A 115,343-nucleotide genomic window follows, 5' to 3' on the forward strand; every position below is an offset into this window, starting at 1 on the left:
ACCGGCACCAGCCGGTGGCGTGTGAGATCGACTGATCGACTGCAAGTAGGAATCGGCTCTAGAACCGACCGGACCGACTATCGGGGACCTGCCACACCACACATCGCGGCCGGTAGCGAGGCCAAGCGAATACGCTGTGAAGACAGTTGTTCTCCCTGACTGAACCTTCTTGTCGCCAATCGCCGGCCAAGTCTTGAACTCGTCGTTGCGCTGGTTGACCCAGTCGCCGTGAACATTGGGTGTGATGGCCTGCCACTCGATGCTGGCAAGGGTGCTGTCTTCGATGATGCGGAGCTTGTCTTCGCGGCTCATGTAGTCGCCGATGTCCCGATAGAACACCTCCACCGGCCCGATGTGTTTGGGGTTCTTGATGCCGACGAAGATGGCGACGGTATTGCGACTGCCGGATCCGAAGACCTTCCCACCTTCCCTGCGGGAGAGCTCACCGGCAGTCCGTTGGTTGCCGCGCAGATTGTAGACGTAGATGCGGGAGTACTCGTCCGAGAGGGACAGGCGGATGCCGTCGGCGGTGTTGCCGTCGATCCAACCGCCGTTCGAAACGAACGCAACCACGCCAGTGTCGCCGATACGGTCGGTCGCCCACCGGAATGCCCGCAGGTACGAGTCGTAGAGGGTCCGCTGACTTTTCGCGGTCGAGCGCTTGGCGTACGTGTCGGCGATCCGACCGTCCAGAGTCGGGTAGCCGATGTTCGCGTTGAGATCGTTCGCGGAGGTCTGCCCGACCGAGTACGGCGGGTTGCCGATGACGACATTGATAGGGGTGGCATTCTGCCGGACGATGCGATCGTTGTTCTGCGGAAACATCACCGCGTCGAGACTGTCGCCGTCCTCGGTGATCTGGAAGGTATCCGCGAGGACGATGCCCTCGAAGGGGCTGTAGGTCGAGGCACTGTCCGTGCCGATGAGGGCGTGGTAGGTGGACTCGATGTTCACGGCCGCGATGTAGTAGGCGAGGAGCATGATCTCGTTGGCGTGCAACTCGTTCGCGTACTTACGGACCAGATCGCCGGGTGCAATGAGCCCGGACTGCAGCAGCCTGGTCATGAAGGTTCCAGTGCCGGTGAACGGGTCGAGGACGTGGACGCCTTCGTCTGTGAGGCCGCGGCCGAACGCTTCCCGCGATGCCTGGTCGGCGGCGCGGAGGATGAAGTCGACGACTTCGACCGGGGTGTAGACGATGCCCAGGGCCTCGGACTGCTTCTTGAAGCCGATGCGGAAGAACTTCTCGTACAGTTCCGCGATCACCTTCTGCTTGCCGTCGGAGGTCGTGACCTCGGCGGCCCGGACCCGTACCGAGGCGTAAAAACCCTCGAGCTTCGCGGTCTCCGCCTCCAGGCCGGAGTCGCCGAGCGTGTCGACCATCGCCTGCATCACCCGGGAGACCGGGTTGTGGGAGGCGAAGTCGTGTTCGGCGAACAGGGCGTCGAACACCGGCTTGGTGATCAGGTGCTGGCTGAGCATGCTGATCGCGTCGTCGCGGCTGATGGAGTTGTTGAGGTTGTCCTTGAGCCCTTGGTGGAACAGCTCGAACGCCGCCGCGACCTCGGGGTCGGCGCCGTCGAGGAGTGCGCGGATGCGGGTGATCTGCGCGGCGGCGATGTCCGCGACATCGGCGGCCCAGTCCTCCCAGTAGGCCCGGGTTCCGACCTTGTCGACGATCTTCGCGACGATCGCCTCCTGCCACTCCGATAGTGAAAACAGCGCCATCTGCTGTGCCAACTGCCCACCGGCACCGGGCGCGGTGTCGGCGCCAACGGGGTCCGAAGGTTCGGAGGTGCCTGTGCCGCCGACGGATTCGTCGTAGTCGCTGACGGGGCCGATGTGATCGCCCATCAGCATGCTGGTGCCCTTGCCGACTTTCTTGCCGGCAGCGGTGGAGTTCAGAGCGATGGAATTGACCATCGCGTTGAACCGGTCGTCGTGCGCACGCAACGCGTTGAGGACCTGCCAGACCACTTTGAACCGCTGGTTGTCCGACAAGGCCCGCGCGATGGCGAGACGCCAGCTGGGACCGCGACGGGCAGGATGATGTAGCCGTAGTCCTTGTTGTCGGCCTTGCGCATCACCCGGCCCACGGACTGGACGACGTCGACCACGGAGTTGCGGGGGTTGAGGAACATCACCGCATCCAGCGCGGGGACGTCCACGCCCTCGGAGAGGCAGCGGGCGTTGGTAAGGATCCGGCACTCGCCCTCAGGCACGGGGGCTTTGAGCCATGCGAGTTCGGCGTTGCGCTGCAAGGCGTTGAAGGTGCCGTCGACATGGTGGACCGAGCACGCGAGATCGAGGTTCGTCGACGACACCGCATGCCCGTCGTTCTCGTTCTCCGCGAGCAGGTCCCGGTAGGCGTCCACCACGGAGGGGAACACCTCGGCGACTTGCTTGGAGGCGGCGATGTCCTTCGCGAACACCACCGCCCGCCGCATCGGGGCCTCGCCGGGGGCGAATCCGGTTCCGTCAGGTGTCTTCCCTGCGCGTTTGGCGAGGCCGTTCCAGCAGCCGACGATCTTCGACGCGTCATCGAGCCGCAGCTCGGAGAACTCGCCAGCCAACTGCTGCTGAAGCGGGGAGGCGACGAGGTCCTCGTCGACGGTCAGCACGATCACCTTGTAGTCGGTGAGCAGACCCCGCTCGACGGCGTCGCCGAACGATAGGCGGTGGAACTCGGGCCCGAACTTGTCCTCGTCGTCCATCGACGACAACTCGGCGGAGTGCTCGTCGGCCTTCTCCCGAACGGACTCGTCGAAGATCCTCGGCGTCGCCGTCATGTACAACCGGCGGTCGGCCTTGAGGTAGGTGGCGTCGTGGACCTTCACGAAGTTCGACTCGTCGTCCCCGAACAGTGTGACGCCCGTGGTGCGATGCGCCTCGTCGCAGATCACCATGTCGAAGGCGTCGACGCCCTGCGTCTGCGCCTTCGCGACGACGGGGAGGGACTGGTAGGTGGTGAACACCACCGTCAGTCCCTTGGCTCGTTTGCGGTGTCCCATCTCCTGCACCAGGGTCGCGGCGTCGGTGGTGACGGGGATCGCGACGTCGTGGACTGCAACGTCCTCCGCGGAGCGCGAGACCTTGGTGTCCGAGCACACCGCGAACGCCCGCAGCTCAAGCTGGGTTTGCGCGGTCCATTCCCGCAGCGTCTGCGACAGCAGAGAGATCGACGGCACCGCGAACAGAATCTTCGCGCTCCCACCATTCTCGGTGGCGGTGCGTTCAGCGATCTTCAGCGCCGTGAACGTCTTTCCCGTGCCGCAGGCCATGATCAGCTTGCCGCGGTCATTGCCGGCCTCGAACCCGCCGAACACCGCATCGATCGCGTCCTGCTGATGGCTGCGTGGCTCGTGCCGTTTCGCCTCCGACAGGCCGACCTGCAGTTCACCGGCCGGCCAGGCGATGTCCCAGTCGATCGGCGACTCCGCGATTTCTGCCAGGCCGATCCGCTGCACCGGCACGTTCTGCCCGTCGAGGGCGTCCTCGGCGTTCTTGCCCCACCGGTCGGTGGTGGAGATGATTACCCGGTTCGTGAACGGCTTCTTCCCCGACGCGGTGAAGAACGAGTCGATGTCACCCTTGGCGAGGGTGTGGGTCGGTTCGTAGAACTTGCACTGAATCGCTGTCAGAGCGCCAGTGTCGCGTTCGCGGGCGACGAGGTCGATTCCGGTGTCCGGTTTGCCGTCGCGGCCCGGCCAGTCGGTCCACCGCCACACCTGGTCGTACTGCTGGGCGAGCATCGGGTCGAGTTGAAAGTAGCGGACCATCAGCTGTTCGAACTTGGTGCCTCGTTCCGAGTTCGTCGGCGCCTGCCGGAACGCCTCGATGACCTCGTGAACAGAACCCATGACCGACCCCACCCCTTCGCAGACAACAGCAACGCTCAGCAGGTCATCTTGCCCGGTTGCGAATGTAGGCGATGCATAGACCCGAGCGAAGACACAAATCATTCGCGAGGTCAGCGCTACAGCGTCTGCAAGCCGTTGCCGCGCGAAGGTCCATCAGTGCAGTGCGCCGTGTATCCGAGTACTCGCGAAACCGCGCCTATGCCTGTTCGGGACGGGCAGTGGCGGGGCTATGCGCGGTGCGTGTGGCGGGTGTAGAGGGGTGAGGTTGTCATGCCAGGGCGACCGCCCTGCGCCAGCGGTAGACGGTGGTGCGGTGGACTCCGAGTTGGCTTGCGACGCTGCGCGGGTCGATCCCTTCGTGGAGCAGTTGCAGTGCCCTGGTTTTCGTCGCGCCCTCCCGTGCCGCATTGGGCGGATCAACGGGCTCTGAGGACACACCGCCGGACAGTGTCCCGTCCGGCTCGGGGTCCGGCTCGACGATGAGCGTCGACGACGGAGTGCACAACTCGATCGTGTCAGTGATTCGGGGTGCTGCAGCTGCAGCACCTGCATCGAGTCCGTCAGGCGACTCCTCCGAGGCTGCGATACCGACTGTTGCGCGGCGTAGCACGACAGCCAAGTGCGCTACAGCAACCAGCGCTACCGGCGGCACTGCGGCAACAGTGGCACGCAACCAGATGGGTAGCGGCCCGTCCGGTAGCCCGGCGTGCAACACATTGCCCGCGACCGAGACCAGGGCACCGACGAGCAGTAGCAGCCAGGCGTAGCGCCCGGCACCCGCGACAACTGCAACCGTTGCTACCAGGATCAGCCCGTCGACGATCGCGGGCCACAGCCACGGCACCGTGACACCCGAGCGCGCAGCAAGGTCGGTCAGAGCGGCGAACGACAGGACGAACGCCGCTGCGCAGATCGCGGTAGTTCCTGCGACTGCGACACCCTGCGACAGACGGTGTTGCGTCACTGGGTCACCTCGTCGGTGGCGCCGACATGCCATTCGAGGGCGGATTTGGTCATGATTCCTCGTTTTCACAGGTCAGATGTGGGCGGGGCGGGGGTACGGGGGTACGGGCCGTACCCCCGCCGCTTCAGCAGGTCAAAGCGAGTTTTCGAGGGGGGTACAGTCCGTACCCCCGTACTCCCCCAGCAGCGCGTACACCCCCGCAGTCTCAATAACCGCGCCTTCTTCGATCAGGTCGGCCAATGTCGGGTCAAGATCACCCCGTAGGTCGTTGCGCATCGCCGACCGAAGGTCCTTTCGGGTGGATTCCCCGCGCCTGAGCCTGCGCAAGACAGCGCTACGTGCCCGATTTCGGAGATGCTGCGCCGCCCGATCGTGGAGTAGATCGGCCTCGTCTGCCTTCACCTCGGCACGTGCACGGTTCGCCGCTCGGGTGCGCTCGGCGAGAGTCCGTTCGATGCCAGTACGGGCGCGGTTCGACTCCCGGACCACGATCCCCGCCAACGTCCAGTCCTCACCATCGATGACAGTGCGTCCGTCGAGGATCAGCAGCGCAGCCGCCACCTTCAACTGAGTCAACATCCGGTGCCCGTCGAGGGGATCGACGTCCTCGCCCCGAAGGATCGCGACCCGGTGCCGGTCCATCGCCACACGAGCAATCTCGGGCACGGTCAGGTGGACCCGGCCGCTACCCCAGCGCGGCAGCTTCACCACAAACGGGGCCGGTGCCGGCGGTGGCTCGTCGGGTGCATCCGGGTCGTCTACGCGGAGGAACACGAACCGTTGCGGCGTTCCCCCGTCTGCGTCGTGCAGCAACGGTCCGGCTTTCGCCGGCTGCACCCCAACGAGCAGCGATGCCCGGTAAGTGTGCGCGGACAGCACTGAGCACGTGGCTTTGGATGCGTTGTTGAAACCAAGCTGCTCGCCCATGTAGAGCTTCCGCAGTTCGGCCATGAGTGTGGCACCCTGCCTCTGCCCGAGCGCCGTGAGAGTGTCGACCTCGGGCACCGAGAACAGCGCACGCGTACGAGGATTCGGCTCTTCGTCGCTGGTGCCGGCGGGGCGGTATGTGCGCGCCACACCTTCCCCAGATCCGAGCGGCAGCTCGTCGAGGTCGATAACTCGGCCGTTGAAATCGACGAACTGCACTGCATCCCGACCCGCGCCCTCAGAGGCACCCTTGCCAGACCCCGAGTGCCCTACGAGTGCACCGAACAGGTTGAGTGAGACAGAACCCCCTACCGTCGGCGGGATCATCACGTTGGGTTCGACGCTGGCGACGGCCCGTGCGAGGACAACAAGAAGTGTCGACCACGGCCCGGATCGTCGAGCACGGGCGAACTCGCGGATATGTTCCAGGACCGGACGAGCAGTCCAGAAGCGTTCCGCCACCGGCAGTTCTGTCACAGCGACGCTCATACCACGGCCCCCGTTGCCTCACGGAGCTTGGACAACCGATCGGCGTGCGCGACAGCGGCGGCCCCTCCCAATCGGAGCAGCGGCAACAGGTCATGTTCAGCAAAACTCGCTGAGGCTTCAACCAACGACTTGCCGAGTATCTCGAATCTCCTTCTATAGGACTCGGAGACAACGGCGCACGCATACGAGCAGACTGCGAGGGGTGAGGCTGCTGCCTCATTGGTTGTGGCGTCGAGTAGGTGCTTACGGAGCGTCTCACCCGCATGACCGGCAGTCAGCCCGCAGCGGGTCAGCTCGTCGAGTACCGTCACCGGGTCGTGTGGCCGGCCTGCGGCGCGGAGCTCGGCGGCGGTCTCGAATATGACACCGAGGCTCGGGTTGTCGAAATCCGTTGCAAGCACGTGCTCGAACGCTGCAGCAGAGTCGACTGTGGATGCGCGGAGGATCGCGGCATCGAGCAGCCCCTCTGCAGCGAGGGCATGCTCGACGGCACTCACAACGACTCCCGAACCTCGGCGGCGGCCCGAGCCTCGGCGGCGTCGACGGCCTGCGCGAGCGCAGCACCGAGCACACGAGCGGCGCTCGGGCTTAAGCTGCCGCGGGTTTCGCACCACACCTGCATCTCAGTCCCGCGGAGTCGACCCACAACGAGGAGATCCAGCGCCGTAGTCACTGTGGCCATGTTGCGGTCGCTGACGAGTGTCCGTTCGTAGGTGCGATACACCTCGGCCGGGGTCACGGTCTCGCCGTCATCGAACGCCGACTCGGCACCGACGAACCAGCATGGGGCACTGTCGGCAACAATCTGATACTCGAGCACGTCGCCGGTCCCGAGCCTGGCCGTCATTGCAGCGGGGTCGAACGCCATGCTGGAACCGAGGTCGTTAGCCCACGTCGACGCGTGGGTAATCGCGGCATCCTTTGCGGCCACGTCCGTCGTGAACGTGCCGAGCTGGTCAACCTGCCCAGTGTCGAAACAGCAGGCTACGGCGTAGCCGGTAAAGTCGGTCATCGAACCTTCTTCTTGGTAGGGGTCGGATTCACTGCCCGTCCGGTGTTCCAGCACCGGGCGGGCGCTTTCGTTCGTAGCCGCCGTGGCCATCAGGCCGCGCCGCCGGTGGCCTGGGCGTCCTCCCACGCGATGATGTCGCTGAGCTTGTAGCGGGCAAATCGGCCAATCTTCGAGAACCGCGGCCCCTTCTTCTGCGTCGCCCACTGCGCCAACGTCTTCGCCGGCAGCTTCAGCCGACCCGCGACCTCGTCGCGACTCAGCCAGTAGTCCTCACTGGTATGCATCTCGCCTCCGACTATCTCAAACTTCGATTTATTTAATCGACTATCACGATACGCATTGAGATTCGTTGGTCAATACCGCAAACTGCGATACCCTGGTGCCGTGGACGCAGACGAAGCGGTAGGCAAGCGAATCGAAGATCTAAGAACCTCCCGAGATCTCAGTCAGGGAGAGCTGTCGGACCTACTCCGGGCAGCTGGCCTGAACTGGTCACAAGGAACGGTCTCGCGAGTCGAAGCAGGGACCCGCCCAGTTCGGTTCACTGAGGCGTTCACGGTCGCCAAGGTTCTCGGCGTGGATGCGATAGCACTAGCGCCTGCGGGCGGTGGCCTTCAGTACGTCTACCAGCAGAACCTAGACGCGATAGTGACGGAACTGCAGGACCTGCGAGGGAGCGAACAACGGTTCGATCGGGCGATCGGTGAGTCTCAGATCATGCGGTTCGCGATCGAACTATCCGAGGGCCGGCAGGGTCCGTACGTCGCGCACTCATCGGTGGCTGCAATTACCCACTGGCTGGCACACCATCTGCGGACCACTCCGGTGAGCGCGCTGGAACTGCTGGGCATTCCGAGTGCGGTCACCGAGGAGCGATTGACCCGCGCCGACGAGGACTTCCGTTCCTTCAAAGAGTCCGGCCTGGACGCGAGATGGGAAGGGCCAGAATATGCTCCGAACATCGGCGAGTGGACCCATGACTACATAGACCGGTGCGGACTAGCCGTGGTTCTGCCAGAAGGTACAGGGCGGGATTGGGGGTACACCCTAAACAGGGTCCACGAGCGGCTGCACGACGCTGCGATAGCCGACCTATGGCGACACTACTTCCCGTTCGTTGCTGTGTCACCGAGCGCTCGAGATAGCCGAGACGTGAGGCTGGAAACTCCTGCCGTCGAGGGAATCGACGTAGCCGAGATTGATGCGCAATGCACAATGCCCACGCCGCCCGGTTCCCATCTGAAATGAAGCGCTAGATGGCCGGCAGACCACCGCTTCGCATCGGGCAGCACGGAAAGATCACACGCCGCGACCTCGGCGGCGGTATCTGGCTTGCGCACTGCCGGTTCCGCGACACAGACGGCGTCGTCAGGCGCGTTGAGCGACGCACCCCCGCCGGCACCCGCGACCAACATGGGAAGGTCGCCGAACAGGAGCTTCTCGACCACCTCGATTCACGTCGTGCACCGAGCGAGAACGAGGTGACCGACTCGACCACCATCACGGCATTGATGACGACGTACCTGCTGCGCCTCGACGACGAGGGTCGGGCCGCGGCGACGATGGACACGTACCGGTTCGCGGCCGGGAAGCTCGAGGGCAAGATCGGCGGCGTCCGGGTGGGTGAGGCCACGGCTGGCCGAATCGACACGGCGATACGGGCGATGAGCAAGGCGCACGGGCCGACGATGGCGCGGCAGGCGAAGACAATCCTTCGGGGCGCCCTTGGTATCGCGGTGATCGCCGGCGCCCTGGACGCGAACCCGGTGCGCGACGTCTCCCCCATCAAGTCCAAGACACCCCCGAAGGGTGCACGGGCACTCACGGCCGACGAGCTGCGCGCACTGCTCGGCGCGCTCGGCGAGTCGGAGTACTGCGTGGCGAACGATCTGGTCGACCCGATCACGCTCCTGATCGCGACGGGCCTACGCCGCTCGGAGCTGCTCGCGCTGCGGTGGTCGGACGTCGACGACGAGGCCGGCACCGTGGCCGTGTCCGGGAAGGTCGCGCGATCGAAGGGCGTCGGGTTGCAGCGCGTCGAGGCGGCGAAGACTGCAGCCGGGCTGCGGACCATCGCGTTGCCGCTGTTCGCGCTCGAGATGTTGAAGCGTCGGGCCGACGAGCCGCAGCTCGGGAAGCTCGGCGTCATCTTCCCGTCGACGGCCGGCACCCTGCGCGACCCGAACAACCTTGGGAAGCAGTGGCGGAAGGTGCGCGACGACCTCGGGGTGCCGGACACGACGTCGCACAGCTTCCGTAAGGCGCTCGCCACGCTGATCGACGAGGAGGGGCTGTCGGCCCGGGTCGGGGCCGACCACCTCGGCCATCGGCACGTAAGCATGACGATGGACCGGTACATGAGCCGCGGTCGGACGCACTCTGCAGTGGCGGATCTGCTGGATAGAACCGTCGCCGTAAACGACGAATAAACGTCGGATGGCACCTCTCCCGGTTGGGAAAAGTGCCATCTACGTGGGGCGGGCGGGGCTCGAACCCGCGACCAATGGATTATGAGTCCACGGCTCTAACCGACTGAGCTACCGCCCCTCTGCGACGACGGGTCGCCGCAGAACGCTGCCGCATCGGACAGCGCTCCGGAATGGTACCTGGGGTGGCACCGTCGAATCGAGACGGGGTGACCCCGCCATGTCACGACCGTCACATCGACCGGCCCCGGGCCACAAACGAAAAATCCTCCCACCCCGTGACGGGTGGGAGGATTTCAAGCGCTCCCCCGGCTGGACTCGAACCAGCAACCGTTCGATTAACAGTCGAATGCTCTGCCAATTGAGCTACAGGGGATTGTCCTGCGGTGCTCCGCGGTTTCCCCCGGTGCGTGGAAAACCATAGCGCCCAACCCGCCGCGGTGCCAAATCGCCTGCACAGTGCGCGTCCGGCCCAAGATCAGGCAGGATGGAACAGACGCGTAGCCACGGGTGGAAGGACAGCACATTGATGGGTTTGTTGGTCGGAGTCGCCGCGGGCTATGTACTCGGCACCAAAGCGGGTCGTGCCCGATACGAGCAGATCAGCAAGACCGCGAGGGCGGTGGCGGGGAGCCCGGTCACCAAGAAGGCGATCGAGGTGGGACGACAGAAGCTCGCCGACTCGCTGAGTCCTCAACCGAAGCTCGAGCCGATGAAGCCGATCGACGAGCACACGACGATCATGATCCCGCGGGATCAGCTCAAGAAGTAGCTGCTCAGCCGGCCAGGCCGTCGCCGCTCGTGTCGCCGATGGCCTGGTCGAGCAAGCTCCGCCGGTACTGCTCGAGTGCCATGAGGTCGCCGAGCAGCGCGTGGAACTCGTCCGATTCGGTGGCGGGCGAGATGCGCTGCAACTTCGACTTCAGTTCCGCGACCTGCTCCCCCACCCACACCTCTTGGAGACGTGCCAGTACGCCGCCGATGTAGCGCGGGATGCGGTCTTCCTCGGCCGGTATCGGCTCGACGGCGAGTTCCATCACCAGCGAATGCGCCACAGGGTCCTTGGCGGCCCGGCCGACAGCGTCGACCCACTCGCCGCCACCCATACCCGACCCGGTTCCACCGGCAGCCGCGACGGCCGTGCGCACCGCCGCATACGCGGGATCGGTGAACGTCTCGTTCGGCAACGAATCGAAGACGGTCCCGGCGATTCCCGGATACTGCAGTGCCGCCTTGAGCGCGTCGCGCTGCGGCCACAACGACGGGTCGTTGGGGCGAGGCCGACGCAGAGCCGACGCAGGCGCTGCGGGGGCCACGGTGGCTCCGGCGCGCGGTTTCGTTTCCGGTGCCCGGGCGCCCCGCCGGGCTTCTTCCTGCACCCGGCGTCGCACCGCTGGGATGTCGTCCCAACCGACCCAGTGCGCGAGTTGCACCGAGTAGTTGTCGCGCAGGGTCCGGTCCTTGATCTGTGCGACAACCGGCACGCAGCGGCGCAACGCCTCGACTCTGCCCTCTGCATTGTCCAGATTGTGTTCCGAGAGAATCGATTTCACGACGAACTCGAACATCGGGGCCCGACGGGCGACGAGATCCCGCACAGCGGCATCGCCCGACTCCTGCCGCAGTTCACACGGATCCATCCCCTTGGGCGCGATCGCGACGTAGGTCTTCGCCGCGGTCTTCTGATCGCCCTCGAATGCTTTCATCGCGGCGGCGCGGCCGGCGTCGTCACCGTCGAAGGTGTAGATCACCTCGCCGCGGAAATAACTGTCGTCCATGAGGAGGCGGCGCAACATGGCCAGATGTTCGTCGCCGAACGCGGTGCCGCACGCGGCCACTGCGGTCTTGACACCCGCGAGATGCATGGCCATCACGTCGGTGTAGCCCTCGACGATCACGGCTTGGTGCGACTTGGCGATCTCCCGCTTGGCCAGATCCAGCCCGAACAACACCTGAGACTTCTTGTACAGCTGCGTCTCCGGCGTGTTCATGTACTTCGCGGTGATCTGGTCGTCGTCGTAGAGCCGTCGCGCCCCGAAACCGATGACGTCACCGGAGAGATTGCGGATCGGCCACAGCAGCCGCCGGTGGAACCGGTCGATGGGTCCGCGGCGTCCCTCCCGCGACAGTCCGGCCGCCTCGAGTTCGGAGAACTCGAAGCCGCGACCGAGGAGATGTTTGGTGAGCAGGTCCCACCCGGCGGGCGCGAAGCCGCAGCCGAACGTCTCGGCGGCGGCGCTGTCGAAGTTGCGTTCGGTGAGGTAGTCGCGCGCCGCCTGAGCACCGGGGGTGCGCAGTTGCTCCGCGTAGAACTCCTGGGCGGCCGCATTCGCAGCGACGAGGCGGGCACGGGTGCCGCGGTCGCGCTGGACCGACGGGCCACCGCCTTCGTAATTGAGGGTGTAGCCGACCCGCTCGGCGAGTTGCTCGACAGCCTCGACGAAACTGACGTGTTCGATCTTCTGCAGGAACGAGTAGACGTCGCCGCCCTCGCCGCACCCGAAGCAGTGGAAGTGCCCGTGGTTGGGGCGCACGTGGAACGACGGAGACTTCTCGTCGTGGAACGGGCAGAGTCCCTTGAGGGAGTCGGCGCCGCCTCGTTTGAGGGCGACATAGTCGCCGACGATGTCTTCGATCCGAGCGCGGTCGCGAATGGCCGCGATGTCTCTGTCTGAAATTCGGCCGGCCACGGGTTCGATTCTAAGCCGCTGCGCCGCTGCTGCCCGCAGCGGTGGTCGCGCGTCGCACCCCTACCCCCAGCTGGCCTGGGCGGCGAGGCTGTCGCGGTCGATGCGCTCGAGCCGGGATTCGGTGCACGATGCGATCTGGTCGACGACCACCCGCACCCGCGCGGCGTCGTCGGGCGCGTTGTTCCACGCGGCGACGAAGAACGGATCGAGCCCCACGGGAGCGGTCCGCAGAAGCCATTCCGCGACGCGGTGGATGCGTTCACGCTGCGCTTCCTGCCGCGTGCGGTGCACACGGTCGGACATGACGAATTGCAACGCCATCGTCTTGAGGAGGGCGACCTCGGCCGCGACCACCGGCGGGATCACCAGGTCGGCGTCGTATCTCGTCACGGGTTCGTCGCCGGTGACCTCGCGAGTGCCGAGGATCGCGGCGGTGGCATACCGGCCGACGAATTCGCTGGTGAGTCGCTTGAGGGCGACGGAACTCGCGAGGGTGCCGTCGAAGGTTCCGACGTCGATCACCACCGGCATCTCCGACAGTCGTTTCGCCGCTTCGGTGAGTTCGTCGGGGACGAGATCGGAGAATTCGCGCATGCCGAGTTCGATGAGGGCCGACACCGCGTCCGCGTCGCGAAGTACACGCAGGTCGATCCGGCCGTCGATCACGCCGTCCTCGACGTCGTGGACGGAGTACGCGACGTCGTCGGACCAGTCCATGATCTGCGCCTCGAGGCACTTGCGCCGATCCGGTGCCCCCTCCCGCACCCACTTCAGCACGTCGACGTCGTCGTCGTAGGCACCGAACTTCGCTCCGGGGGACGGTCGCGTCCACGGGTATTTGAGGGTCGCGTCGAGGGCTGCCCTGGTGAGGTTGAGCCCCGCACTCGTCCCGTCGGGGTACAGAACCTTCGGTTCGAGGCAGGTGAGGATGCGCAGGTTCTGCGCGTTTCCTTCGAATCCTCCGCACGGCGCAGCCACCGCGTCGAGGGCACGCTCGCCGTTGTGCCCGTACGGGGGGTGTCCGATGTCGTGGGCGAGGCCCGCCAGGTCGACGACGTCGGGGTCTGCTCCGACTCCCTCCGCGATGCTGCGGCCTATCTGCGCGACTTCCATCGAATGGGTGAGCCGGGTCCGCGGAGTGTCTCCGTCACGAGGTCCGACGACCTGCGTCTTGTCCGCCAGCCTGCGCAGCGCCGCGCAGTGCTGGACCCGCGCGCGGTCGCGGGCGAATGCGGTGCGGTCGGCAGCGACGCGTTCCGCGCCGTCCAGCGCCGAGCGCTTCGGCGCTTCGGCAACACGCCGCTCGAGATCGTGTTCGGTGTAGCCCTGCATCAGACCGTCCTTCGTCGCACCGGCCGTAGGTCGCCGGCCCTGCCCACATCTCCGCCTACCCGATACCGCGGCCACTCACATCTCGGCCACCCGGAGAGGCCGGTCAGCCGAGATCATTGCTCCGCCGTGTACGGGAAGTCCGCCGAGAAGTGGGTGATCTGGTACCAGATCAGCGCGCCGGTTTCCCGGGCGATGGAGTGGAACTGGGAGTTGCGAGTGAACACCGCAGGTCCCTGGCGGGTCGGCGCGGTCCATGCGTCGAGTCCCGAATCGCGGGCCATGGTGCGGGTGCGGAGCGAATGCCACGGGTCGCTCACCAGGACCGCCGAGGACAGCCCCATCTCGTCCATGTCCCTGCTCACCGCTTCCACGCTCAGCAAGGTGTCGGATCCTTCCTCCACCGCGATGATCGCCTCCGCGGGCACGCCCCTCGAGACGAGATAGTTCTTGCCCGCGGCCGCTTCGGTGAACAGATCGCCCTCCTGCTTGCCCCCGACGGTGACGATCCTCGGTGACACACCCGCGTCGTACAGCTTGAGTGCCTGCTCGAGCCGTGCTTCGAACACCGACGACGGGGTTCCCGAGTACTGGGCGGCGCCGAGCACGACGATCGCGTCGGCAGGCGTCCGGTCGTCGATCCGTGCGACCTGCCACACCCGAATCGCCGTTCCGCCGACGACGAGGATCGCGGCGAGCAGCACACCGACCACCAATCGCCTCAGCCACCGCGTGATGCGCGCGCCCGTGCCGAGATCGTCCTCGGCGCGGCCTGGCGCGGGGACCCTGGGGTGGGATGCGGTACTCACCCCTCAAGTCTGCCAGTGGACGCGGGGAACGAAGCAGGGCGACGCGCCGACCGTGCTTTGTTCCCGCGAACCACTAGATTCGTTGTCATGCCCCACGCATCGTCCCCGCGCCGACGTCCCGCCCGGATCGTGCCCGCGCTGCTACCCCTCCTGCTCGCCGCGACCGCGTGGCTGCTGATGCCCGCCGCGGCGTCGGCCGAGCCGCCGTCACGACTCCAGTCACCGATCAGCGACAGCGCAGGCGTCCTCGACGCCGACGACGTCGCGCGTATCCAGCAGGCGGCAGACACTCTGTACGACGAACACCGTCTCCAACTCTGGGTGACGTACGTGTCGAGCTTCGACGGCCAGAACTACGACGCGTGGGCGCAGGCGACCGCGCGGGCCAGCAACTTCGGCCCGGACACGGCGCTGCTCGCCGTCGCCACCGACGACCGTGAGTTCGCATTGTGGACCCCGAGCGGTTCGGATGTGTCCCAGTCGGAGCGCGCTCGCATCAGCTCGGACGACGTCGTCCCGGCGTTGCGCACCGGCGATTGGGCGGGTGCGGCTGTCGCCGCCGCGGACGGCCTCGATTCCGCGTTGACCCCGTCGAGCGCGCCGACCACGACACTCCTCGTCGGCGGTGGTGTGATTGCTGCGGGTGCGGGTGGCGTCTACGCGTATTCGCGGCGATCCAAGCGCAAGCGCACCGAGACGGCTGCCGCGCGCGCTGCGGCGATCGATCCCGCCGATACCGGTGCTCTCGCCGCGCTCCCGCTCGAGGGCCTCGAAGTGCACGCCCAGAAGGTGCTGGTGGACACCGACAACGCGGTGCGGTCCAGTTCAGAAGCGCTGGAGTTGGCACGCGGTGAATTCGGAGACACCGCGGTGGCACCGTTCGACCGTGCCTACCGCCAGGCTCAGGCCGCGCTCGCGAATGCGTTCGAGATCCGTCAGCGGCTCGACGACGACATCCCCGAGACGCCGCAGCAACAGCGCGACATGCTGGTCCAGCTCGTTTCGTCGTGCGGGCAGGCCGACCGCGAACTCGACGCCCAGGTGGAGGCATTCGATCGGATGCGGGACCTGCTGCTCGACGCTCCCGACCGGCTCGACGCACTGACACAGCGCGCCATCGGCCTGCGGGCACGTATCCCGCAGGGCGAGGCTGCTCTCGCGCAGCTGACCGAAGAATTCCCGTCGGAGGCGCTCGCGCCCGTCAAGGACAACGTGTCGCTCGCGCTCGAGGAGATCGAGTACGCCGAGAAGGCCATCGACCAGGGCCGAGTCGCGGTGTCGCGGCCGGCCGGTGAACAGGGCGATGCCGTCCGCGCGATCCGCGAGTCCGAGCGCGCACTCGGCCACGCGGCAACTCTCCTCGACGGCGTCGAGCACGCCGCGGAGGACATCCGCCACGCCATCGCGACCCTCCCCGCAGCCATGGAAGACGCGGCGCAGGGCATCGCCGACGCCGAACGGCTCGTGACGGCGGGTGGCCCGGAACTCGTCGAGGCCCGCAAGGCGGCACAGGAGGCGCTGGCACACGCGCGGGCCGAACAGCACACCGACCCGCTCGGCAGCTTCACGCGTGTCGTGGAAACGGATGCACGTCTCGACGCCCTGCGGGCGCAGGCGCGGGAGGCGCAGGAGGAGGAAACGCGCGTCCGTCGACGGTTGGAACAGGATCTGACGGCGGCGCAGGCGCAGGTCACCGCCGCATCCGACTTCATCGGGACGCGACGTGGTGTCGTCGGCGCCGAGGCGCGCACGAGGCTGTCGGAGGCGCAGCGTCATCTCGATGCCGCCCGGCACCTCGCCTCGAGCGATGCTGCCCAGGCTCTTCAGCATGCGCAGACGGCGGCGGCTCTCGCCTCACGGGCGCTGACCGCGGCGCGCAGGGACGTCGAGTCGTGGGAGCGTCGCAACCCGCCCCGCGGAGGCGGTTCGTCGGGCGGCAACATCGCCGGAGCCGTGCTCGGCGGCATCCTGATCAACAGTGTCCTCGGCGGCGGCGGCCACGGCGGCGGCTTCGGTGGTGGGGGCTTCGGGGGCGGCGGTTTCGGCGGCGGCGGCTTCGGTGGGTCGAGCGGCGGCAGGTTCTGAGGCCGCGCCGGGTGGAACCCGGGTAGGAAAATGCCCGCTCAGCGGGCAACAATTCACCCAAGTTCAAAAGACTCGCCGGCCCTCCCGTGAAGACGGGAGGGCCGGCGAGTCGGATGAGGTGCGGATCGACCGATCAGCAGCCGATCAGGCGCTGCGCGAGGTAACCCTCCACCTGATCGAGGCTCACGCGTTCCTGCGCCATCGAGTCGCGCTCGCGGATGGTCACCGCGTGATCTTCGAGGGTGTCGAAGTCGACGGTGATGCAGAACGGCGTGCCGATCTCGTCCTGGCGACGGTAGCGGCGGCCGATGGCGCCGGCGTCGTCGAACTCGATGTTCCAGTGCTGGCGCAACTGCGCGGCAAGATCCTTGGCCTTCGGGCTCAGATCGGCGTTGCGGCTCAGCGGCAGCACCGCGGCCTTCACGGGAGCGAGGCGGCGATCCAGACGCAGCACCGTGCGCTTGTCGACCCCGCCCTTGGCGTTGGGAGCCTCATCCTCGGTGTAGGCGTCGACGAGGAACGCCATGAGCGAACGGGTAAGTCCCGCTGCGGGTTCGATCACGTACGGGGTGTAACGCTCGTTCGTGGTCTGGTCGAAGAAGCTCAGGTCGGTGCCCGAGTGCTTCGAGTGGGTGGTCAGGTCGAAGTCGGTGCGGTTGGCGACGCCTTCGAGCTCACCCCACTCGCTGCCCTGGAAGTGGAAGCGGTACTCGATGTCGACGGTGCGCTTCGAGTAGTGCGAGAGCTTTTCCTGCGCATGCTCGTACAGGCGCAGGTTGTCCTTGTTGATGCCCAGGCCGGTGTACCAGTCCATCCGGTAGTCGATCCAGTACTGGTGCCACTCTTCGTCCTCGCCCGGCTTGACGAAGAATTCCATCTCCATCTGCTCGAACTCGCGGGTGCGGAAGATGAAGTTGCCGGGGGTGATCTCGTTGCGGAAGCTCTTGCCGATCTGGCCGATGCCGAACGGCGGCTTCTTGCGCGACGTGGTGAGCACGTTCGCGAAGTTCACGAAGATGCCCTGAGCGGTCTCCGGGCGCAGGTAGTGCAGGCCCTCGTCGCTCTCGATCGGACCCAGGTAGGTCTTGAGCATCATGTTGAAGTCGCGCGGCTCGGTCCACTGTCCCTTGGTGCCGCAGTCCGGGCACACGATCTCCGACATCTGGACGGCATCGGGGTCGTCGAGCTTGTGCTTCTCGGCGTACGCCTCCTGCAGGTGGTCCTGGCGGTGCCGCTTGTGACAGCTGAGGCACTCGACGAGCGGGTCGTTGAACACGCCGACGTGACCGGACGCGACCCACACCTGGCGCGGGAGAATCACCGACGAGTCGAGACCGACGACGTCGTCGCGGCTGGTGACCATGTTGCGCCACCACTGCTTCTTGATGTTCTCCTTGAGCTCGACGCCCAGCGGCCCGTAGTCCCAGGCCGACCTGGTGCCGCCGTAGATCTCACCACACGGGTAGACCAGTCCTCGGCGCTTGGCGAGGTTGGCGACGGTATCGATCTTGGATTTGGGTGCCACTCGGATTCTCTCCATCTTCGATGCGGGTTTTCGCAGCTTGCGTCAACTACCCAGCTTATCGCTCCCGGCCACGGCGACGAATTCCCGGCGGTTGACATGCACATCTGTGCATATCAAAATGGTATCGGTTTGCAATAGGCCCCCGACAGCCCGAGGAGTCCCGTGAGTGTCGACGCCGGTCACCACGAGTGCCCCACGGACGACGGAACACCGCACGCACCGGCCCACCCGCACCTCTCGCACGACACGCTCGTCGCCGCGGGGGAACTGCTCCGCGCACTCTCGGCGCCGGTCCGCATCGCCATCGTGCTGGAACTACGTGAATCCGCACGGTGCGTCCACGAACTCGTCGGCGCCCTCGGGGTGACCCAGCCACTCATCAGCCAGCATCTGCGCGTCCTCAAGACCGCAGGAGTGGTCCGCGGCGACCGCACCGGGCGCGAAGTTCTGTACCGCCTGGCCGACGACCACCTCGCCCACATCGTCGTCGACGCTGTCGCGCACGCTCAGGAAGGATGACGGCCGTAGTGACCTCCGCACGCAAACCCCTCGTGGGGGTGCGCTCTACCCGGCAACGTAGCGCGATCGTCGATCTGCTCGACAACACCGAAGAGTTCCGCTCCGCCCAGGACCTGCACGACGACTTGCGCAAGCGTGGCGAGGGTATCGGTCTCACGACCGTCTATCGCACCCTGCAGTCCCTCGCGGAGGCCGGCAGCGTGGACGTGCTGCGCACCGACTCCGGCGAATCACTGTTCCGTCGCTGTTCCTCGGGACACCACCACCACCTCGTGTGCCGCCGTTGCGGATTCACCGTGGAGGTCGACGGGCCCGAGGTCGAACGATGGTCGCACGAGGTGGCCGACGCGCACGGTTTCGAAGAGGTCAGTCACACCGTCGAGATCTTCGGCACGTGCCGCGACTGCGCCCTCGAGGGCGTGACCGGCAGCAGGTGACTCAGCCGCAGGTGCAGTCGCCGCACCCGCATCCCCCGCCGAGCAGGTTCTCTCCCACCACCGTGTCGGCCGGCTCGTCGAACACGCACGCGTCGCCACCGAGACGCGTTGCCAGCGCACGCACCTGCCCGGTCAGCGGAACAATCGCGCCCACCGCACGCAACAGATGCAGCGGCACGAGCGGGCATGCCCCGACGCGCTGCTCGGCGGTGACCCGGTCCTTGTGCAGGACGAATGTGAAGTCGGGGAACTCGAACTGCATGTCGGCGAGCACGTCGAGGGCTCGCGTCCGGTCGGCGATTTTCTCCGCGATGAAGGTCGTCAGGTGTACGACACCTGCCTCCGCGTCGACGCTCGCGAACGTCGGGACGTCTTCGATCCAGATCGGAACGTCACCGTCCTCGTCGGGTTCGGGCGCCTCGTCCATCGCCTGAGCCAGTGTCCGGACCACGAGGTCGCGCAGTTCGTCGTCGTCGGCGGTCGGGATCGCGAGGTCCCACCGCTCCTCGCCGGCGCCGGTCACGAGTCGCTCCCCGTGGCCGATGTGCCCGCGACCGTCTCCCGGGCTTCGGCGATGCCGTCGAGGACGAGCAGCAGCATGGTGGTGAGCGGAGTGTCGTCGAGACCGCCGGCGGGGAAGGAGTAGCGGACGATCACGTCCGCGAGGGACTCCCGGTCGATGAGGTGGATCGATCCGAACTGGAGAGCTTCGGCCGCCGATGCCACACGGGCACGCACCTCGTCGCCGAGCGGGAGATCCCACGCCAGCACGCCGGTGAGCGACACCACGTCGAGTCCCTCGGTGAGCGAGACCACCTGGAGTGCGAACGGGACTGCGCCGTAGTCGAATCCCAACGAACCGTCGCCGTTGTCCGCGGCGCCCGGGCTGCGCAACTGGACGAACGGCGTCAGGGCCGCGGAAATGCGGTCGCGCAGGGCGGTCATTTCACACCCCCGAACCGGCGATCACGGGAGGCGTACTCCACGCAGGCGGCCCACAGGTCGCGGCGGTCGAAGTCGGGGAACATCTTGTCCTGGAAGACCAGTTCCGCGTAGGCCGACTGCCACAGCAGGAAGTTCGACGTGCGCTGCTCGCCGGACGGCCGGAGGAACAGGTCGACGTCGGGCATGTCGGGTTCGTCGAGGTACCGCGCGATGGTCGCCTCCGTGATGCGCTCCGGGTCGAGTTCCCCGGCAGCCACCCGTCGCCCGATCTCCCGGGCCGCGTCGGCGATCTCGGCGCGGCCACCGTAGTTGACGCACATCGTGAGGGTCATCACGTCGTTGTCGCGGGTCAACTCCTCGGCCGCTTCGAGTTCTTTGATCACACTGCGCCACAACCGGGGACGACGCCCGGCCCACCGCACACGGACGCCCATCTCGTGCATCTCGTCGCGGCGGCGGCGGATCACGTCGCGATTGAAGCCCATGAGGAAGCGCACCTCGTCGGGGCTGCGCTTCCAGTTCTCGGTGGAGAACGCGTACGCCGACAACCACTTGACGCCCATCTCGATGCAGCCGCACACGGTGTCCATCAAGACTTCTTCGCCACGCTCGTGACCCGCGGTGCGGGGCAGTCCGCGCTCCTGCGCCCAGCGCCCGTTCCCGTCCATGACCAGCGCGACGTGCTGGGGAATCAGCTCGGGCTGGAGGATGGGAGGTGTGGCCCCCGACGGGTGGGGGTCGGGTGGCCGGATCGCGCGATCAGGCGATGGGTGTGGGGCGCGTCGTCGAATCACGGGTCCCATCCTGCCTGACGCCCGGATCGCCGCGATCGGCCCCGTGCGCACCGCCGCGTTCGACGAGCGGAAGCGATCGCAACTGACGCTCGAGATGCCATTGCAGGTGTGCTGCGACGAGCCCGCTGGCCTGGTTGCGCACTCCGGCCTCGACTGTTTCCGTTTCTGCCCATCGGCCGTGGACGAGCGCGTCGAGCAGCGCGAACACGGCGGGAGCGGGCGTCGCCGCACCGGGAGGACGGCAGTGCACACACACTGCTCCCCCGGCCGCGACGTGGAAGGCGGTGTGCGGGCCGGGACGGTCACACCGTGCGCAGCGGGTGATCGCGGGCGCCCATCCGGCATAGGCCATCGCGCGCAGGAGGTACGCGTCGAGGATCAGTTCGGGTGGGCGAGTGTGGTCGCACACCGCCCGGAGCGCCCCGACGGTCAGGGAGTGCAGACGCGGGGCCGGTGCCCGTTCTTCGCCGGCGAGCCGCTCCGCCGTCTCGAGGATGGCGCACGCGGTGGTGTAGCGGGAGTAGTCGTCGACGATCCCGACGGCGAACGCGTCGAGGGTCTGCACCTGGGTGACGATGTCGAGACTGCGGCCGGGGTGGAGTTGCACGTCGACGTGCGCGAACGGTTCGAGCCGGGCCCCGAACTTCGAGCGTGTCCGACGTACTCCCTTGGCGACGGCGCGGACGAGACCGTAGCGGCGGGTGAGCAGTGTGACGATGCGGTCGGCTTCGCCGAGCTTGTGCTGGCGCAGCACCACCGCGTTGTCCCGATACAACCTCACCAACCGAGTGTTTCACGACCCCACGACATGCGGCACGGCGCCGCGGGCAGGCCGTCCGGAAACCTCGACGGACGGAATGAGAACACGTTACTGTTCGTTCGAACGAACAGTAAGGGAGAACGATGAGCGCACCTGCCCGCCCCCGCGATCTCGCCGAGACCGCGAGCGCACTCGCGAACGGCACCGTCACCTCGTACGACCTCGTACGCAGCACTCTCGATCGCATCGACGCGGCGCAGCCATCGTTGAACGCCTTCCGCGTCGTCCGGCGCGAGCACGCCCTGGCGGAGGCACAGGAGGCAGACCGGCGCCTCGCCGCGGGGGAACGCCGCCCGCTGCTCGGAGTGCCCGTCGCGATCAAGGACGACACCGACATCGTGGGCGAGACCACGATGTTCGGGTGCGCGGGCACGTTCGACGTCAAGACACAGGACGCCGAGGTGGTGCGCCGACTACGCGCGGCCGGGGCGGTCGTCGTGGGCAAGACGCACTCCCCCGAACTCGGCCAGTGGCCACTCACCGGCGGCGATGCGTTCGGTCACACCCGCAGCGCGTGGTCGCGCGAGCACACGCCCGGAGGTTCGTCCGGAGGCAGCGCCGCCGCGGTCGCCGCGGGACTCGTCCCCGCAGCCCTGGGGTCCGACGGCGCCGGATCGGTGCGCATCCCCGCGTCGTGGTCGAACCTGGTGGGCATCAAACCGCAGCGCGGCCGCATCTCCATGTGGCCCGACGTCGAAGCCTTCGAGGGGCTGACCACGCACGGCACCCTGGCCCGGACGGTCGCCGACGCCGCACTCCTGCTCGACGTCGTCGCCGGCAACCACCCCGGCGACCTGCACGCACGACCGCCGTTGACGGTGTCCGACGCGGTGGGACGCGACCCCGGCAGACTCAGGATCGCGCTGTCGTTGAAGCTTCCGTTCACGGCGACCCCGAGACGGCTCGATCCGCGGGTCCGCATCCGCCTCGCCGCGCTCGCGGCCACCCTGCGCGACCTCGGCCACGACGTGACCCTCGCCGACCCCGACTACGGGATCCTGTTCGGATTGAACTTCCTGCCCCGCTCGATGTCGGGCATCGAGAACTGGCTGCACCGCTTACCCGATCCGGCACTGGCCGATGTGCGTACCCGCGCCAACGCTCGCACCGGGCGGATGCTGCACGGCGCACCCCTGCGCTCGGCGCGCCGTGCGGAGCCTCGGCTTCGGCAGCGGGTCGGGCGAATCTTCGACCGTTTCGACGTCGTCCTGACTCCGACAACGGCGACGCCACCGCTCCCCGTCGAGGCGATCGACGGCATCGGCGGGTGGGCAACCGACAAGGTCATCACTGCGGCCTGCCCGTACGCGTGGCCGTGGAACGTGCTGGGCTGGCCCGGAATCAGCGTCCCGGCAGGGTTCACCGACGAGGGGCTTCCCGTCGGCGCCCAGTTACTCGGACCGGAGGATTCCGAACCCCTGCTGGTGTCCTTGGCCGCCCAACTCGAAGCGGTTCTGCGCTGGCACGAGGAGATTCCGGAACAGTGGTGGTGAGCGTGTCCGCCCCCGTTCGGTCACGCATCATCGACGCGACACTCCATCTCGTCGGAACCGGCGGGGTCGCGGGAGTGACGAACCGCCGCATCGCATCCCGCGCGCAGGTGTCGCTGGGCTCGATCACCTACCACTTCCCCACCCAGGACGACCTGCTGCGTGCCGCACTGACACACTTCGCGACCGAGGAGACAACGCGGCTGCGAGAGATCGCAGAATCTTTTCGCGGACAAGGACTCTCGGTTCAGGACGCGGCCACACTGACCGAGCAGGTGGCCGAGAGTCTCGCCTTCTCCGCAGAACGGATCGCACCGTTCGAGTTGTACGTCCAGGCCGGACGCGACCCGAATCTGCGCGCCGCCGCCGACGAGTGCTGGCGCGCCTACGACGCGCTGACCCTCACCATCCTGACCGAGCTCGGCATCCCGGATGCCGGAGCGCTCACTCCCACGCTCGTCGCGACCATCGCGGGCATGCAGCTTCGGCGTCTGTCGACGGGCGGGGACGCCGACCTGGCCGGTGCGGTATTGCTCCTGCTCCGGCAGTCCGGCACACCCGGGCTCCGGGACTAGAACCCGAGGCGGCCCAACTGTTTCGGGTCGCGCTGCCAGTCCTTGGCAACCTTGACGTGGAGGTCGAGGTAGACCTTCACTCCGAGCAGTTTCTCGATCTGGGTGCGGGCCGCGGTGCCCACCTCGCGGAGCCGGGCACCGCCCTTGCCGATCACGATGCCCTTCTGGCTCGGACGTTCGACGTAGAGGAAGGCGTGGACGTCGAGCATCGGTCCCTGCTTCTCCGTGCGCCCCTCCCGTTCGACGACCTCTTCGATCACGACGGCAAGCGAATGCGGTAGCTCGTCACCGAGGCCCTCGAGCGCGGCTTCGCGGATCAGTTCGGCCATGAGGGTTTCTTCGGGCTCGTCGGTGAGTTCACCGTCGGGATAGAACGCCGGGCCCTCTTCCATCTTCGACGCGAGCACGTCGACGAGGATCTCCACCTGCTCGCCGGAGGTCGCGGACACGGGGACCACGTCGGCGTTGTCGCCGAGCAGTTTCGACACCGCCAGCAACTGCGCGGCGACCTGCTGCTTGCCCACCTTGTCGATCTTGGTGACGATTCCGATCAACGGCGTCTTCGGTGCGACGTGCCGCACCTGCTCGAGGATCCACCGGTCACCGGGGCCGATCTTCTCGTCGGCCGGGAAACACATGCCGATGGCGTCGACTTCGGAATAGGTGTCGCGCACAAGGTCGTTGAGGCGCTGCCCGAGCAGGGTCCGTGGCCGGTGCAGACCGGGGGTGTCCACCACGATCAACTGCGCATGGTCCCGGTGGACGATGCCGCGAATCGTGTGCCGTGTCGTCTGCGGCCGCGACGACGTGATGGCGATCTTGCTGCCGACGAGCGCGTTCGTCAGCGTCGACTTTCCGGTGTTGGGCCGGCCGACGAAACAGACGAAGCCGGAACGGAAGTCGGGGTGGGTCATGCATGCTCCTCGGTGGTGTCCGTGCTGGTGTCGGTGCTCTCGGGTTCGGCCGCTCGCTGTACGAAGACGGTGCTCACTCGCACGCGTCCACGGACATCCGGGCCGCCCTCGCCCCGCAGTACCAGCCCGTGGGTGGTGACCTCGGATCCGGGCAGCGGGACGCGGCCCAGTTCGTAGCCGAGCAGACCACCGACGGTGTCGACCTCGTCGTCGTCGATCTCGATGTCGAACAGTTCCCCGAGATCTTCGACGGGCAGTCTCGGCGACACCCGGAAGGTGCCGTCACCGAGATCCTCGACGTCGGGAATCTCGGCGGTGTCGTACTCGTCGGCGATCTCACCGACGATCTCCTCGATGACGTCCTCGATGGTGACGAGTCCGGCGATGCCGCCGTATTCGTCGACGAGCACGGCCATGTGGTTGCGGTCGCGCTGCATGTCCGCGAGCAGGTCGTCGAGGCGCTTGGAGTCCGGGACGAAGACGGCCGGACGCATCACGTCGGCGACCGAGACGCTGTGACCGCCGTCGTTGGAGTAGTACGTCCTCTTGACCAGGTCCTTGAGGTAGACGACGCCGCGGATGTCGTCGACGTTCTCGCCGATCACGGGGATGCGCGAGTGACCGCTGCGGACGGCGAGCGAGGTCGCTTGACCGGCGGACTTGGTCTCTTCGATCCACACCATCTCGGGCCGGGGCACCATGATCTCGCGAGCGGTGGTGTCACCGAAATCGAAGACCGACTGGATCATCCGCCGCTCTTCGTCGGCCACCACGCCACGTGCCTGCGCGAGGTCGACGAGTTCGCGCAGTTCGATCTCGTTCGCGAACGGGCCGTTGCGGAATCCGCGGCCCGGGGTCACGGCGTTACCCACGAGGATGAGGACGCGGCTGACGGGGCCGAGCAGGACACCGAGCATCCGCAGCGGAACGGTGGCAGCCAGTGCGAGGGGATACGCGTGCTGCCGCCCGAGCGTGCGGGGGCCGACGCCGATCACGACGTAATCGACGATCACCATCACGGCGGCGGCGACGACCAGTGCCCACGTCCGGTCGAGCACGTCGAGCAACGCACCCGCGAGAACGACGGTCGCGGCGATCTCGCACAGGATGCGAAGGAGCACAGAAAGATTGACGTAGCGGGGCCTGTCGTCGAGGATGCCGAGCAGACGCTGCGCGCCGGCCCTGCCGTCCTTGGCGAGTTCCTCCACCCGCGCCGGTGAAACGGTGTTGAGTGCGGAGTCGAGTCCGGCGAACAAGCCGCCGAGGATGACGAGTACGACGGCGAGGACGACCAGGGTCAGCGTGCTCACGTGGTCCGACCTCCCCGGGCGTACTCGGTAACTCGTCGATGACGCCGGCGCGCGCCGGGTCTGCCGTCACCCGTCATGATTCGGGAGTGTCGACGAAACCGGCCTTGCCCAGCAGGTTCCGGTCGCGTTCCGCGAGGCGGGCCTGTTCTTCGGCGAGGCGAAGTTCCTCGTACCACTCGGTGAGGAGCTGGTTCTGCAGTGCGAACATCTCCTTCTCCTCGTCGGGTTCGGCGTGGTCGTAGCCGAGGAGGTGGAGCATGCCGTGCACGGTGAGCAGTGCGAGTTCGTGCGCGACGCCGTGACCGGCCTTCTCGGCCTGCTCGGCCGCGAACGGCGGGCACAGCACGATGTCGCCGAGCATCGCAGGTCCGGGCTCGGGTGCGTCGGGACGGCCGCCGGGCTCGAGTTCGTCCATGGGGAACGACATCACGTCGGTCGGACCGGGCAGGTCCATCCACCGCATGTGCAGGTCCGCCATGGTGTCGGAGTCGACGAGGACCATCGACAATTCGGCGGCGGGATGGACGTCCATCCGGGCGATCACGAAACGGGCTACGTCGAGAAGGTCTTCCTCGGAGACCTCCATCCCCGATTCGTTGGAAATCTCGATGCTCATGGGTGTCGATCCTTTTTCACTACGGCCTTGTGTACGACGAACTTGTGTAAGGCGAACTTCTGCACGGCGGACTTCTGCACCACGGACGGGACTGAGGGCTGCACGGCCGTCACCGGCGCGGCACCCGCTGTTGTGCCACGGCGCGCCGCTGGCCGCGGTTGCCCCCACAGGCACCGTCGTCCCGGATCGCTTCGTAACGCCCGTAGGCGTCGACGATGTCGGAGACGAGGCGGTGACGAACCACGTCGCTGCTGTCGAGCCGGGCGAAGTGGATGTCGTCGATACCTTCGAGAATCTCCGCCGCCGCTGCGAGACCCGACCGGGCACCACCGGGCAGGTCGATCTGGGTGACGTCGCCCGTCACGACTATCTTGGCACCGAATCCCAGACGGGTGAGGAACATCTTCATCTGCTCGGCGGTCGTGTTCTGCGCCTCGTCGAGAATGATGAACGCGTCGTTGAGGGTACGACCACGCATGTATGCCAGCGGCGCGACCTCGATCACCCCGGCTTGCATGAGCTTCGGGATGGCTTCGGGATCCATCATGTCGTGCAGCGCGTCGTGCAGGGGCCGCAGGTAGGGGTCGATCTTTTCGTGCAGGGTGCCCGGAAGGAACCCGAGCCGTTCCCCTGCTTCGACCGCCGGCCTGGTGAGGATGATGCGGTTGACCTGCTTGGTCTGGAGGGCCTGCACAGCCTTCGCCATCGCCAGGTACGTCTTGCCGGTGCCGGCCGGACCGATCCCGAACACGATGGTGTGCGAGTCGATCGCGTCGACGTAGCGCTTCTGGTTGAGCGTCTTCGGCCGGATCGTCTTGCCGCGACGGGACAGGATGTCGAGGCTGAGCACGTCCGCCGGGGACTCCGACAGCCCCTGTGTGAGCATGCCGACGGTGCGGCGGACCGCATCGGGGCCGAACGCCTGACCGCGGCGCACGATCGTCACGAGTTCGCCGAACACGCGTTCGGCGAGGGCGACGTCGGCAGCGGTGCCGGTCAGGGTGACGGTGTTGCCGCGCACATGGATATCCGCGGCCAGGGCACTTTCGAGGGCGATGAGGTTCTCGTCCGTTGCGCCGAGGAGAGGCGCAGCTACCTCCGGCGGAAGGTCCAGGCTGGACCGAATCGGGGCGGGTTCGATGATCTCGGGGTCGCGGGTGCGGTCTGGTTGACTCACGTGGACGGTACGGCCTGCTTTCCGTTCAGCTCCGGCACGACGGTCGTCGTGTCCGCACCAGTCTAGCGCCGCGCGTCGCCACCCTTCACGGCATTGATCTCGGTGCCGCGCGGGTCACCCTGCCGATCCTCGGCCTCCGCCGTGCTCGCCCACCCATCGACGCGCGTCCTTGAGTACGTCCCGCGACCGTTCGACGGGCACCCCTGCCAGCACGAGGACACCGAGCGCCATGCTCTCGCCGTCGTCGCGGACCAACCCGAAGTTGGCTTGTTCGAGCACCGACATGGTGAGCCCTTCCATCATCCCGACGAGCACCGCGGTGGGCAGGTAGGTGGGAAAACGGCCGGAGTCACGGCCCCGTTCGACGACGTCCACCGTCCGGGTCCGCACCGGGGCGACGAGTTCGGCGATGCGGTGGTCGCCCACTTCCTTCCGGGCGAACGACAACAGCATCCGGAAGCGGTCGCCGACCGGCCAGGTCCGCAGGGCCCCGACAGCCAGGGCGATCGCAGGATCGTCGGGTTCGGCGTGGTCGAGTGCGTCCGCGAGGGCTGCCGACGCCTCGTCGGACAGGCCGTCGACGAGGGCTTCGCGGTTGGGAAAGTGTGCGTAGACGGTCCGGCGCACCACGCCCGCGGCACGGGCGACGTCGTCCATGCTCGCGTCGGGGGCCGCGGCGAAGCACGTCATCGCGGCGTCGAGGATGCGCCCGCGGTTGGCGTTCGCTCGCGTCCGCGGCCGTCGGGCCGAATCCTCCACGCTGTTCATCCTCTTTCGTCGACTCCCACTGGCGTTTCCAGTCTAGTTGCACAGTCGTGTGCAAATAACTAAGTTGCACACGGTTGTGCAAATAGTGCGTCTCCACGACGCCGACGCAGGAGGAATCATGTCCGCACCCGTGGCCGGGACCGGCCCGACACCCGGAGCCGAGGCGCCCTACCGCCTGCGGTGGGCCGGTCTCGCCGTGCTGTGCCTGAGCCTGCTCATCGTGGTCATGGCCAACACGGCCCTGATCGTCGCGGCCCCGAGCATGCTGCGCGATCTGCAACTCACCAGCACCGACATGCAATGGGTAATCGACGGATACACCGTCCCTTACGCGGCGCTCATGCTGCTGTGCGGCGTTCTCGGCGACCGTTTCGGCCGGCGACGCGCATTGCTCGCCGGACTGGCGGTGTTCGCGGCGGGCGCGGTGTACGGCAGTCTCGCCGACTCCGCCGTCGACGTGATCGCCGCACGACTCGTCATGGGCGCCGGAGCGGCGGTCATCATGCCTGCGACGTTGTCGCTGCTGGTCGCCATGTTCCCGGCCCACGAACGCGCCCGCGCGATCGCCGCGTGGGCCGCAACCTCCGGACTCGCGATCGCTCTCGGTCCGATCCTGGCGGGCTGGCTCCTCGAGTCGCACGCGTGGGGTTCGACGTTCCTCATCAACGTTCCGATCGCTGCCGCAGCAGCGATCGCAGCCCTTGCCCTCGTGCCTGCCTCGCGCGCCGAGGGCCTCGACCGCACCGACTGGGTCGGCGGCGCCCTGTCGGTCGTCACGGTGGGCGGACTCGTCTACGCGATCATCGAAGGCGCCCACTTCGGCCTGCGCGACACCGTGCTCGCAGCGCTGGTCGCGGCGGCTCTCGCCGCGCCCGCCTTCGTGGCGTGGGAACTGCGGCATCCGCAACCGCTCCTGGATCTGCGACGGGTCGGCGACCGCACGGTCGGCGGCGCCACCCTCGCCGTACTGCTGCTCTTCTTTGCGACCTTCGCTGCGATCTACTTCGTCGCACAGCAATTCCAGTTCGTCTTCGGATACGGACCCCTCGAGACCGGGCTCCGACTGCTCCCCCTCGCCGTGGCGGTGTCGCTGGGCGCGGCACTGAGCAACCGGGTCGCGCCCCGCCTGGGCGCACGAGTCGCCGTCGGTGGTGGCATGGTCGTCGCCACCGCGGGCGTCCTGGCCTTGACGGTGTTCGATCCGGCGTCGGGTTACACCCCGTTCCTCGCCTCGTTGCTGCTGCTCGGGTTCGGGATCGGGATCGCCACACCACCCGCGACCGACCTGATCATGGGCGGATTCCCGGAGTCGGAACTCGGTGCCGCGGGCGGACTGAACGACACCGCCATCGAATCCGGCGGATCGCTGGGCATCGCATTGCTCGGATCCGTCCTCGCCACGTCGTACCACCGAGACATCTCGGGGTTCCTCGACGGCCTGCCGCTGAACCAGGTCACCGGTCCGATGGCCGAGCGCGCTGCCGAAGCGGTCCAGGCCGCCGGAGACTCCGTGGGCGGTGCGGCGATCGTCGCGGAGGAACTTGCGAAGAATCCGTTCACCTCGTCGTACACCCAGCCGCTTCTCGACGCGTCGGGATCGGCCTTCTCCCAAGCGATCTCGACCGGAAGTCTCGTCAGCGGCCTCATTCTCGCCGCCGGTGCCGCGCTGGTGATCGCGCTTCTGCCCCGCGAGGCCGAATCGGCCGAGACGGGTCAGGCCGTCAGCAACTCCTGCGACAACGCCCACGAACGGGATCTCTTGTCCAGAAAGGCGTAATGGTCCTCGCCTTCGACGATGTGCAGCGATACCTCGTCACCGGCGGCACGAGCGGCCTGCTCGTATCGTTTCGCGACGGACACAGGTACCTGGGCGTCGTCGCTGCCGTGCACGACGGCCACGGGCACACCGATCGGAAGACAGTGCATCGGTGACGCGGACCGATACAGGGCGGGATCGTCGTCGTAGGGCTTCCCCAAAAGGTCTTCGATGTAATCGATCCGGCGTCCGCGCTCCCCCGCCGACGCCAGGTCGAGTGCACCGGCCTGCGCGACGACCAGTTCCGGCCGCGGGGACACGGGCTGAGCAGCCAGCCACACGGCGAGTTGCCCACCGGCCGAGTGCCCGACGATCCGTACGCGATCGAGGTCCACGGTGACGCCGGACTTTTCGGCACAGTCGGCCACCTCATCGGGAATGGCTGCGTACGCGGCGAGGATGTCGGCGGACATCTCGGGCCAGCGTCCCCCGGCGCCGATCCTGCGGTACTCGACGTTCCACGCGACCACTCCGCGGCGGGCCAGATCCAGCGCGATCGGCGTGCCGAGATTGAGACCGTACCGGCCGCTCCAATACCCGCCGTGCACCACCATCACCACGGGCACGGGGTCGCCTCCTGCCTCGGGCAGGTAGAGATGGCCGAACTGTTCCGGTCCGGGGCCGTAGGGGATTTTCGTGCGGGACATGACGAAAACGCTAGTGCAGTGGTTGATCGTGCCAGCGGCCGGTGAGCACGCCGATGGCACCGAGCGCGACCGCCGCCGCCGTCGAGGTACGCAGGACCGTCGGGCCCAGCGACACCGCGACGGCGCCCGCCTCGACGAGCGCAGCGACTTCCGTGTCGTCGAGTCCGCCTTCGGGCCCGACCACCAGGATCACGTCGTCCGCCTGGCGCAGAGGCAGTTCCGCGAACGGCGTGGTCGCCGATTCGTGCAGAACGGCGACCACACCGCCGCGCGCGATCGTGTCGCGCACCCGGTCGAGGACACCTGCGGTGCGGTGCAGAGCCGCCACCGGAGGCACATGGGCGCGACGGGACTGCTTCGCTGCCGCCACCGCGACAGCCTGCCATCGCGCGACACCCTTGTCCGCCTTGGCATCCCACCGCGCGACACAGCGCGCCGACTGCCACGGCACGATCGCGTCGACGCCGGCTTCCGTCGCGAGTTCCACAGCGAGTTCCGAGCGGTCCGATTTCGGAAGTGCCTGGACGACGGTCACGGCCGGTCGCGGCGCGGGCACCGTGCGCCGCGCGCGCACAACCGCTTCGAGCCGGTCCTTCGCCGCCGCAGTGACCTCGACCTCGGCAACGCCGCCCCGCCCGTCGGAGAGCACCAGGGGCTCTCCGACGGCGACTCGGCGGACGGTCGCGGCGTGCCGACCCTCCTTGCCGTCGAGCACGGCGGTCTCACCGGGCTCGGGCAGCGGATCGAGGTAGAACAGCGTGGCGGCCACGGCGACTAGCGGGCGAACGCGTCGCGCAGACGGGAGAACAACCCGCCGGAATGCTGCGAACCGTTGGTCACCACTTCGGCGCGGTCGCGCTCGCTCTGCCGACGCAGTTCCTCGAGGAGTTTGGTCTGCTTGCCGTCGAGCTTGGACGGAACGACGACCTCGAGGTGCGCATGCAGATCACCGCGCGTGCCGGACCGCAGTTTCGGCATGCCGTGCCCGCGCAGGACCGTGACGGAGCCCGGCTGCGTTCCCGGGTCGACCGAGATCTCGGTGGGGCCGTCCAGGATGGTGTCGAGCGTCACCGAGGTGCCGAGCGCCGCGTCGACCATCGGCACGCGAACGGTGCAGTGCAGATCGTCGCCGTCACGCACGAACACCTCGTGCTGCTGTTCGATCACCTCGACGTACAGGTCGCCCGCCGGACCGCCACCGGGTCCCACTTCGCCCTGCGCTGCGAGCCGGATACGCATGCCGTTGCCGACACCCGCCGGCACCTTGACCGTGATTTCGCGGCGCGCACGAACGCGGCCGTCGCCCCCGCACTTGCGGCACGGGTCGGGAATGGTCTCGCCCGCTCCACGGCAGGTCGGGCACGGTCGCGAGGTCATGACCTGACCGAGGAAGGACCGCTGCACCGACTGGACCTCGCCGGCGCCGCCACACGTCTCGCAACGGACGGGCTTGGAGTCGCCGTGGGTGCCGGAACCGGTGCACTCGTCGCACAGGATGGCGGTGTCGACGGTGACGCTCTTCGTGACACCGCGCGCGCACTCGTCGAGGGTCAGGCGGGTGCGCAGCAAGGAGTCGGCACCGGGCTGAACCCGGCCGCGGGGACCGCGGCTGCCGCCGGCGCCGCCACCGAAGAACGCCTCGAACACGTCGCCCAGGCCACCACCGAAGCCCGCACCGCCGAAGCCGCCTCCGCCGCCGCCCCCACCGGTGGCGAGGGGGTCGCCGCCGAGGTCCACGATCCGGCGCTTCTCCGGGTCCGACAGCACTTCGTACGCCGCCGAGATCTCCTGGAACCGCACCTGTGCGGATTCGTCGGGGTTCACGTCGGGGTGATGTTCCCGCGCCAACTTGCGGTACGCCCGTTTGATCTCCTGGTCGGTCGCGTCCTTGGACACGCCGAGCGTCCCGTAGTAATCCCGTGCCACGTTGAGTTCTCGTCCTTACTTCTCTACACAGATGAACAATGTCCGGCGTCGAACCCTGCTCAGCGTTCGCCGAGTACTTCGCCGATATATCTCGCGACGGTCGCGACCGACGCGATGGTTCCCGGATAATCCATCCGGGTGGGTCCGAGCACACCGAGTCCGCCGAACACCGTGCCCGCCGCACCGTATCCGGTGGACACGACCGAAGTGCTCCGCATCTCCTCGACCTGCGTTTCCTCCCCGATCCGGACGGTCACCCGTCCGGCGTCCTGGCTGGCGGCCAGCAACTTGAGCACCACGACCTGCTCCTCGAGAGCTTCGAGGACGGTACGCAGTGAGCCCGGGACGCCGTGGCCTTCGAAGTCTGCGGCGTTGCGGGTGAGGTTGACGGTGCCGCCCAGCACGAGACGTTCCTCGGGATGCTCGACGAGCGTCTCGACCAGGATGGTGGCGCACCGGATCACCGCGTCGCGCAGGTCCTCGGGCGCGTCGTCGGCCAGTTCGGTCACCGCGACCGACGCGGCGGCGAGACGTTTGCCTGCCAGGGCGTTACCGAGCAGATCGCGCAGTCGCGCGAGATCCTCGTCGCTGATGACGTCCCCGAGTTCCACGATGCGCTGATCCACCCGACCCGAATCGGTGATCAGAACGAGCAGCAACCGGGCGGGTGTGAGTGCGACGACCTCGAGGTGGCGCACCGACGAGGCGGACAGAGTGGGGTACTGCACGATCGCGACCTGGCGGGTCAGTTGCGCCAGCAGGCGCACTCCGCGCCGCAGCACGTCGTCGAGGTCGACTCCGGACTCGAGGAACTGCAGGATCGCGCGTCGCTCCGCCGCGGAGAGCGGCTTGACCTCTGCGATGCGGTCGACGAACTGGCGGTATCCCTTGTCGGTCGGGACCCGGCCCGAACTCGTGTGCGTCTGGGTGATGTACCCCTCCGCCTCCAATACCGCCATGTCGTTGCGCACCGTCGCGCTGGACACGCCGAGATTGTGGCGGTCGACAAGTGTCTTCGAGCCGATGGGCTCCTTGGTGGACACGTAATCCGCCACGATCGCGCGCAAGACCTGAAATCGTCGTTCCTCGGTGCTCGACAACCCGCCCACCTCCGTTTCCGCATGTGCGTACTACAACTCCCGTACCGGACCAGTCTAATCGTGTCCGAAATGTGCTGGAGCGTGCCACACCGGCCGGACTGTCGCCCGGATCACAGTGCCCACCGCCGTGAAGAGTGTTCGCGGTCACCCGTACTGTGTGCGCATGATTTTCAAGGGCGTCCGGGACGGAAAGCCGTACCCCGATCACGGTTTGTCGCTGCGCGACTGGTCCAGAATCCCGCCGCGGCAGGTGCGTCTCGACGAAATCGTCACGACGACGAAGGTTCTCGAACTCGACCGGCTGCTGTCCGAGGACTCCACCTTCTACGGCGACCTGTTCCCTCACGCGGTGCAGTGGCAGGGCGTGCTCTACCTCGAGGACGGACTGCACCGCGCGGTCCGCTCGGCGCTGCGCAACCGCCCGGTCCTGCATGCCCGCGTCTTCGACTACGACCTGCTCGCACCGGCACCGGAGGGGTCGGCCGAACCACCCGCGTCGAGTGAGCTTCCGCCTTCGGCCGAGCTGCCCACCTCGGTCGAGCTTCCCGTCTCGGCTGAGCTTCCCGTCTCGGAGTTGTTCCCGCTGCCCGACACCTCGCCGGGCCGGCACCGGAGCGACGACAACGTCCCCGGCTGACACCTGGCGGTGCGCCGCGATCAGCCGTCGGCGCCGAGCAGGATCGTCCGGACCACGCCGTCGGCGAGAAGCCGCCCGCGGTCGGTGAGGATCAGGTGTTCGCCGGAGATCTCGGCGAGGCCGTCGGCCACCACCGAGCGGGCGGCTGCGCGTTCCCCGGCGTCGAGGACATCGAGCGGCAACCCGGTCCGCAATCGGACCGTGAGCATCACGACTTCGGTGTGGATGTCCTCCGGGGTCAGGAGTTCGCTTCCTCCGACGGGCAACCGTCCTTCGGCAAGGACACCCGCGTACCGCGCCGGATGCTTGACGTTCCACCACCGCGTTCCGCCGACATGGCTGTGCGCGCCGGGCCCCGCTCCCCACCAGTCGCCGCCGTCCCAGTACCCGAGGTTGTGGGCGCAGCGTGCCGAAGGATCTTCCGTGGCAGCCCAATTCGACACCTCGTACCAGGTCATTCCCGCGTCCCGGAGACGCGCGTCGATCCGCTCGTACCGCGCGGCGAGCACGTCGTCGTCGGGCGCGGGGAGTTCACCGCGTCGCACGCGCCGCGCCAGTGCGGTGCCGTCTTCGACGATGAGCGCATACGCGGAGACGTGGTCGACGCCCGCCTCGAGCACCGCATCGAGAGACGCCTCGAGGTCGGAGTCCCGCTCCCCCGGTGTGCCGTAGATGAGATCCAGGTTCACGTGACCGAACCCTGCGGCGCGGGCCTCACGGGCCGCCGCCACGGGCCGGCCCGGAGTATGGGTCCGGTCGAGTACGGCCAGCACGTGCGACGCCGCCGACTGCATCCCGAGCGACACCCGGGTGTACCCCGCCGCACGGATCCGGTCGAAGAACTCGGGCGAGGTCGACTCCGGATTCGATTCCGTGGTCACCTCCGCGCCCGGAGCGAGGCCGAAGGAGTCCCGGACGGCGCCGAGAACGTCGGCCAGACCGTCTGCGCCGAGAAGCGAGGGCGTGCCGCCCCCGACGAACACCGTCTGCGCGGGCGGTGCGCCCCTGCCCGCGGCGCCGAGCATCTCCGCTCCGGCGGCGAGTTCTCGCCGCAGTCCCTCGAGCCACGAGGCCGGCGACGCGGCGCTGCCGAGTTCCCCGGCCGTGTAGGTGTTGAAGTCGCAGTAGCCGCAGCGCGTCGCACAGAAGGGGACATGGACGTACACCCCGAACGGCCGGGTGCCGACTCCGTCGAGGGCTTGCTCGGACAGCGCGAAGCCGCCCTCGGCATCGGGGACACCGACTTTTCCAGCGGTGCGTTCACCGATTTCCGTCGTACTCACACCACCAGTGTCCCAGACACGCGCGGGCTCGCGACCACGGCCGGGGCGCCTACCTCGACATTTCCCCCGATTTCGGTGGAAATAGCCGCGACGTTTCGGATACGACCCGATGACATGGCACAATTGGCGACATGACCGGACCCGGAGTGCGACTCGTGGCTCGACGCCACGTCGACCTCAAGCGTGTCTGTGCGTCTGTCTGTCTGCCTTGTGCCGCCTGTTTCTGCGCCGACTGTCTGTAGTCGGCACCCCCCGGCAATTCCCAGATCCCGCCGGGTCGAGGCGCGCTTTCCACGAGGTAGAGCCCTCTCTGCGCACTCGCCCGGTCACCGCTAAATCCAGGAGACCCCGCATGACGTCGTCCACCGACGCCACTCCCACCGACGGTTCGGCATCCCCAACCCGGCGTGCGGGGCGGCCAGCCAAGCGTCGCGCCGAAGGCCAGTGGGCTCTCGGCTACCGCGAACCCCTCAACGGCAACGAGCAGACCAAGAAGGACGACAACCCTCTCAACGTCCGCCGCCGGATCGAAGAGATCTACGCGCACCAGGGCTTCGACAGCATCGACAAGTCCGACCTGCGCGGACGATTCCGCTGGTGGGGCCTCTACACACAGCGCGAGCAGGGCTACGACGGGACGTACACCGGCGACGAGAACATCGATCTGCTCGAGGCGAAGTACTTCATGATGCGGGTGCGCTGCGACGGAGGCGCCCTCACCGCCGAACAACTGCGCACCATCGGAGAACTGTCCACCGAGTTCGCCCGCGACACCGCCGACCTGTCCGACCGGGAAAACGTCCAGTACCACTGGATCGAGGTCGAGAACGTCCCCGAGATCTGGCGTCGCCTCGAGGCAGTCGGACTGCAGACCACCGAGGCGTGCGGTGACTGCCCCCGCGTCGTGCTCGGATCGCCGCTCGCGGGCGAATCCCTCGACGAAATCATCGACGGCACACCGGCGATCGACGAGATCGTCCGCCGCTACATCGGCGACCCGAAGTACTCGAACCTGCCGCGCAAGTTCAAAACCGCGATCTCCGGTCAGCAGGACGTCGTGCACGAGATCAACGACGTCGCGTTCGTCGGCGTCGAGCATCCCGAGCACGGACCCGGATTCGACCTGTGGGTGGGCGGCGGACTGTCCACCAATCCGATGCTCGCGCAGCGTGTCGGCGCCTGGATTCCGCTCGACGAGGTGCCGGACGTGTGGGAAGCCGTCGTCTCCGTCTTCCGCGACTACGGCTACCGCCGGTTGCGGTCGAAGGCCCGCCTGAAGTTCCTGATCAAGGACTGGGGCATCGAGAAGTTCCGTGAGGTGCTCGAACAGGAATACCTGAAGCGTCCGCTCGTCGACGGCCCCGCGCCGGAGAAGCCGGCCCGGCCGATCGACCACATCGGCGTGCAGAAGACCCGCAACGGGCTCAACGCGGTCGGGTTCTCCCCGATCGCGGGCCGGGTGTCGGGCACCGTCCTGACCAAGGTCGCGGACGCCGCCGCGCGCATCGGTTCCGACCGCATCCGGTTCACTCCGTACCAGAAACTGGTGGTGCTCGACGTCGCCGACGACAAGGTCGAGGAACTGATCGACGAACTCGAGCCCCTCGGTCTGCGTGCGCGGCCGTCGCACTGGCGCCGCAATCTGCTGGCCTGCAGCGGCATCGAGTTCTGCAAGCTGTCGTTCGTGGAGACGCGCAAGCGTTCCCAGGCCCTCGCGCCCGAACTCGAACAGCGACTTGCCGACATCAACGCCGACATCAACGCCGACATCGACGTGCCCATCACCATCAACATCAACGGTTGCCCGAACTCCTGCGGTCGTTCGCAGATCGCGGACATCGGATTCAAGGGCATGCTCGTCGACGACGGCGACGGGAACCAGGTCGAGGGTTTCCAGGTCCATCTCGGCGGCAGCCTCGGGCTGGATTCCGCCTTCGGCCGGAAGTTGCGGCAGCACAAGGTGACCACCGAGGAGCTCGGCGACTACATCGAGCGCGTCGTACGCAGCTTCATGAAGCACCGCAGTGAGGGCGAACGTTTCGCGCAGTGGGCTGTGCGCGCAGACGAAGCAGATCTGCGATGACCGACAACACCGGAGAGCGGACGGGGCAGATGACAATCGACACCGCGACAGCCGACGAACTGCGCGCACTTGCCGCGCGGGGCGCGGAAGAACTGGAAGGCGCGTCCGCGCAGGAACTCCTGCGGTGGACCGACGAGACGTTCGGGGCTCCCGCCGAGGGAGCGCGAAGCGGGTACATCGTCGCGTCCAACATGCAGGACGGTGTCCTGGTCCACCTGGCGGCGCAGCAACGCCCCGGTGTGGATGTGCTGTTCCTCGACACCGGGTACCACTTCGCCGAAACACTCGGGACCCGCGATGCCGTGGAGCAGGTGTACGGCGTCAACGTCGTGAACGCGCGGGCCGCGGCCACGGTCGCCGAGCAGGATGCGCTGCTCGGAAAGGACCTGTTCGCACGGGATCCCAACGAGTGCTGCCGCTTGCGCAAGGTCGTGCCGCTGACCGAGTCCCTCCGGGGCTACCGCGCGTGGGTCACCGGTATCCGCCGGGTCGAGGCGCCCACCCGGGCGAACGCCCCGCTGATCTCCTTCGACGAGGGCTTCGGCCTCGTGAAGATCAATCCGATCGCCGCGTGGTCCGACGACGACATGCAGAACTACATCGACGAGCACGGAATCCTGGTGAACCCGCTCGTCGACGAGGGCTACCCGTCCATCGGGTGTGCCCCGTGCACGATCAAACCACTTCCCGGTGCCGATCCGCGTAGCGGACGCTGGGCCGGCCGAGCCAAGACCGAATGCGGGTTGCACGCCTCATGACACTCACCGATCCGAATCCCACGACTGCGCGGACCCAGTTGGACGGCACCGCGTTCGACACTCTCGCCGCGCTCGAGTCCGAAGCGATCCACGTCTTCCGGGAGGTGGCCGGCGAATTCGAACGGCCCGTCATCCTGTTCTCCGGCGGCAAGGACTCCACCGTCCTGCTGCACCTGGCGATCAAGGCGTTCTGGCCCGCGCCGCTGCCGTTCGCGCTGCTGCACGTCGACACCGGACACAATCTGCCCGAGGTACTCGCGTTCCGTGACCGCATCGTGGAGAAGTACAACCTGCGCCTGCACGTCGCAAGCGTCGAGGACTACATCGCCGACGGACGCCTCACCGAGCGTCCCGACGGCATCCGCAACCCGCTGCAGACTGTTCCGCTGCTCGACGCGATCACCGAGAACCGCTTCGACGCGGTCTTCGGCGGTGGCCGCCGCGACGAGGAGCGTTCGCGCGCCAAGGAACGGATCTTCTCGCTGCGCAACGCATTCGGCCAGTGGGATCCGAAACGGCAGCGCCCCGAGCTGTGGAACCTCTACAACGGCCGGCACGCGCCGGGCGAGCACGTCCGGGTGTTCCCACTGAGCAACTTCACCGAACTCGACATCTGGCGCTACATCGCCCGCGAGGACATCGAACTCGCGAGCATCTACTACGCCCACCAGCGTCCGGTCTACCGGCGGGACGGCATGTGGATGACGCCCGGAGTGTGGGGTGGCCCCGCCGACGGCGAGACGCTCGAGACCCGGTCGGTGCGGTACCGCACCGTCGGCGACGGCTCGACGACCGGCGCGATCCTGTCCGATGCCGTCACCAACGAGGACATCCTCGACGAAGTGGCCGCCTCGCGACTGACCGAGCGGGGCGCCACCCGTGGTGACGACCGTGTTTCCGAAGCGGCCATGGAAGACCGCAAGCGAGAGGGCTACTTCTGATCATGAGCGACCACCATGAGCAAGGCGCGCACAGGCCGTCCCAGCTGCTGCGCCTCGCCACCGCAGGCAGCGTCGACGACGGTAAATCGACCCTCGTCGGCCGGCTCCTGTACGACACCAAGTCGGTGCTCGCCGATCAGATCGACGCCGTCACACGAGCTTCGGTCGACAAGGGGCTCGACACCCCCGACCTGTCGCTGCTCGTCGACGGCCTGCGCGCCGAACGCGAACAGGGCATCACCATCGACGTCGCCTACCGGTACTTCGCGACCCCGAAGCGCAGCTTCGTCCTCGCCGACACTCCCGGTCACGTCCAGTACACCCGCAACACCGTCTCCGGCGCCTCCACCGCACAGCTGGTGGTGCTGCTCGTCGACGCGCGCAAAGGTGTCATCGCCCAGACCCGCAAGCACGCCGCAGTCCTCGCGCTGCTCGGGGTGCCGAAGCTGGTTCTCGCCGTCAACAAGATCGACCTCGTCGAGGACCCGGCGGAAGTCTTCGCCCGGATCTGCGCGGAGTTCAACGAGCTCACGAGTTCGCTCGGCTGGTCCCCCGGCGACGTCCAGGAGATTCCGGTCTCCGCGCTGCACGGCGACAACATCGCGATCCGCAGTGAGAACACCCCGTATTACGACGGCCCGACGCTGATCGAGCATCTCGAGTCGGTGCCCGTCGACGCCGACGTGCACGGCCGTCACGAAGTGGGTCTGCGTTTCGCCGTCCAGTACGTGATCCGTCCGCGCACCGCGGAGTACCCGGATTACCGCGGCTACGCCGGTCAGGTTTCCGCCGGGTCGGTGCGGCCGGGCGACGAGATCGTCGTGCTCCCGTCGGGCGTGCGGTCCACCGTCGAGCGCATCGACACCGCCGACGGCGAACTCGACGTCGCGCACGCGGGCCGGTCGGTGACACTCGTGCTCACCGACGACATCGACGTCTCCCGGGGCGACCTGCTCGCCTCGCCCGGCGACGCTCCCGAACCGCTCTCCGAATTCGAGGCCACCGTGTGCTGGCTGGCCGAGAAGCCGTTGCGGCCCGGCGCACGCCTGCTCCTCAAGCACGGCACGCGCACCACCCAGGCGATCGTCGGCACGCTCGAAGAACGATTCGACGAGCAGACACTCACCTCGGTCGATCACCCGGAATCCTTGGAGCTCAACGAGATCGCACGTATCTCGCTGCGCGTCGCGGAGCCGGTCGCGGCTGACGACTACAAGGTCAACCGGCGCACCGGCAGCTTCCTGCTGATCGACCCCGCCGGTGGCAACACCCTCGCCGCCGGACTGGTGGGCAACGGTCTCGCGGACATCGAACTCGGAGACCGCGTTCCCGCATGATCCCGCTGATCGCCGTCGCGCACGGCAGCCGCGACCCTCGCTCCGCGCGGGCCGTGGCTGCTGCGCTGGCGGTGCTGCGGACCGAACACCCCGGGTGGGACGTGCGACTCGCGTTCCTCGACCTGAACACCCCTTCGGTCCCGCAGGTGCTCGACGCGGTCGCTGCGGACGGCCACCGTCGCGCGGTGGTCGTACCGTTGCTGCTCGGCAGCGCATTCCACGCGCGTGTCGATCTTCCCGCGATCCTCGCCGACGCGCGCATCCGCAATCCGAGGCTGGATGTCGCGTGTGCCGACATCCTCGGCGACGACCCGCGCCTGGTCGCGGCCGCGCGGGAAAGCATTTCGTCGACCGGTGTCTCGCCGGACGACCCGTCCGTCGGGATCGCCTTCTGCGCGGTCGGTTCCCGCCGCGGCCGGGCGAACGCCGCCACGGCGGATGTGGCAGTCCGCCTCGCCGGCGGCACCGCGTGGTCTGCGCTGCCCTGCTACGCCACGGCGCAGCCGGCCGTCGAGTCGACGCTCCGATCGCTGGCCGCGTCCGGACGCCGCACGCTCGTGCTCACCCCCTGGATGCTCGCGCCGGGGTTGCTGTGGGACCGGGCGTGTGCCGCTGCCGCCGAGACATACCCGGATGTGCGTGTCGCCCCGACCCTCACCACCCATGCCGCGGTCGGGCACGTGATCGCGGAGCGTTACCTCGCAGCGCTGCGCCGCACCACCCTGCGCGCCGCCTGAGTGCCCGCCCCCGGCGCTGTGCCGGCTGCCGCTCGGGGGCGCCGACACACGCACCGGACCTCGTTCGATGTCCTCGCGTTCACTTTTGTCCTATACAGGTAGGTGTTCGACCGGACACGAACAGCCCCGGTCGCGAACCACTCAGGGAGCGCACGTGCAGAACGAGTTACGCCGCTACATCGATCGTCTCCGCACGGAGGGTTTCTCGGTGCGCGACGACCACGGCGAGGACCCCGACCTGATCGACATCCACGGCAAGGCCGTGAACACCTGGCGGAAGAACTACCCGTACGACGAGCGCATGGATCGTGCGACGTACGAGGTCGAGAAGTACCTGCTGCAGATCGAACTGCTCAAGTTCCAGGCGTGGTCGAAGGACCACGGATCGAAGCACATCGTCGTCTTCGAGGGCCGCGACGCCGCCGGCAAGGGCGGCACCATCAAACGCTTCCAGGAGTACATCAACGTCAGGCACGCCCGGGTGGTCGCACTGAACAAGCCCTCCGATCGCGAGCAGGGCCAGTGGTACTTCCAGCGTTACGTCCGGCACTTCCCCACCGCCGGAGAACTCGTGATGTTCGACCGCTCCTGGTACAACCGCGCCGGTGTCGAACGGGTCATGGGCTTCTGCACCGACGAGGAGTACGAAACGTTCGTCACGCAGGTCCCGATGTTCGAGCAGTTGGTCGTCGACGCCGGGATATCGCTGACGAAGTTCTGGTTCTCCGTGACCCGCGAGGAGCAACGCACGCGCTTCGCGATCCGCCAGCTCGACCCCGTGCGGCGCTGGAAATTGTCCGAGATGGACCTCGAATCCCTCGAGCGGTGGGAGGAGTACACCGCCGCGAAGGAAGAGATGTTCCTGCGTACCGACACCGATCTCACCCCGTGGACCACCATCAAGTCCAACGACAAGAAGCGGGCCCGGATCAATGCGATGCGCTTCTTTTTGAACCGGTTCGAATACGACGACAAGGACACTCAGGTCGTCTTCCCCGCCGATCCGAACATCGTGCAGCGCGGCAAGGACGCCGTCGGCGACTGAATCCCCGATCCGTCGCGATCCCACCGATCCGTTGCTCGATCCGTGCGCCCTACCCCAGACTGGAGAAGAAGGGAGCGAGAACCCATGAGCATTGGAACACCGGAAGGTGGAATCGTCGTGGGGATCGACGGCTCCGACAGCGCCATCGACGCGGCCAAATGGGCAGCAGTCGTCGCACGTCGGCTCGGCGAACCGCTCCGGCTCGTCCACGCCCACCCCGGCGGCCCCGACGATGCCGACGAACCCACCCGGGACGTACTCGACGGCGCCGAAGCCGCAGTTCTCGAAACCGCGTCGGCAGTCGACGCGCCCGCACTGCGGGACACCACCGCGGGGAGCGAACTCACGGCCGAGTTGGTCATCGAGAAGACCGCGGTGTCGGGCCGGCCCGCCAACGCACTGTCCGACCTGTCCACGTCGGCGCGGATGATCGTCCTCGGGCACACCACCACCAGCGAACTGCAATCCATGTTCCGCAGGTCCGACGTCGTCTACGTCGCCAATCATGCGGTGTGCCCCGTCGTCGCGTGGCGCAGCGAGCAAGGGTTCCGGCCCCCGGACGGCCGTCCGATCGTGGTCGGAGTCGACGGGACCCAACTGAGTTCCGCGGCGATCGCGGAAGGCTATCGTCTCGCCGCGGCGCTCGAAGCACCGATGCTCGCCGTCCACACGTGGGTGGAACAGTCGACGATCACCTACGGCGAAGACTCCCGCTTCACCGACTGGACGGACTTCGCCGCGTTCCAGGAAGCCGAGATGCTGGAGTCGATGTCCGGCTGGGCTGCGGACTATCCCGACGTGCAGGTCGAGCACCGGGTCGAACGCGGCAAGCCCGACATGGTGCTGCTCGAACATTCCGCCCACGCGCAACTGCTCGTCGTCGGCAGCCACGGTCGCAGTGCGCAGTCGTCCGCGATCCTCGGCTCCACCAGTCAGGGGCTCATCCACCACAGTTTCTGTCCGGTGGCGATCTGCCGCGCTAGGTGACGGGGACCGCGGCCGGCAACTGTGGGGCAGTTGTGGCGCGGGCGTAGACAGTCTCCCCCGGCGCCAGGCCGAGAGCATGCGCGTCGCCGCGCGTGACCTGGGCGGAGAACGACTCCCCGGTCGCCTCGTTCCGCAATTCCACGCGCACCTCGAAGCCGAGATGCACGACGCGTTCGACCGTGGCGCGGGTGATGCCCAGCGTTTCGGCCGTACCCTCGTGCTGCGCCAACGCCAACTCCGGCTGTCGTCCCAGCCGGATGTCGTGGGGTCGTACGAGTTGACCGTTGAGCTTGGAGACGGTGCCGAGGAACGACATCACGAAGGTGTTGGCCGGCCTGTCGTACAACTCCTCCGGGGTACCGACCTGCTCGATGCGGCCCGCGTTCATCACGGCGATCCGGTCGGCGACGTCGAGCGCCTCCTCCTGGTCGTGCGTGACCAGCACCGTCGTGACGTGAACCTCGTCGTGCAGTCGCCGCAACCAGGTGCGGAGGTCGGTACGCACCTTGGCGTCGAGCGCGCCGAACGGTTCGTCGAGCAGCAGCACACGGGGATCCACCGCGAGCGCCCGCGCCAGTGCCATGCGCTGACGCTGACCGCCCGACAGTTGCGCCGGGTACCGGGACTGGAACCCGTCCAGCCCGACGATCTCGAGCAGTTCGTTGACCTTCTTCTCGATTTCCGGCTTCGGCCGCTTCCGGATCTTGAGCCCGAACGCGACGTTCTCCCGCACCGTCATGTGCTTGAAGGCGGCGTAGTGCTGGAAGACGAACCCGATGTCCCGCTTCTGCGGCGTCACGGTCGTCACGTCCTCGCCCGCGATGTGGACGGTGCCGCCGTCGAGCGATTCGAGGCCGGCGATGGAGCGCAACAGGGTCGACTTGCCGGAACCGGACGGTCCGAGCAGCGCGGTGAGCGACCCGGACGGGATCTCGAGGCTCACATCGTCGAGGGCCGCGAAGCTGCCGTAATTCTTGCGTGCCGCGGTGACGGTGATCATTCTTCGGTGCTCCTCTTGCGGTCGAGCAGGGTCATCAACAGCAGAACGATCACCGCGATGGCCATGAGCAGGGTCGCGGCGCTGTATGCGCCGAAAGTGTTGTGGTCGTCGATGTACCGGGCATGGACGAGAAGGGTGAGGGTCTGCGACACACCGGGAAAGCCCGACGAGACCATGATGACGGCACCGAACTCACCGAGCGCGCGCGCAACGGTCAGCACCACGCCGTACGTCAGTCCCCAGCGGATGGCGGGCAACGTGATGCGCCAGAAGGTCTGCCAGGTGTTCGCCCCGAGTGTCGCGGCGGCCTGCTCTTGTTCCTCACCGATCTCGTACAGCACCGGTTCGACCTCGCGGACGACGAACGGCAGCGTCACGAAGATCGTCGCGATCACCATGCCGGGCAATCCGAAGATCACCTTGAAGCCGAGAGATTCGACGGCACCGAACCAGCCGTTGGCCCCCCAGAGCATGATCAGCGCGACACCCACCACGATGGGCGAGACGGCGAAGGGCAGGTCGACGACGGCTTGGAGGAGCCGGCGACCGGGGAACCGCCCCCGGACGAGAGCCAGCGCCACGACGATGCCGAACACCACATTGACCGGTACGACGATCGCGACGATCAGCAGCGAGAGATTCAGAGCCGAGATCGCCGCGGGGGTGCTGATCGACTCGGCGAACGCACCGATCCCGTTCTCGAACGTGCGGTAGAGGATCACGCCGATCGGCACGAGCAACAGGACGAACAGGTACCCGAGCGCGACCGAGCGCAGCGAGATCTTGACGGGAAGCGACACGTTCACCGGTCGTTCTCCTGTCTGCGGAGGCCACGGCTCGCGACCCAGCGGAGCACGAACAGGGCGACGAAAGCGATGAGCAACAGCACTACCGACACGGCCGCGGCGTTGACGGGCCGGTCGATCTCGATCTGCTGCTGGATGTACTGGGACGCGACCTGCGTCTGGTACGGAATGTTGCCGCCGATGAGCACGATGGACCCGTATTCACCGATCGCGCGTGCGAACGCCAGGCCGGTACCGCCGAGAATCGCCGGGGCGAGCACCGGCAGCACCACGGTGCGGAAGATCGTGAGGTTGCTCGCCCCGAGCGACGCGGCGGCCTCCTCCACTTCGCGGTCGACCTCGATGAGCACCGGTTGCACGGCCCGGACCACGAACGGGAGGGTGACGAACGCCAGCGCTATCACGAGGCCGGGTTGCGTGGCGTTGAGTTGCAGCCCGATGGGGCTCTGCGGTCCGTACAGCGACAGCAGCACGATGCTCGCGACGATCGTCGGCAGGGCGAAGGGCAGATCGATCAGGGCGTTGACGACCTTCTTGCCGGGAAACTCGTCGCGGACGAGGACCCAGGCGATGATCGTGCCCATCACCGCGTTGATCGCGGCGACGACGATCGAGACACCGACGGTGACGCGGAGGGTGGCCAGGGCCGCGGGTGCGGTGACCGCATCCCAGAAGCCTCCGAACCCGTCCGACAACGAGTGTGTGGCAAGTGCTGCGAGAGGCAACAGGACGATCAGGCTCAACCAGAGTGTGGCAACGCCGATCCCGAGGGGGCCGACGGTGCCGGTGATCCGTGCCCGGCGAGTGCGACGACGGGCCGCCGGGGCGGGAGCCGATGCTCCCGTCCCGGCGGTCTGCTCCGAAATGCTCAAGAGAATGCTCTACTTCGTTGCGTTGTCGTAGACGATCGCGATGGTGCCGGAGCCGTCTGCGAACAGTTCCTCGTTGACGGTGTCCCAGCCCCCGAGATCGGCGACGGTCCAGAGCTTGGTCGGCTCCGGGAAGTCGGCGGCGAATTCCGCTGCCACGGCAGGATCGACGGGCCGGAAGCCTGCCTCGGCCCACAGCCGCTGGCCTTCCTCGGTGTACAGGAAGTCGTCGAACGCCTGCGCGGTCTCCGCATTCGGCGAATTCTTCAGGACCGCAGCAGGATTCTCGATCTTGAACGTGACCGGCGGGGTGACGTGCTCGACCGGGTCACCGTTGCGTTCGATGAACAGTGCCTCGTTCTCGTAGCTGAGCAGCACGTCGCCGGTCCCCTGGAGGAACGTTTCGGTGGCCTCACGGCCGGACTTCGGCTGCACCTTCACGTGATCGTTGACGAGGGCGGTGACGTAGTCGATGCCCGCCTGCGGATCGGCGCCGCCGTTGCTGGTGGCCGCGTACGGCGCGAGCAGGTTCCACTTCGCGGAGCCGGAACTGAACGGGTTGGGCGTGACCACCTCGACGTCGGGACGCAGCAGATCGTTCCAGTCCCGGATGTTCTTCGGGTTGCCTTCGCGTACCACCATCGTGACGACCGAGCCGAACGGCACACCGCCGTAAGCGTTCTCGTTCCACGACTCGTCGACGAGTCCGGCCTCGACGAGGCGGGTGACGTCCGGTTCGACGGAGAAGTTCACGAAGTCGGCCGCAGCCCCGTCGCGCACCTTCCGCGACTGGTCTCCCGATGCTCCGTAGGACTGCTGGAACGCCACGTCCGTGCCGGCTTCGGTTTCCTGGAAGGCCGGGATGAGCAGGTCGAAACCGACCTTGGGCACTGCGTACGCGTAGAGGTTGACGGTGCCCGCCGAGCCGTCGCCGCCACCGCCGGCACCCGCGGTGTCGCTCGCCCCGCCGCTGCACGCGGTCAGGGCCGTGACGGTCGCGGCTGCCACCGCGGCGACGAGAATTCTGGAACGGTTCTTCATGACACGAGCCTCCTGAGGGGCTTTTCGGTGAGGTGTGAAGAACGGACGACGGCAACGACACCCCGCGCCACGAACCGTGGCGTGCCGGGGTGACGGAATCATCCGTGAGGGATTTGCGAGGACGGGGAGCGCGAACGGCTCCCGGTCGAGTGGTCGGACCGAGTCGAGTGCGGGATCAGCGACAACAGTGGATATCGGCGACCGACGGCATACCTACAGCGATCAACGCCAGTTCATGGCGGATCGGAGGGAGCGTGGTCGCGGTCACCCGGCAGACTCTAGCAGAGGATCCGGGAGCGCCCGAAACCGATGTTTCGGTGAAGAAACGGGTGTCTAGCGTGTCAGCAGCCATGCGACGACGACGAGCACGAGCAGGGCGACCAGCGCCAGGGTCACGCGCGAGCGCGGCATGTCAGCAGTCCTCCGGGTCCGGGGCAGGCGATACGGGTTCGCGTCGTCCGACCACCGCGAACGCTCCGGCGATCACGCGGTCGAGCAGCCAGGCGACACCGCCGCACAACGGCACCAGTACGGCCAGTACCAGCGCTGATTGCGGCACGAAGGACAGACCCGTGAGCCAGAGCTCGAATCCGTCCCACCACGATGCCACCCGATCCACTCTCCTCACCTTAGTGGCTCCGGCGAACTCACCGGTACGCAGCCCGGCAATGCCGCCCGGACGGCTCGTTCCGGCGCGATCATAGAAGGATGTCTTGGTCACGGCCTCTGCGGATCGCCGCGCTGCACGACAGCCCGCATCCGCCCATCGACGATTACGCGTTCCTGTCCGACTGCGAGACGACGTGCCTGGTGGCCCGCGACGGCTCGGTGGAGTGGATGTGCGTGCCACGACCGGACTCCCCCAGTGTGTTCGGCGCCGTGCTCGACCGCAGCGCCGGCCGCTTCCGTCTCGCCCCGCACAACCGGACCGTGCCGGCTGCACGCCGCTACCTGCCCGGCGGGCTCATCCTGGAAACGACGTGGCAGACCGACACGGGCTGGATGGTCGTGCGCGATGCGCTGGTGATGGGGCCCTGGTACGACGTCGACGAACGCTCCCGCACGCATCGGCGCACCCCGTCGGACTGGCAGGCCGAGCACGTGCTGTTGCGTACTGTGCGCTGCGTGAACGGCACGGTCGAACTGGACATGTCGTGCGAACCGGCCTTCGATTACCACCGGGGCGCCGCCGAGTGGCGTTACACCGGAAAGGTGTACGAGGAAGCTACGGCGATGGAGGCCACAGCTCCCGAGCAGCACCCCCAGTTGCGGCTGACCACCGACCTGCGCCTCGGCATCGAGAGCGGGGAAGCGCGCGCTCGCACGCGGTTGAAGAAAGGCGATTCGGCGTTCGTCGCCCTGTCGTGGTCGGAACGCCCGCCGCCGCGCACGTTCACCGAGGCGGTCGCGAAAATGACCAATACGCAGGACTTCTGGCGGGAGTGGATCACCACCGGCCGCTTCCCGGACCATCCGTGGCGCACCTACCTGCAGAGCAGCGCTGTGATCCTGAAGGGACTGACCTACGCTCCCACCGGCGCCCTGCTTGCCGCGCCGACCACCTCTCTCCCGGAAACACCTGGAGGAGAACGCAACTGGGACTACCGCTACGCATGGGTGCGCGACTCGACCTTCGCCCTGTGGGGTCTGCACACGCTCGGACTCGACCGTGAAGCCGACGACTTCTTCTCGTTCATCCTCGACGTCTCCCAGAACGCCGACGGCAGTGACCGCACACTCCAGGTCATGTACGGGGTCGGCGGCGAAAGTTCGCTTCCCGAATCGACACTCGATCACCTCAGCGGATACGACGGCGCGAAACCCTGCCGTATCGGCAACGACGCGTATCACCAACGCCAGCACGATATCTGGGGAACGCTTCTCGATTCGGTGTACCTGCACGTGCGCTCCCGTCGGCAGATCCCCGAATCGCTGTGGCCGATCCTGCGCAAGCAGGTCGAGGAGGCGGCCACCCACTGGCGCGAACCCGACATGGGCATCTGGGAAGTGCGCGGTGAACCTCAGCACTTCACGTCGTCGAAGGTGATGTGCTGGGTGGCTCTCGACCGGGGCGCGAAACTTGCCGATCTGCACGGGCGGGACAGTCACGCGCGACGATGGGCAGCAATCGCCGACGAGATCAAGGCGGACGTCCTCGAGCACGGGGTGGACGAAAGAGGCGTGTTCACACAGCGTTACGGTCATCCGTCACTCGATGCGTCGACACTCCTCATCCCGCTGCTGCGTTTCCTTCCCGCGGACGACCCACGCGTCCGCGCGACCGTGCTCGCAGTCGCCGACGAATTGACCGACGACGGACTCGTGTTGCGCTACCGCGTCGAGACCACCGACGACGGACTCACAGGGAAGGAGGGAACCTTCACGATCTGTTCCTTCTGGCTGGTGTCGGCACTCGTGGAGATCGGAGAGGTGGAACGCGCTGCGATGCTCTGCCACCGCCTGCTCGAGTACGCCAGCCCACTGAAGTTGTATGCGGAGGAGATCGATCCCGTGTCGGGCAGGCACCTCGGCAATTTCCCGCAGGCGTTCACGCACCTGGCACAGATCAACGCTGTCGTGCACGTCGTCCGCGCCGAGAGCAGGGTGCACACGGGGGAATTCCGTCCGGGACACCTCACCTGACCGGTGTCGTGCCCGCCGCGCGCGTCAGCGGAAGCGGGCCAGAAGTGCTTCCGCTGACGCGGCGATCTCGCGGATGACCTCGCCTGCGGGCCGCTCCGTCCGCACCGAACCGACGGCCTGCCCCGCGTAGACGACACCGATATCGGGATCGTCGCCGGTGTACGCCTCGGCGAGGACGTCCTCGTCGGCGCCGCGGCCGTGCCACCGCTCGGTGAACGCGTTCTCCAGCGCGCGTCCACCCCACCGCGACGGCCACGGTTGGTGCCGCGCCTTGTCGAAGACGTCGGTGTACACGGTGTCGGCGCTCGTGGCCTCGACGATCTTGGTGCGCGCGTACTCCGGACCGACGGTTTCCGGGCTCGCCAGCAGGGCGGTGCCCACGAATGCGCCCTGCGCTCCGGCCGCGAGCACCGCGGCGAGTCCTCGTCCGGTGGCGATGCCGCCTGCGGCGAGCACCGGCAACGACGTGGACTCGAGAACTTCCTGAAGCAACGGCAGAGTGCCGACCCTGCCGGTGTGCCCGCCGGCCTCGTGTCCCTGGGCGACGACTGCATCCACCCCTGCCGCCTCGACGACACGCAGGTCGTCCACGGTGTTGATCTGGGAGATCACCAGTGCGCCGGCCTTGTGGACCCGATCCACGTACGGCGCCGGGTCCCCGAACGACAGCGCGACCACCGGCGGACGATGCTCGAGAACTGCACCCAGTAGAGAGTCGTCGTCGGCCAGCGACCAGGTCATGAGTCCGAAGCCCACCGGCCCGTCCCCGATCTCACGGGCGGTGCGCACCTCCGCCTCGAGCCATTCGGGGGTGTTGTACCGGGCCGCTCCGATCAGACCGATGCCACCGGCCCGGGTCACCTCCCCGGCCAGCACACCCCCGGCGCGGCCACCCATCGGCGCTCCCACCAGCGGCACGGAGATGCCGAGCGTACGGGTCAACCAGGTATCGAACACTCGGCACTCCTTCGAGGAGTTCGCGCGCGAACTACTTCTTCGGCTTGTCGGACGCGGCGTCGGACGAGAGCGCCGCGACGAAGGCCTCCTGCGGCACTTCGACGCGACCGATCGTCTTCATGCGCTTCTTGCCTTCCTTCTGCTTCTCGAGCAGCTTGCGCTTACGGCTGATGTCACCGCCGTAGCACTTGGCGAGCACGTCCTTGCGGATCGCCCGAATGTTCTCGCGGGCAATGATCTTCGATCCGATGGCCGCCTGGATCGGCACCTCGAACTGCTGGCGCGGGATCAACTCGCGCAGCTTGGTGGTCATCTTGTTGCCGTACGCGGCGGCGGCGTCCTTGTGCACGATCGCACTGAACGCATCCACGGCCTCGCCCTGCAACAGGATGTCCACCTTGACCAGCGCCGACTCCTGCTCGCCGGCCTCCTCGTAGTCGAGGCTGGCGTAGCCGCGGGTGCGCGACTTCAGGGAATCGAAGAAGTCGAAGATGATCTCCGCCATCGGCAGCGTGTAGCGCAACTCGACGCGGGTCTCGGAGAGGTAGTCCATGCCACCGAGCTCGCCGCGGCGGGACTGGCACAACTCCATGATCGAGCCGATGAATTCGCTGGGCGAGATGATCGTGCACTTGACGATCGGCTCGTAGATCGCCCGGGCCTTGCCTTCCGGCCAGTACGACGGGTTGGTGACGATCGTTTCCTGGCCGCCCTCGAGCACGACGCGGTAGACGACGTTGGGGGCGGTGGAGATGAGATCGAGGCCGAACTCGCGCTCGAGTCGTTCTCGTGTGATCTCCATGTGCAGCAGGCCGAGGAAGCCGCACCGGAAACCGAAGCCGAGCGCGACCGACGTCTCGGGCTCGTACGTCAGGGCGGCGTCGTTGAGCTGGAGCTTGTCGAGCGCGTCGCGCAGGTCCGGGTAGTCGGAGCCGTCGACGGGGTAGAGACCGGAGTAGACCATGGGCCGCGGCTCGCGGTAGCCGGTGAGCGGCTCGGTGGCGCCGTTGCGCGCGAGCGTCACGGTGTCGCCGACCTTCGACTGGCGCACGTCCTTCACGCCGGTGATGAGGTAGCCGACCTCTCCGACGCCGAGTCCCTGGGTGGGCTTCGGCTCGGGCGAGACGATGCCGACCTCGAGCAGTTCGTGCGTGCTGCCGGTGGACATCATCTTGACCTTCTCGCGCGGGACGATCCGGCCGTCCACCACGCGCACATACGTGACGACGCCTCGATACGTGTCGTACACGGAGTCGAAGATCATGGCGCGTGCCGGCGCGTCGGCATCACCGACGGGCGGCGGCACCTGCCGAATCACCTCGTCGATCAGAGCGGGGACGCCCTCGCCCGTCTTGCCCGACACGCGGAGAACGTCCGACGGCTCGCACCCGATGATGTTGGCGATCTCGGCGGCGTAGCGATCGGGATCGGCGGCAGGAAGATCGATCTTGTTGAGGACCGGAATGATCGTCAGGTCCTTGTCGAGCGCGAGATACAGGTTCGCGAGCGTCTGCGCTTCGATGCCCTGCGCCGCGTCGACGAGCAGCACCGCACCCTCGCAGGCCTCCAGGGCGCGCGACACCTCGTACGTGAAGTCGACGTGACCGGGCGTGTCGATCAGGTGCATCACGTACTCTTCGCCCTCGAACTTCCAGGGAAGCCGCACGTTCTGCGCCTTGATGGTGATGCCGCGTTCGCGCTCGATGTCCATGCGGTCGAGGTACTGCGCGCGCATCTGCCGTTCCTCGACCACGCCGGTGAGCTGCAGCATCCGGTCCGCGAGCGTCGACTTGCCGTGGTCGATGTGCGCGATGATGCAGAAGTTCCGGATCTTCCCGGGGTCCGTGAAGGTGGTGTCGGCGAAGGTGCTGATGTCGTGCTCCTGACTCGGGATGGCAACGGTCGTGCAGACCGCGGTCACACCTGCAGAATATCCAAGCCCGCCCGGGGTCGGGACCCCGGCCGGGACTCCGCTCACCTCACCACCCACTCGCAGGCTCGCTAAGCTCGGTCCTCGTGGCTGGCACATGGAAGAAACTAGGCATGCAACTGGGCCGCCTCGCGGCCCAGCAGGGCCCGAAACTGTACAAGCAACTCCAGCAATCCGGGGCGCTGGACAAGGCGAAGACCGCCATCGGCAACGCCGCCGGCGCAGGCGCGGGAGGCACCGCCGGTACGACACGGGGGCCGGTTCCGGGGCGGCCGGTTGCGTCGCGCACCGCGCCCACCGCGCAACGTGCGCGTCGCGTGTCCTACGCGCCCGACCTGGACGGCCAAGCCGATCCCGGTGAGGTCGTGTGGACGTGGGTGGCCTACGAGGAGGACGCGAGCCAGGGCAAGGACCGCCCCGTGCTGGTGGTGGGCCGCGACGGCCACACCCTGCTGGGGCTGATGCTGTCGTCGAACACCGACCGCGACGGCCATCCCGACTGGATCGGCATCGGGACCGGACGCTGGGACCCGGAGGGCCGGCCGAGCTGGATCCGGCTCGATCGCGTGATCGATGTACCCGAGGACGGCATCCGCCGCGAAGGCGCGATCCTCGAGCGGTCGCGTTTCGAACAGGTCGCCGCGCGGCTGCGCTCCGACTACAACTGGCAGTAGCCGGGCGACCGGCACGTAATCACGCCCGGCGGGTCCGACCCGCCGGGCGTTCTGCCGTCAGGAGGGCCGCAGCCCCTGCCGGCGACCGAACAGGAATGCGTAGACGAGTGCGCCGAGCGCACCGCCGATCATCGGGAAGACGATGAACAGCCAGAGTTGCCCGAGCGCGCCGTTCTGATAGAACGCGACGGCCAGGCTGCGGGCGGGGTTCACCGAGGTGTTGTCGATCGGGATCGAAATCAGGTGGATCACCGCGAGGGTGAATCCGATCGCGATACCCGCGATCAGCACGTCGGCGATCTGGTCGGTCGTGGAGAGCACCACGAACACCAGCAGGGCCGTCAGAAGTATCTCGACCACCATCGCGGCCCCGATCCCGTAACCGTTCTCGAGGACACCACCGAGCGGACCGCGGATGGCGGACGGACTGTGTGCGCCCCAGCCGTTCGCACCGAGACCGTCGGCCGCCCGGTTGTACGACGGGAGCGACGAAGCGACCGCATAGATCGTCACGCCGGCCACCAGACCGCCGATTATCTGGGCGATCCAGTAGCCCACCGCACGCACGGGAGTGACCTGGCCGACGATGAGACGACCGAGTGTCACCGCCGGGTTCACGTGGCAGCCCGAAATCGGGCCGATGGTGTAGACGAGGAACAGCAGCGTCAGGCCGAACGCCAGTGCGACACCGAGTTGTCCCACGTAATCGCCCGCGAAGACAGCGGTTCCGACCGCCGAGAACACGAGCACGAACGTTCCGATCGCCTCGGCCGCACACCGTCTGAGATCGGAATATTCGGCGGGTTCCGCGGTTTCCAACGCGGTTTCGTGGTCAGAATCGTCCACCGGGTGCGCGGCATCGCGGGTCCCGTATTCGGGTTCTCGGCCGGTTCTTTGTGCGGGGTCGCGTAGTGGTTCCTGGGCCGGGTCACGTTCGGGTTCCATGAGTTCCCCTCGGAGGTCGTGGTCCCGCACACCGCGCCGGACCTACCTACACCGAACACCATCGGATCATCTTGCCGCAGCATATTTCGCTTGTGACGGCACACTACGCAAGTCGCGTCACCTCCACAACGACTTCTTGCGCAGCGGCGCTTCCGCCCATGTAGATGCCCTTGAGCGGGGGAACATCCCCGTAATCCCGGCCTATCCCCACCGATACATGTTGCTCGCCCACAAATCTCGCATTGGTGGGGTCGTATCCCCACCATCCGCCGGTCCACGCCTGGATCCAGGCGTGGGACTGCCCTTCGACGGTTTCACCGATCTCCGCATCCGCGACGGGATGCAGGTATCCCGACACGTACTGCGCGGGAATCCCCATGGCGCGCAACAGGAGCAGCGTCAGGTGGGCGTAATCCTGGCACACACCCTGCCGTTCCTCGTATGCCTGGATCGCGGACGTGTGGACACCGGTGGTTCCCGGGACGTAATCCATCTGCTCGTGGACCCACTGCGCCGCCGCGACCACAGCATCTGCCGGGTCGAGACCCTTCGCCAGGTCACGGGCGGTTTTGGCGAGCGACTTGTCCGCCGGAACATATCGGCTCGGGAGCAGCAATTCGTCGTATCGGTCCCTGGTGTCGGGCGACCGGATCACGTCCCATCCCGCCGGTTCCTCGAGCGGTTCGAGCGAATCCGTTTCCACAACAGACAAACCGGTCACTTCGAGCGACGTGTGCGGCGCGTGGAGGTCGAACGCTGTCACGCCGCTCCCCCAGTAGTCGGTGTACCGGTAGGAACGCGTCGCGGGAGTCGTCTCGACGCGACTGAGGATCACCGTCTGGCGGTTGTCGGACCGAGGCGTCAGACGCGCCTCGTTGTACGACGCCGTGACCGGCCCCGCGTACTCGTAGCCGGTCGTGTGGACCACGCGCATGCGCCAGCTCACAGTTCTCCCTCCAGAAGCAAATCGTCTTCACCGTCGTTGCGAGCCGAACTCCACGCCACCCAGGGCGCCGCGTGGAAGTACTGGAGTGAGATGGCCTCACCGACCTGCCGGCACATCTCCTGCAATGCGACAAGCCGTTCGGCGAGTTCCTCGAGAAGCACCCCGGGACGGATGAACTCGAGTTCACTGCGGGCCCGTCCGAGCAACCGCTGCGCTTCGTTGCGCGCACCGAACCGGTAGTCGGTCTGGTCGTCGAGTTCGGTGAGGCACTGCTCCGCCTGCCGGATGGCGGAGAACACCGAGCGGGGGAAAAGCCTGTCGAGCATCATGAATTCGACGATGCGGCCGGCGTCGAGCGCACCACGATAGGTGCGCAGGTACGTGTCGTATCCACCGGCCGAACGCAACACCGTCGCCCACGTCGGCGACGTGGGGCGGTCACCAGCGCGGGACAGCAGCAGCCGGACGATCATGTCGACCCGTTCGATGGAACGGCCGAGCAACAGGAACCGGTACCCGTCGTCCCGGCACAGCGTGCTGTCGGCCAGTCCCGCGAACATCGCCCCGCGATCTTCGACGTATCGGAAGAACTCGTGCGGGCCCAGACGTTTCGCCGCCCGTTCCCGTTCGGCGAGGGCGTTGTAGGTGGCGTTGAGGCACTCCCACATTTCGGTGGAGGTGACTTCCCGTGCACCGCGCGCGTTTTCGCGCGCATGCGCGATCGTATCGAGGATCGACCCCGCGCCGTCCCGCCCGAACGCAACGATGTTGATCACCGTCTGCACGTCGAGTTCACCTTCGGGCGCGCTGAACCCGAGCACCCGCAACAACTGACGACAGGTGCGGTCGGGGTCGACCGTCGAGTCTTCGAGCAGTTGGTGCACCGCGACATCCATGATGCGTGCCGTGTCGTCGGCTCGTTCGACGTAACGTCCGATCCAGAACAGTGACTCCGCATTTCGTGCGAGCATCAGCAATCCCCCTCATTCTGTTGCTGCTGCTGTTGCTGCTGTTGCTGCTCGGTGGTGAGTTCGGGTCCGCGGTCGGGTTGTTTCACCTCGGACCGTTCCTCGACGAACCCCTCCCCGCCCAGTTCGCTCTCCGTATCGGAACTTCGGCTGGCCAGCACCCAGGTGTCCTTGCTTCCGCCGCCCTGGCTGGAATTGACCACCAGCGATCCCTCGGGCAGCGCGACACGCGTCAGGCCGCCCGGCAGGATCCAGATGTCCTCGCCGTCGTTGACCGCGAACGGGCGCAGGTCGGCGTGCCGGGGAGCAAGTGTGTCGCCTGCCCGGGTCGGGACGGTGGACAACTGCACGACCGGCTGAGCGATCCACGCGCGGGGATTCGCCCGGATCTTGCGCGCCATGGTCTTCAATTCGGCCGGTGAGGCGTCGGGGCCGAACACGATGCCGTATCCGCCCGAGCCTTCGACCGGTTTGATCACGAGTTCGTCGATGCGGTCGAGGACCTCTTCGCGCTCCTCGTCGAGCCAGCAGCGCAAGGTGTCGACGTTCGGCAGGAGCGGCTTTTCCCCGAGGTAGTAATCGATGATGTCGGGTACGTACGTGTAGACGAGTTTGTCGTCGCCCACGCCGTTGCCGACCGCACTCGAGATCACCACGTTTCCGGCGCGTGCGGCGTTGAGCAGCCCGGCGACGCCGAGCACCGAATCGGGCCGGAACTGGAGCGGATCGAGGAAGTCGTCGTCGATGCGCCGGTAGATGACGTCGACCTGCTGCTCACCCTCGGTGGTGCGCATGTAGACGATGTTGTCCCGGCAGAACAGGTCGCGTCCCTCGACGAGTTCGACGCCCATCTGCCGTGCGAGAAGGGAATGCTCGAAGTACGCGGCGTTCGCGAGACCCGGTGTGAGGACGACCACTGTGGGATCGGCCGCGTTGGGCGCAGCAGCAGCACGCAGTGCTCGCAGGAGGTGCAGCGCGTAGTCCCCGACCGGTCGCACCTTGTGCTGAACGAACAGGTCGGGCGCCACGCGAGCCATGACGCGCCGGTTCTCCATGACGTACGACACTCCGGACGGCGACCGGAGGTTGTCCTCGAGCACCCGGAACGTGCCCTTCTCGTCCCGGATCAGGTCGACTCCGGCGACGTGGATGCGCACCCCGTTCGGCGGAACGATCCCCGCAGCCTGCCGGTGGAAGTGCTCACAGGACGTGACGAGGCGCTTGGGGATGACGCGGTCCCGCAGGATGCTCTGCTCGCCGTAGACGTCCGCTAGGAACAACTCGAGTGCCCGCACCCGCTGCCGGATGCCTTTCTCGAGACGGTTCCACTCGGCGGCGGCGATCAGGCGGGGCACCATGTCCAGCGGGAACGGGCGCTCCTGACCGGACAAGGAGAAGGTCACACCCTGATCGGTGAATGCGCGGCCGACCGCATCGGTGCGAGCGGCGAGATCCTCGGGACCTTTCGACTCGAGGATCTGATGCAGGCGGCGGTACGGCGGCCGGACCCTGCCGTCCGCATCGAACATTTCGTCGTACGCCAGGCGATCGGGATTTCTCGCGTAACCGTCGAAGACGTCGGGATTCTTCCTGCGGTGCCTGGCCGGGGACGCGCCCGGCGCAGTAGGGGTACGGCGACTCATGCCGGAATCGTTCTATATGCGAGGGCGTTGTGCACAATCCGACACGGAACTGTCCCACGGAGTAAACACGGCCGACATAAGACTCTCGCCGGTTTGGGCTTTGCGTGCCTTCTTGGTATTGTTGCCTGTCGGTGCCCAGTGCATCCAGAGCTTTTCAACCAGCTACCAGCAACACGACAGGATTCTACGCGTGGCCAACATCAAGTCCCAGGTGAAGCGAATTCGCACCAACGAGCGCAACCGGCTCCGGAACCAGTCGGTGAAGTCGGCGCTCCGTACCGCGATCCGCTCCTTCCGCGAGGCCGCGGCCGCTGGCGACAAGGACAAGGCCACCGAGCTTCTCGTCGCCACCAGCCGCAAGCTCGACAAGGCAGCCAGCGCGGGTGTCATCCACCCGAACCAGGCTGCCAACAAGAAGTCTGCACTGGCCAAGCTCGCCAACTCGCTCTGAACGTAGTTCCGAGGTAGTAGACGCGAGCTCTGCTTTCCGAAAGCCGCTCCCCTTGCGGGGAGCGGCTTTCGTGCGTCTTCACATGCAGGGGCCGCAGCCCGCGGAGCAGCGCGGGTATCGGCGGTTCCGGTTCCGTCAGCCGGCGAGTTCGGCCACCGTGCGGACCGCGTACTCGAGCGCGTAGTCGGGGTCGGCGGCGGCGCCCTTCACGTCGGCGTTGAGCGCGGCAACCACTCCCAGCGCCGTGCCGATGGAGGCCGGTGCCCATGCCCGGGCCTGCGCCTGCGCCTTCTTGACCTTCCACGGAGGCATCCCGAGTCCGGAAGCCATCGCGAACGGGTCGCCGCGACCGGCCGAGCCCACCCGCGCGATCGTGTGTACGGCGTCGGCGAGCGCGTCGGCGAGCAGCACGTGCGCGACGCCGCGGTGCATCGCCCACCGCAATGCTTCGAGCGCACCGGCCGCGTCGCCGGCGACGGCCTTCTCCGCCACATCGAAACCCGTGATCTCCGCCTTGCCGGAGTAGTAACGGCGCACCGCCGCGGCGTCGATCTTGCCGCCGGTGTCGGCCACCAGTTGGCTGCACGCAGCGGCCAATTCGCGCAGGTCGGATCCGACGGACTCGATGACCAACTGCTCGACATCGGACGCGACCCGAACATCAGCCGCTTGGAATTCCCTGTGGACGAATGCGCGCACCCACGCAGCGCGGTCTCCTGCTTTCGCCGGGGCAGCGCAGTCGTGTTCCACCGCGCCGCACGAACGCAGTCCCCCGACCATCGCCTTCGCCCGGCCCGCGCCGTTGTGCACCACGACGAGCGTGACGCCGTCCGGCACCTCGGCCGCGGCGTCGAGGATCAGGGCTGCTGCGTCCTTCCCGGCCTCGCCGGCGGACTCGAGGATCACGACCCGGTCCTCGGCGAACAGCGACGGACTCAACAACTCCGCGAGTTCGGGTGCACCGGCGTCACCGGCGCGCAACCGCGACACCGGAAGATCGGTGCCCACCCCGCTCCGGGCGCGCACGTCGGCGACGATCTTCGCAATTGCACGGTCGATCAGGAGTTCCTCGTCGCCGAGGAGCAGATGCAAAGGAGAGTCGGTCACGGCTCGATGGTGTCACGGTGGTCCGACACCACGGCCAAGGCCCCCGACCCCGCACGCACCACCGCGACATCACCGTGCCGGTCGGTGCTCAGCACCCGGGTTCCCATCGCGCGGAGTGCAGCAACTGTCTGCGGGTGGGGATGGCCGAAGGTGTTGTCGCGGCCGGCGCTGATCACCGCGACGCGTGGTCGTACCGCCTCGAAGAACCGGGTCGGGGTGGTGCGCGAGCCGTGGTGCGGCACCTTCAGCACGTCGGCCCGCACGTCTACGCCCGAGCGCACCAAGGCGTCGAGCGCCGCCTCCTCCGCATCGCCCGGCAGCAGAATCCGTCCGATCGGCGTGTCGGCGACCAGGACAAGCGACAGGTCGTTCTCCTCGGCGTATCCGGGACGGATCGGGCCGATGACCCTGATCGTCGTGGCACCGGAAACCAGGACGTCATCGTGCCCGACCTCTCGCACCGGGACACCGTGCCGCGCGGCGAGACGAGCAACGTCCCCGGCGCCTTCACGATCCGCGGCACCCGGCCCCACCACCACCGACGCGACCTCGCGTCCCTCGAGAACTCCCGCCATACCCCCGGTGTGGTCGGCGTGGAGATGGGTCACCACGAGCATGGACACGGTGCGGATGCGGAGGCGCCGCAGGCAGCGGTCCACGGGTTCGGGCTCGGCACCCGCGTCGATCACCACCGCGCCTCCCCCATCGGTGGCAAGGATCAACGCGTCGCCCTGGCCGACGTCGCAGGCAATGAGCACCCACCCTTCACCGGGCCATCCGGGCTGCAGGAGCCGGACCGGTAGCCACACGGTTGCGGCGGCAAGCAACGCGACACCGGCAACGACCCGCGCTTTCCGGTGACGCGCCGCTGCGCAGACCACCAGCACGACGATGCCGACGGTGACTGCGCCCGTGGCCCCGTCGGGCACCGGCACCTCCGCAGACGGCATGGCTGCGGCCCGCTCTGCGACGTGGAGCATCCACCACAACAGCGGTGCGGCGGCGCCCGCGAGCAACTCACCCGCACCGGAATGGGCTGTAGCGACTACGGCGACTACGGATCCGAGCACGGTCAGCGGGGCTACGACGGGGGCGACGAGAATGTTCGCCGCGACGGACACGAGACTCAACGTCCCGGTGGCGGCAGCGACGATCGGCGCAGTCACGGCGAAGGCCGTTCCGGAGACTGCGAAGATTTCTGCCGCCACGCGCGGCCATCCGTGTGCGTGCAACCACGCCACGACCACGGGCGCGAGCACCACCAGGCCTGCGGTCGCCGAGACCGACAGCGCGAAGCCGACATCGACGGCGAGGTCCGGCGCGAGGACGAGCAGCGCGCCGACCGCCCCGCACAACGCGGGTAACGCCTGCCGTTCACGTCCGGCGACGAGTGCGAGCAGCGCGATCGCCCCCATCGCCGCCGCGCGCACCACGCTGGCCGAGGGCCTGACCACGATCACGAAAGCGACGAGACCCACTGTCGCCAAGGCGGTTCCGGTGCGCGGACCCAGGCCCAGTGCCCGGACGACGAGAAGCACCGCGCCGAGCACGATGCTGACATTCGCGCCGGACACCGCTGTCAGATGGGTCAGTCCTGCGACACGGAAGTCCTCACGTGTGCCCTCCTCGAGACGAGAGGTGTCTCCGACGACGAGGCCCGGCAGCAGGCCCGCCTGGTCCGCCGACAGCGCACCACGGCATGCCTCCGCCAGACGGGTCCGCACGGTACCCGCCCACGTCTGCCAGACAGGTGGTGGTGACGCGGCGCTCGGCGGTTCGTCGGCCCGGAGTATCGCGACACCCGTGCCCGGTCCGGAGAACGGCGACATTCGAACTCTTGCGGTAATACGTTGTCCGGGAAGCAGATCCGACCACCGGTCTGCGGGAGCGAAGACGACGACGGCGCCGCCCGTCGCCAGGGGGCGGCCTGCGATGGTCACGTGCCGGAGAACCGCGGGTATCCGGACCTGCGGTTCACCGCCGAAACCCGCGCGCCGCAGAGCCTTCGGATCGTCTGTCGGTTCGACGACGACACTCACCCATCCCCCGGCCGCGGCAGCTTCGACCACCGGATGTGTGTCGACGAACCACATGCGGATTCCGCTCGCCGCACCGAAACCCGCGACGACTGCACACACTGCCAATATCACCGGCACGGCAGCGGGCGCCTGCCGAATTCCGCGGCCGCGCACACACACGACGTAGAACAGACCCGCCACGAGGCACGCGAGTACAGCGACGGCACCGGCCGGCACCCACCCGCCGTACAACCCGAGTGCTGTCACCGCCCATGCCGCCGCGGCGCCGGGCACGAGACGGGCGTCGAGGTCGGGGTGTGCGGTCACACCGTGACCAGTTCACGCAACCGTGCCAGTCGCGCCGGCCCGATCCCGTCCACTTCTCCGAGTTGCTCGACGTCGGCGAACGCCCCGTTCGCCTGCCGGAACGCGACGATGGACGCGGCGGTCACCGGACCCACTCCGGGGAGTGCGTCGAGCGCTGCCTCGTCGGCGGTGTTGAGATCGACCTTCCCCTGCCCCGGTGTACCCGCCGTTCCGGCGTCACTGTTTTTCGTGTCGGGCGGACCTGATCCGGAAACCGCACTTCCGTGCGGAACAGGTTGTGGCGGAGACAGTCCGACGACGATCTGATCGCCGTCGGCTACGCGGCGAGCGAGATTGAGGCCCACGAGATCCGCTCCCGGCGCAGCGCCGCCTGCGGCGTCGAGCGCATCCGCCACTCGTGCGCCGGGGGCGATCTCCACGAGCCCGGGACGATGCACGAGACCCACCACGCTCACGACCAGTGCGGCCGGTTCTGTCTCGGGTTCGGGTGTGGCCGCCGTGGTCGCCGCAACTGTGGTCGCCGCAGCCGTAGCTGCGGCGGCGATCTCGATGGAGGGCAGCGGCGGCACCGGGTCCGGGACCGGCCGGTCACGCCAGAGGACCCCGGCCGTGACCAGCACAGCGAGCACGCCCACGCCCGCGAGCGCTGCGGTCCCGCGATGTCCGGTGCTCCATTGGGCAGCGTGGAGGCGGTCGCGCAGGCTTGTCGTCGGCAGGGGTTCGGGGTCGTCGTACGGCTCGGTGTCCCACAGATCCTCGACCTCGCGACCTGCCGTACGCGCGATCGCACCGAGTCGGCTTCTCGCCACGTCGCCGTCGTCACTGCTCGCCATGCCGCGACGCTAAGGCCGCGTCGAACCCCGAACTGCTCGCCGGAGACGGATACCGCCTCGTCTGGGGATCGATCACCTACCTGGGGACAACCGGCACACGCTCAACCGTGCGCGACGACGACTCCCACCGCGCCGGGCCCGACGTGCGCGCCGAGGACCGCGTCGAGTTCGGTCACCGTGACCTCCGCCTCCGGAAGCCGCTCGGACAGTTGCTCGACGAGCTGAGCGGCCCGCTCGGGCGCGTCACGGTGGTGCACCGCGACGAGTGCGCCCGGTCCGGCCTCGGCGACGACACCGTCGACGAGCTTGGTCAGCGCTTTGGTCATGGTCCGGGTCTTCTCTCGCAGCACGAGTTTGCCCTCGACGAGGTGGAGGACGGGTTTCATCGCGAGGGCGGTGCCCAGCAGCGCGGTGGCGGTGCCGATGCGCCCGCCGCGGCGGAGGTGGTCGAGGCGGTCGACCACGAGCAGGGTGCGGGCCGACGCCGCGACCTTTTCGGCTCGGTAGAACACCTGGTCGAGGTGTTCACCGGCTTGCGCAGCGCGGGCAGCGTCGAGCGCCGCGAATCCCAAACCCATTGCGGTGTTGCGGGAATCGACGAGCCGAATGCCGTCTCCGAGGTCGTCTGCGGCGGATCGGGCGGCGTCCCACGTGCCGGAGAGCAACCGCGACAGGTGCACGGCCACCACGCCGTCTCCGTCGCTGTCCGCGAGCGCGGTGGTGTACACCTCGGTCAGTTCGGCGGGCGACGGGCCCGACGTGGTCACGGTCGCCAGGTCCTCGGGGAGTTCGTCGACTCCTTCACGCAGATCCCGTCCGTCCGCGATCACATGCAATGGCACGACACGGATGTCGTATCGATCCACCAGTTCCGGATCGAGACAACACGACGAATCGGTCACCACCACGACAGCCACGACGACTACCGTAGGCCGTCCGCCGCGGGTAGCGCATCCCGGCGCGCCATCCGCACCGCGTCCACGACCTCGGCGGCGACGCGGCGATGCGCCTCCCAGCCCCAGTGGATGCCGTCCGGATTCGCGTTGCCGGAGAAGATGTCGTCGTGGACGGCCTCCCCGAGATCGACGAGCGGAACCGCATGCTCTGACGCCCACGCGGTGATGGCCCGCACCGCGGGACGACGGCCGCGGTGAACCGAGCGGTAGCCCTCACTGCGGTGCACCGAGGGCAATGTGCCGACGACGGGTAGATCGGGGCGCACGTACGCCAGCGACTCCCTGATCATCTCGAGGTATTCCACGCTGACGCGGGGCGGCAACGCGACCGGCCAGCCCAGCGGTGACAGCCGGGGCTGAAGCCATCCGTACGCGTTGCGCGCGACGCGGCGCAGGGCCGGGGGACGCACGTAACGCAACCCTTCCCGTAGCGCGGTGGGCAGCGGCGACGGGAGGGTGTCCATCCCGCCCACGCCGAGTACCACGGCGCCCGCGCGCGGAATGGTTGCCCACACGCGCGGGTCCTGCGTCAGCGCCCACCACGCGTCGCGGGAGGTCCATCCGATGCGCGCGACGAGTTCCACGTCCCAGCCGAGTTCGGCGGCGACGAGATTGGGCCAGATGCGCGGGTGATCGGCGGGCAGTCCACCCTTGGGGCCGTAGTAGCTCAGCGAGTCGGCGAGCACCAGCAGCGTGGGCCGCCCGGTCGCGCCCGATCCGGTGGCCTCGGCGGGCACGGCGTCGCCTGCCCCTCCGGCCTCCCCGATCGGCGTCGGATCAGAGGACGTCATCGGGGGCCACATCGGCCGACGCGTTCCACACGTCGAGTCGCCAGGACGGCTCGTCGCCGTAACCGCTCAGTTGCACCCATCCGGTGTTGCCGAGACCGCCGAGCACGGGCCACCGATCCACGGGCAGGTCGAGCAGTGCCGCGGTGAGTGCGGCGATCAAACCGCCGTGTGCGACCAGGATGATGGGTTCGGCGCCCCAGTTCTCGTGCTTGTCGAGCAGTTCCTCCACCACGGGGACGCTGCGACGGGCGACATCGACGCGGCTTTCGCCCTCCGGTGGCGCCCAGGTCGCGTCGGCCCGCCACGCACTGCGGGCGCCGGGACCGATCTCGTCGACATCGGTGTGGGTGAGTCCCTGCCACTGTCCGAGGTGGGTCTCACGCAGCCGGGCATCGATCTCGACGGGAAGGCCGGCCCGGTCGGCCACCGCGACTGCGGTGTCGTACGCGCGGCGCAGGTCCGACGACACGATCGCGATCGGATCGAGTGCCGCCATCGCCTGCGCGACGCCCGCGGCCTGCCGGCGCCCGAGGTCGGACAGGTCCGTATCGAGCTGACCCTGCATCCGGCGGGTTGCGTTGTACCCGGTTTGTCCGTGGCGCAGCAGGATCAGCCGCCGCACCCGCGGTTCGCTCACGCGTCGCCCGTGGGCTCGGCGTCACCGGATGCCGCGGCTTCGTCCGCGCCGGTCTCGACGGCCGAGCGCGGGCCGCCGACTCCCTCGACGGGCACGGTCGGGCAGTCCTTCCACAGACGCTCGAGCGCGTAGAAGTTGCGTTCTTCCTCGTGCTGGACGTGGATCACGACGTCGACGTAGTCGAGCAGGGTCCAGCGGCCCTCACGGGTGCCCTCGCGACGAACCGGCTTGTGACCTGCCTCGCGGAGCTTGTCCTCGATGTTGTCCACGATCGCGTTGACCTGACGTTCGTTCGGCGCGGACGCGATGACGAAGCAGTCGGTGATCACCAACTGATCCGACACGTCGAGCACCACGACATCGGTTGCCAGTTTCTCGTCGGCCGCCAGGGCCGCGATACGGGCCATCTCGATTGCTTCTGTCGTTGCGCTCACTGCGTGCTCTTTCTCTCGGTCTTGCTGATGTAGTGGTCTTCGGTGCCGGCGCTCTCGTCGGCGGTCGCGCGCTCGAGGTAGAGGTGCCGTTTGCTGATGTACTGCACCACCCCGTCCGGCACCAGGTACCAGACCGGCCGATTCGCCCGTACCCGCTCACGGCACTCGGTCGACGAGATGGCCAGGGCGGGAATCTCCACGAGACTCACCGCCTCGTCGGAGAGCTCGCCCAGGTGCGGCGCGAGATGCTCGATGTGCAGGTCGTACCCCGGCCGCGAGACCCCGACGAAGCGGGCCAGACCGAACAGAGTCTGCCAATTCTGCCACGACAGGATCGAACCGAGCGCATCCGCACCCGTGATGAAGTACAGCTCCGCACCCGGATACATCTCGCGCAGGTCGCGCAGCGTATCGACGGTGTACGTGGGCGTCCCGCGATCGATGTCGACGCGGCTGACCGTGAACCGCGGGTTCGACGCCGTCGCGACCACCGTCATCAGGTACCGGTCCTCCGCGGGGCTGACGTCACGCTTCGACTTCTGCCACGGTTGCCCGGTCGGGACGAAGATCACCTCGTCGAGACCGAAGCGTGCGGCGACCTCGCTGGCCGCGACGAGGTGGCCGTGGTGGATCGGATCGAAGGTGCCGCCCATCACGCCCAGACGTCGCTGAGGCACTGCGGGCCGCTCCGATGGCTGATGCACGATGGTTCAGCTTACGGGGTCACACCGGGAGCAGACCGGCCACCACCGCGGCCAACTGTTGCGCCGACCTGCATTCGTGCATGGTGATGACCTCCCCGTAGGCGCGCGCCGCCGAATCTCCGGACCCCCATTGCCCCCGCGGTTCCGGGTTGAGCCAGTGTGCGTGCCGCGCAACGCCGACGAGATGCTCCAGCACCTCCACGTTGGGATTGCGGTAGTTCGTGCGCGCGTCGCCGAGGACGAGCAGGGAACTGCGCCCCGTGAGGCTGTGGGCGTGCCGTTCCGCGAACGTCGCCAGCGCGTTGCCGTAGTCGGAGTGCCCGTCGTAGGTGATCAGGTCCGCTTCCCTAAGCATCCGCGACATCGCGTCCCCGAGGTCGGCACCCGACGAAAAGTAGTGGGTGACTTCGTCGCTCGTGTCGATGAAGGCGAACACCCGTACGCGGGAGAACTGTTCGCGCAGCGCGTGGACGAGGAGCAGGGTGAAGTGCGAGAACCCGGATACCGATCCGGATACGTCGCACAGCACGACGAGTTCCGGCCGGGCCGGTCGTGGCTTGCGGTTGATGAGGTCGATCGGTACGCCACCGGTGGACATCGACTTGCGCAGGGTGCGCCGCAGATCGATCGCGCCGGCGCGGGCGCGGCGGCGACGGGCAGCGAGACGGCTCGCGAGCAGACGCGCGAGCGGCATCACGCTGCGGCGGAGCGCGACCATATCGGCATCGGAGGCGCGCAGGAAGTCCACTTCTTCGGCCAACTTGGGGACGCCGTACTTCTCGACGCGTTCGCGGCCGAGAACTTCGGCGGTGCGACGCCGGGTCTCGCGTTCGACCATCGCCCGGAAGTCGGCGATCCGCCGTGCCGCGGTCCTTCGGGCGACTTCGGTTTCGTAGTCGCCGGCCTCGCGTTCGTCCGGGGTGCTGTTGCCGAGCAGTCCCTCGAGGATCCTGGTGAGCAACGTTTCCGGTGCCACGTCGCGTAGCGCCTGGTACGCCGAGAAGGACGGACCGTTCGACGACTTGTACTGCCCGAGTTCTTCCACCATCTGCGCGGTGAGCGTCTCGACGGCCGCCAGCGCGTCGGCGGAGTCGTCGGCGAGCAGTTCGGCGATCAGTTCGCGCAGCGCGTCGAGGTCGATCTCCCCGTCGGGAGTCCGCGGTAGCGAGACATCCGGCGTGTCGGCGGTGCGATGCCCGATCGCCGGAGGGAACCAGAGATCGAAGAGCGCGTCGAAGGTCGGGCGGTGGGTGGTCCGCCGCAGGAGAGTGCAGGCGAGGCCCTCGCGCAGCGCTTCCCGGTCGAGCATCTCGATCACCGTCATCACCCGGCCGGCGTCGATCGTTTCCGACGGACCGACCGCGATACCCCGGCGGCGCAGCGACTCGACGAATCCGACGAGGTGCCCGGGCAGACCGTGCGGTGCGATCGGTGTCCCCGAATCGGTCTGGAACGCGCCGGCCATGTCAGTTCAGCCGGAGCTCGGCCGCGGCGCGCAGTTGGTCGGACTGGTGTTTGAGGACCACTCCGAGCGTGGTGCGCACCGCGGCGTCGTCGAGGGTGTCGAGCCCGAGCGCCAGCAGCGTCCGGCCCCAGTCGATCGTCTCCGCCACCGACGGCACCTTCTTGAGTTGCATGCCGCGCAGCACCCGGACCGTCCGCACGAGTTGTTCGGCGATCGCATCGGGAAGCTCCGGCACACGACTGGCCAGAATCCGTCGCTCCAGCTCGGCGTCGGGGAAGTCGAGGTGCAGGAACAGGCAGCGCCGCTTGAGCGCTTCGGACAGTTCGCGGGTCGCGTTGGAGGTGAGGACAGCGAAGGGCTTGCGGGTGGCGGTGATCGTGCCGAGTTCGGGCACCGTGACGGCGAAATCGCTCAGCACCTCGAGCAGCAGGCCCTCGATCTCCACGTCGGCCTTGTCCACCTCGTCGATGAGCAGCACCGTCGGGTCGTCCCGGCGGATGGCCGTCAGCAGTGGCCGGGACAGGAGGAACTCTTCCGAGAACACGTCCGCCTTGGTTTCGTCCCACGATTCACCGGATGCCGCGTTCGCGCCGGCCGACTGGATACGCAGAATCTGCTTGGCGTGGTTCCACTCGTACAGCGCCCGCGATTCGTCGACGCCCTCGTAGCACTGCAAGCGGACCAGTTCGGCATCGGAGGTCTGAGCGACAGCCCGTGCGAGTTCCGTCTTGCCGACACCGGCCGGGCCCTCGATGAGCAGCGGCTTGTCGAGCCTGTCGGCGAGGAACACCGCGGTGGCCGTGGCCTTGTCCGCGAGGTAACCGGTCTCCTCCAGGCGGTCGATCACATCCTGGACATCCGCGAAGATCGGCGGGGTGGTGGGCAGCGCACGATCCACGCTGAGTCCTTTCGTCGGGCCGGGGGTCAGGCCGGGCGGGTGTGGCCGTCGCCCCACACCACCCATTTGGTGGAGGTCAGTTCCGTCAGTCCCATCGGGCCCCGAGCGTGCAGTTTCTGCGTGGAGATACCGATCTCGGCGCCGAACCCGAACTGCTCTCCGTCGGTGAACGCCGTAGACGCGTTGACCATAACGGCTGCGGCGTCGACGCGGGCGGTGAACTCCCGGGCGGCGGCGAGGTCGGAGGTGACGATGGCTTCGGTGTGGCCGGTTCCGTACCGGTCGATGTGTTCGACGGCCGCGTCCAGGTCGTCGACGACCGCGAACGCGACGTCGAGCGTGAGGTACTCCTCGGCCCAGTCCTCTTCCGTGGCCGGGACGAGACCGGGCAGGTCGCCGTGCACCGTCACGCCGTGCGACTTCAATGCGTCGAGCAGACGCGGAACGGCGGTGTCGGCGAGGGCTTTGTCGACGAGGATCGTCTCGGCGGTGTTGCACACACTCGGCCGCCGTGTCTTGGCGTTCAGCACGATCTTCTCGGCCATCTCGAGGTCGGCCGCGGCGTGGACGTAGACGTGGCAGTTGCCGACACCGGTCTCGATGGTCGGCACGGTGGCATCCCGGACCACCGCGGCGATCAGGCCCGCGCCGCCACGGGGAATGACCACGTCGACGAGTCCGCGAGCCTGGATGAGATGAGTGACCGAGGAGCGGTCGGCGCTGGGCAGCAACTGCACCGCGTCGACCGGCAGTCCCTGATCCTCGAGTGCCGTGCGCAGTGCTGCGACGAGTGCGGCGTTCGAGCGCGCCGCCGAGGACGAACCGCGCAGGAGCGCAGCATTACCCGATTTGAGGGCGAGACCGAATGTGTCGACGGTGACGTTGGGACGCGCTTCGTAGACCATCCCGACGACGCCGAGCGGCACCCGCAGTTGCCGCAACTCGAGTCCGTTGGGCAGGGTCGAACCGCGGATGACGCCGCCGATCGGATCGGGCAGACCCGCAACCTGACGCAGCCCCGACGCGATGCCGTCGATGCGGTCGGCCGTCAAGCGCAACCGGTCGAGGAGAGACTCTGCCGTGCCGCTCGCGCGGGCAGCCTCGATGTCCTCGGCGTTGGCGGCGAGAACGGACTCGGTCGCCGCGAGTACAGCATCGGCGGCGGCGTGGAGCGCGGCGTCCTTCTCCGTGGTGGTGAGCAACGCGAGACGACGGGATGCGACGCGGGCGCGGCGGGCCGCAGCATGTACGGCTTCTCGGGTGTCCCCACCGTCGGTCGCCACTGAGTCGGAAGTCACGGCAGTCATGCCCACAGCTTAGTCGTGGAGGTGCAGGCACCGACAAGCGCGGCACCGGGGCGGATCAGCGAAGACCGGTTCCCCGGGCGAGTGCGGTCCGGACGAGGGTGTCGACGAGTTCGCGGTACCCGATGCCTGCGGCTTCCCACATCTTCGGATACATCGAGATCGACGTGAAGCCGGGCATCGTGTTGATCTCGTTGATCACCGGCCCCTCGTCGGTGACGAAGAAGTCGACGCGGGACAAGCCCTGGCAATCGAGGGCGCGGAACGCGCGGACGGCCATGTCCCGGATCTCGTCGGACACGGCAGGATCGAACTTCGCCGGCACGTCGAACTCGCACACGTCGTCGAGGTATTTGGTGTCGAAGTCGTAGAACGCTTCGTGGTTGCCCGAGGTGTCGGGCATGCGGATCTCCGCGACCACGCTGGCCCGCACGTCTCCGCCGGGGAACTCGAGGACGCCGCACTCGACTTCGCGACCCACGATGGCGGATTCGACGATGACCTTCGGATCGTGCGCGCGGGCGTTGTCGACGGCGGCGTCGAACGCCGACCAGTCGGTGACGCGGCTGACGCCGATCGACGATCCGCCGCGGGCCGGCTTGACGAAGACGGGAAGTCCCAGCTGCTCTTTCTGTTCCTCGGTGAGGTCGGCCGTACCCGGCCGCATCACGATCTGGAAACCGACCGGCAGCCCTTCCGCGGCCAGGAGTTTCTTGGTGAACTCCTTGTCCATTGCGGCTGCGCTCGCGAGCACTCCGGGACCGACGTAGGGCACGCCGGCGAGTTCGAAGAGGCCCTGGATGGTGCCGTCCTCGCCGTAGGCGCCGTGCAGCACCGGGAAGACCACATCGACGGACGCGAGTACCTTGCCGAATTCACCCTGGTCGAGCGCGATGATCTCGCCGCTGCGGGTGGGGTCGGCCGTGAGGGTCAGCGACGAACCGTTCTCGTCCACGACGGGCAGTTCGCGTCCCGCCGCGGTGAGGCGCGCGGGGTCGATGTCGCCGAGCACCCAGGATCCGTCTTTCGTGATCCCGACCGGGATGACGTCGTACTTCTCGGGATCCAGGTTGCCCAGGATACTTCCCGCCGACAGACAGGAGACGGAGTGTTCGTTGCTGCGACCGCCGAAGACGACGGCCACCCGGGTTCGGGGCGTGCTCACGGCACAAACCGTACCGGCAAGCTGTGCGGTTGCCCCAGCCGCGTCCCGTTCCGTTCGTGCGTCCGGCCCGCCGTCGGATGCGTCACAGCGACTCGAGGGCGGTGCGGAGGTCGTCGAGAAGATCTGCGGTGTCCTCGATTCCGCACGACAACCGGACGAAGCCGTCCGGCACCGGGTCGCCCCACCGTGCCCGGCGGTCCGCGGTGGTGTGGATGCCCCCGAAACTCGTCGCGGGCAGGACCAGTTCGGCAGCTTTCACGAACCGATGGACGTCGTCGCCGGTGGGAAGCACGAAGGTCACCAGCGGGCCGAACTTCTGCATCTGCCGGGCGCCCACGGGGTGCGACGGATCCGATTCGAGTCCCGGGTACCGCACTCCGGCGACGGCGGGGTGTTCGGCGAGCATCCGGGCGACGGCGAGGGCATTCGCGCACTGCCGCTCGAAGCGCAATCCGGCGGTGCCGAGGCTGCGGTGCGCGAGCCACGTTTCGAAGGGCCCGAGCACGGCGCCCGAGTGGAGGCGTTCGCGGTCGAGCCGGGACACGAGCGCGGTGTCGGAGACCGCCACGTAGCCGAACAGCAGATCGCTGTGGCCGCTGAGCGACTTCGTACCGCTCGCGACGACGACATCCGCGCCGAGCGCCAGCGGGAGCTGACCGAGCGGAGTGGCGGTCGTGTTGTCGACGAGCAGCAACGCTCCGGCGGCTCTGCACAACTCGGCCGTGACGCGCAGATCGACAGTGTCGAGGCCGGGATTCGACGGGGTTTCGGCGAGCACCACCGCGCCCTCACCGGCCTGGTCGAGGACCGCGCGCAACGTCCCGTCGCCGAAGTCGGTGACGGAGAGTTCGCGCACCACGGTGCCGAGCGGAGCGAGATATTCCTGCGCGTAGGCACGCACCTGGTAGTAACCGTCCGCAGGCACCACGACCGTGGCGCCGGGCCGGGTGAACGCTCTCAGCGCGACGGTGATCGCCGACATACCGGATCCGACGACACGCGCCGCGGCGGCACCTTCGAGCGTGGCCAGTGCGGATTCGAGGGCACGCCACCCGGGATTGGACGCCCGAGCGTAGGTGTCCACGTCTCCGGTTTCGTCCTCACCGAGTAGGTACGGCGCGGCGAAGACCGGTCCCTGTTGCAGTGGGGAACCCGGAGCACCCTCGTAGGCAACAGCTTTCACGCATCGAGTCGAATCTCCGCTCATGGGGCTCACTCCGGCTTGATCCGGCGACCGAGGAGCAGACCGATGGCGTCGTGCACCGACATCCCCTCGTGGCACACCCGGTGCACCGCGTCGGTCAGCGGCATCTCGACGTCGTAGCTCGCGGCGAGGGCACGTACCGAGGTGCAGGACTTGACCCCTTCGGCGACCTGGCCGTGCGTGGCCTCCTGTGCGCTCTCGAGCGACTCACCACGGCCCAGACGTTCCCCGAACGAGCGGTTCCTCGACAACGGTGAACTGCACGTCGCGACGAGGTCGCCGACTCCTGCGAGACCGGCCAGGGTGACGGGCATCGCGCCGAGCGCCACACCGAGGCGGATGATCTCGGCGAGTCCCCGGGTGATGATGCTCGCGATGGTGTTCTCCCCCAGCCCCACTCCCGCGGCCATCCCGCAGGCGAGCGCGATCACGTTCTTGCACGCACCACCGATTTCGCACCCGATGACGTCGGAGTTGGTATAGGGGCGGAAATACCCTGTGGCACAGGATTTCTGAATTTCCAGCGCACGCGTGGAATCGAGGCATGCGATCACCGTCGCGGCAGGCTGCCCCTCGGCGATCTCCCTCGCCAGGTTCGGACCGGACAGCACGGCGACGCGGTGCGGTTCGGCTCCGGTGACCTGGCCGATCACCTGACTCATCCGCATGAGGGTGCCGCTCTCGATCCCTTTGGCAAGACTGAGGAGCGTGGTTCCGGGCCCGATGTCGTCGCGCCACGATCCCAGGTTCGCGCGCAATGACTGACTCGGTACCGCGAGCACCGCGAAGTCGACACCGTCGAGCGCCACGCGATGATCGGTCGTCGCCTTCAGGGAGGCGGGCAGCACGACGCCGGGCAGATAGCCCGGATTCTGGTGCTGCTCGCCGATGGCCTGGGCCACCTCCGCCCGGCGCGCCCAGATCGTCACGTCGGTGCCCGCTTCGGCGAGCACCTTCGCGAAGGCGGTCCCCCACGACCCTGCCCCCAGAACTGCCGCTTTGGTCACAAATCCCCCTCTTTCCCCTCATCGATGCGGAGCCCGATTCGGCGTACGCGACGCAGCACCGGGTTTTCTTCAGTATCGCCCAGGTGCGCAGACCGCACCGCGAGCCGCCCCCGCCCACGACCTGCTGGCACAATCACGCCCATGCCCGCCGTGCACATTCTCGTTCCGGTCAAGGCCCTCGGCCTGGCCAAGTCGAGACTGGCGCACGCCGTCGAGCCGGAAGAACGCGCCGATCTGGTGCTCGCGATGTTTCAGGACACACTCACCGCCGCCCGTGGACTCGACAACGCCCGGATCACCGTCATCACCTCCGACCGCCGGGTCGCCGCCGTGGCCCGGGAATCGGGAGCGTCCGTACTCGCAGACCCCCCGGCCACGAACGAGCGGGACCGATCGGATTCTCTGAACGCAGCCCTGCGGACCGCCGCGGAACACGCCCGGGCACAATCGCCCGGCGTCGACCTGGTCGCACTCCAGGCGGATCTTCCCGCCTTGCGCTCGCACGAGTTGGCCGAAGCGCTCGAAGTGGCGCGCGCGACGGGCACCATGATCGTCGCCGACCACACCGGGTCGGGCACCACCGCGCTGCTCCACTGCAGTCCACAGTTTCCGTTGCGTCCGCAGTTCGGGCCCGGTTCCGCCCGCCGGCACCGCGACACCGGTGCGCTCGCCGTGGAGGCGGCTCTTCCCGGCCTGCGACTCGACGTCGACACGATCGACGATCTGGGGGCCGCGGCGGCCCTCGGGGTGGGCGCAGGCACCGCCGGTGTCCTCGACCGGATCGGTTCGACACTTCCCTTCCCCTACCCCACCTCGCGCCGACCCCCTCATGCCTCATCGGTTCCTGACACAATGGAACGGTGACCAACGGCGACACCCCCGAGCAGATCGTCGGCACCGAACCGAGTGCCGGAACCGAGCAGAGTGCCGCACCCGGCACGACCCGAACGCAGGGACGCGTGGCGACCGCCACGAGTGCCCCACCTGCCGCCATCAACTCGCAACTGAAGACGGGCCCCAACGACGGCCTGCCCGCTGATCGCTACCTCAACCGCGAATTGAGCTGGCTCGACTTCAACGCACGAGTGCTGGCGCTGGCGGAGGACACCTCCCAGCCGTTGCTCGAACGCGCGAAGTTCCTCGCGATCTTCGCGTCGAATCTCGACGAGTTCTACATGGTGCGCGTCGCCGGACTCAAGCGTCGCGCGGAGACCGGACTGTCGGTCCGGTCGGCCGACGGCCTCTCCCCCCGGGCCCAGCTCGCGCTCATCGCGTCGAGCACGCAGGAACTCGCCGGCCGCCAAGCCCAGGTCTTCCTCGATTCGGTCCTGCCGAGTCTCGAAGCCGAGGGCATCTCGATCATCAAGTGGGCGGATCTCACGGCCGACGAACGCGACCGGCTCACACGGTACTTCGCGGAGCAGGTCTTCCCCGTGCTCACTCCCCTCGCCGTCGACCCCGCGCACCCCTTCCCCTACATCAGTGGCCTGAGCCTGAATCTCGCTGTCACCGTGAAGGATTGCGAGTCCTCCGGAGAGCACTTCGCCCGAGTGAAGGTGCCCGACAACGTCGATCGGTTCGTCCGCGTCGACCGCGCCGGTTCGATGCACGGTCTCGCCGCGTTCCTGCCGCTCGAAGAACTTATCGCCGCACACCTGGACGTGTTGTTCCCCGGGATGGAAATCGTGGAGCACCACGCGTTCCGGGTAACGCGCAACGCGGATTTCGAAGTCGAAGAGGACCGGGACGAAGACCTCCTCAAGGCCCTCGAACGCGAACTCGCACGACGACGCTTCGGTTCGCCCGTCCGGCTCGAAGTGTCCGACGACATGACCGAGCACATGCTCGATCTGCTGCTGCGCGAATTGGACGTCGATCCCGCGGATGTCGTCCAGTTACCCGGCCTCCTCGACCTGTCGTGCCTGTGGCAGGTGCACGCCGTCGATCGTCCCGACCTGAAGGATGTGCCGTTCGTCCCCGCAACGCATTCCGCTTTCGGTGAGCGGGAGACACCGAAGAGCGTGTTCTCGACGCTGCGCGAAGGTGACATCCTCGTCCATCACCCGTACGACTCCTTCTCGACGAGTGTTCAGCGGTTCATCGAGCAGGCGGCCGCCGACAGCCAGGTGCTCGCGATCAAGCAGACGCTGTACCGCACCTCGGGTGACTCGCCGATCGTCGATGCGCTCGTGGCGGCCGCGGAGGCCGGCAAACAGGTGGTCGCGCTCGTCGAGATCAAGGCCCGCTTCGACGAACAGGCGAACATCAAGTGGGCGCGCAAGCTCGAGCAGGCGGGTGTGCACGTCGTCTACGGACTGGTCGGGCTGAAGACCCACTGCAAGACCTGCCTGGTCGTCCGCCGGGAAGGCTCGACGATCCGCCGCTACTGCCACATCGGGACGGGCAACTACAACCCGAAGACCGCGCGACTCTACGAGGACGTAGGACTGCTCACGTCGTCGCCCGAGATCGGTGCCGACCTGACCGACCTGTTCAACACTCTCACCGGCTATTCGCGGAAAGCGCAGTATCGCAACCTGCTCGTGGCTCCGCACGGCGTCCGTAAAGGCATCATCGAGCGGATCGACCGGGAGATCGAACACCATGAGGCGGGTCGCCCCACCCGGGTTCGGCTCAAGGCCAATGCGCTCGTCGACGAACAGGTCATCGACGCGCTGTATCGCGCGTCCCGCGCCGGTGTCCCCGTCGAGATCGTGGTGCGTGGTATCTGCGCGCTCAAACCGGGCGTTCCGGGCCTGAGCGAGAACATCACGGTCCGATCCATCCTCGGGCGGTTCCTGGAGCATTCGCGCATATTCCACTTCCTCGGCAGCGACGAGTGCTGGATCGGCAGCGCCGACATGATGCACCGCAACCTCGATCGCCGCGTCGAGGTCATGGTTCAGGTGAAGAACCCCAGGCTCTCCCAGCAGTTGCAGGACATCTTCGACTCGGCGCTCGATCCGGCCACACGGTGCTGGACGCTCGAGGGCGACGGAACGTGGACTGCGTCCCCCGCTCCCGGTACGGCAGCGCGCGACCACCAGATGGAACTCATGCGCAGCCGCGCATCGTGATTCGGAGACACAGGTGACCGATTCGTCCGATAAGCCGATGAAGGCCAACATCTTTGCCGCGGGTGCGGTGCTGTGGCGACCCGCGGGCGGTGACCCGAGCCGTACCGCCGACGGTGACATCGAAGTCGCCGTCGTCCACCGGCCGCGTTACGACGACTGGTCCTTTCCGAAGGGAAAGCTGGACCCCGGCGAGACCGCTGTCGTCGCGGCGGTCCGAGAGATCCGGGAGGAAACCGGATTCCGGCCCGTCCTGGGACGGCATCTCGGACGTGTGACCTATCCGGTGCCGGGGCACCGGAAGCTCAAGCGGGTGGACTACTGGGCTGCGAGGCCGGTTGCGGGCGAGTTCGCACCCAACGATGAGGTTGACGAATTACGTTGGGTAACACCGGATTCCGCCTTCGATCAGCTTTCTTATCCGATGGACCGCAGCGTTTTGCGCCGGTTCCGGTTGCTGCCTGCCGACACCACGACCGTCGTGATCGTCCGGCATGCGAAGGCGGGGAGCCGGAAGAAGCATCGGGGTGACGACCGGACCCGTCCCCTCGATACGGCGGGCAAGTCGCAGGCGGCCGCGCTCGTTCCGCAACTGCGCGCGTTCGGAGGAGACAGCGTCACTGCTGCGGACCGCACGCGGTGCATCGATACCGTCGCGCCCTTCGCCGCCGACCTGGGGGTCGAGGTGGCACTCGAGCCGTCGCTGTCGGAGGAGGAGTACAACGCCGATCCTCAACTCGGCCGCAAGCGCACGCTCGACATCGTCGCCCGCGGCGGCACGCCGGTGATCTGCAGTCAGGGAAAGGTCATTCCCGATCTCGTGTCGTGGTGGGCCGCCCGGGACGGGGTCACGCTGCCGCCGGCACGCAATCGGAAAGCGAGCATGTGGGTGTTGTCGCTGCAGGGCGACCGCCTCGTGGCAGCCGATCACCTCGACAGCCCGCTCCCCTCGAAGAAGCCCTGAGTCGCGCGCCGAGTCGGGGCGTTTCGGGCACAGCGGCGTTTTCGGCACGGCGGTTCATCACGGCGAATCCGGCACAGGGATGCCTGTGCCGGACGACGACAGCGGCTACCGGACGTGCCGGTAGCCGCTGAATGCCGTCGGTCCGCGCACGGGGCGCAAACCGGTGGGGCGCCGTCGAACTTCGGTGCCGGAGTACGTCCCGGCGCCGAACTACTTCTTGGCGGTCCTGCGGGTGGTGGTCTTCTTGGCCGGAGCCTTCTTCGCCGCCGTCGTGGTCTTCTTGGCCGCGGTGGTGGTCTTCTTCGCCGGAGCCTTCTTGGCTGCGGTGGTGGTCTTCTTCGCCGCGGTGCTCTTGGTTGCGGTGGTCTTCTTGGCCGGAGCCTTCTTGGCTGCGGTGGTGGTCTTCTTCGCCGCGGTGCTCTTGGTTGCGGTGGTCTTCTTGGCCGGAGCCGACTTTGCCGCCGTGGTCTTCTTCGCGGCGGTGGTCTTCTTGGCCGGAGCCGACTTTGCCGCCGTGGTCTTCTTCGCAGCCGTGGTCTTGGCTGCCGTGGACTTGGCCGCGGTGGTCTTCTTCGCCGCGGTCGACTTGGAAGCGGTCTTCTTCGCAGCCTTCTTCGCAGCCGCGGTCTTCTTCGCCGCAGCAGCAGCACCGCGCTTGACGGCCGGACCCGTCGCGGGGAGCTTCTGGCTGCCCGCAATGACTGCCTTGAACTGCGCACCCGGACGGAAGGCCGGTACGGACGTCGGCTTGACCTTGACCGTTTCGCCGGTACGCGGGTTGCGGGCAACGCGTGCCGCACGGCGGCGCTGCTCAAAGACACCGAATCCGGTGATGGTAACGCTCTTCCCGTCGTGCACGGCGCGCACGATCGCGTCCACAATGTGCTCGACGGCCGCCGTGGCGGTGCGCCTGTCCGAACCGAGCTTCTCGGTCAGAACGTCGATCAGTTCTGCCTTGTTCATTGTTTTCCTCCGCACATCTACGGTCCACCGTCAGACCGACTCCAGTCCACGGTAGACCCGCAAACGGGCTAGAGTCTATGTGCCACGCGGATTCTCATGCAAATAAGTGGCCGGCCCCGGTTCGACACGGAGGTCGAACCGGGGCCGGCAGAGGCGATTTCGGAGCCCGATCAGGTGGCCGGAAGCGTCCGCGGTTTCCAAGAAGGCCTTGACTTTTCGTACTCGGAAATCGCGTCTACCTGGCGCAATGTCAATCCGATGTCGTCGAGACCTTCCAGCAGACGCCACCTTGTGTAGTCGTCAATAACGAACGGCACCACGGTGGTTCCGGCGGTCACCGTCTTTGTTTCCAGATTCACATCGAGTTCGAGTCCGGGCTGCTGTTCGATGAGTTTCCAGAGCAATTCGACGTCGTCCTGCTCCACCTGAGCGGCGAGCAGACCGGCCTTGCCGGCGTTGCCGCGGAAGATATCGGCGAAGCGCGACGAGATCACGACTCGGAAGCCGTAATCGGACAATGCCCACACCGCGTGTTCACGTGAAGAGCCCGTGCCGAAATCGGATCCGGCGACGAGAACGCTGCCGCGATCGAACGGCGGAGTGTTGAGAACGAACGACGGATCGTTCCGCCACGCGGCGAAGAGTCCGTCTTCGAATCCGGTGCGGGTGACGCGTTTCAGGTACACCGCCGGGATGATCTGGTCGGTGTCGACGTTGGATCGGCGCAGGGGGACGCCGATGCCCTTGTGAGTTGTGAAGGCTTCCATCGAAATATCTCCTCGGTCCTGTGCTCTAGTCCAGATCCGCCGGCGCGGAGAGGGTACCGCGCACCGCGGTTGCGGCGGCCACTGCCGGGGAGACGAGGTGCGTTCGACCGCCCTTGCCCTGCCGGCCTTCGAAATTACGATTCGATGTCGAAGCCGACCGCTCGCCGGGCGCGAGCTGGTCCGGGTTCATGCCCAGACACATCGAGCACCCTGCCTGACGCCATTCCGCCCCTGCGGCCGTGAAGATCTCACCGAGACCTTCCTCCTCCGCCTGGACACGAACGCGCATCGAACCGGGCACGACGAGCATGCGAACTCCGTCCGCAACCTTCCGCCCCTCGAGCACTTCGGCGACGGCACGCAGATCTTCGATCCGTCCGTTGGTGCAGGATCCGACGAACACCGTGTCGATCTTGATGTCCCGCAGCGGCATACCGGGTTCGAGGTCCATGTAGCGCAGAGCCTTCTCGGCAGCAGACCGCTCGGTCTCCTCCGCGATCTCTTCCGGAACCGGCACGGTGGAACTGAGCGGGGCGCCCTGACCGGGGTTGGTGCCCCATGTCACGAACGGGGTGAGCGCACTGCCGTCGATGTGGACCTCGGCGTCGAAAACCGCGTCGTCGTCGGTCTTCAGCTGTTCCCACGCTTCGACGGCCGCATCCCAGTCCGCGCCCTTCGGTGCGTGCGGACGGCCCTTGACGAACTCGTAGGTGACCGCGTCGGGCGCGATCATGCCGGCACGCGCGCCGGCTTCGATCGACATGTTGCAGATCGTCATCCGCGCTTCCATCGAAAGCTTGCGAATCGCCTCGCCCCGGTATTCGAGGACGTACCCTTGTCCGCCACCGGTTCCGATCTGAGCGATGATCGCGAGAACGAGGTCCTTGGCCGTGACGCCGGGCTGCAATTCACCGTCGACGTTGATCGCCATGGTCTTGAACGGCCGCAGCGACAACGACTGCGTCGCCATGACGTGCTCGACCTCACTGGTGCCGATTCCCATTGCGAGAGCACCGAAAGCTCCGTGCGTGGAGGTGTGACTGTCGCCGCACACCACGGTCATACCGGGCTGGGTCAGGCCGAGTTGCGGCCCGACGACGTGGACGATGCCCTGATCGAGGTCTCCCATCGGGTGCAGGCGCACACCGAATTCCTCGCAGTTGCGCCGCAACGTCTCGACCTGCGTGCGCGAGACGGGATCGGCGATCGGCTTGTCGATGTCGACCGTCGGGACGTTGTGGTCCTCCGTCGCGATGGTGAGATCGGGACGACGCAGCGAACGTCCCGCCAGCCGCAAGCCGTCGAAGGCCTGCGGACTGGTCACCTCGTGCACGAGGTGCAGGTCGATGTAGATCAGGTCCGGCTGTCGCGCCGAGCCTTCTCCTTCACCACGCACGATGACGTGCTGATCCCACACCTTCTCTGCCAGAGTCTTTCCAGCCATGTTCTCCACCTGTCGTACGTGACGAACGCGAGACCGATTCAGGGCTGTCCGGCCCGCGCATGGTGTCGTCCCCGCCTCGTTCCGCATGCGATATGCTTCCCAGCATGCGAGACGGAGGTATCGACCTATGAGACAGCATAGCGGGATCGGGGTGCTGGACAAAGCCATGACCGTCCTGCACGCGGTGGCCGAACAGCCTTGCAACCTCAACGAGTTGTGCGTCCGGACGGGCCTGCCGCGTGCCACTGCACATCGTCTCGCCGTCGGCCTCGAAGTGCACCGTCTCCTCATGCGCGACGGCGACGGTCAGTGGCGTCCGGGACCCGGTCTGGCCGAGCTTTCCACCGGCGCGGGCGACTCGCTGGTCGAGGCCGCCTCGCTCGTACTCCCCCGTTTGCGCGAAATCACCGGCGAGAGCGTGCAGTTGTACCGCCGCGAAGGCACACATCGCGTGTGCATCGCCGCACTCGAACCGCCGACAGGTCTGCGCGACACCGTTCTGGTCGGCTCACGTCTGCCGATGACGGCCGGATCGGGCGCCAAAGTGCTGCTCGCGTGGGCCGATACGGCCGTCCAGCGTGCGATCCTGCCGGACGCGGCATTCGGGGAGCGCGTCCTCACGGAAGTACGCCGTCGCGGGTGGGCGCAGAGTGCGGCCGAACGCGAACCCGGGGTCGCGTCGGTGGCTGCCCCCGTGCGGGACAGCGGTGGCGCCGTCGTCGCCGCAGTCTCGGTCTCCGGTCCGATCGACCGGATGGGACGCCGGCCGGGTGCCCGATGGGCCGCAGACCTTCTCGCCGCCGCTGAGGCCCTGAACAAGCGACTCTGAGCGCCTCTGGCGGCGGATGTGCGTGGTATGTCACAGTTCTCGCATGGGAACCAACCGCCGCGCCGACATCACCATGACCGACCCGGAGATCTCCGAATTCCTTCACCACAGCCGTGTCGCGACGCTCGCTTCTCTCGGCCCCACGGGCATGCCGCATCTCGTGGCCATGTGGTACGCGGTGCTGGACGGGGAGATCTGGTTCGAGACGAAGGCGAAATCGCAGAAGGTCGTGAATCTTCGCCGGGACAACCGTCTCACCGCTCTCGTCGAGGCCGGTGACACCTACGACCAACTGCGAGGCGTGTCGATCGAGGGGCACGCCGAGATCTTCGACGACCACGACACCGTGTTCGCGGTGTGCCGCGACGTCTGGGAGCGGTACACCGCCCCCTACACCGAGGAAGCGCGACCGGCCGTCGAGCAGATGATGGCCAAGCGGGTCGCGGTGCGCGTCGTGCCCGGGCGGGTGCGGTCGTGGGACCACCGCAAGCTGGGTATGCCGGCAATGGAGATCGGCGGCACCACCGCGGCGTACCTAGCCTCACCCACCCCCTGAGCCAGGCCCAGAATAAATGGGGCGACAGCGCTGCTCCCCCGGCGCTACATTTTCGAGGCATCGGCGAAGGAAGGGGGACACCATGACCGACCCGGAGAAGGAACGCCTCAAACAAGAGTTCCGCGAGGCACTCCTGCGTAAGAAGCAGCGCGACGACCGCGGCACCGCGCACCTCGACGCACAATCCAAGGCTCGCGGACCGAAGGCGCACGCGGACCACCGCCGCGAGTTCCGGCGCAAGAGCGTATGAGAATCACCCGGCAACGAAAAAGACCCTCCGAGCGATGCTCGGAGGGTCTTCCACTAGCTGTACCCCCGATGGGATTCGAACCCACGCTACCGCCGTGAGAGGGCGGCGTCCTAGGCCGCTAGACGACGGGGGCCTGGACTTACCTTCGGCACACCCCGGAGGGAATGCCTGTCTTCAGAGAAGAACACCCACCGATCCGGAGATCGATGGGCAGTTCATGGTACCCCCGATGGGATTCGAACCCACGCTACCGCCGTGAGAGGGCGGCGTCCTAGGCCGCTAGACGACGGGGGCCTGAGAACTTCTTCTCTGTTGCGCTTCCCGGGGGAAGCTCAGCCAGCTTAGCTGGCCGGGACGCGGCGGGCAAACCTCCGCATCACAGCTGGGGTACCAGGACTCGAACCTAGAATGGCTGAACCAGAATCAGCTGTGTTGCCAATTACACCATACCCCAATGGACTGTCCCTTCGGCCCTGCGCACTGCGCTGTGGCCTCCGTTCCCGAACCGAGAGAAAGACTAACACCATCACCGTGTGCAACTACAAATCGGCTGGTCAAAGCCCCTAAATCTCCCTCGACGCGAAGACGCCCGCGCAGCGGAAGCTGCGCGGGCGTCTCTCGTCGTAGGTGCTGGGTGACCGAGTGCTGGGTCAGGCGACGACGGTCCGAGCCGATCGCAATCGGTCGAGGGTGCGCTCGCGTCCGAGCAACTCCATCGATTCGTAGAGCGGCGGGCTGATGTGCGAGCCCGTCACCGCTACCCGCACCGGCGCGAAGGCCTTGCGAGGCTTGAGTCCGAGATCGTCGACGAGAGCCGTTTTGAGCGACTCCTCGATGGCGGCGGTCGACCAGTCGCCGAGAACATCGAGAGCGGCGATCGCGGCGTCGAGGACCGGTGCGGCATCCGCCTTGAGGTTCTTCGCGGCGGCCGCCTCGTCCAGAGCGAAGTCGGATTCGTCGACGAAGAGGAACTTCAGGAGATCCCACGCGTCGGACAGGACCACGATGCGGGTCTGGACGAGATCGGCGGCGGTCCGGAACAACGCGTCGTCCACGTCGGCGGAGATGTGGCCGTGCTCGACGAGGAACGCTTTCAGGCGGGCCGCGAAGTCCGCCGGCTCGAGCATCCGGATGTGCTCGGCGTTGATCGCGTCGGCCTTCTTCTGGTCGAACCTCGCCGGGTTGGAGTTGACCTTGCCGATGTCGAAGGCCGCCACCATCTCGTCGAGCGAGAAGATATCGCGATCGTCGGTCAGGCCCCAGCCGAGCAGCGCGAGGTAGTTGAGCAGCCCCTCCGGAATGAACCCGCGATCGCGGTGGAGGAAGAGATTGGACTCGGGATCGCGCTTGGACAGCTTCTTGTTGCCCTGACCCATGACGAAGGGCAGGTGCCCGAACTCGGGCGTGAAGTCGGCGACCCCGATGCGTTGCAGTGCTGCGTAGAGGGCGAGCTGACGCGGCGTCGACGACAACAGGTCCTCACCGCGCAGGACGTGCGTGATCTTCATGAGGGCGTCGTCGACAGGGTTGACGAGCGTGTACAGCGGGATGCCGTTGCCGCGGGTGAGGGCGAAGTCCGGGACGGTGCCGGCCTTGAACGTCGTCTCACCGCGGACGAGGTCGTTCCATGTGAGGTCCTCGTCGGGCATCCGTAGCCGCACGACGGCCTTGCGGCCCTCGTCGAGGAATGCCTGGCGCTGTTCGGGCGTCAGGTCGCGATCGAAGTTGTCGTAGCCGAGCTTGGGATCGCGTCCCGCCGCCTTGTGCCGCTCCTCGACCTCTTCCGCGGTCGAGAAGGACTCGTAGGCCTCGCCCGCTTCGAGAAGCTTCTCCACGACACCGATGTGCAGTCCGCGACGCTCCGACTGGCGGTACGGCTTGTAGGGGCCGCCCACCTCCGGGCCCTCGTCCCATTCGAGTCCCAGCCAGCGCAACGCGTCGAGGATCGCCTGGTACGACTCCTCGCTGTCGCGGGCGGCGTCGGTGTCTTCGATGCGGAACACGAAGGTGCCGCCGTGGTGACGCGCGAAGGCCCAGTTGAACAGGGCGGTACGCACGAGACCCACGTGCGGGGTTCCGGTCGGGGACGGACAGAAACGAACACGTACTTCGCTGGTGGTCATGACTCGCTCAGGGTTGAGGATCGACAGGAGACCCTCCCAGGCTATCCCCTGACCCGGCCCCGGGAAGCGGAGACCGCTCGGTCAGGCGCCCTTCGCGACCACAGGATTGGTGAGCGTTCCGATCTTCTCGACCGTGACGGAGACGGTGTCGCCCGGCACGATCGGTCCGACACCTTCCGGTGTGCCCGTGAGGATGACATCGCCCGGCAGCAGCGTCATGACCGCCGACACCCATTCGATGAGCTTCGGAATGTCGTGCACCATCAGCGAAGTGCGGCTGCGCTGCCGTTGCTGCCCGTCGACCTCCGCCGAGATCTCGAGATCGGATGCGTCGAGATCGGTCTCGATCCACGGCCCCAGAGGACAGAACGTGTCGTGTCCCTTGGCTCGCGTCCACTGCCCGTCCGCGGCCTGGTGATCGCGAGCGGAGACGTCGTTCGCGACGGTGTATCCGAGGATCACCTCGCGGGCCTTCGCCGCGGGTACGTCCTTGCAGGGCCTGCCGATCACGACGGCGAGTTCGGCCTCGTGGTGCACGACAGACGCATTGCGGGGAATGACGATCGGCACGCCCGGCCCGATGATCGACGTGTTCGGCTTGAGGAAGATCACCGGCTCTTCCGGGACTTCGTTCCCGGACTCCGCCGCGTGCGCTGCGTAGTTACGGCCGACGGCGATCACCTTGCTGGCAAGGATCGGGGCGAGCAGGCGGACATCGGCGAGCGGCCAGCTGCGACCGGTGAAGGTCGGGGTACCGAAGGGATGCTCGGCGATCTCTTTCGCGGTTGCAGCGTCTCCCTCCCCCTCGATGCTGACGAAAGCGACACCGTCCGGACTGGCAATTCGACCAAGGCGCATGCGGGAAGTCTAACGGGGCGACGGCAACCTTCGATCGACGCGGGCGCCGCCCTCCGTATAGAGTGAGCCCAGCATTTCACGGTACGGGATTATCATCCCAGATAGTGGGACATGATGGACGCGGGAAATATCGGAGCACGGCGGTGGCTCATCCTGGCCGTCGGTGTACTGGCGCAGGCGGCGCAGGCCACTGTGATCAACGGAGTGGCGTTCCTCATCCCCTCCCTCCACACCGAGGCGGGACTGTCCCTCGCGCAAGCCGGAACCCTGGCCGGCGCACCACTTTTCGGTGGTGTCTTCACCCTCGTCGTGTGGGGTGCGATCTCGGATCGAATCGGTGAACGTTTCGCACTCGCCGCGGGCCTGGGACTCGCCTCGGCAGCGACTGCGGCAGCCACGCTCACCACGTCGATCCCCGCGCTGGGCGTACTTCTCGTCCTCGCGGGGGCCGGTGCCGTCAGCGCGAACGCGGCGAGCGGACGCGTGGTGGTCGGGTGGTTCGCCCCTGCGCAGCGAGGCTTGGCGATGGGCATCCGCCAGATGTCGGTACCCCTCGGCGTCGCGGCGGGGGCGCTTGTCATTCCCCCATTGGCGGCGAACCACGGAATCGCCTGGGCACTGGCCTTTCCGGCACTGGCGTGCGGCCTCGCGGCACTCGCGTGCGTCGTCGGAATTCTCGACCCACCCCGGCCGGATCGCGCAGCGGCGAAAAGCACCGGAATGCTCGCGAATCCGTATCGCAATTCGTGGACGCTCGCGCGCATCCACTCGGCGTCGGTTCTGCTGGTCGTCCCGCAGTACGTGGTGTGGACCTACTCGCTCGTGTGGCTGATCACCGACCGCGGATGGGACGAAACCGGCGCGGGACTGCTCATCACAGTGGCGCAGATCCTCGCCGCCCTGGGTCGTGTCGCGGCCGGAAGTTGGTCGGACCGGGTGGGCAGCAGGCTCGGGCCGCTCCGCATCGTCGCCGTCTCGGTGGTGGTGTCGATGGTCGCACTCGCCGCGTCCTCGCTGTCCGATTCACCCGTGGCGATCGCCGTCCTGCTCGTCGCCTCGATACTCACGTCCGCGCCGAACGGACTGGCGTTCACCGCGGTTGCCGAGATAGCCGGCCCGTATTGGGGAGGACGTGCGCTCGGCGTCCAGAACACCGGACAATTCATCGCCGCCGCAGCGGTCGGACCTGCCTTCGGCGCGCTCATCGCCGCAGTGGGTTTTCCGGTCGCGTTCGCGATCGCAGCGATCGCGCCGGCGGCCGCCCTTCCGGTAGTGCCGTTGGTGCCCGTGGAGGAGAAAAAGTAACCGGCCGTGCGGGTTCCGGCGTCGATCCACCGGAACCCGCACGGGGTCAGAGTGCCGCCGTGATGCGGTCGCCGACCTCGGTCGTGACGATCGGGTCCGACCCGCGCGAGGCGAGGTCCGCTTCCACCGCGCGTTCCACGCGGGAGGCTTCCTCGTCGCGTCCGAGATGACGCAGCAGCAACGCCGTCGACAGAATTGCCGCCGTCGGATCGGCCATGCCCTTGCCCGCAATGTCGGGAGCCGACCCGTGCACCGGTTCGAACATCGACGGATTCGTTCCCGACGCATCGATGTTGCCGCTCGCTGCCAAGCCGATACCGCCGGTGACTGCGCCCGCGAGGTCGGTGATGATGTCGCCGAAAAGGTTGTCGGTGACGATCACGTCGAACCGGGACGGATCGTCGACCATGTAGATCGTCGCCGCATCGATGTGGCAGTAGGCGGTTTCGACGTCGGGGTACTCGCGGCCCACGGTCTCGATCGCGCGCGTCCAGATCGCCCCGGCATTCGACAGCACGTTGGTCTTGTGGATGAGCGTGAGGTGCTTGCGGCGGGTCTGCGCCAGCGCGAACGCGTACCGCACGACCCGCTCCGCACCGAACCACGTGTTGATCGACACCTCGGTGGCGATCTCGTGCGGGGTGCCGACCCGGATCGCTCCGCCGTTGCCCGTGTACGGGCCTTCGGTGCCTTCACGGACCACGACGAAGTCGATGTCGGGGTTCTTGGCGAGCGGAGACGCCGAGCCGGGGTACAGACGCGACGGACGCAGGTTCACATGGTGATCGAGCGCGAACCGCATGTTGAGCAGCAGACCACGCTCGAGCACGCCGGGAGTGACCGACGGATCGCCGATGGCACCGAGCAGGATCGCGTCGTGCTCGCGGATCGCAGCCAGATCCGCTTCCGGCAGCAGTTCGCCGGTCGCGTTGTATCGCTTTGCACCGAGGTCGTATTCGGTGGTCTCCAGGTCGGGGACGAGCTTGCGCAACACCTTCAGCGCCTCGGCCGTGACCTCGACACCGATTCCGTCACCGGGGATGACTGCAAGTTTCATGGCTAGTGCTCACTTCCTGTGCGACGGTGGCCGCGACCGTGCAGAGACGGTCGCGGCCACCGGACGATGCTGGGTTCGAGTACGCCCGTGGGCGCCCCGGAAACGATCAGGACAGGTCGACCTGCGCGACACGCGCGTCGAGCTGCTCGACGATCTGGGTGACCTCGTCGTCGCCGACCACGCGGTCGACACGCAGGATGACGGTCGCACCCGGGCCCTCGGCATCCTGGCTCAGTGCTGCGGCCTGGATGTCGACACCCGCATTACCGAGGACGGTGCCGAGCGTTCCGAGGACACCCGGGCGATCCTGGTAGTGCACGATGAAGTTGTGGCCCTCGGCCCGCAGGTCGAAGCTGCGGCCGTTGATGTTGACGATCTTCTCGACCTGCTGCAGACCGGTGAGCGCACCTGCGACCTGCGTGACGTGACCGTCGGCGGCCACGGCACGCACCTCGACGGCGCTGCGGTGGGTCTGCGCTTCGCTGACCTTGTCGACCTCGACGGTGACGCCGCGCTGCTCGGCGAGCTTCGGGGCGTTGACGAAGGTGACGGGCTCGTCGCTGCTGGCGGAGAACAGCCCACGCAGAGCCGCGAGGCCGAGGATCTCGACGTTCTCGGCGGAGAGCTCGCCGCTCGCGACGACCTGGACGTTCTGGACCGCCTCGGGCGAGAGGGTGCCGGCGAGCAGGCCGAGCTTACGAACGAGTTCGAGCCACGGTGCGACCTCTTCGCCGACAGGCCCGCCGGAAACGTTGACGGCGTCCGGCACGAACTCACCGGCGAGCGCGAGCAGCACGCTCTTGGCGACGTCGGTGCCCGCGCGGTCCTGTGCCTCGGAGGTGGATGCGCCGAGGTGGGGGGTGACGACCACGTTGTCGAGGTCGAACAGCGGCGAATCGGTGCACGGCTCGGTGTTGAAGACGTCGAGTCCGGCGGCGCGGACCTTGCCGGAGACGAGAGCGTCGTACAAGGCGGTTTCGTCGATGAGGCCACCGCGAGCGGCGTTCACGATGATCACGCCGTCCTTGGTCTTGGCGAGACGCTCCGCGTTGAGCAGACCGGCGGTCTCCTTGGTCTTGGGCAGGTGCACGGAGATGAAATCGGCCCGGGCGACCAGTTCGTCGATATCGACGAGTTCGATGCCCAGCTGCGCAGCGCGTGCTGCAGGCAGGTAGGGGTCGTAGGCGATGATCTCGGTCTCGAACGCGGCGAGACGCTGCGCGAAGAGCTGGCCGATCCGGCCGAGGCCGACGACGCCGACGGTCTTGCCCAGGATCTCGGTGCCGTTGAAGCTCGAACGCTTCCAGGTCTTCTCACGCAGCGTGCGGTCGGCGGCCGGGATCTGGCGTGCGGTGGAGAGCAGCAGCGCCACGGCGTGCTCGGCGGCGGAGTGGATGTTCGAGGTCGGGGCGTTGACGACCATCACGCCGCGTTCGGTGGCGGCGGCGATGTCGACGTTGTCGAGGCCCACACCTGCGCGGCCGACGATCTTCAGGTTGGTGGCTGCGGCGAGCACCTCTGCGTCGACGGTCGTCGCCGAGCGGACCAGCAGTGCGTGTGCGTCGGGCACGGCCGCGAGCAGCGCCGGGCGGTCCGGGCCGTCCACCCAGCGCACCTCGACACCGTCACCGAGCGCATCGACGGTCGACTGCGCAAGCTTGTCGGCGATCAGGACTACTGGACGGCCATTCTGGCTCACGTGTGGACTCCCTGTGTCGTGAATATATGGTGGTCAGCGGCGCCGGCGCCTGACGTAAGGCGTGTTCACCCGCGACCGCTCACAGTTTAGTGCCCTGCCTCCTACCGCGGGCCCACCGGGATCGTCCACGGCGCCGGACAGGCGGGTGACCGCACCATTTCACGCGACCGAACCCGACCGCATCCGGACAAAAGCACCTTGGGGCGGCGTCGAATTCGGTCATCTGTGCCTGCGGAGTCGCAGTGCGGCTGTGGTCGGGCGGACGTCGCGCCGTGCGCTTCTGTGGCGTCCGGCAACTCCCGTCGGTGAGATGTCCGGACGTGCACGAATTGTCCTGCGCGTGATGCCGGTGTCGTGGCGATGCCGGAACGCGATCACCGCGGCCCGAGGAGTGGGATAGAACTGGTCCCGGTGGAAGCGGTTGTCCGACTGCATGCGCAGCAGCGTTTCCCTCTCCTGACCCTCCAGTGCCGCAAAGACGAACCGAATCCCGTTGTGCGACAGGTATTCGTCGAGCCGCTCGATCTCTTCGACCGACGTCGTGTCGAGATCGGTGATCGGATCGGCCACCAGAATCACCCACTCCACCCGATCGGTTCGCTGCTCGACGAGTTCACGCACATATCTCGTGAGAATCGAGCCGTTCGCGAAGAACAGCGGTGCGTCGAACCGCGCCAGAAGGAGCCCCCTGATCCGGTGACCTTCCGGATGGCGCGCTCTGTCGTGATATCCCGCGATCCCGGGGACCTCGACCAGTTCGGCACGGTGGGGCCGCCAGGCCTGGATCACCAACGCCATCAGCGAGAGCGCGATCGCGATCAACACGCCCCGCAGGACACCCGTGAGGATGACGGCCACGGATGCCGCTATACACAAACCGAATTCGATCTTGGCCACGCGCCACAGATGCCGGACCTTGCCGAAATTGAACTGCGCACTCACAGCGACGATGACGACAGCGCTCAAGGCGGACCGCGGAAGGTCTGCTGTCACGCCCGGAGCGAGCAGAAGGAAGGCCGCGACGGTCAGCGCTCCCACCACTCCGGCGAGTTGTGTGTGTGCGCCCGCACGCTGGAGAACGGGTGTGCGGCTTCCGCTACCGCACACCGGGAACCCTCCGGTGACACCGGCCGCAAGATTGACGGCACCGAGAGCACGCATCTCGGAGCTTCCGGTCACGTCCTCACCCCGCTGAGACGAGAAAGCGCGGGAGACCACGGAAGTGTCGGCGAATCCGATGACAGCGATCGCGACAGCAGGACCGAGCAGAGTTGTCACGTCGCTCATCTCGAGCCCGCCGAGTGCCGGTCCCGGGAACCCCGACGGGAGTGCACCGACCGTCTCGACTTTGTCGCGCAGCCCGAAAGCGGCTGTGACGCCGGTAGCCATGACGACCCCGATCAGGATGCCCGGAACTCGTGGCCACAATGCCTGTATCACGACGATCAGGAGCAGGGTCGCACCTCCGAGGAGGAAGGCGACCGATTCGAAAGCGCCCCCGCGCACCGCATCCGCAGCGTTGCGGAGGTTCGCGAAGAGGTTGGTCTCGCGGGTACTCACGCCGAGCAGGTGGGGAAGTTCGCTCGCGATCACGATCAGTGCGATGGCGTTGAGGAACCCGACCCGGATGGGGTTGGACAGCAGTTCGGTGATGAATCCGAGGCGAAGAATCCCGCTGCACAACAACAGAATTCCGACCATCAGGGCTAGCAGACCGGCGAGAGCCACTGCACGTCCGGGATCTCCTGCCGAGGCGAGGGGGATCACCGCCGCAGCGATCAACGGTGCCAGGGCGGAGGACGGAACGACCACGAGGATGCGCGACGGACCGACGAGCGCGTACACGAGCATCGGCACGATCGTCGCGTACATGCCCATATGGGCAGGCAGTCCCGCCGCCGCGGCGTAACCCATGCCGGTGGGCACGAGCAGTGCGCTGACGATCAGACCGCCACCGATGTCGGCCCGCAGCCATCCGCGCTGGTATGCGCGCGCCGTGGCGATGCCGGGGAGCCGGCTGGCGGCGGCCGTGAGCGACATTTGCCAAGTATGGTCCGCCGATGCCGTCCCCGTCCGGCACCTGGAGAGATCAGCTCGGCACGCGATGATCCCCGATTCACCCCGGAACGACGGCAGCCCGCCACCTTTTCGGGGTGGCGGGCTGCCGTCGTGGCGCTCGGAGACGGACTATGCGGTCTCGGTGATCGGGCGATCGACCCAGCTCATCAGGTCGCGCAGCTGCTTGCCGACGACCTCGATGCCGTGCTCGGCGTTCTCCTTGCGGAGAGCCTCGAGCTCCTTGTTGCCGTTCTCGACGTTGGCGACGAGACGCTTGACGAAGGTGCCGTCCTGGATGTCCTTGAGGATGTCCTTCATGCGCTCCTTGGTGCCGGCGTCGATGACGCGCGGGCCGGAGAGGTAGCCACCGAACTCGGCGGTGTCGGACACCGAGTAGTTCATGCGCGCGATGCCACCCTCGTACATGAGGTCGACGATGAGCTTGAGCTCGTGCAGGCACTCGAAGTAGGCCATCTCGGGCGAGTAGCCCGCCTCGACGAGAACGTCGAAGCCGGTCTTGACGAGTTCTTCGGTGCCACCGCAGAGAACGGCCTGCTCGCCGAAGAGGTCGGTCTCGGTCTCTTCCTTGAAGGTCGTCTTGATGACGCCCGCGCGGGTGCCGCCGATCGCCTTCGCGTAGGACAGGGCGAGAGCCTCGCCCTCACCCTTGGGGTCCTGGTGGACGGCGATGAGCGCGGGAACACCCTTGCCGTCGACGAACTGACGACGCACCAGGTGGCCGGGGCCCTTGGGGGCGACCATGCCGACGGTGACGTTCTCCGGAGCGTTGATCAGTCCGAAGTGGATGTTCAGGCCGTGGCCGAAGAACAGCGCGTTGCCGTCCTCGAGGTTCGGCTCGATGTCGTTGGTGAAGATCGACGCCTGGGCGGTGTCGGGAGCGAGCAGCATGATGACGTCGGCCCATGCGGAAACCTCGGCCGGCGTGCCGACGGTGAGGCCGGCTTCTTCTGCCTTGGCCCGCGACTTCGAGCCTTCCTTCAGCCCGATGCGCACGTCGACGCCGGAATCACGCAGGCTCAGCGAGTGCGCGTGCCCCTGGCTGCCGTATCCGATCACAGCGACCTTGCGGCCCTGGATGATCGACAGATCGGCATTGTCGTCGTAGAAAAGCTCGACTGCCACAGTTCCTACCTCTTTCAGCAAATGGGTGTGTTCAGGCTAACGGGTAGCCGTGATGGACTTGGGACCGCGTCCGACGGCAACGACGCCGGACTGAACGATTTCCCGGATCCCGTACGGCTCGAGCATGCGGAGAAGCGCATCCAGCTTGGAGCGGGTGCCGGTCGCCTCGATCGTGAGCGACTCGGGTGACACGTCGATCACCTTGGCGCGGAAGAGATTCACCGTTTCGATGACCTGGGTGCGAACACTGGCATCCGCGCGCACCTTGATGAGCACGAGTTCGCGGGCGACGGACGCCTCGTCCTCCTGCTCGACGATCTTGATGACGTTGACGAGCTTGTTGAGCTGCTTGGTGACCTGCTCGAGAGGGAACGCGTCGACGGTGACGACGATGGTCATCCGGGAGATATCCGGAATCTCGGTGCCGCCGACGGCAAGCGATTCGATGTTGAAGCCGCGCCGCGAGAACAACGATGCGACTCGGGCCAGCACGCCCGGCTTGTCCTCGACGAGGACACTGAGGGTGTGGCTCGTGCTCACTTGGTTTCCTCCTCGGCTGCGCCCTGACGGCCGCGTGCATTGTCACGTTCGATCACCGCGTCGACGACGGTGGCGTCGTCTTCGGGAGTGTCCTCGTCGAACAAGGGACGGATGTCGCGGGCAGCCATGATCTCGTCGTTGCCCGTACCCGCGGCGACCATCGGCCAGACCTGCGCGTCCTTACCGACGATGAAGTCGATGACGACCGGGCGATCGTTGATCTCCTGCGCCCGCCGGATCGCCGGTTCGACGTCTTCCTCACGTTCGACGCGGATACCGACGCAGCCGAGTGCCTCTGCGAGCTTGACGAAGTCGGGGATACGCAGCGAGTGCGTGGACAGGTCGGTGTTCGAGTACCGCTCCTCGTAGAACAGCGTCTGCCACTGACGGACCATGCCGAGGTTGCCGTTGTTGATCAGCGCGACCTTGATGGGAACGCCTTCGACGGCGCACGTCGCGAGTTCCTGGTTGGTCATCTGGAAGCAGCCGTCGCCGTCGATGGCCCACACCTCGGTGTCCGGGCGGCCCATCTTGGCGCCCATCGCCGCGGGCACCGCGTAGCCCATCGTGCCGAGTCCACCGGAGTTGAGCCACGTGCGCGGCTTCTCGTAATCGATGAACTGCGCCGCCCACATCTGGTGCTGTCCCACACCGGCGCAGTAGATCGCGTCGGGGCCGGCGAGCTTGCCGACAGCCTGGATCACGAACTGCGGCGACAGGGAGTCGTCGGACGGGCGGTCGTAGCTCAGCGGGTAGGTACGACGGATGTCGTCCAGGTATGCCCACCATGCCGTGTAGTCGAGCGTGGTGTTCGTGGCGAGATGAGCCCGGATCGCCTCGATCAGCTCGACGAGAACCTCTTTGCAGTCACCGACGATTGGGACGTGCGCGTGCCGGTTCTTGCCGATCTCGGCCGGATCGATGTCGGCGTGGATCACCTTGGCGTCCGGCGCGAACGAATCGAGCTGGCCGGTGACGCGGTCGTCGAAGCGGGCACCGAGAGTGATGAGCAGGTCGCTCTTCTGCAGCGCCGCGACCGCCGCGACGTTGCCGTGCATGCCCGGCATGCCGCAATGAAGGGTGTGGGTGTCGGGGAACGCACCGCGCGCCATCAGGGTGGTGACCACCGGAATGCCGGTCAGTTCGGCGAGTTCGAGCAGTTCCGCCGAGGCGTCGGCCTTGATGACGCCGCCTCCGACGTAGAGCACCGGCTTGCGCGAATCGGCGATCAGTCGCGCTGCTTCGCGGACCTGCTTGCCGTGCGGCTTGGTGACGGGCCGGTAGCCGGGCAGGTGCATCTCCGGCGGCCAGCTGAACGTGGTCTGGGCCTGGAGGATGTCCTTCGGGATGTCGACGAGGACCGCGCCGGGACGCCCGGACGACGCGAGGTAGAAGGCCTCCGCGAGCACGCGGGGGATGTCGGCGCCGTCGGTGACCAGGAAGTTGTGCTTGGTGATGGGCATCGTGATGCCCGAGATGTCGGCTTCCTGGAAAGCGTCGGTGCCGATGAGCGGCCGTCCGACCTGGCCCGTGATCGCCACGAGCGGGACAGAGTCCATCTGTGCGTCCGCGAGCGGGGTGACGAGGTTGGTCGCACCGGGCCCGGAAGTCGCCATGCACACGCCGACCTTGCCGGTGGCCTGGGCATATCCCGTCGCGGCGTGGCCTGCACCCTGCTCGTGCCGGACGAGGACGTGCCGCACTCGCTTCGAATCGTAGATGGGGTCGTAGACGGGCAGGATCGCTCCGCCGGGAATCCCGAAGACCGTATCGACGTCGAGTTCCTCGAGCGCTCGGACGACCGACTGGGCGCCGGTTACGCGCTCGGGCGCGACCGGGCGCCGGGAGGCGGGGTTCGCCGCGGCGGCGGCGGTGGCAGGGGTACTGGCCCCCGGCTTCCGCGGCGAGGGTTGAGGCCGTGCGGTTGGTGCGCTCACTGCAATTCCTCTGATTCTGGCTCCGGGCAACAAAAAACCCTCGTCAGCGTGTGCTGTACGAGGGTGGCGCGTCGTGGGCGAGTTGCAGAATGCGGCTCAGGCGACGACGCGCCGGCCGATTACGAGCAACCCATTCTGATTCACGCGCTTGACGGTAGGCGCATGGTGTGGAGACAGTCAACTTGGTGTGGTTACTGTCCCAGAATGTGAGATGCCGCGGCTGCAGTGACAAGATGTAGAGGTGTCATCTTCACAGCAGCCCGTGCCACCTCCCCCATCATCCCACACGCCCGATTCGACGACGCAGGTCATCCAGATTTCGCGCCTGTCGTTCCTCGCGTGCGGAATTCTGTTCCTGGCGCTGGCGTCCCCCGCCCTCGCGTGGCCCGAAGCCTTCGCGTGGACGCTGGTGATCCCGTTCCTCGTCGCCGCGTGGGTCGTGCGCGTGCGCACCGTCGTCGTCCCCGAGGGAATCGTCGCCCGCTCCACCTTCTCCACCACGACCATCCCGTGGGAGTCCCTGAAGGGGATCCGCTTTCCCAAGCGCGGCTGGGCCCGCGCAACCCTCGAGGACGACTCCGAGGTCGCCCTGCCCGTCGTCACATTCGGTCGCCTGCCGCAACTCGCCGAAGCCAGCGGAGGGCGCATCACCGACCCGTACGCGGCCGCCCGCGAGGCGCGCGCCGCCCAGGAGTCCTCTGCCGAAACCTCTCCCGCCGACACCTCTCCCGACGACGCCGAGGACGAATCCGTCCCGCGCGACGACGTGACGGAAACGGACTCGGGTACCGAGAGCAAATAGCACACGAGTAAATTCGATCGTGCCGACACCCGGAGCACGCCCCAGCCCGGCGACCCGGATGCGGTCCGCCGCTTGCGCACACCCCCGTCAAGGAAGTCAGCCATGCCCCCGTTGAGGTCACGCACCACCACCGTCGGACGTAATGCAGCCGGCGCGCGCTCGCTGTGGCGCGCCACCGGAATGACCGATTCCGACTTCGGCAAGCCGATCGTCGCGATCGCCAACTCGTACACGCAGTTCGTTCCCGGCCACGTCCACCTCAAGGATGTCGGCGAAATCGTCGCCAAGGCCGTGAAAGAGGCGGGCGGCGTCGCACGCGAGTTCCACACCATTGCGGTCGACGACGGCATCGCGATGGGCCACGGCGGGATGCTGTACTCGTTGCCGAGCCGCGAAATCATCGCCGACTCCGTGGAATACATGGTCAACGCACACACCGCCGATGCGCTGGTGTGCATCTCGAACTGCGACAAGATCACGCCGGGCATGCTCAACGCCGCGATGCGGCTGAACATCCCGACCGTGTTCGTCTCCGGTGGACCGATGGAAGCCGGCAAGGCGGTCGTCGTCGGCGGCGTTGCGCAGGCACCGACCGACCTCATCACCGCGATCTCCGCGTCGGCCAACGACGCCGTCAGCGAAGAGGGCCTCGACGAGGTCGAGCGCAGCGCGTGCCCGACGTGCGGATCGTGCTCGGGCATGTTCACCGCCAATTCGATGAACTGCCTCACCGAAGCTCTCGGCCTGGCCCTTCCGGGCAACGGCTCGACCCTGGCGACCCATGCGGCGCGCCGCGCGCTGTTCGAGCGCGCCGGCACCACCGTCGTCGAAGCGGCGCTGCGGTACTACCGCGACGGCGACGAGTCCGTGCTCCCGCGCAACATCGCCACTCCCGCCGCGTTCCGCAACGCGATGGCGCTCGATGTCGCGATGGGCGGATCGACCAACACGGTGCTCCACACCCTCGCGGCCGCGCAGGAAGGCGAGGTCGACTTCGACCTCGACACGATCGACGCGATCAGCCGCAAGGTGCCCTGCCTGTCGAAGGTCTCCCCCAACTCCGACTACCACATGGAAGACGTGCACCGGGCCGGTGGCATCCCCGCACTGCTCGGCGAACTGCGCCGCGGTGGACTGCTCGAAACCGATGTGTCCACGGTGCACACCAAGAGCTTCGACGAGTGGCTCGACACCTGGGACATCCGCTCCGGGAAGGCGTCCGACGAAGCGGTCGAGCTGTTCCACGCGGCTCCCGGCGGAGTGCGCACCACGGAACCGTTCTCGACGGACAACCGCTGGTCCTCGCTCGACACCGACGCGGCAGGCGGTTGCATCCGCGACGTCGAACACGCCTACACAGTCGAAGGCGGACTGGTCGTGCTGCGCGGCAACGTCGCGCTCGACGGCGCGATCCTCAAGACCGCGGGCATCGACGAGGACCTGTTCTCCTTCCAGGGTCCGGCGCTCGTCGTCGAGTCCCAGGAGGAGGCGGTCTCGGCGATCCTGCAGAAGCGGATCAAGCCCGGCGACGTCATGGTCGTTCGCTACGAAGGCCCCAAGGGCGGCCCGGGCATGCAGGAGATGCTGCATCCCACCGCATTCCTCAAGGGCGCCGGCCTGGGCAAGGTGTGCGCACTGATCACCGACGGCCGGTTCTCCGGTGGCACCTCGGGCCTGTCGATCGGGCACATCTCCCCCGAAGCTGCCGCCGGTGGCACGATCGGGCTCGTCGAGACCGGCGACCAGATCCGCATCGACGTCGCGACCCGCACCCTCGAGGTACTGGTGTCCGACGAGGAACTGGCCACCCGCCGCGCCAAGATGGAAGCGTCGGAGCGGCCGTGGCAGCCGGTCGATCGTCAGCGCACCGTCACCACCGCGCTGCGCGCCTATGCCGCGCTGGCGACGTCGGCGGACAAGGGTGCGGTGCGGCACGTGCCGTGATCCTCGATCCACAATGAACGAACGGCGGGGCCGCGCATCGTGCGCGGCCCCGCCGTTGTCAGTCCTGTCGGCGTTGTCAGGTGCTGTCGGCGGTGTCAGGTGCTGGCGGGTTTGTTCAGCGAGCGAACAGCCAGAGGCACACGCCCGCGGCGACACCGAGCAGCAATGCCACGAACGACCCGAGGAACGGGCGCGTGGCCCATTTGCGCGGACCATCCGCCGCGATGCGTCCGGGTCCCGTGAGTGTCAGCGCGACCGCCGTTGCCGCGAGCAACACCTCGTACTCGAAACCGGAGCGGTCCGACGCGAAGTACTGCACGCCCGGCTCGAGATTGTGCTTGTACAACACGGCGTTGATCATGATCGCCACGACCGCCGCCGCAGCGAGCGGCGTCAGCAGGCCGAGGACGAGCAGTGCGCCCGCCGCGGTCTCACCGACCGCACCTGCGATCGCGAGCACGCGCGGCTGCTGGTAGCCGGCTTCGCGAAGAAGCTGCTCGAAGCCGTCCAGTCCGGGCCCGCCCCACAACCCGACGAGCTTCTGCAGCCCGTGGGCGATCAACGTCGCACCGACGACCAGTCTCAGTATCAGCAACCCGAGGTCGAGCGTTCCCCGGCGCGCCTTGGGCGCCCGCGGATCCGCGCCGGTCACGCTCCCCGGAGTGTCGGGCACGTGACCACCGGAGGCGTCCGGGCGGTACATCTGTTCGGTGGGCGCAACGTGCGCCCCGCTGCCGACCGACGACCCGTCGAAGTCGAGGTCGTCCTCGGTTTCCAGCCGCGCCGCGCGGGGGCGGCGCATCTGGAGCGTCGGCTCGTCGTAAGGACTCGATCCTGTTTCCGGCGTTCCGCCGGTTCCTTTGTCGGTCACGTCACACAGGGTAGGACCTTCGGGGGGCCGCGGACGCCGCATCGGGAGGTGACACGCGGGGTGCCGGTAACGTTTGCGGCATGACGTGGGGTTCGAAGTCGACAGGTTCACGCCGTGCGCGCACGGCGGCGGTGGCACTGGCCGTGGGGGTTCTCGCGGTGTCGTCCTGCGCGCGGTTCGACGACGCGGCGTCCACGCCGTTCACCCCCGAACCGACCTTCGATTCCGGCCCCGGCTTCGGTCCGCAGGACCCGACCACGACGACGCCGAGTCCGAGCGCGTCCGCCATCCCGCCGGGACCCTGCGTGGATCCCGATCCCGCGGTGGTCGCCACCTGCCTCGACACGACCGGCGGGTTGGTGACCCTGCCGGGCGGCGGGGCCGCGCTGGTAACCGAACGACGCACCGGCAGGATTCTGCAGGTGGCACCCGAGACCGAGCCGGTAGAGGTCGCCAAGGTCCCCGTCGACGCGTCGGGTGACGGCGGACTGCTCGACGTGGCCCTGTCCCCCACCTTCGACGAGGATCGTCTGCTTTACGCCTACATCACCACGCCCACGGACAACCGGGTCGTGCGCATCGCGGCCGGCGACACGCCGAAAGACGTTCTCACCGGCATCCCGCGCGGCACGACCGGCAACGGTGGCGCCATCGAATTCTCGTCCCCCACAGAAATGGTCGTCCTCACCGGAAACGCGGGAAACAGCTCTGCCGCAACGGATCCCGACTCACTGGCCGGCAAGCTCCTCGAGTTCGCCCTTCCGGCCCCCGGTACCGCACCCGCGCCGACGGCGCTGCTCTCCGGCATCGGTACCGCCGGAGACGTGTGCCGCGATCCGGGCGGGAACCTGTGGGTGACGGATCGGACCGAACTCGAAGATCGTCTCCAGCGTGTCGGTGCCGACGGCTCCGTCGGATCGGGTCCGGCATGGACCTGGCCCGAGCGCCCGGGTGTGGCCGGATGCGCAGCGTCCCCGGACGGGATCGCCGTCGCCCTCACCGACGCGAAAGCCGTTGCGGTGGTCGCGATCGACCCGGGATCGGGTGCGGTCACCGCCGCTCCGATCCTCACCGTCCAGGACCGCTACGGGATGCTCCGCGGAGCAGCGTCGTCGCCCGACGGTCTCCTGTGGATCTCGACCGTCAACAAGTCCGGTGGTGAGCCCGGCCCGAACGACGACCGCGTCGTGCGTATTCAGTTCCCCGCGGGCGGCGGTGGTTTCGACTAGTGGGTTCCGGCTGAGGCTCGTCGCCGGGCCGCTCGTCGCCGGGAATCTTCCCGGCGACGAGGCGTCGGGTCAGCTGCAGGCAGCGATGACCAGTTCCTTGACGCGAGCCGGATCGGCTTGGCCGCGTGTCGCTTTCATGACGTCGCCGACGATCTTTCCGGCTGCCTGAACCTTGCCGGAGCGGATCTTCTCAGCGATGTCGGGGTTCGCGGCGAGCGCTTCGTCCACGGCCGCCTGCAGTTTGCTGTCGTCGCGCACGACGACGAGTTCGGGATGCGCGACGAGAATCTGCTCGGGATCTCCCTCACCTGCGAGCACGTGGTCGACGACCTGGCGGGCGACCTTGTTGTTGAGCTTGCCGCTGTCGATGAGGGCGACAACCTGCGCGACCTGCGCGGGGGTGATCGGGAGGTCGGCCAGTTCGACGCCGCGCGTGTTGGCCTGCTGCGTCAGGTACGACACCCACCAGGACCGCGCGGCGTCGGCGGGAGCACCCGCCTCGGTGGTCGCGATGACCAGGTCGAGCGCGCCGGCGTTGACCAGGTCGCGCATCACCTCGTCCGAGACGCCCCAATCCGCCTGGATGCGGGCACGACGCAACCACGGCAGCTCGGGAAGGGTGCCACGCAGTTCTTCGACCCAGGCGGCGTCGGGCGCGACCGGCTCGAGGTCGGGCTCCGGGAAGTACCGGTAGTCCTCCGCGGTCTCCTTGCGGCGGCCCGCGGAGGTGGTGCCATCCGCCTCCTGGAAGTGGCGGGTCTCCTGGATCACCTCACCGCCGGAGAGGAGCACCGCAGCCTGGCGGCGCATCTCGTAGCGCACCGCCACCTCGACGGACTTGAGCGAGTTGACGTTCTTCGTCTCGGTACGGGTACCGAACTCCTTCGCGCCGATCGGCATGAGCGAAATGTTCGCGTCGCACCGCATCGATCCCTGGTCCATGCGCACATCCGACACGTCGAGCGCGCGGAGCAGATCGCGCAGGGCCGTCACGTAGGCGCGGGCGACCTCGGGTGCGCGTTCCCCGGCACCGACGATCGGCTTGGTGACGATCTCGACCAGGGGCACGCCGGCACGGTTGTAGTCGAGCAGCGAGTGGCTCGCCCCGTGGATCCGGCCGGTGGCACCGCCGACGTGCAGCGACTTACCGGTGTCCTCCTCCATGTGCGCGCGCTCGATGTCGACGCGCCAGGTGGTGCCGTCGTCGAGCACCACGTCGAGGTAGCCGTCGGTGGCGATCGGCTCGTCGTACTGCGAGATCTGGTAGTTCTTCGGCTGATCCGGGTAGAAGTAGTTCTTGCGGGCGAATCGGCCCCACGGGGTGATCGAGCAGTTCAGTGCGAGCCCGATCCGGATCGCCGATTCGACTGCCGCCTTGTTGACCACCGGCAACGCTCCCGGCAGACCGAGACACACCGGGCACACCTGCGTGTTGGGCTCGGCGCCGAATCCCGTCGGGCAGCCGCAGAACATCTTGGTGGCGGTGTGCAATTCGACGTGCACCTCCATGCCCATCACGGGCTCGAACTTCGCGAGCACGTCGTCGTAGGCGAGCAGGTCGGCAGACACAGAGGCAGTCATGCACCTGATTTTAGACCGCGCCCGGAACGGGGTGGCGCGGGCTCGCACCCCGCCACCCCGCGCGGGTTCAGCCGAAGAGAACGCGCATTTCCTGATAGCGCGACTCGGGGACGAACTTGGGGTCCGCGAGCGACTCGTCGAACCCGACCCGGGCGATCTCCGTGCCGTGCAACGCGACCATGTGTCCCCATTCCTCGTCGGCGACCAGATCGGTCACCGCCATGCCGAGGCGGGTCGCGAGCACCCGGTCGAACGCGGTGGGGACACCGCCGCGCTGGATGTGCCCGAGCACGGTGGCACGCGTCTCGATACCGGTCCGCTCCTCGATCAGCGGCGCGAGCACCTCACCGATACCGCCCAGCCGGGGACGGTCGAACCCGTCGAGCCCCTTGGTGGAATACGCCTCGTCCATGTCCGGGAATTTGAATCCCTCCGCGACGACCACCATCGGGGCGCGTCCGCGGTTGCGCACACTGAGCACCCATTGACAGATCTGTTCGAGACTTTCGGGGTGTTCGGGAATCAGGATGGCGTGCGCGCCACCCGCGGTCCCGGAGTGCAGCGCGATCCATCCCGCGTGGCGGCCCATCACCTCGAGAACCATGCACCGTTTGTGGGAATTGCCCGTCGTGCGCAGCCGATCGATGGCGACGGTGGCGATCTCCACCGCGGTATCGAAACCGAAGGTGTAGTCGGTGTTGCTGAGATCGTTGTCGATGGTCTTGGGGACGCCGACGATCTTGATCCCGTCCTCGTAGAGGCGCTTCGACGCCGCTGCGGTCCCCTCACCTCCGATGGCGACGACTGCGTCCACCCCGAGCCGGTCGAGAGTGGCCTGGATGTTCTGGGCGCCGCCCTGCGGCCCCTGATACGGACCGAATCGGCTGGTGCCGAGGATCGTTCCGCCTTGCTGTGCGAGACCGCGAACCCTGCTGCGATCCAGCGGAACGGCATCACCCTCGACCAGTCCCCGCCAGCCGTCGAGGAACCCGACGAACTCCTGGCCGTGGACTTCCGTGCCTTTCAGGACCGCGCCGCGGATGACGGCGTTGAGGCCTGGGCAGTCCCCGCCGCTCGTGAGAATTCCGATCGTCGTCATTCCTACCCTCCGTCGAATGGACTTCGTTCCGCCCTGCCATCCTGCCCGCTGCGCACTAGGACGGCACGCCGCGCCAATACCGCTTCGATTGGAAGTACTGCGTAGCCTCAGGGTTGGTGTTGTATTCCAGCAAGTTGCCGACCTTCGTCATCAAAACATCACGAACTTGCTCCGGCGTGGCAAAGAAAAACTCACGGCGTAGGTTCGCGTGATTCATCCGGCGTTCCGCGAACTCCTTGTGTAACTCGTTCTCCAGTGCGACCGCATCGTCCGAAAAGTACAGCGCATGTACATCGAACGGAAACGGCACCGAAGCGCCGCCCAATTCACGAACTCGATCGAGGGGGTCCAACCTGCGCGTGAGTCCGATCTTGACAACGTTTCGACCGAAAGCTCCAATGTTCGAGATCACGTATACATAACCCGCTCGTATATTCGCCGCACGATAGTCGTTGTCTGTGATCAAGGCGTCGATGCGGTCGATCTCAGCTTCTGCAGCTGCCCGCCCAGCCGGATCGGCGATACGGGCGAGGATGTTTCGGTAGTGCTCGCGCTCCTTATCGAGTTCCTGCCGCCTGAGGGCAAGTTCCTGTTCCAGTTTGCGCTCCTCGCGAAGTCGCTCTCGAGCCTCCCGAGCAGCTTCGCGCTCTTCACTTACCTTCATCTGGTAATCAGCAGTCAGTTCTAGTTCTGCAACACGCAGTCGGTGGTAGTCGCCACTGATTCGCATCTGCATGGTCGCTCCGAGGGAAGCGATATCGTCCGCTGCCTTGCTGAGGCGCTTCAGCGCCGTATGGAGATTTCCCGCCCTGATCCCACGCACACAGTTCTCCGCTTCCGCGTTGTATGCGCGCAACATCAATTTGCTCAAATCCTTAGTTAGTCTCCGGCCTTCAGCTAATGAATTGTTGAAGCTGAATTGCTTCCCCACTTCTATCGCTCTGCCTGACGTAATTTCGGACCGAATTCTCTCCCGTAGGTCTTTCAGGCGATCCTGGTAAGCAGCCGCGTTCTCCAGGGGATGATGATACTCGTAGAGACCCACTTCTTGGAGTACGAGGGCATCATCCAGGGTGACCACACGATCGTCAAAACCGGCATCTTCGGTTTTCGGACGTCTCGGAGGTTCGGCATCTCGAGCAGACAGTTGCGCACTCAAGTCGGAAACGCGATCAACCAGTTCAGCCGCCTCCCGCTCCTTGGCAATCAAGGTACGCCGGAGTGCAGTAATGATCTCCTGCGCGTCGGTCACCCTCGCACGCCCCCTTCACTCAGAGAAACCAAGCCGTATGGATTCTTCGACACGGCCGCGCACAGGTGCTTCAAAGTCTGCGCGGGATCTATTCGCGATAGGTCCAACGCAATAAAGGACTCGCGGTCGACCGCGAGCTGCAGTAGCGCCACTGTGGCTTGGTGTCCAGTCGCTGGATCGATCGCCTCCGTTACCACCGTAAGCGAGATGGCATCGATGACTGCTTCCCGGTCGGCCTCGAATACCTCGTGTGCGGTCCGCAACGCTACCTTGTGCACAGCACTGTTGTAGCGCCGTTTGAGCTCAGTTGCGGATAGCTGGGTGCGAACGAGGTCGTCGGCGGCTTTCGCGTAGCGGACCGATTTTACGGAGGGAAAGTCCTCCGGCGCAGGCACCCGGACCGAAACCACGAGTTCCCGGTCATTGGCACGATAACTGTACTCATGATCGACGTCGAAGCACTCGGGATAAGCAGAGTTCGCCAAGACGATGCCGACGTACTCCTCCAACGCAGCCCGGTCCCGTTCACGCAATCCTGCAATCAGTTTCTCGAGGTTGTCGTTAGCCAGGCGTGCTGCGTGAATGCGGTGTTCGTCGGCGGACCGGTGTGCTTGCCGTTCTCCGTCTAGTCGTTGGAAGCGTTCACGTTCCTGTTCACGCCAGCCCGCTCGGATCGCAGCGTTTCGATGCAGCGACTCAAGGAACGCGGTCCACCACCCGCTCATCTGAACTCGATATTGTTCCTCAGCAGCCGCCAATTCGTTTGCATATCTCCGATTTCCGCCGAACGCAGCTCCCACTCCGGAGGGTCGGTTCGGCGGAACGAACCGCGGTGAATCCGGGAGAGCGTAGTAGCGAGGTCGCGGGGTCGGCGTCGATAGCTGATCGGACGGACAGAAAGTCTCCGCCTCGACTGATTGCCGTAGTGACGACAAATCGACCCAGTCGTCCACATCGAGGGTCGCGGCCAACAGATTGTCGATTTCCTGAAGCTGCGCACTCGCCAACGCGTTTTCCTCGGCCGCCTGCGCTTCACGCTGCGCTACGTAGGCAGCCTTGGCTTCCCGGTCCAAACGCACACGGTCAGCAGCGGCGGCGCGCTGCGCGGCAGCTTGAGCGCGCTCCTGTTCACGCACGGCTCTTTGCCTTGCAGCTACGGCCTGATTGTGCTCACGGTTCGCGATCCTTTGCTGCTGCGCCTGTCTCTGGGCCGCCAAGCGTTGCTGGTGCTGCAGTTCGGCAAGAAAGCCTCGTCGTCGTGCCATACCCCTTGAATACACGAGAAGTCTGTCAATAGGCGATCGGTAACCACACAAGCTGCCGGGGTGCGGGCTCTCCTCCTGGTCGGTTTGTCTCCCCTGCACGTTCTCTATCCGGGGGTGACCAGTCCCGACTCGTAGGCGATGACCACGGCCTGCGCGCGATCACGCAGGTGGAGCTTGCCGAGAACCTTGCCGACATGCGTCTTGACCGTCTGCTCGGCCACGAACAACCGCTCGGCGATCTCGGTGTTCGACAATCCGTGCGCGATCAGTTCGAGAACCTCGAGTTCCCGGGGCGTCAGGACGTCGAGAGCGCTGTCGCGTCCTCGCCGCGACGAGCGACGTCGCGTGACGTCGGCGATGAGTCGCCGCGTCACCGTCGGCGCGAGCAGCGCTTCCCCCTCCGCCACCACCCGCACGGCCCGGACCAGTTCTTCGGCCGGTGCGTCCTTGAGGAGGAACCCGCTCGCGCCCATTCCCAGCGCTTCGTACACGTAGTCGTCGAGGTCGAACGTCGTGAGCATGAGCACCCGGGATCGCGGCTCGCGGGTGTCGGAGAGGATGAGCCGTGCCGCGTCCAAGCCGTTCATCTCGGGCATGCGCACGTCCATGAGGACGACGTCGGGCCGCAGGCGTGCCACTTCCGCGACCGCGACCCTGCCGTCGGGGGCATCGCCGAGGACGCTGATGTCGGCCTGCGCCGCGAGCAGCGCGCCGAAGCCCTGACGCACCATGGCTTGGTCGTCGGCGATGAATACGGTGATGGGCTTGCGGGATTCGATCATCGGGCGTCAGCCTAGGCCGGACGAGTCGGCAGCACCGCCCGCACCTCGAATCCGCCGTCGTTTCGCGGATGAGCAACCAGGTGTCCGCCGACCGCCGTGGCTCGTTCCGCCATGCCCCGGATGCCGTTGCCTCCACCGTGGTCGGGGGTGGATCCACCGCGTTCTCCGGGTCCGTTCATGACGGAGACGGTCACGGTACCCACCTCCCAGTCGATACGGGCCTCCACGTCTGCGCCGGAGGCGTGCCGGGCACTGTTGGCCAGGGATTCCTGCAGGATCCGGTACATCGTCAAGCCCACGCCGTCGGTGACGCCGGACGGCGAGCCCGTCGTGGCGGTCTCGAGGCGGACGCCGGCACGCCGGGACGCGTCGAACAGGTCGTCGATCCGGTCGAGACCGGGCTGGGGTGCGTTCTCGGGCAGTTCACCGTCGCTGCGCAGCACGCCGAGCAGACTCCGGACGTCGTTGAGGGCTTCCCGAGCGGTGGTACCTATCGATGCGAACTCGGTGCGTGCCTCGTCGCTCATGTCGGGGAGTCGATAGGGGGCGCTCTGCGCCTGCACGACGATCATCGACATGTGGTGGGCCACGATGTCGTGCAATTCCCGGGCGATGTGCGCCTTCTCCTCGAGAATCGCTCGCCGGGCGCGCTCGAGTTCGCTGACCTCTTCGACGTGGGCGAGTTGCCGACGCGAGATCACGAGCCAGCGCACGAGCAGTCCGAACGCGACGATCGCGGTGATACCGATCGCCCATCCCCACCCGTCGTTGCCGGGCACGAAAGCGAAGAAGAGCGCGACGGTCGCGATCCACACCCCCAGCACGACGCGGATCGTCTCCCGGATGGCGACAGCGGCGACGAGTACGAGGATCACGATGATGTGCACGACCTGCCACGGGTATTCGAACCCGCCGATACGGTCGAAGGCGATCGGTACGACGAGAGCGGTCGCGGCGGTCAGTGCCCAGCCCAAGGCCGGCCATGTCCACACCAGCAGCATCGGGAACACCGCGGCGGCGGACACCAGCGGCATCACCGGTGGTGTGACGTCGTGGGTGAGGTGCAGGGTGGGCCAGGCGACGGCGTAGAGGATCAGCGTCACGGAGACGACACCGATGGTGCTCCAGTGCCTCCGGCCGAACTGCACGGTGGCTTTCATTCCCGACGACGGCATCTTCTTCACGCGTTCACGCTAGGACGACCGGTCTCACCTGTCCTCATACCTGAGAGTGAGATCCGAGTGGCTTTCCGGTAGCCGACGACCCCGGCCGAACCCCTCCTCCGGGTGATCCGCATACGGGTACTCCGTTCCTAGCGTCGCCGCCATGACATTGCGATCGGTGTTCCGCCGGGGTGCGGCCGTCCTCCTGTTGTGCGGAGCGGCGGCGTTGTGTGTGGGTGCGATGCGGCTCGCCGCGCTCGGGTCGTTGCCCGCCGCAACCGCGGCGCTGCCGGCGAGCGAGACCACCACCTCCGATAACACCGCCTCGGCCGTCCACGCTCTCGCGACCGATGACACCGCTGTAGCGAGAGCCGAACTCCCGGCGGGCTTCGCAACCGCGATGGGGTATTCCCCGGTGACCGAACCGGGGTTCACGTCGGAGGAGGTACTCGTCGACCCGCTAGGGGACTGCTCCTCACCCGTCCCACTCCCCGCGAGTTTCGAAACAGCCTGCCGCACACATGATCTCGGATACGACCTGCTGCGGTATGCGCGGGACACCGGTGAGGAACTGGGACCGGACGCGCGACGCGAACTGGATACGATGCTCGCGCGCCACCTGCGTGCGGCCTGCGAATCGGAATCCACCCGCGGTGACATCGCGTGTTATCCCGCCGCTCACATCGCCACCCTGTTCGTGCGTCTCAATTCGTGGCGGCAGGGCTACCGCATCCCGATCTCCGAATCTTCTGCTCCGCTGATGATTCCCGGCGTTCTGGGCGCCGGAATCATCGCGTGGACGTGGATGTCACGAAGGGCACGCCGATGACCATCCTCACCCGCAACCCCGCCGGTGAATCTGTTCCGCCGTCCTCCCCCGGCGCCGCGCAGCGCCTGCGTCACGCCCTCACCGCGTCGGCACCGCGACTCGGGACGAGCTTCGCTATCACTGTGGCACTGGGGTTTTCGCTCGCACCGTCGCTGCTTCCGCGCACTTCCTCCACGCAGGGGACGGTGTGCGGACTGACGATCGTGCTGGCGCTGGCGATACTGGCAGCGGTGCGACGCCTGCGCACTCGACGGGGGGCACCGGCGTCGGTCGAGGCCGAGGTCCGTTACCTCGCCGCCGCGGTCGCCGCCGCATCCGTCGTAGTGGCCGGGACCGGTGCACACCACTGGCAGAACGCGCTTCGAGAGACCATGGGGCAGGCACCGATCGGGCTGCGCTACTGGCTCGAAGTGTCCGCCACCACGACCGTCGTCGCCGCAGTACTGATCTTCACCGGACGGGCGATCCGGGCGATCGTCACGCACCGGAACGGCCGCAGGATCGCCGCAACCGTCGTCTCCGGCGCTCTCGCAGCATGGTTCGTGTTCGGGTCGGCCCTTCTCCGCCCGGCGCCGGGCGACGCGGATCCCGCCGCCGCCGAACCGCTCCCGGCCGCTGCCGGAGTGTCGGGCTCGGAGGACTCCCTCGTGGGATGGGACACGCTCGGACGCGAAGGCCGGCGTTTCGTGTCGATCGCGTCCACCGGTTCTGCCGTCCGCACCTACGTCGGTCTCGACTCCGCACCCGATGTCGCGTCGCGGGCCGCGCTGGCCGTCCGGGAGTTGGAACGCTCCGGCGGTTTCGACCGCGCGCATCTCGTCCTCGCGGTTCCCACCGGATCGGGGTGGGTGGATGCGCAGGCAGTCGAGGGATTCGAGGCGCAGTGGGGCGACGACGTCGCGATCGTGGCCCAGCAGTACTCGGACGCGCCGAGCTGGATGGCGTTCCTCACCGACCGCGACGCGGCCTCCGACTCGGCCCGTGCACTCGGCGACGCGGTCCGCGCACACCTCGAGACGCTGCCTCCGTCGGACCGGCCCGAATTGCACGTCTACGGGCAGAGTCTCGGTGCTTCCGGCGCCGCAGCGGCAGTGCCGGACACCGAACCGGGATCGTGCGCCACCCTGCTGGCCGGTCCCCCGGCCGGGACACGCATTCCCGGCGGGACCGTCCTGGCGAACACCTCGGATCCGGTGGTGTGGTGGGAGCCCTCGCTGCTGTGGTCGCCCCCGGATCTGTCACACGCACGGGTCGACGCGCCCTTGCCTGTCTGGTTGCCGGTGGTCACCTTCGCGCACGCGACCGTGGACCTGCTGACCGCGCTGGAAGCCTCGCCCGGGCACGGTCACCGGTACGGGCAGGACCAAGCCACGTGCACCTCCCAGACGTGACAGAACACGACCCGCAGGTTCCGCGAACGGGACCTGCGGGTCGTGTGGGGTGTAGCTCGGGCGCTCAGGCCACGATCGGGCCGCGCGCCGCCTCGAAGGCCGCGCCCACGCGGTAGAGCCGCTCGTCGGCGAGCGCGGGTGCCATGATCTGGAGCCCGACGGGAAGACCGTCCTCGGCGGACAGGCCCGACGGCACCGACATCGCGCAATGGCCGGCCAGGTTGGTCGGCAGCGTGCACAGGTCGGACAGGTACATCGCGAGCGGATCGTCGACCTTCTCGCCCAGCTTCCACGGGGTGAACGGGCTCGTCGGCGACACCAGCACGTCGACCTGCTCGTAGGCCTTGTCGAAGTCCTGCGCGATGAGACGACGCACCTTCAACGCCTGACCGTAGTAGGCCTCGTAGTAGCCGGAGGACAATGCGTAGGTGCCGATCATGATGCGGCGCTTGACTTCCTTGCCGAACCCGGCAGCGCGGGTGGCCGCCATGACCTGGTCGGCGCTCATCGTGCCGTCGTCCACGCGCATGCCGTACCGCATCGCGTCGAAACGGGCGAGGTTGGACGAGACCTCCGACGGGAGGATCAGGTAGTACGAAGCGAGCGCGTACTCGAAGTTCGGGCACGACACCTCGACAACCTCGGCACCGAGTTTCGTCAGGGTCTCGACGGCCGCATCGAACGACGTGATCACACCGGGGTTGTAGCTGTCGGAGTGCAGTTCCTTGACGACACCGACCCGCAGTCCGGACAGGTCACCGTCGGCACCGCGGCGGGCAGCCTCGACGACCGGGCGCACCGCGGCCTCGACCGAGGTGGAGTCGCGCGGGTCGTGCCCGGCGATCACTTCGTGCAGCAGCGCGGTGTCGAGGACGGTGCGGCCGCACGGGCCACCTTGATCCAGCGACGACGCGCACGCGACCAGGCCGTACCGGGACACGGTGCCGTAGGTGGGTTTGGTGCCGACCGTCGCGGTCACTGCGGCGGGCTGACGAATGGAGCCACCGGTGTCGGTGCCGATCGCCAGCGGCGCCTGGTAGGACGCGAGCGCAGCCGCGGAGCCGCCGCCCGATCCGCCCGGGATGCGATCGGTGTCCCACGGGTTGCGGGTCGGACCGTATGCCGAGTTCTCGGTCGACGAACCCATGGCGAACTCGTCCATGTTCGTCTTGCCGAGGATGGGGATACCGGCCTGCCGCAGCTTGGTGGTCAGCGTCGCGTCGTACGGCGACACCCAACCCTCGAGGATCTTCGAGCCACAGGTTGTCGGCATGTCGGTGGTGGTGAAGACGTCCTTGAGCGCGATCGGGACCCCGGCGAGCGGGGACGCCGGCTTCTCGCCTGCGGCGACAGCGCGGTCGACCTCGCCCGCAGCCGCGAGCGCTTGCTCGCCCGCCACGTGCAGGAAGGCGTTGTAGTTGCCGTCGACGGCCTCGATGCGGTCCAGGTGTGCCCGGGTGACCTCGACGGACGACAGGTCGCCCGCGTGGATCCGCTCGGCGAGGGTGGCGGCGTCGAGTCGTGTGACGTCGGTGCTCATTCGCCCTCTCCCAGGATCTGCGGGACGGAGAACCGTCCTTCTTCGACGAGCGGAGCACCCGACAACGCCTGCTCGGGCGAGAGTCCGGGGACCACCTCGTCCGGACGGGTCACGTTGGTGACGGCGTTCGGGTTCGCCATCGGCGCGACATCGTCCGCGGCCACCTCCGACACCGCCTTGACATGGCTGAGGATCGAATCAAGCTGGCCGGCGAACTCGTCGAGTTCGGCGTCGGTCAGCGCGAGCCGGGACAACCGGGCGAGGTGCGCGACCTCGTCACGGGAGATGGCAGGCACCGTAGGTGGCCCCTTTCCGATGGGAATTGAACTTCCCGTCCAGGGTAATGCGTGGCCGAAGCGGACGTGCAGTCGGTTCGATCCGTCCCGGGTGCCGCTCGATCCGGTCGTGCCCTGTTTCGGGCATACAAACGAATTGTTGCAATCTTGTGAAGTGCACGTCCACGACCGGGCATTTTCGTTCCCGGTCGCCGAATCTTGTGATCTGCGGTCACAATCGGCGCGCGGCGGGTGGAAAGATGTGCTGCGCCGGGGGGCGCGACGCGCTTCCCGGGTCGACGTGCGGAACGTCGGCATGTTCTGGGAAAGGACGTACGTGTCGTATCTGTTGCGTGTCCGGCTGCCCGACCGCCCCGGTAGCCTCGGCGCGCTGGCGTTGGCCCTCGGTTCCGTCGGAGCGGACATCCTGTCCCTCGATGTCGTCGAACGTGGCACGGATTACGCGATCGACGACATCGTCGTGGATGTCGATCCCCGCACGCTGCCCGACACGCTGCTCACGGCCGCGGAGTCGCTCGACGGTGTGACGGTCGATTCCATCAGGCCGTACGCCGGCATTCTCGACACCCACCGCGAACTCGAACTGATCGATCACGTCGCCGCAGCACGGGACGACCGGCTCCAGGTATTGGTCGACGGCGCACCCCGCGTGCTGCGGGTCGGGTGGGCGACCGTGCTGGGCATCGGCGCGCACGGCATCTTCCGGATCGCGGGCAGCGCCGGTGCTCCCGAGACGCACCTGGACCATGTCCCGTGGATGCCGCTCGAGAAGTCGACTCTGCTCGACCACGACGCCGACTGGGTGCCGGGCCTGTGGCGCGACATGAACACGATGCTGGCCGCGGCACCGCTCGGCGCACCCGACCGGGTGCTCGTCCTCGGCCGGCCGGGCGGTCCGGAGTTCCGGCCGTCCGAGATCGCGCGGATCGGTTACCTCGCCGGGATCATCGGCACCGTTCTCTCCTAGGTGCCCTCGGTGGCGGGCGGGGGTCAGTCCACCGGCGAGACGCGGATGAGGTTGCCGTCCGGATCGGTGACCACGAACGTGCGGCCGAACACGTCGTCGTGCGGTTCTTCCGCCACGTGGACACCCGCGGCACTCCAGCGGGCGTAGATTTCGTCGACCGCCGACGCCGAGCCGGGGACCATGAGCCCGACTTCAAAGGTGCGCGGGGTACCCGGAACCGCGTACTCGCTACGGCCGGTCCACAGTGCGAACAAGACGCCGGGAGCAGCCTCGAACGCGACGTACCGTGGGCTGGTGAAGACCGGTTCGATGTCGAACAGCTTGCGGTAGAAGGTCGTGGCGGCGGCGGCATCACGCACATAGATCAAGAACAGGTTGGGTGCGGGCATGACACTCCTCGGGTCGGTGATGTGCGGCACCCCCTCGGGCGCCGTGCCATCTCAGAACACCCGCCAATGACGACAAGTCCTGTCACCTTTTTTGCGAAGATGGGCCGGGATGAAATCTTCCAGGCTGCTCCGCTTGCTGCTGATCCTCCAGACCCACGGGCGCGTCACCACAAGTGAACTCGCGCGGCGTCTCGAAGTGTCACGGCGCACGGTGTTGCGCGACGTCGACGCGCTGTCGGCTGCCGGAGTGCCGGTCTATGCCGAACGGGGACGCCACGGCGGAGTCGTTCTGTTACCGGGCTCGCGTCTCAACGCCTCCCATCTGGACCCCGCGGAGTTGGAAGCGTTGTCCGTCGCGGGATTGGACAGCAACCAACTCGACCGGCTGGGTCTCGCCGAAGCGCATCGGATGGCCGCACACAAGATCGGCGCCCGGCAGGCCGCCCCCGGGAGTCCCCCGGACCTGCCTCGGCTCGCGGATCTCGTTGCGGTCGACAACACCGCCTGGATGTCGGACCACTCGTCCCCCGGAGTGGATGTCGCCGATCTCGCCCTGAGCCTGCGCAGTCGGCGTCGGCTGCGAATTCGCTACCGTCGCAGCGCCGATCGTCGAGCGACGACACGTGTGGTCGACCCCTACGGCCTCGCCACCAAATCGGGCCGTTGGTATCTCGTCGCCGACGACAGCGGAAGGGCCCGGCTGTTCGCGCTGGACCGGCTCGAGGCATACGAACTCCTCCCCGACGCCGCCAGGCTTCGAGCCGGGCAGAGCCTCCGCACGGTGTGGGCCGAGTCGAGAGAGCGCACCGAGACGCCCGGGCCGGTGACGATCACGGTTCGTCTCCGCGCGAGCCGCCTCGACCTCGCGCGACGCATCCTCGGCATGCGCATCCAGGATGTCGCTGCCGCGGAGGGTGATTGGTGTATCGCCACCCTCCGCTATCCCGATATCGAGTCGGTGCGCCAGCTCCTCCAGTTCGCCGATCACATCGAGATACTCGGCCCCGACGCAGCACGCGAACGCGTCCACCGTCTCGCCGCCGACCTCGCCGCGAGGCATACGCCGACCTGAACGCCGCGGAGGTCAGACCTCGACCGGCGGGTACAGCCGTTCCATCGTGTACCGCCGGTTGCGCCGGACCGCGAGAGCACTTGCCGTGAGCGAGACGAACAGGAGCCCGACCAGGACCGCGATCGACTCCCACAGGCGCGAGTCGACCTGATCGGCGACAGTGAGCTGCCGCAAACCCTCGACGGTGTAGGTCATCGGGTCGAAGGGATGGATGTACTGGAACGGTTTGGCGGTGGTGGGCACCGGATAGATACCGCCGGCCGAAACCAGTTGCAGCATCAGGAAAGCCAGCGTGACGACGCGTCCGACCGCGGTGCCGAACACCGCGTTGAACGCCTGGATCAACGCCAGATACGTCGCCGAGACGAGCATCAGGAACAGGATCGTGCCGCCGAGGTGCCGGACATCGAGACCGACGCCGAAGTGCACCACCGCGTACATGACCAGCGCCTGCAGGATGCCCACGAGCAGAGCCGGCCAGTACGACGCGAAGACGGTGCGGTACAACCCGACTCCCCCGACCGTCGGCCGGGATTGCAACGGCGTCAGGAGCATCCACGTGATGATGCCGCCGACGAACAACGCCAGAGAGAGGAAGAAGGGAGCGAATCCGGTGCCGAACGTCGACGCCAGGTTGTCGTAGTCCTGCTTCAACGCAACCGGCGACGCCAGAGTATCGGCGGTCGCGTTGCGCTGCTCGTCCGTCCAGCTGGGCACCTCTCCTGCACCCTTCGACAGTTGCTGGGCCAGTTCGTCCGAGCCCGACTGCAACCGCTCCATCCCCGACGACAACTGTCCGGCACCGTCGGCGAGACGGAAACTTCCGTCCGTCAGCTCGATCAGTCCCGAGTTCAGCGTCCCCGCGCCGGAACTCAATTCGTCCACGCCGTTGCGCAACTGCTCCACATCCGACGCCAGATCACCGCTCTGCAGCAACGCGAGCCCGCTCTGGAGGGGACTGTTCGGGTCGAGCAGTTCGTATTCGACAGCTTGTGCTTCACCTTGCAGGCGCACGATTTCCGCGCGCAACGCTTCGGCGTCCGTCTGCACCTGCTGCGCGGTGAGCGGACCCAGTACGGCAAGGGCCTGCTGGGCGAGGGGATCGTTACTCTGGCCCAGCACGTCGACGACCGTTTGCAGCGCCGACCCTGCCGCGGCTTCGACCGGTTGGGGCACGCGGCTTTCCAGCGCGATGAGCGATTGCCTCAGTTGCGTCACCCGGTCGGCGATATCGGTCGGTGCGCCACTGTTCAGGAAGCCGAGCAGCGGATCGGCGACGCCGTCCACAGCGGTAGCGAGTTCGTTCGCACCGGTTGCCAACCGGGCCGATCCGTCACGGGCGGTGACGAGGTTGTCGGCGAGTTCGCGCGAACCCGAGGTGAGCTGGTCTGCTCCGCTCTTGGCCGTGTCGATCCCGTTGGCGAGTGTTCCCGCACCGTCTGCCGCCTTCTTCAGGCCGGAACCCGCACTTTCGAGCCCGGTGAGTATCTGTCCGACGCCCTGGGCGCCGATGGTGGCATTGATCTGGTTGATCACCTGCTCGGACGCGTCCTGCCCGATGATGCTGGCGAGGTAGTTGTTGGCGTCGTTGAAGGTGAACACGAGGTTCGCCTTCTCGGGGTTGTCCCCACTGGGAGATTCCACCGCCTCGGTGAAGTTCTCCGGGATGGTCACGGTGTAGTAGTACTTGCCGCTCGCGAGACCGGCGGTGGCCTCGCTCTCCGGTACCTCGGTCAGATCCAGCTTTCCCGAGTCGAGCAGCGATTTGACCACTTGGTCGCCGGCATCGACCTGTTCGCCCGT

Annotated in this window: 105 protein-coding genes, 5 tRNA genes and 1 pseudogene (1 of these 111 running past the window's edge); 34 read left to right on the forward strand and 77 right to left on the reverse strand. The window is 67.3% G+C overall.

Annotation, left to right across the window (positions count from 1 at the left end):
- The 6 genes and pseudogenes from AC0B44_RS14320 to AC0B44_RS14345 all read right to left on the reverse strand — a co-directional run.
- Positions 1 to 3,860, reverse strand: a pseudogene (locus AC0B44_RS14320) (DEAD/DEAH box helicase); the annotation flags it as partial.
- 268 nt (positions 3,861 to 4,128) lie between these two features.
- A complete protein-coding gene (locus tag AC0B44_RS14325; RefSeq protein WP_471903515.1) occupies positions 4,129 to 4,824 on the reverse strand; it encodes a helix-turn-helix domain-containing protein in 696 nt (231 codons plus the stop codon).
- 132 nt (positions 4,825 to 4,956) lie between these two features.
- On the reverse strand, positions 4,957 to 5,970 hold the full coding sequence (locus AC0B44_RS14330) for a hypothetical protein (protein ID WP_471903516.1): 1,014 nt from the start codon (positions 5,968 to 5,970) through the stop codon (positions 4,957 to 4,959).
- A 266-nt stretch (positions 5,971 to 6,236) separates the two neighbouring features.
- The gene (locus AC0B44_RS14335) at positions 6,237 to 6,737 is read right to left on the reverse strand and encodes a DnaB-like helicase N-terminal domain-containing protein (protein ID WP_471903517.1); all 501 of its coding nucleotides are present in this window, start codon (positions 6,735 to 6,737) and stop codon (positions 6,237 to 6,239) included.
- Entirely contained in the window at positions 6,734 to 7,342 is a 609-nt protein-coding gene (locus AC0B44_RS14340) for a hypothetical protein (RefSeq protein ID WP_471903518.1), read from the reverse strand. The genes AC0B44_RS14335 and AC0B44_RS14340 overlap by 4 nt, the downstream gene beginning before the upstream one ends.
- A complete protein-coding gene (locus AC0B44_RS14345) occupies positions 7,342 to 7,536 on the reverse strand; it encodes a helix-turn-helix transcriptional regulator (protein ID WP_471903519.1) in 195 nt (64 codons plus the stop codon). Before AC0B44_RS14345 ends, AC0B44_RS14340 begins: the two co-directional genes overlap by 1 nt.
- Before the next feature lie 100 nt (positions 7,537 to 7,636).
- Here AC0B44_RS14345 and AC0B44_RS14350 point away from each other — a divergent pair, with 100 nt between their 5' ends.
- Positions 7,637 to 8,500, forward strand: coding sequence for a helix-turn-helix domain-containing protein (locus AC0B44_RS14350; protein ID WP_471903520.1), 864 nt, complete (start codon positions 7,637 to 7,639; stop codon positions 8,498 to 8,500).
- An 8-nt stretch (positions 8,501 to 8,508) separates the two neighbouring features.
- Complete coding sequence (locus AC0B44_RS14355) at positions 8,509 to 9,681, forward strand: site-specific integrase (RefSeq protein ID WP_471903521.1); 1,173 nt, start codon at positions 8,509 to 8,511, stop codon at positions 9,679 to 9,681.
- Between the two features lie 44 nt (positions 9,682 to 9,725).
- Here the strand turns inward: AC0B44_RS14355 and AC0B44_RS14360 are convergent.
- Positions 9,726 to 9,799, reverse strand: a tRNA-Ile gene (locus AC0B44_RS14360).
- Positions 9,800 to 9,981: 182 nt separating this feature from the next.
- A tRNA-Asn gene (locus AC0B44_RS14365) sits at positions 9,982 to 10,054 on the reverse strand.
- 150 nt (positions 10,055 to 10,204) lie between these two features.
- Here AC0B44_RS14365 and AC0B44_RS14370 point away from each other — a divergent pair.
- The gene (locus AC0B44_RS14370; RefSeq protein ID WP_206036732.1) at positions 10,205 to 10,450 is read left to right on the forward strand and encodes a hypothetical protein; all 246 of its coding nucleotides are present in this window, start codon (positions 10,205 to 10,207) and stop codon (positions 10,448 to 10,450) included.
- A gap of 4 nt (positions 10,451 to 10,454) precedes the next feature.
- Here AC0B44_RS14370 and dnaG read toward each other — a convergent pair whose 3' ends face one another.
- The 3 genes from dnaG to AC0B44_RS14385 all read right to left on the reverse strand — a co-directional run bounded on the left by dnaG (position 10,455) and on the right by AC0B44_RS14385 (position 14,434).
- Entirely contained in the window at positions 10,455 to 12,368 is a 1,914-nt protein-coding gene (dnaG, locus tag AC0B44_RS14375; RefSeq protein ID WP_471903522.1) for a DNA primase, read from the reverse strand.
- A 60-nt stretch (positions 12,369 to 12,428) separates the two neighbouring features.
- Positions 12,429 to 13,700: a deoxyguanosinetriphosphate triphosphohydrolase gene (locus tag AC0B44_RS14380; protein WP_471903523.1), complete on the reverse strand. Its 1,272-nt coding sequence runs from the start codon at positions 13,698 to 13,700 to the stop codon at positions 12,429 to 12,431.
- 113 nt (positions 13,701 to 13,813) lie between these two features.
- Positions 13,814 to 14,434, reverse strand: a complete 621-nt coding sequence (locus AC0B44_RS14385) for a YdcF family protein (RefSeq protein WP_471903633.1) — start codon at positions 14,432 to 14,434, stop codon at positions 13,814 to 13,816.
- Between the two features lie 159 nt (positions 14,435 to 14,593).
- On the opposite strand from AC0B44_RS14385, the gene AC0B44_RS14390 reads away from it, so the two are divergent.
- Entirely contained in the window at positions 14,594 to 16,591 is a 1,998-nt protein-coding gene (locus AC0B44_RS14390; RefSeq protein WP_471903524.1) for a TPM domain-containing protein, read from the forward strand.
- A 133-nt stretch (positions 16,592 to 16,724) separates the two neighbouring features.
- On the opposite strand, the gene AC0B44_RS14395 is transcribed toward AC0B44_RS14390, so the two are convergent.
- The gene (locus tag AC0B44_RS14395) at positions 16,725 to 18,116 is read right to left on the reverse strand and encodes a glycine--tRNA ligase (protein ID WP_471903525.1); all 1,392 of its coding nucleotides are present in this window, start codon (positions 18,114 to 18,116) and stop codon (positions 16,725 to 16,727) included.
- A 162-nt stretch (positions 18,117 to 18,278) separates the two neighbouring features.
- On the opposite strand from AC0B44_RS14395, the gene AC0B44_RS14400 reads away from it, so the two are divergent.
- Positions 18,279 to 18,635 carry an ArsR/SmtB family transcription factor gene (locus AC0B44_RS14400; RefSeq protein ID WP_471903526.1) on the forward strand — a complete coding sequence of 119 codons (357 nt, stop codon included), beginning with the start codon at positions 18,279 to 18,281 and terminating at the stop codon, positions 18,633 to 18,635.
- Positions 18,632 to 19,072, forward strand: coding sequence for a Fur family transcriptional regulator (locus AC0B44_RS14405; RefSeq protein WP_471903527.1), 441 nt, complete (start codon positions 18,632 to 18,634; stop codon positions 19,070 to 19,072). The genes AC0B44_RS14400 and AC0B44_RS14405 overlap by 4 nt, the downstream gene beginning before the upstream one ends.
- 1 nt (position 19,073) lies before the next feature.
- Here AC0B44_RS14405 and AC0B44_RS14410 read toward each other — a convergent pair whose 3' ends face one another.
- The 4 genes from AC0B44_RS14410 to recO are packed head-to-tail and all read right to left on the reverse strand — an operon-like array spanning position 19,074 to position 21,592.
- On the reverse strand, positions 19,074 to 19,595 hold the full coding sequence (locus AC0B44_RS14410) for a T3SS (YopN, CesT) and YbjN peptide-binding chaperone 1 (RefSeq protein ID WP_471903528.1): 522 nt from the start codon (positions 19,593 to 19,595) through the stop codon (positions 19,074 to 19,076).
- Positions 19,592 to 20,017, reverse strand: coding sequence for a hypothetical protein (locus tag AC0B44_RS14415; RefSeq protein WP_471903529.1), 426 nt, complete (start codon positions 20,015 to 20,017; stop codon positions 19,592 to 19,594). Before AC0B44_RS14415 ends, AC0B44_RS14410 begins: the two co-directional genes overlap by 4 nt.
- On the reverse strand, positions 20,014 to 20,820 hold the full coding sequence (locus AC0B44_RS14420; RefSeq protein WP_471903530.1) for an isoprenyl transferase: 807 nt from the start codon (positions 20,818 to 20,820) through the stop codon (positions 20,014 to 20,016). Before AC0B44_RS14420 ends, AC0B44_RS14415 begins: the two co-directional genes overlap by 4 nt.
- Entirely contained in the window at positions 20,777 to 21,592 is an 816-nt protein-coding gene (gene recO, locus AC0B44_RS14425; RefSeq protein ID WP_471903531.1) for a DNA repair protein RecO, read from the reverse strand. The genes AC0B44_RS14420 and recO overlap by 44 nt, the downstream gene beginning before the upstream one ends.
- Before the next feature lie 122 nt (positions 21,593 to 21,714).
- Here recO and AC0B44_RS14430 point away from each other — a divergent pair, with 122 nt between their 5' ends.
- Together AC0B44_RS14430 and AC0B44_RS14435 are read left to right on the forward strand one after the other, a co-directional pair.
- The gene (locus tag AC0B44_RS14430) at positions 21,715 to 23,124 is read left to right on the forward strand and encodes an amidase (RefSeq protein ID WP_471903532.1); all 1,410 of its coding nucleotides are present in this window, start codon (positions 21,715 to 21,717) and stop codon (positions 23,122 to 23,124) included.
- Positions 23,121 to 23,696, forward strand: a complete 576-nt coding sequence (locus AC0B44_RS14435; RefSeq protein ID WP_471903634.1) for a TetR/AcrR family transcriptional regulator — start codon at positions 23,121 to 23,123, stop codon at positions 23,694 to 23,696. Before AC0B44_RS14430 ends, AC0B44_RS14435 begins: the two co-directional genes overlap by 4 nt.
- Here the strand turns inward: AC0B44_RS14435 and era are convergent.
- The 5 genes from era to AC0B44_RS14460 form a co-directional block, all read right to left on the reverse strand.
- A complete protein-coding gene (gene era, locus AC0B44_RS14440) occupies positions 23,693 to 24,610 on the reverse strand; it encodes a GTPase Era (RefSeq protein WP_471903533.1) in 918 nt (305 codons plus the stop codon). The two genes, AC0B44_RS14435 and era, sit on opposite strands and share 4 nt — an antisense overlap.
- A complete protein-coding gene (locus tag AC0B44_RS14445; protein ID WP_471903534.1) occupies positions 24,607 to 25,920 on the reverse strand; it encodes a hemolysin family protein in 1,314 nt (437 codons plus the stop codon). The genes era and AC0B44_RS14445 overlap by 4 nt, the downstream gene beginning before the upstream one ends.
- A 73-nt stretch (positions 25,921 to 25,993) precedes the next feature.
- Positions 25,994 to 26,536: an rRNA maturation RNase YbeY gene (gene ybeY / locus AC0B44_RS14450; protein ID WP_471903535.1), complete on the reverse strand. Its 543-nt coding sequence runs from the start codon at positions 26,534 to 26,536 to the stop codon at positions 25,994 to 25,996.
- Between the two features lie 109 nt (positions 26,537 to 26,645).
- Positions 26,646 to 27,713 carry a PhoH family protein gene (locus tag AC0B44_RS14455; protein WP_471903536.1) on the reverse strand — a complete coding sequence of 356 codons (1,068 nt, stop codon included), beginning with the start codon at positions 27,711 to 27,713 and terminating at the stop codon, positions 26,646 to 26,648.
- Positions 27,714 to 27,827: 114 nt separating this feature from the next.
- Entirely contained in the window at positions 27,828 to 28,481 is a 654-nt protein-coding gene (locus AC0B44_RS14460; protein WP_471903537.1) for a TetR/AcrR family transcriptional regulator, read from the reverse strand.
- Positions 28,482 to 28,599: 118 nt separating this feature from the next.
- On the opposite strand from AC0B44_RS14460, the gene AC0B44_RS14465 reads away from it, so the two are divergent.
- On the forward strand, positions 28,600 to 30,258 hold the full coding sequence (locus AC0B44_RS14465) for an MFS transporter (protein ID WP_471903538.1): 1,659 nt from the start codon (positions 28,600 to 28,602) through the stop codon (positions 30,256 to 30,258).
- On the opposite strand, the gene AC0B44_RS14470 is transcribed toward AC0B44_RS14465, so the two are convergent.
- From AC0B44_RS14470 to hrcA, 4 genes are read right to left on the reverse strand one after another with little or no spacing between them, the layout of a single operon-like run.
- Positions 30,195 to 30,944, reverse strand: coding sequence for an alpha/beta hydrolase family protein (locus AC0B44_RS14470; protein WP_471903539.1), 750 nt, complete (start codon positions 30,942 to 30,944; stop codon positions 30,195 to 30,197). The genes AC0B44_RS14465 and AC0B44_RS14470 overlap by 64 nt on opposite strands.
- A 10-nt stretch (positions 30,945 to 30,954) precedes the next feature.
- A complete protein-coding gene (locus AC0B44_RS14475; protein WP_471903540.1) occupies positions 30,955 to 31,713 on the reverse strand; it encodes a 16S rRNA (uracil(1498)-N(3))-methyltransferase in 759 nt (252 codons plus the stop codon).
- A 5-nt stretch (positions 31,714 to 31,718) separates the two neighbouring features.
- A complete protein-coding gene (gene dnaJ, locus AC0B44_RS14480; RefSeq protein WP_471903541.1) occupies positions 31,719 to 32,870 on the reverse strand; it encodes a molecular chaperone DnaJ in 1,152 nt (383 codons plus the stop codon).
- Between the two features lie 59 nt (positions 32,871 to 32,929).
- Positions 32,930 to 33,970, reverse strand: coding sequence for a heat-inducible transcriptional repressor HrcA (hrcA, locus tag AC0B44_RS14485; RefSeq protein WP_471903542.1), 1,041 nt, complete (start codon positions 33,968 to 33,970; stop codon positions 32,930 to 32,932).
- Positions 33,971 to 34,133: 163 nt separating this feature from the next.
- Between hrcA and AC0B44_RS14490 the strand changes: the two genes are divergently transcribed.
- Positions 34,134 to 34,607, forward strand: a complete 474-nt coding sequence (locus tag AC0B44_RS14490; protein ID WP_471903543.1) for a type II toxin-antitoxin system VapB family antitoxin — start codon at positions 34,134 to 34,136, stop codon at positions 34,605 to 34,607.
- A gap of 20 nt (positions 34,608 to 34,627) precedes the next feature.
- Here the strand turns inward: AC0B44_RS14490 and hemW are convergent, their stop codons facing one another.
- Complete coding sequence (hemW, locus tag AC0B44_RS14495) at positions 34,628 to 35,890, reverse strand: radical SAM family heme chaperone HemW (RefSeq protein ID WP_471903544.1); 1,263 nt, start codon at positions 35,888 to 35,890, stop codon at positions 34,628 to 34,630.
- A 352-nt stretch (positions 35,891 to 36,242) separates the two neighbouring features.
- Here hemW and AC0B44_RS14500 point away from each other — a divergent pair, with 352 nt between their 5' ends.
- The 7 genes from AC0B44_RS14500 to AC0B44_RS14530 all read left to right on the forward strand — a co-directional run bounded on the left by AC0B44_RS14500 (position 36,243) and on the right by AC0B44_RS14530 (position 43,778).
- On the forward strand, positions 36,243 to 37,973 hold the full coding sequence (locus AC0B44_RS14500; RefSeq protein WP_471903545.1) for a nitrite/sulfite reductase: 1,731 nt from the start codon (positions 36,243 to 36,245) through the stop codon (positions 37,971 to 37,973).
- Positions 37,974 to 38,002: 29 nt separating this feature from the next.
- The gene (locus AC0B44_RS14505; RefSeq protein ID WP_471903635.1) at positions 38,003 to 38,731 is read left to right on the forward strand and encodes a phosphoadenylyl-sulfate reductase; all 729 of its coding nucleotides are present in this window, start codon (positions 38,003 to 38,005) and stop codon (positions 38,729 to 38,731) included.
- On the forward strand, positions 38,728 to 39,672 hold the full coding sequence (cysD, locus tag AC0B44_RS14510; RefSeq protein ID WP_471903546.1) for a sulfate adenylyltransferase subunit CysD: 945 nt from the start codon (positions 38,728 to 38,730) through the stop codon (positions 39,670 to 39,672). Before AC0B44_RS14505 ends, cysD begins: the two co-directional genes overlap by 4 nt.
- A gap of 2 nt (positions 39,673 to 39,674) precedes the next feature.
- The gene (locus AC0B44_RS14515; RefSeq protein ID WP_471903547.1) at positions 39,675 to 41,009 is read left to right on the forward strand and encodes a sulfate adenylyltransferase subunit 1; all 1,335 of its coding nucleotides are present in this window, start codon (positions 39,675 to 39,677) and stop codon (positions 41,007 to 41,009) included.
- Complete coding sequence (locus AC0B44_RS14520) at positions 41,006 to 41,746, forward strand: sirohydrochlorin chelatase (protein WP_471903548.1); 741 nt, start codon at positions 41,006 to 41,008, stop codon at positions 41,744 to 41,746. Before AC0B44_RS14515 ends, AC0B44_RS14520 begins: the two co-directional genes overlap by 4 nt.
- Positions 41,747 to 41,900: 154 nt before the next feature.
- Positions 41,901 to 42,791, forward strand: coding sequence for a polyphosphate kinase 2 (ppk2, locus tag AC0B44_RS14525; RefSeq protein ID WP_471903549.1), 891 nt, complete (start codon positions 41,901 to 41,903; stop codon positions 42,789 to 42,791).
- An 84-nt stretch (positions 42,792 to 42,875) separates the two neighbouring features.
- Entirely contained in the window at positions 42,876 to 43,778 is a 903-nt protein-coding gene (locus AC0B44_RS14530) for a universal stress protein (protein ID WP_471903550.1), read from the forward strand.
- Here AC0B44_RS14530 and AC0B44_RS14535 read toward each other — a convergent pair.
- From AC0B44_RS14535 to AC0B44_RS14560, 6 genes are all read right to left on the reverse strand, one after another.
- The gene (locus AC0B44_RS14535; RefSeq protein WP_471903551.1) at positions 43,771 to 44,778 is read right to left on the reverse strand and encodes a sulfate/molybdate ABC transporter ATP-binding protein; all 1,008 of its coding nucleotides are present in this window, start codon (positions 44,776 to 44,778) and stop codon (positions 43,771 to 43,773) included. The genes AC0B44_RS14530 and AC0B44_RS14535 overlap by 8 nt on opposite strands.
- Complete coding sequence (cysW, locus tag AC0B44_RS14540) at positions 44,775 to 45,584, reverse strand: sulfate ABC transporter permease subunit CysW (protein ID WP_471903552.1); 810 nt, start codon at positions 45,582 to 45,584, stop codon at positions 44,775 to 44,777. The genes AC0B44_RS14535 and cysW overlap by 4 nt, the downstream gene beginning before the upstream one ends.
- On the reverse strand, positions 45,581 to 46,450 hold the full coding sequence (gene cysT, locus AC0B44_RS14545; RefSeq protein ID WP_471903636.1) for a sulfate ABC transporter permease subunit CysT: 870 nt from the start codon (positions 46,448 to 46,450) through the stop codon (positions 45,581 to 45,583). The genes cysW and cysT overlap by 4 nt, the downstream gene beginning before the upstream one ends.
- 15 nt (positions 46,451 to 46,465) lie before the next feature.
- The gene (locus AC0B44_RS14550) at positions 46,466 to 47,494 is read right to left on the reverse strand and encodes a sulfate ABC transporter substrate-binding protein (RefSeq protein WP_471903553.1); all 1,029 of its coding nucleotides are present in this window, start codon (positions 47,492 to 47,494) and stop codon (positions 46,466 to 46,468) included.
- A gap of 175 nt (positions 47,495 to 47,669) precedes the next feature.
- Complete coding sequence (locus AC0B44_RS14555; protein WP_471903554.1) at positions 47,670 to 47,846, reverse strand: Ms4533A family Cys-rich leader peptide; 177 nt, start codon at positions 47,844 to 47,846, stop codon at positions 47,670 to 47,672.
- A 60-nt stretch (positions 47,847 to 47,906) separates the two neighbouring features.
- Positions 47,907 to 48,113 carry a hypothetical protein gene (locus AC0B44_RS14560; RefSeq protein ID WP_471903555.1) on the reverse strand — a complete coding sequence of 69 codons (207 nt, stop codon included), beginning with the start codon at positions 48,111 to 48,113 and terminating at the stop codon, positions 47,907 to 47,909.
- An 89-nt stretch (positions 48,114 to 48,202) separates the two neighbouring features.
- On the opposite strand from AC0B44_RS14560, the gene AC0B44_RS14565 reads away from it, so the two are divergent.
- A complete protein-coding gene (locus AC0B44_RS14565) occupies positions 48,203 to 50,137 on the forward strand; it encodes a glycoside hydrolase family 15 protein (protein ID WP_471903556.1) in 1,935 nt (644 codons plus the stop codon).
- A gap of 24 nt (positions 50,138 to 50,161) precedes the next feature.
- Here the strand turns inward: AC0B44_RS14565 and AC0B44_RS14570 are convergent, their stop codons facing one another.
- The gene (locus AC0B44_RS14570; RefSeq protein WP_471903557.1) at positions 50,162 to 51,094 is read right to left on the reverse strand and encodes an NAD(P)H-dependent flavin oxidoreductase; all 933 of its coding nucleotides are present in this window, start codon (positions 51,092 to 51,094) and stop codon (positions 50,162 to 50,164) included.
- A 31-nt stretch (positions 51,095 to 51,125) separates the two neighbouring features.
- Positions 51,126 to 53,015, reverse strand: a complete 1,890-nt coding sequence (lepA, locus tag AC0B44_RS14575) for a translation elongation factor 4 (protein ID WP_471903558.1) — start codon at positions 53,013 to 53,015, stop codon at positions 51,126 to 51,128.
- A gap of 95 nt (positions 53,016 to 53,110) precedes the next feature.
- Between lepA and AC0B44_RS14580 the strand changes: the two genes are divergently transcribed.
- Positions 53,111 to 53,698 (forward strand): type II toxin-antitoxin system PemK/MazF family toxin, encoded by a 588-nt coding sequence (locus AC0B44_RS14580; RefSeq protein WP_471903559.1) that lies wholly within the window; start codon positions 53,111 to 53,113, stop codon positions 53,696 to 53,698.
- Between the two features lie 57 nt (positions 53,699 to 53,755).
- Here the strand turns inward: AC0B44_RS14580 and AC0B44_RS14585 are convergent, their stop codons facing one another.
- The 4 genes from AC0B44_RS14585 to AC0B44_RS14600 form a co-directional block, all read right to left on the reverse strand.
- Entirely contained in the window at positions 53,756 to 54,643 is an 888-nt protein-coding gene (locus AC0B44_RS14585) for an aquaporin (RefSeq protein WP_471903560.1), read from the reverse strand.
- A 103-nt stretch (positions 54,644 to 54,746) separates the two neighbouring features.
- Positions 54,747 to 55,577, reverse strand: a complete 831-nt coding sequence (locus AC0B44_RS14590; protein WP_471903637.1) for a transglutaminase family protein — start codon at positions 55,575 to 55,577, stop codon at positions 54,747 to 54,749.
- Between the two features lie 8 nt (positions 55,578 to 55,585).
- Positions 55,586 to 56,560 (reverse strand): alpha-E domain-containing protein, encoded by a 975-nt coding sequence (locus AC0B44_RS14595; protein WP_471903561.1) that lies wholly within the window; start codon positions 56,558 to 56,560, stop codon positions 55,586 to 55,588.
- A complete protein-coding gene (locus tag AC0B44_RS14600) occupies positions 56,560 to 58,200 on the reverse strand; it encodes a circularly permuted type 2 ATP-grasp protein (protein WP_471903562.1) in 1,641 nt (546 codons plus the stop codon). Before AC0B44_RS14600 ends, AC0B44_RS14595 begins: the two co-directional genes overlap by 1 nt.
- A 190-nt stretch (positions 58,201 to 58,390) precedes the next feature.
- On the opposite strand from AC0B44_RS14600, the gene rpsT reads away from it, so the two are divergent.
- On the forward strand, positions 58,391 to 58,651 hold the full coding sequence (rpsT, locus tag AC0B44_RS14605) for a 30S ribosomal protein S20 (protein ID WP_072699291.1): 261 nt from the start codon (positions 58,391 to 58,393) through the stop codon (positions 58,649 to 58,651).
- Positions 58,652 to 58,786: 135 nt separating this feature from the next.
- Here the strand turns inward: rpsT and holA are convergent, their stop codons facing one another.
- From holA to AC0B44_RS14675, 14 genes are all read right to left on the reverse strand, one after another.
- Positions 58,787 to 59,758, reverse strand: coding sequence for a DNA polymerase III subunit delta (gene holA / locus AC0B44_RS14610; RefSeq protein WP_471903563.1), 972 nt, complete (start codon positions 59,756 to 59,758; stop codon positions 58,787 to 58,789).
- On the reverse strand, positions 59,755 to 62,103 hold the full coding sequence (locus AC0B44_RS14615) for a ComEC/Rec2 family competence protein (protein WP_471903564.1): 2,349 nt from the start codon (positions 62,101 to 62,103) through the stop codon (positions 59,755 to 59,757). Before AC0B44_RS14615 ends, holA begins: the two co-directional genes overlap by 4 nt.
- The gene (locus tag AC0B44_RS14620) at positions 62,100 to 62,936 is read right to left on the reverse strand and encodes a ComEA family DNA-binding protein (RefSeq protein ID WP_471903565.1); all 837 of its coding nucleotides are present in this window, start codon (positions 62,934 to 62,936) and stop codon (positions 62,100 to 62,102) included. The genes AC0B44_RS14615 and AC0B44_RS14620 overlap by 4 nt, the downstream gene beginning before the upstream one ends.
- 101 nt (positions 62,937 to 63,037) lie before the next feature.
- Positions 63,038 to 63,853 (reverse strand): DegV family protein, encoded by an 816-nt coding sequence (locus tag AC0B44_RS14625; protein WP_471903566.1) that lies wholly within the window; start codon positions 63,851 to 63,853, stop codon positions 63,038 to 63,040.
- A gap of 5 nt (positions 63,854 to 63,858) precedes the next feature.
- Positions 63,859 to 64,683 carry a diglucosylglycerate octanoyltransferase gene (octT, locus tag AC0B44_RS14630; RefSeq protein ID WP_471903567.1) on the reverse strand — a complete coding sequence of 275 codons (825 nt, stop codon included), beginning with the start codon at positions 64,681 to 64,683 and terminating at the stop codon, positions 63,859 to 63,861.
- Positions 64,670 to 65,320 (reverse strand): histidine phosphatase family protein, encoded by a 651-nt coding sequence (locus tag AC0B44_RS14635; protein WP_471903568.1) that lies wholly within the window; start codon positions 65,318 to 65,320, stop codon positions 64,670 to 64,672. The genes octT and AC0B44_RS14635 overlap by 14 nt, the downstream gene beginning before the upstream one ends.
- Positions 65,317 to 65,754: a ribosome silencing factor gene (gene rsfS, locus AC0B44_RS14640; protein WP_471903569.1), complete on the reverse strand. Its 438-nt coding sequence runs from the start codon at positions 65,752 to 65,754 to the stop codon at positions 65,317 to 65,319. Before rsfS ends, AC0B44_RS14635 begins: the two co-directional genes overlap by 4 nt.
- Positions 65,751 to 66,407, reverse strand: coding sequence for a nicotinate-nucleotide adenylyltransferase (nadD, locus tag AC0B44_RS14645; RefSeq protein WP_471903638.1), 657 nt, complete (start codon positions 66,405 to 66,407; stop codon positions 65,751 to 65,753). Before nadD ends, rsfS begins: the two co-directional genes overlap by 4 nt.
- A 70-nt stretch (positions 66,408 to 66,477) precedes the next feature.
- Entirely contained in the window at positions 66,478 to 67,923 is a 1,446-nt protein-coding gene (locus AC0B44_RS14650) for a vWA domain-containing protein (RefSeq protein ID WP_471903570.1), read from the reverse strand.
- Between the two features lies 1 nt (position 67,924).
- Entirely contained in the window at positions 67,925 to 68,821 is an 897-nt protein-coding gene (locus AC0B44_RS14655) for an AAA family ATPase (RefSeq protein ID WP_471903571.1), read from the reverse strand.
- A 26-nt stretch (positions 68,822 to 68,847) separates the two neighbouring features.
- Positions 68,848 to 70,128 (reverse strand): glutamate-5-semialdehyde dehydrogenase, encoded by a 1,281-nt coding sequence (locus tag AC0B44_RS14660; protein ID WP_471903572.1) that lies wholly within the window; start codon positions 70,126 to 70,128, stop codon positions 68,848 to 68,850.
- A 55-nt stretch (positions 70,129 to 70,183) separates the two neighbouring features.
- Positions 70,184 to 71,290 (reverse strand): D-alanine--D-alanine ligase family protein, encoded by a 1,107-nt coding sequence (locus tag AC0B44_RS14665; protein WP_471903573.1) that lies wholly within the window; start codon positions 71,288 to 71,290, stop codon positions 70,184 to 70,186.
- A gap of 82 nt (positions 71,291 to 71,372) precedes the next feature.
- Positions 71,373 to 72,497, reverse strand: coding sequence for a cystathionine gamma-lyase (locus AC0B44_RS14670; RefSeq protein WP_471903574.1), 1,125 nt, complete (start codon positions 72,495 to 72,497; stop codon positions 71,373 to 71,375).
- 5 nt (positions 72,498 to 72,502) lie between these two features.
- Positions 72,503 to 73,501, reverse strand: coding sequence for an NAD(P)H-dependent glycerol-3-phosphate dehydrogenase (locus AC0B44_RS14675; protein ID WP_471903575.1), 999 nt, complete (start codon positions 73,499 to 73,501; stop codon positions 72,503 to 72,505).
- Between the two features lie 141 nt (positions 73,502 to 73,642).
- Between AC0B44_RS14675 and cofC the strand changes: the two genes are divergently transcribed.
- The 3 genes from cofC to AC0B44_RS14690 are packed head-to-tail and all read left to right on the forward strand — an operon-like array spanning position 73,643 to position 77,539.
- Positions 73,643 to 74,365, forward strand: coding sequence for a 2-phospho-L-lactate guanylyltransferase (gene cofC / locus AC0B44_RS14680; RefSeq protein WP_471903576.1), 723 nt, complete (start codon positions 73,643 to 73,645; stop codon positions 74,363 to 74,365).
- Positions 74,362 to 76,578 (forward strand): RNA degradosome polyphosphate kinase, encoded by a 2,217-nt coding sequence (locus tag AC0B44_RS14685; protein WP_471903577.1) that lies wholly within the window; start codon positions 74,362 to 74,364, stop codon positions 76,576 to 76,578. Before cofC ends, AC0B44_RS14685 begins: the two co-directional genes overlap by 4 nt.
- 37 nt (positions 76,579 to 76,615) lie before the next feature.
- The gene (locus tag AC0B44_RS14690; RefSeq protein WP_471903639.1) at positions 76,616 to 77,539 is read left to right on the forward strand and encodes an NUDIX hydrolase; all 924 of its coding nucleotides are present in this window, start codon (positions 76,616 to 76,618) and stop codon (positions 77,537 to 77,539) included.
- Positions 77,540 to 77,749: 210 nt separating this feature from the next.
- Here AC0B44_RS14690 and AC0B44_RS14695 read toward each other — a convergent pair whose 3' ends face one another.
- The 3 genes from AC0B44_RS14695 to leuC form a co-directional block, all read right to left on the reverse strand.
- Positions 77,750 to 78,502 carry an HU family DNA-binding protein gene (locus tag AC0B44_RS14695; protein ID WP_471903578.1) on the reverse strand — a complete coding sequence of 251 codons (753 nt, stop codon included), beginning with the start codon at positions 78,500 to 78,502 and terminating at the stop codon, positions 77,750 to 77,752.
- A gap of 170 nt (positions 78,503 to 78,672) precedes the next feature.
- Entirely contained in the window at positions 78,673 to 79,269 is a 597-nt protein-coding gene (gene leuD / locus AC0B44_RS14700) for a 3-isopropylmalate dehydratase small subunit (RefSeq protein WP_471903579.1), read from the reverse strand.
- A 25-nt stretch (positions 79,270 to 79,294) separates the two neighbouring features.
- Positions 79,295 to 80,713: a 3-isopropylmalate dehydratase large subunit gene (gene leuC / locus AC0B44_RS14705; protein WP_471903580.1), complete on the reverse strand. Its 1,419-nt coding sequence runs from the start codon at positions 80,711 to 80,713 to the stop codon at positions 79,295 to 79,297.
- A gap of 127 nt (positions 80,714 to 80,840) precedes the next feature.
- Between leuC and AC0B44_RS14710 the strand changes: the two genes are divergently transcribed.
- The 3 genes from AC0B44_RS14710 to AC0B44_RS14720 all read left to right on the forward strand — a co-directional run bounded on the left by AC0B44_RS14710 (position 80,841) and on the right by AC0B44_RS14720 (position 82,348).
- A complete protein-coding gene (locus AC0B44_RS14710) occupies positions 80,841 to 81,542 on the forward strand; it encodes an IclR family transcriptional regulator (RefSeq protein ID WP_471903581.1) in 702 nt (233 codons plus the stop codon).
- Positions 81,543 to 81,585: 43 nt separating this feature from the next.
- On the forward strand, positions 81,586 to 82,098 hold the full coding sequence (locus tag AC0B44_RS14715) for a pyridoxamine 5'-phosphate oxidase family protein (RefSeq protein WP_471903582.1): 513 nt from the start codon (positions 81,586 to 81,588) through the stop codon (positions 82,096 to 82,098).
- Positions 82,099 to 82,180: 82 nt separating this feature from the next.
- Positions 82,181 to 82,348 (forward strand): DUF5302 domain-containing protein, encoded by a 168-nt coding sequence (locus AC0B44_RS14720; RefSeq protein ID WP_471903583.1) that lies wholly within the window; start codon positions 82,181 to 82,183, stop codon positions 82,346 to 82,348.
- 60 nt (positions 82,349 to 82,408) lie between these two features.
- On the opposite strand, the gene AC0B44_RS14725 is transcribed toward AC0B44_RS14720, so the two are convergent.
- The 5 genes from AC0B44_RS14725 to AC0B44_RS14745 form a co-directional block, all read right to left on the reverse strand.
- Positions 82,409 to 82,481 (reverse strand) — tRNA-Glu (locus AC0B44_RS14725).
- Positions 82,482 to 82,566: 85 nt separating this feature from the next.
- Positions 82,567 to 82,642: transfer RNA gene (locus AC0B44_RS14730), tRNA-Glu, on the reverse strand.
- Between the two features lie 88 nt (positions 82,643 to 82,730).
- Positions 82,731 to 82,802, reverse strand: a tRNA-Gln gene (locus AC0B44_RS14735).
- 196 nt (positions 82,803 to 82,998) lie between these two features.
- Entirely contained in the window at positions 82,999 to 84,471 is a 1,473-nt protein-coding gene (gltX, locus tag AC0B44_RS14740; protein ID WP_471903584.1) for a glutamate--tRNA ligase, read from the reverse strand.
- Positions 84,472 to 84,552: 81 nt separating this feature from the next.
- Positions 84,553 to 85,329: a fumarylacetoacetate hydrolase family protein gene (locus AC0B44_RS14745; RefSeq protein WP_471903585.1), complete on the reverse strand. Its 777-nt coding sequence runs from the start codon at positions 85,327 to 85,329 to the stop codon at positions 84,553 to 84,555.
- A gap of 114 nt (positions 85,330 to 85,443) precedes the next feature.
- On the opposite strand from AC0B44_RS14745, the gene AC0B44_RS14750 reads away from it, so the two are divergent.
- Complete coding sequence (locus tag AC0B44_RS14750; protein ID WP_471903586.1) at positions 85,444 to 86,634, forward strand: MFS transporter; 1,191 nt, start codon at positions 85,444 to 85,446, stop codon at positions 86,632 to 86,634.
- Positions 86,635 to 86,680: 46 nt separating this feature from the next.
- On the opposite strand, the gene AC0B44_RS14755 is transcribed toward AC0B44_RS14750, so the two are convergent.
- The 6 genes from AC0B44_RS14755 to AC0B44_RS14780 form a co-directional block, all read right to left on the reverse strand.
- Positions 86,681 to 87,691 (reverse strand): 3-isopropylmalate dehydrogenase, encoded by a 1,011-nt coding sequence (locus tag AC0B44_RS14755; RefSeq protein ID WP_471903587.1) that lies wholly within the window; start codon positions 87,689 to 87,691, stop codon positions 86,681 to 86,683.
- A 106-nt stretch (positions 87,692 to 87,797) separates the two neighbouring features.
- Entirely contained in the window at positions 87,798 to 89,390 is a 1,593-nt protein-coding gene (serA, locus tag AC0B44_RS14760; RefSeq protein ID WP_471903588.1) for a phosphoglycerate dehydrogenase, read from the reverse strand.
- Positions 89,391 to 89,609: 219 nt separating this feature from the next.
- Positions 89,610 to 91,430, reverse strand: coding sequence for a SulP family inorganic anion transporter (locus AC0B44_RS14765; RefSeq protein ID WP_471903589.1), 1,821 nt, complete (start codon positions 91,428 to 91,430; stop codon positions 89,610 to 89,612).
- A gap of 147 nt (positions 91,431 to 91,577) precedes the next feature.
- The gene (ilvC, locus tag AC0B44_RS14770) at positions 91,578 to 92,591 is read right to left on the reverse strand and encodes a ketol-acid reductoisomerase (RefSeq protein WP_471903590.1); all 1,014 of its coding nucleotides are present in this window, start codon (positions 92,589 to 92,591) and stop codon (positions 91,578 to 91,580) included.
- A gap of 36 nt (positions 92,592 to 92,627) precedes the next feature.
- Positions 92,628 to 93,131 (reverse strand): acetolactate synthase small subunit, encoded by a 504-nt coding sequence (gene ilvN / locus AC0B44_RS14775; RefSeq protein ID WP_471903591.1) that lies wholly within the window; start codon positions 93,129 to 93,131, stop codon positions 92,628 to 92,630.
- Positions 93,128 to 95,068 carry an acetolactate synthase large subunit gene (locus AC0B44_RS14780; protein WP_471903592.1) on the reverse strand — a complete coding sequence of 647 codons (1,941 nt, stop codon included), beginning with the start codon at positions 95,066 to 95,068 and terminating at the stop codon, positions 93,128 to 93,130. The genes ilvN and AC0B44_RS14780 overlap by 4 nt, the downstream gene beginning before the upstream one ends.
- Positions 95,069 to 95,330: 262 nt before the next feature.
- Between AC0B44_RS14780 and AC0B44_RS14785 the strand changes: the two genes are divergently transcribed.
- Complete coding sequence (locus tag AC0B44_RS14785) at positions 95,331 to 95,870, forward strand: PH domain-containing protein (protein WP_471903640.1); 540 nt, start codon at positions 95,331 to 95,333, stop codon at positions 95,868 to 95,870.
- Between the two features lie 102 nt (positions 95,871 to 95,972).
- Positions 95,973 to 97,814 carry a dihydroxy-acid dehydratase gene (gene ilvD, locus AC0B44_RS14790; protein ID WP_471903593.1) on the forward strand — a complete coding sequence of 614 codons (1,842 nt, stop codon included), beginning with the start codon at positions 95,973 to 95,975 and terminating at the stop codon, positions 97,812 to 97,814.
- 115 nt (positions 97,815 to 97,929) lie between these two features.
- Here the strand turns inward: ilvD and AC0B44_RS14795 are convergent, their stop codons facing one another.
- On the reverse strand, positions 97,930 to 98,685 hold the full coding sequence (locus AC0B44_RS14795) for a DoxX family protein (protein WP_471903594.1): 756 nt from the start codon (positions 98,683 to 98,685) through the stop codon (positions 97,930 to 97,932).
- An 80-nt stretch (positions 98,686 to 98,765) separates the two neighbouring features.
- On the opposite strand from AC0B44_RS14795, the gene AC0B44_RS14800 reads away from it, so the two are divergent.
- Positions 98,766 to 99,914, forward strand: a complete 1,149-nt coding sequence (locus AC0B44_RS14800) for a PQQ-dependent sugar dehydrogenase (RefSeq protein ID WP_471903595.1) — start codon at positions 98,766 to 98,768, stop codon at positions 99,912 to 99,914.
- Between the two features lie 69 nt (positions 99,915 to 99,983).
- Here AC0B44_RS14800 and gatB read toward each other — a convergent pair whose 3' ends face one another.
- From gatB to AC0B44_RS14830, 6 genes are all read right to left on the reverse strand, one after another.
- Positions 99,984 to 101,495: an Asp-tRNA(Asn)/Glu-tRNA(Gln) amidotransferase subunit GatB gene (gene gatB / locus AC0B44_RS14805; RefSeq protein WP_471903596.1), complete on the reverse strand. Its 1,512-nt coding sequence runs from the start codon at positions 101,493 to 101,495 to the stop codon at positions 99,984 to 99,986.
- Between the two features lie 67 nt (positions 101,496 to 101,562).
- Complete coding sequence (locus AC0B44_RS14810) at positions 101,563 to 102,594, reverse strand: 6-phosphofructokinase (protein WP_471903597.1); 1,032 nt, start codon at positions 102,592 to 102,594, stop codon at positions 101,563 to 101,565.
- A gap of 55 nt (positions 102,595 to 102,649) precedes the next feature.
- On the reverse strand, positions 102,650 to 103,846 hold the full coding sequence (locus AC0B44_RS14815; RefSeq protein ID WP_471903598.1) for an SNIPE associated domain-containing protein: 1,197 nt from the start codon (positions 103,844 to 103,846) through the stop codon (positions 102,650 to 102,652).
- Positions 103,843 to 105,111 carry a hypothetical protein gene (locus tag AC0B44_RS14820; RefSeq protein ID WP_471903599.1) on the reverse strand — a complete coding sequence of 423 codons (1,269 nt, stop codon included), beginning with the start codon at positions 105,109 to 105,111 and terminating at the stop codon, positions 103,843 to 103,845. The genes AC0B44_RS14815 and AC0B44_RS14820 overlap by 4 nt, the downstream gene beginning before the upstream one ends.
- Positions 105,112 to 105,215: 104 nt before the next feature.
- Complete coding sequence (locus AC0B44_RS14825; RefSeq protein ID WP_471903600.1) at positions 105,216 to 105,893, reverse strand: response regulator; 678 nt, start codon at positions 105,891 to 105,893, stop codon at positions 105,216 to 105,218.
- Between the two features lie 11 nt (positions 105,894 to 105,904).
- The gene (locus AC0B44_RS14830; protein WP_471903641.1) at positions 105,905 to 107,068 is read right to left on the reverse strand and encodes a histidine kinase; all 1,164 of its coding nucleotides are present in this window, start codon (positions 107,066 to 107,068) and stop codon (positions 105,905 to 105,907) included.
- 151 nt (positions 107,069 to 107,219) lie between these two features.
- Between AC0B44_RS14830 and AC0B44_RS14835 the strand changes: the two genes are divergently transcribed.
- Both AC0B44_RS14835 and AC0B44_RS14840 read left to right on the forward strand, forming a co-directional pair.
- Positions 107,220 to 107,885: a hypothetical protein gene (locus AC0B44_RS14835; RefSeq protein ID WP_471903601.1), complete on the forward strand. Its 666-nt coding sequence runs from the start codon at positions 107,220 to 107,222 to the stop codon at positions 107,883 to 107,885.
- Positions 107,858 to 109,276, forward strand: a complete 1,419-nt coding sequence (locus tag AC0B44_RS14840; protein ID WP_471903602.1) for an alpha/beta-hydrolase family protein — start codon at positions 107,858 to 107,860, stop codon at positions 109,274 to 109,276. The genes AC0B44_RS14835 and AC0B44_RS14840 overlap by 28 nt, the downstream gene beginning before the upstream one ends.
- 64 nt (positions 109,277 to 109,340) lie before the next feature.
- Here the strand turns inward: AC0B44_RS14840 and gatA are convergent, their stop codons facing one another.
- Together gatA and gatC are read right to left on the reverse strand one after the other, a co-directional pair.
- A complete protein-coding gene (gene gatA, locus AC0B44_RS14845) occupies positions 109,341 to 110,816 on the reverse strand; it encodes an Asp-tRNA(Asn)/Glu-tRNA(Gln) amidotransferase subunit GatA (protein WP_471903603.1) in 1,476 nt (491 codons plus the stop codon).
- On the reverse strand, positions 110,813 to 111,112 hold the full coding sequence (gene gatC, locus AC0B44_RS14850) for an Asp-tRNA(Asn)/Glu-tRNA(Gln) amidotransferase subunit GatC (RefSeq protein ID WP_471903604.1): 300 nt from the start codon (positions 111,110 to 111,112) through the stop codon (positions 110,813 to 110,815). Before gatC ends, gatA begins: the two co-directional genes overlap by 4 nt.
- 316 nt (positions 111,113 to 111,428) lie before the next feature.
- Here gatC and AC0B44_RS14855 point away from each other — a divergent pair, with 316 nt between their 5' ends.
- Positions 111,429 to 112,079: an ACT domain-containing protein gene (locus AC0B44_RS14855; RefSeq protein ID WP_471903642.1), complete on the forward strand. Its 651-nt coding sequence runs from the start codon at positions 111,429 to 111,431 to the stop codon at positions 112,077 to 112,079.
- 23 nt (positions 112,080 to 112,102) lie between these two features.
- Here the strand turns inward: AC0B44_RS14855 and AC0B44_RS14860 are convergent, their stop codons facing one another.
- Positions 112,103 to 112,468, reverse strand: a complete 366-nt coding sequence (locus tag AC0B44_RS14860) for a VOC family protein (protein ID WP_471903605.1) — start codon at positions 112,466 to 112,468, stop codon at positions 112,103 to 112,105.
- Between the two features lie 109 nt (positions 112,469 to 112,577).
- On the opposite strand from AC0B44_RS14860, the gene AC0B44_RS14865 reads away from it, so the two are divergent.
- The gene (locus AC0B44_RS14865) at positions 112,578 to 113,540 is read left to right on the forward strand and encodes a helix-turn-helix transcriptional regulator (protein ID WP_471903606.1); all 963 of its coding nucleotides are present in this window, start codon (positions 112,578 to 112,580) and stop codon (positions 113,538 to 113,540) included.
- Positions 113,541 to 113,552: 12 nt separating this feature from the next.
- Here the strand turns inward: AC0B44_RS14865 and AC0B44_RS14870 are convergent, their stop codons facing one another.
- Positions 113,553 to 115,343, reverse strand: partial view of a YhgE/Pip family protein gene (locus tag AC0B44_RS14870; RefSeq protein WP_471903607.1) — the 3' portion only. 195 nt of this gene lie beyond the right edge of the window; 1,791 of the gene's 1,986 nt are visible here — the last part of the coding sequence; its start codon lies off the right edge, out of view; it ends in the stop codon at positions 113,553 to 113,555.

The sequence above is a fragment of the Rhodococcus sp. NPDC019050 genome (assembly GCF_055664235.1).

Coding starts and splice junctions, on each gene's coding strand:
- AC0B44_RS14530 (WP_471903550.1), top strand. CDS start 42,876: ATGAGCATTGGAACACCGGAAGGTGGAATCGTCGTGGGGATCGACGGC.
- AC0B44_RS14695 (WP_471903578.1), bottom strand. CDS start 78,502: ATGAACAAGGCAGAACTGATCGACGTTCTGACCGAGAAGCTCGGTTCG.
- AC0B44_RS14765 (WP_471903589.1), bottom strand. CDS start 91,430: ATGTCGCTCACGGCCGCCGCCAGCCGGCTCCCCGGCATCGCCACGGCG.
- AC0B44_RS14535 (WP_471903551.1), bottom strand. CDS start 44,778: ATGATCACCGTCACCGCGGCACGCAAGAATTACGGCAGCTTCGCGGCC.
- AC0B44_RS14745 (WP_471903585.1), bottom strand. CDS start 85,329: ATGCGCCTTGGTCGAATTGCCAGTCCGGACGGTGTCGCTTTCGTCAGC.
- AC0B44_RS14465 (WP_471903538.1), top strand. CDS start 28,600: ATGTCCGCACCCGTGGCCGGGACCGGCCCGACACCCGGAGCCGAGGCG.
- era (WP_471903533.1), bottom strand. CDS start 24,610: ATGACCCACCCCGACTTCCGTTCCGGCTTCGTCTGTTTCGTCGGCCGG.
- AC0B44_RS14660 (WP_471903572.1), bottom strand. CDS start 70,128: ATGACTGCCGTGACTTCCGACTCAGTGGCGACCGACGGTGGGGACACC.
- leuD (WP_471903579.1), bottom strand. CDS start 79,269: ATGGAAGCCTTCACAACTCACAAGGGCATCGGCGTCCCCCTGCGCCGA.
- AC0B44_RS14565 (WP_471903556.1), top strand. CDS start 48,203: ATGTCTTGGTCACGGCCTCTGCGGATCGCCGCGCTGCACGACAGCCCG.
- AC0B44_RS14390 (WP_471903524.1), top strand. CDS start 14,594: ATGCCCCACGCATCGTCCCCGCGCCGACGTCCCGCCCGGATCGTGCCC.
- AC0B44_RS14800 (WP_471903595.1), top strand. CDS start 98,766: ATGACGTGGGGTTCGAAGTCGACAGGTTCACGCCGTGCGCGCACGGCG.
- AC0B44_RS14690 (WP_471903639.1), top strand. CDS start 76,616: ATGAAGGCCAACATCTTTGCCGCGGGTGCGGTGCTGTGGCGACCCGCG.
- AC0B44_RS14415 (WP_471903529.1), bottom strand. CDS start 20,017: ATGACCGCCCTGCGCGACCGCATTTCCGCGGCCCTGACGCCGTTCGTC.
- ilvD (WP_471903593.1), top strand. CDS start 95,973: ATGCCCCCGTTGAGGTCACGCACCACCACCGTCGGACGTAATGCAGCC.
- AC0B44_RS14505 (WP_471903635.1), top strand. CDS start 38,003: ATGACAATCGACACCGCGACAGCCGACGAACTGCGCGCACTTGCCGCG.
- AC0B44_RS14810 (WP_471903597.1), bottom strand. CDS start 102,594: ATGACGACGATCGGAATTCTCACGAGCGGCGGGGACTGCCCAGGCCTC.
- octT (WP_471903567.1), bottom strand. CDS start 64,683: ATGACGTCCTCTGATCCGACGCCGATCGGGGAGGCCGGAGGGGCAGGC.
- AC0B44_RS14670 (WP_471903574.1), bottom strand. CDS start 72,497: ATGAGCGGAGATTCGACTCGATGCGTGAAAGCTGTTGCCTACGAGGGT.
- AC0B44_RS14345 (WP_471903519.1), bottom strand. CDS start 7,536: ATGCATACCAGTGAGGACTACTGGCTGAGTCGCGACGAGGTCGCGGGT.
- AC0B44_RS14470 (WP_471903539.1), bottom strand. CDS start 30,944: ATGTCCCGCACGAAAATCCCCTACGGCCCCGGACCGGAACAGTTCGGC.
- AC0B44_RS14380 (WP_471903523.1), bottom strand. CDS start 13,700: ATGCAGGGCTACACCGAACACGATCTCGAGCGGCGTGTTGCCGAAGCG.
- AC0B44_RS14820 (WP_471903599.1), bottom strand. CDS start 105,111: ATGGCACGACGACGAGGCTTTCTTGCCGAACTGCAGCACCAGCAACGC.
- AC0B44_RS14710 (WP_471903581.1), top strand. CDS start 80,841: ATGAGACAGCATAGCGGGATCGGGGTGCTGGACAAAGCCATGACCGTC.
- AC0B44_RS14825 (WP_471903600.1), bottom strand. CDS start 105,893: ATGATCGAATCCCGCAAGCCCATCACCGTATTCATCGCCGACGACCAA.
- AC0B44_RS14460 (WP_471903537.1), bottom strand. CDS start 28,481: ATGAACAGCGTGGAGGATTCGGCCCGACGGCCGCGGACGCGAGCGAAC.
- AC0B44_RS14650 (WP_471903570.1), bottom strand. CDS start 67,923: ATGGCCGGCGCGTTCCAGACCGATTCGGGGACACCGATCGCACCGCAC.
- gltX (WP_471903584.1), bottom strand. CDS start 84,471: ATGACCACCAGCGAAGTACGTGTTCGTTTCTGTCCGTCCCCGACCGGA.
- AC0B44_RS14590 (WP_471903637.1), bottom strand. CDS start 55,577: ATGCGCGTGGTCCACACGACCGGCTACGAGTACGCGGGGCCGGTCACG.
- AC0B44_RS14860 (WP_471903605.1), bottom strand. CDS start 112,468: ATGCCCGCACCCAACCTGTTCTTGATCTATGTGCGTGATGCCGCCGCC.
- AC0B44_RS14595 (WP_471903561.1), bottom strand. CDS start 56,560: ATGCTCGCACGAAATGCGGAGTCACTGTTCTGGATCGGACGTTACGTC.
- AC0B44_RS14420 (WP_471903530.1), bottom strand. CDS start 20,820: ATGGGACCCGTGATTCGACGACGCGCCCCACACCCATCGCCTGATCGC.
- AC0B44_RS14835 (WP_471903601.1), top strand. CDS start 107,220: ATGACATTGCGATCGGTGTTCCGCCGGGGTGCGGCCGTCCTCCTGTTG.
- AC0B44_RS14355 (WP_471903521.1), top strand. CDS start 8,509: ATGGCCGGCAGACCACCGCTTCGCATCGGGCAGCACGGAAAGATCACA.
- AC0B44_RS14600 (WP_471903562.1), bottom strand. CDS start 58,200: ATGAGTCGCCGTACCCCTACTGCGCCGGGCGCGTCCCCGGCCAGGCAC.
- AC0B44_RS14555 (WP_471903554.1), bottom strand. CDS start 47,846: ATGGCTGCTGACACGCTAGACACCCGTTTCTTCACCGAAACATCGGTT.
- AC0B44_RS14430 (WP_471903532.1), top strand. CDS start 21,715: ATGAGCGCACCTGCCCGCCCCCGCGATCTCGCCGAGACCGCGAGCGCA.
- AC0B44_RS14830 (WP_471903641.1), bottom strand. CDS start 107,068: ATGCCGTCGTCGGGAATGAAAGCCACCGTGCAGTTCGGCCGGAGGCAC.
- nadD (WP_471903638.1), bottom strand. CDS start 66,407: ATGGGCGGCACCTTCGATCCGATCCACCACGGCCACCTCGTCGCGGCC.
- gatA (WP_471903603.1), bottom strand. CDS start 110,816: ATGAGCACCGACGTCACACGACTCGACGCCGCCACCCTCGCCGAGCGG.
- AC0B44_RS14755 (WP_471903587.1), bottom strand. CDS start 87,691: ATGAAACTTGCAGTCATCCCCGGTGACGGAATCGGTGTCGAGGTCACG.
- AC0B44_RS14490 (WP_471903543.1), top strand. CDS start 34,134: ATGATTTTCAAGGGCGTCCGGGACGGAAAGCCGTACCCCGATCACGGT.
- AC0B44_RS14585 (WP_471903560.1), bottom strand. CDS start 54,643: ATGGAACCCGAACGTGACCCGGCCCAGGAACCACTACGCGACCCCGCA.
- gatB (WP_471903596.1), bottom strand. CDS start 101,495: ATGACTGCCTCTGTGTCTGCCGACCTGCTCGCCTACGACGACGTGCTC.
- AC0B44_RS14405 (WP_471903527.1), top strand. CDS start 18,632: ATGACGGCCGTAGTGACCTCCGCACGCAAACCCCTCGTGGGGGTGCGC.
- AC0B44_RS14520 (WP_471903548.1), top strand. CDS start 41,006: ATGATCCCGCTGATCGCCGTCGCGCACGGCAGCCGCGACCCTCGCTCC.
- AC0B44_RS14750 (WP_471903586.1), top strand. CDS start 85,444: ATGGACGCGGGAAATATCGGAGCACGGCGGTGGCTCATCCTGGCCGTC.
- leuC (WP_471903580.1), bottom strand. CDS start 80,713: ATGGCTGGAAAGACTCTGGCAGAGAAGGTGTGGGATCAGCACGTCATC.
- AC0B44_RS14515 (WP_471903547.1), top strand. CDS start 39,675: ATGAGCGACCACCATGAGCAAGGCGCGCACAGGCCGTCCCAGCTGCTG.
- AC0B44_RS14715 (WP_471903582.1), top strand. CDS start 81,586: ATGGGAACCAACCGCCGCGCCGACATCACCATGACCGACCCGGAGATC.
- AC0B44_RS14500 (WP_471903545.1), top strand. CDS start 36,243: ATGACGTCGTCCACCGACGCCACTCCCACCGACGGTTCGGCATCCCCA.
- AC0B44_RS14865 (WP_471903606.1), top strand. CDS start 112,578: ATGAAATCTTCCAGGCTGCTCCGCTTGCTGCTGATCCTCCAGACCCAC.
- AC0B44_RS14720 (WP_471903583.1), top strand. CDS start 82,181: ATGACCGACCCGGAGAAGGAACGCCTCAAACAAGAGTTCCGCGAGGCA.
- ybeY (WP_471903535.1), bottom strand. CDS start 26,536: ATGAGCATCGAGATTTCCAACGAATCGGGGATGGAGGTCTCCGAGGAA.
- cysD (WP_471903546.1), top strand. CDS start 38,728: ATGACACTCACCGATCCGAATCCCACGACTGCGCGGACCCAGTTGGAC.
- cofC (WP_471903576.1), top strand. CDS start 73,643: ATGCCCGCCGTGCACATTCTCGTTCCGGTCAAGGCCCTCGGCCTGGCC.
- AC0B44_RS14550 (WP_471903553.1), bottom strand. CDS start 47,494: ATGAAGAACCGTTCCAGAATTCTCGTCGCCGCGGTGGCAGCCGCGACC.
- AC0B44_RS14340 (WP_471903518.1), bottom strand. CDS start 7,342: ATGGCCACGGCGGCTACGAACGAAAGCGCCCGCCCGGTGCTGGAACAC.
- AC0B44_RS14620 (WP_471903565.1), bottom strand. CDS start 62,936: ATGGCGAGCAGTGACGACGGCGACGTGGCGAGAAGCCGACTCGGTGCG.